The 115,343-nt window shown below is 64.9% G+C and carries 104 protein-coding genes; 22 read left to right on the top strand and 82 right to left on the bottom strand.

Going from position 1 to position 115,343, the window contains the following annotated elements; all coding sequences use genetic code 11:
• Positions 1–150 precede the first annotated feature (150 nt).
• Complete coding sequence (locus GFD32_RS12340; protein WP_163576917.1) at positions 151–807, top strand: histidinol-phosphatase; 657 nt, start codon at positions 151–153, stop codon at positions 805–807.
• A gap of 144 nt (positions 808–951) precedes the next feature.
• Here the strand turns inward: GFD32_RS12340 and GFD32_RS12335 are convergent, their stop codons facing one another.
• From GFD32_RS12335 to yrfG, 12 genes are all read right to left on the bottom strand, one after another.
• Positions 952–1,929 carry a malate dehydrogenase gene (locus GFD32_RS12335; RefSeq protein ID WP_163576916.1) on the bottom strand — a complete coding sequence of 326 codons (978 nt, stop codon included), beginning with the start codon at positions 1,927–1,929 and terminating at the stop codon, positions 952–954.
• 171 nt (positions 1,930–2,100) lie between these two features.
• Positions 2,101–2,595 carry a sigma D regulator gene (rsd, locus tag GFD32_RS12330; RefSeq protein WP_163576915.1) on the bottom strand — a complete coding sequence of 165 codons (495 nt, stop codon included), beginning with the start codon at positions 2,593–2,595 and terminating at the stop codon, positions 2,101–2,103.
• A gap of 124 nt (positions 2,596–2,719) precedes the next feature.
• A complete protein-coding gene (locus GFD32_RS12325) occupies positions 2,720–3,238 on the bottom strand; it encodes a disulfide bond formation protein B (RefSeq protein ID WP_163577064.1) in 519 nt (172 codons plus the stop codon).
• Positions 3,238–4,878 (bottom strand): glutamate--cysteine ligase, encoded by a 1,641-nt coding sequence (gene gshA / locus GFD32_RS12320; protein ID WP_163576914.1) that lies wholly within the window; start codon positions 4,876–4,878, stop codon positions 3,238–3,240. The genes GFD32_RS12325 and gshA overlap by 1 nt, the downstream gene beginning before the upstream one ends.
• Positions 4,879–4,985: 107 nt before the next feature.
• A complete protein-coding gene (locus tag GFD32_RS12315; protein ID WP_163576913.1) occupies positions 4,986–7,358 on the bottom strand; it encodes a Tex family protein in 2,373 nt (790 codons plus the stop codon).
• A 280-nt stretch (positions 7,359–7,638) separates the two neighbouring features.
• Complete coding sequence (gene msrB, locus GFD32_RS12310; RefSeq protein ID WP_163576912.1) at positions 7,639–8,154, bottom strand: peptide-methionine (R)-S-oxide reductase MsrB; 516 nt, start codon at positions 8,152–8,154, stop codon at positions 7,639–7,641.
• Positions 8,155–8,269: 115 nt separating this feature from the next.
• A complete protein-coding gene (locus GFD32_RS12305; protein ID WP_163576911.1) occupies positions 8,270–9,826 on the bottom strand; it encodes a phosphoenolpyruvate carboxykinase in 1,557 nt (518 codons plus the stop codon).
• Positions 9,827–10,143: 317 nt separating this feature from the next.
• Positions 10,144–11,019 (bottom strand): Hsp33 family molecular chaperone HslO, encoded by an 876-nt coding sequence (hslO, locus tag GFD32_RS12300; RefSeq protein WP_163576910.1) that lies wholly within the window; start codon positions 11,017–11,019, stop codon positions 10,144–10,146.
• 108 nt (positions 11,020–11,127) lie between these two features.
• Positions 11,128–11,553, bottom strand: a complete 426-nt coding sequence (locus tag GFD32_RS12295) for a type II toxin-antitoxin system VapC family toxin (RefSeq protein WP_163576909.1) — start codon at positions 11,551–11,553, stop codon at positions 11,128–11,130.
• On the bottom strand, positions 11,554–11,790 hold the full coding sequence (locus GFD32_RS12290) for a type II toxin-antitoxin system Phd/YefM family antitoxin (protein WP_163576908.1): 237 nt from the start codon (positions 11,788–11,790) through the stop codon (positions 11,554–11,556).
• A 78-nt stretch (positions 11,791–11,868) separates the two neighbouring features.
• Complete coding sequence (hslR, locus tag GFD32_RS12285; protein ID WP_163576907.1) at positions 11,869–12,261, bottom strand: ribosome-associated heat shock protein Hsp15; 393 nt, start codon at positions 12,259–12,261, stop codon at positions 11,869–11,871.
• Positions 12,258–12,950: a GMP/IMP nucleotidase gene (gene yrfG / locus GFD32_RS12280; RefSeq protein WP_163576906.1), complete on the bottom strand. Its 693-nt coding sequence runs from the start codon at positions 12,948–12,950 to the stop codon at positions 12,258–12,260. Before yrfG ends, hslR begins: the two co-directional genes overlap by 4 nt.
• A 78-nt stretch (positions 12,951–13,028) precedes the next feature.
• Here yrfG and nudE point away from each other — a divergent pair, with 78 nt between their 5' ends.
• Positions 13,029–13,616 carry an ADP compounds hydrolase NudE gene (gene nudE, locus GFD32_RS12275; RefSeq protein ID WP_163576905.1) on the top strand — a complete coding sequence of 196 codons (588 nt, stop codon included), beginning with the start codon at positions 13,029–13,031 and terminating at the stop codon, positions 13,614–13,616.
• A 2-nt stretch (positions 13,617–13,618) separates the two neighbouring features.
• Here nudE and GFD32_RS12270 read toward each other — a convergent pair whose 3' ends face one another.
• The 21 genes from GFD32_RS12270 to GFD32_RS12170 all read right to left on the bottom strand — a co-directional run bounded on the left by GFD32_RS12270 (position 13,619) and on the right by GFD32_RS12170 (position 38,108).
• A complete protein-coding gene (locus GFD32_RS12270; protein ID WP_163576904.1) occupies positions 13,619–14,704 on the bottom strand; it encodes an oxidoreductase in 1,086 nt (361 codons plus the stop codon).
• A gap of 73 nt (positions 14,705–14,777) precedes the next feature.
• On the bottom strand, positions 14,778–16,622 hold the full coding sequence (ilvD, locus tag GFD32_RS12265; RefSeq protein WP_163576903.1) for a dihydroxy-acid dehydratase: 1,845 nt from the start codon (positions 16,620–16,622) through the stop codon (positions 14,778–14,780).
• Between the two features lie 315 nt (positions 16,623–16,937).
• Positions 16,938–18,335: a sensor histidine kinase gene (locus tag GFD32_RS12260; protein WP_163576902.1), complete on the bottom strand. Its 1,398-nt coding sequence runs from the start codon at positions 18,333–18,335 to the stop codon at positions 16,938–16,940.
• 15 nt (positions 18,336–18,350) lie between these two features.
• The gene (locus tag GFD32_RS12255; protein WP_163576901.1) at positions 18,351–19,805 is read right to left on the bottom strand and encodes a nickel-dependent hydrogenase large subunit; all 1,455 of its coding nucleotides are present in this window, start codon (positions 19,803–19,805) and stop codon (positions 18,351–18,353) included.
• Positions 19,802–20,824, bottom strand: coding sequence for an NADH-quinone oxidoreductase subunit B family protein (locus GFD32_RS12250; RefSeq protein WP_163576900.1), 1,023 nt, complete (start codon positions 20,822–20,824; stop codon positions 19,802–19,804). The genes GFD32_RS12255 and GFD32_RS12250 overlap by 4 nt, the downstream gene beginning before the upstream one ends.
• Entirely contained in the window at positions 20,821–22,323 is a 1,503-nt protein-coding gene (locus GFD32_RS12245; RefSeq protein WP_163576899.1) for a sigma-54-dependent transcriptional regulator, read from the bottom strand. The genes GFD32_RS12250 and GFD32_RS12245 overlap by 4 nt, the downstream gene beginning before the upstream one ends.
• The gene (locus GFD32_RS12240; RefSeq protein ID WP_163576898.1) at positions 22,320–24,071 is read right to left on the bottom strand and encodes a hydrogenase maturation protein; all 1,752 of its coding nucleotides are present in this window, start codon (positions 24,069–24,071) and stop codon (positions 22,320–22,322) included. Before GFD32_RS12240 ends, GFD32_RS12245 begins: the two co-directional genes overlap by 4 nt.
• Before the next feature lie 32 nt (positions 24,072–24,103).
• The gene (hypE, locus tag GFD32_RS12235; protein ID WP_163576897.1) at positions 24,104–25,156 is read right to left on the bottom strand and encodes a hydrogenase expression/formation protein HypE; all 1,053 of its coding nucleotides are present in this window, start codon (positions 25,154–25,156) and stop codon (positions 24,104–24,106) included.
• On the bottom strand, positions 25,146–26,312 hold the full coding sequence (gene hypD, locus GFD32_RS12230) for a hydrogenase formation protein HypD (RefSeq protein ID WP_163576896.1): 1,167 nt from the start codon (positions 26,310–26,312) through the stop codon (positions 25,146–25,148). Before hypD ends, hypE begins: the two co-directional genes overlap by 11 nt.
• A complete protein-coding gene (locus GFD32_RS12225) occupies positions 26,309–26,542 on the bottom strand; it encodes a HypC/HybG/HupF family hydrogenase formation chaperone (protein ID WP_163576895.1) in 234 nt (77 codons plus the stop codon). Before GFD32_RS12225 ends, hypD begins: the two co-directional genes overlap by 4 nt.
• Positions 26,543–26,744: 202 nt before the next feature.
• On the bottom strand, positions 26,745–29,129 hold the full coding sequence (gene hypF, locus GFD32_RS12220) for a carbamoyltransferase HypF (protein ID WP_163576894.1): 2,385 nt from the start codon (positions 29,127–29,129) through the stop codon (positions 26,745–26,747).
• Positions 29,130–29,171: 42 nt separating this feature from the next.
• Entirely contained in the window at positions 29,172–30,092 is a 921-nt protein-coding gene (hypB, locus tag GFD32_RS12215) for a hydrogenase nickel incorporation protein HypB (RefSeq protein WP_163576893.1), read from the bottom strand.
• Positions 30,092–30,433: a hydrogenase maturation nickel metallochaperone HypA gene (gene hypA, locus GFD32_RS12210; protein WP_163576892.1), complete on the bottom strand. Its 342-nt coding sequence runs from the start codon at positions 30,431–30,433 to the stop codon at positions 30,092–30,094. Before hypA ends, hypB begins: the two co-directional genes overlap by 1 nt.
• Complete coding sequence (locus tag GFD32_RS12205) at positions 30,433–31,569, bottom strand: nickel-dependent hydrogenase large subunit (protein WP_163576891.1); 1,137 nt, start codon at positions 31,567–31,569, stop codon at positions 30,433–30,435. Before GFD32_RS12205 ends, hypA begins: the two co-directional genes overlap by 1 nt.
• Entirely contained in the window at positions 31,569–32,144 is a 576-nt protein-coding gene (gene hybE, locus GFD32_RS12200) for a [NiFe]-hydrogenase assembly chaperone HybE (protein WP_163576890.1), read from the bottom strand. The genes GFD32_RS12205 and hybE overlap by 1 nt, the downstream gene beginning before the upstream one ends.
• A 9-nt stretch (positions 32,145–32,153) precedes the next feature.
• Positions 32,154–32,390: a HypC/HybG/HupF family hydrogenase formation chaperone gene (locus GFD32_RS12195; protein WP_163576889.1), complete on the bottom strand. Its 237-nt coding sequence runs from the start codon at positions 32,388–32,390 to the stop codon at positions 32,154–32,156.
• A gap of 4 nt (positions 32,391–32,394) precedes the next feature.
• Entirely contained in the window at positions 32,395–32,922 is a 528-nt protein-coding gene (locus GFD32_RS12190; RefSeq protein WP_163576888.1) for a HyaD/HybD family hydrogenase maturation endopeptidase, read from the bottom strand.
• Between the two features lie 74 nt (positions 32,923–32,996).
• A complete protein-coding gene (locus GFD32_RS12185) occupies positions 32,997–34,697 on the bottom strand; it encodes a nickel-dependent hydrogenase large subunit (protein ID WP_163576887.1) in 1,701 nt (566 codons plus the stop codon).
• Positions 34,698–34,723: 26 nt separating this feature from the next.
• Entirely contained in the window at positions 34,724–35,863 is a 1,140-nt protein-coding gene (hybB, locus tag GFD32_RS12180) for a Ni/Fe-hydrogenase cytochrome b subunit (RefSeq protein ID WP_205599126.1), read from the bottom strand.
• Between the two features lie 4 nt (positions 35,864–35,867).
• The gene (gene hybA / locus GFD32_RS12175) at positions 35,868–36,878 is read right to left on the bottom strand and encodes a hydrogenase 2 operon protein HybA (protein WP_163576885.1); all 1,011 of its coding nucleotides are present in this window, start codon (positions 36,876–36,878) and stop codon (positions 35,868–35,870) included.
• 9 nt (positions 36,879–36,887) lie between these two features.
• Positions 36,888–38,108: a hydrogenase small subunit gene (locus tag GFD32_RS12170; RefSeq protein WP_163576884.1), complete on the bottom strand. Its 1,221-nt coding sequence runs from the start codon at positions 38,106–38,108 to the stop codon at positions 36,888–36,890.
• A gap of 431 nt (positions 38,109–38,539) precedes the next feature.
• On the opposite strand from GFD32_RS12170, the gene GFD32_RS12165 reads away from it, so the two are divergent.
• On the top strand, positions 38,540–39,172 hold the full coding sequence (locus tag GFD32_RS12165; protein WP_205599125.1) for a HupE/UreJ family protein: 633 nt from the start codon (positions 38,540–38,542) through the stop codon (positions 39,170–39,172).
• Positions 39,173–39,238: 66 nt separating this feature from the next.
• Here the strand turns inward: GFD32_RS12165 and lon are convergent, their stop codons facing one another.
• From lon to nrdR, 9 genes are all read right to left on the bottom strand, one after another.
• Positions 39,239–41,677, bottom strand: coding sequence for an endopeptidase La (gene lon, locus GFD32_RS12160; RefSeq protein WP_163576883.1), 2,439 nt, complete (start codon positions 41,675–41,677; stop codon positions 39,239–39,241).
• A gap of 79 nt (positions 41,678–41,756) precedes the next feature.
• Positions 41,757–42,995 (bottom strand): DUF945 family protein, encoded by a 1,239-nt coding sequence (locus GFD32_RS12155; RefSeq protein WP_163576882.1) that lies wholly within the window; start codon positions 42,993–42,995, stop codon positions 41,757–41,759.
• Between the two features lie 83 nt (positions 42,996–43,078).
• Positions 43,079–43,552 (bottom strand): phosphatidylglycerophosphatase A family protein, encoded by a 474-nt coding sequence (locus tag GFD32_RS12150; protein WP_163576881.1) that lies wholly within the window; start codon positions 43,550–43,552, stop codon positions 43,079–43,081.
• On the bottom strand, positions 43,549–44,532 hold the full coding sequence (gene thiL, locus GFD32_RS12145; RefSeq protein WP_163576880.1) for a thiamine-phosphate kinase: 984 nt from the start codon (positions 44,530–44,532) through the stop codon (positions 43,549–43,551). Before thiL ends, GFD32_RS12150 begins: the two co-directional genes overlap by 4 nt.
• Before the next feature lie 10 nt (positions 44,533–44,542).
• Positions 44,543–45,049, bottom strand: a complete 507-nt coding sequence (nusB, locus tag GFD32_RS12140; RefSeq protein ID WP_163576879.1) for a transcription antitermination factor NusB — start codon at positions 45,047–45,049, stop codon at positions 44,543–44,545.
• Positions 45,046–45,549, bottom strand: a complete 504-nt coding sequence (gene ribH / locus GFD32_RS12135) for a 6,7-dimethyl-8-ribityllumazine synthase (RefSeq protein WP_163576878.1) — start codon at positions 45,547–45,549, stop codon at positions 45,046–45,048. The genes nusB and ribH overlap by 4 nt, the downstream gene beginning before the upstream one ends.
• Positions 45,550–45,628: 79 nt before the next feature.
• The gene (gene ribBA, locus GFD32_RS12130; RefSeq protein ID WP_163576877.1) at positions 45,629–46,798 is read right to left on the bottom strand and encodes a bifunctional 3,4-dihydroxy-2-butanone-4-phosphate synthase/GTP cyclohydrolase II; all 1,170 of its coding nucleotides are present in this window, start codon (positions 46,796–46,798) and stop codon (positions 45,629–45,631) included.
• A gap of 88 nt (positions 46,799–46,886) precedes the next feature.
• The gene (ribD, locus tag GFD32_RS12125) at positions 46,887–48,044 is read right to left on the bottom strand and encodes a bifunctional diaminohydroxyphosphoribosylaminopyrimidine deaminase/5-amino-6-(5-phosphoribosylamino)uracil reductase RibD (protein WP_163576876.1); all 1,158 of its coding nucleotides are present in this window, start codon (positions 48,042–48,044) and stop codon (positions 46,887–46,889) included.
• 33 nt (positions 48,045–48,077) lie between these two features.
• Entirely contained in the window at positions 48,078–48,566 is a 489-nt protein-coding gene (gene nrdR / locus GFD32_RS12120; protein ID WP_163576875.1) for a transcriptional regulator NrdR, read from the bottom strand.
• Positions 48,567–48,660: 94 nt separating this feature from the next.
• Between nrdR and dsbG the strand changes: the two genes are divergently transcribed.
• On the top strand, positions 48,661–49,419 hold the full coding sequence (gene dsbG / locus GFD32_RS12115) for a thiol:disulfide interchange protein DsbG (RefSeq protein WP_163576874.1): 759 nt from the start codon (positions 48,661–48,663) through the stop codon (positions 49,417–49,419).
• Positions 49,420–49,427: 8 nt separating this feature from the next.
• Here dsbG and GFD32_RS12110 read toward each other — a convergent pair whose 3' ends face one another.
• The 13 genes from GFD32_RS12110 to GFD32_RS12050 all read right to left on the bottom strand — a co-directional run bounded on the left by GFD32_RS12110 (position 49,428) and on the right by GFD32_RS12050 (position 64,106).
• Positions 49,428–50,747 carry an ATP-binding protein gene (locus tag GFD32_RS12110; RefSeq protein WP_163576873.1) on the bottom strand — a complete coding sequence of 440 codons (1,320 nt, stop codon included), beginning with the start codon at positions 50,745–50,747 and terminating at the stop codon, positions 49,428–49,430.
• Positions 50,744–51,445: a response regulator gene (locus GFD32_RS12105; RefSeq protein WP_163576872.1), complete on the bottom strand. Its 702-nt coding sequence runs from the start codon at positions 51,443–51,445 to the stop codon at positions 50,744–50,746. The genes GFD32_RS12110 and GFD32_RS12105 overlap by 4 nt, the downstream gene beginning before the upstream one ends.
• Before the next feature lie 92 nt (positions 51,446–51,537).
• Positions 51,538–54,639: a molybdopterin dinucleotide binding domain-containing protein gene (locus GFD32_RS12100; RefSeq protein WP_163576871.1), complete on the bottom strand. Its 3,102-nt coding sequence runs from the start codon at positions 54,637–54,639 to the stop codon at positions 51,538–51,540.
• Positions 54,632–55,813 carry an NrfD/PsrC family molybdoenzyme membrane anchor subunit gene (gene nrfD, locus GFD32_RS12095; RefSeq protein ID WP_163576870.1) on the bottom strand — a complete coding sequence of 394 codons (1,182 nt, stop codon included), beginning with the start codon at positions 55,811–55,813 and terminating at the stop codon, positions 54,632–54,634. The genes GFD32_RS12100 and nrfD overlap by 8 nt, the downstream gene beginning before the upstream one ends.
• Positions 55,797–56,573, bottom strand: a complete 777-nt coding sequence (dsrO, locus tag GFD32_RS12090; protein ID WP_163576869.1) for a sulfate reduction electron transfer complex DsrMKJOP subunit DsrO — start codon at positions 56,571–56,573, stop codon at positions 55,797–55,799. Before dsrO ends, nrfD begins: the two co-directional genes overlap by 17 nt.
• A 241-nt stretch (positions 56,574–56,814) precedes the next feature.
• Positions 56,815–57,009: a YgaP family membrane protein gene (locus GFD32_RS12085; RefSeq protein ID WP_163576868.1), complete on the bottom strand. Its 195-nt coding sequence runs from the start codon at positions 57,007–57,009 to the stop codon at positions 56,815–56,817.
• Positions 57,010–57,198: 189 nt separating this feature from the next.
• The gene (locus GFD32_RS12080; RefSeq protein ID WP_205599124.1) at positions 57,199–58,521 is read right to left on the bottom strand and encodes a DUF1302 domain-containing protein; all 1,323 of its coding nucleotides are present in this window, start codon (positions 58,519–58,521) and stop codon (positions 57,199–57,201) included.
• Positions 58,521–59,330: an outer membrane lipoprotein-sorting protein gene (locus tag GFD32_RS12075; RefSeq protein WP_163576866.1), complete on the bottom strand. Its 810-nt coding sequence runs from the start codon at positions 59,328–59,330 to the stop codon at positions 58,521–58,523. Before GFD32_RS12075 ends, GFD32_RS12080 begins: the two co-directional genes overlap by 1 nt.
• A 1-nt stretch (position 59,331) precedes the next feature.
• Entirely contained in the window at positions 59,332–61,944 is a 2,613-nt protein-coding gene (locus GFD32_RS12070; RefSeq protein WP_163576865.1) for an efflux RND transporter permease subunit, read from the bottom strand.
• A 32-nt stretch (positions 61,945–61,976) separates the two neighbouring features.
• Positions 61,977–62,345, bottom strand: a complete 369-nt coding sequence (locus GFD32_RS12065; RefSeq protein WP_163576864.1) for an ArsR/SmtB family transcription factor — start codon at positions 62,343–62,345, stop codon at positions 61,977–61,979.
• Positions 62,346–62,464: 119 nt separating this feature from the next.
• Positions 62,465–63,331: an MBL fold metallo-hydrolase gene (locus tag GFD32_RS12060; protein ID WP_163576863.1), complete on the bottom strand. Its 867-nt coding sequence runs from the start codon at positions 63,329–63,331 to the stop codon at positions 62,465–62,467.
• Positions 63,332–63,484: 153 nt separating this feature from the next.
• Entirely contained in the window at positions 63,485–63,676 is a 192-nt protein-coding gene (locus GFD32_RS12055; RefSeq protein ID WP_163576862.1) for a YgaP family membrane protein, read from the bottom strand.
• A gap of 25 nt (positions 63,677–63,701) precedes the next feature.
• The gene (locus GFD32_RS12050) at positions 63,702–64,106 is read right to left on the bottom strand and encodes a hypothetical protein (RefSeq protein WP_240455648.1); all 405 of its coding nucleotides are present in this window, start codon (positions 64,104–64,106) and stop codon (positions 63,702–63,704) included.
• 245 nt (positions 64,107–64,351) lie between these two features.
• Here GFD32_RS12050 and GFD32_RS12045 point away from each other — a divergent pair, with 245 nt between their 5' ends.
• Complete coding sequence (locus GFD32_RS12045; RefSeq protein ID WP_163576861.1) at positions 64,352–64,981, top strand: ankyrin repeat domain-containing protein; 630 nt, start codon at positions 64,352–64,354, stop codon at positions 64,979–64,981.
• A 14-nt stretch (positions 64,982–64,995) separates the two neighbouring features.
• Here GFD32_RS12045 and GFD32_RS12040 read toward each other — a convergent pair whose 3' ends face one another.
• The gene (locus GFD32_RS12040; protein ID WP_163576860.1) at positions 64,996–65,967 is read right to left on the bottom strand and encodes an arsenic resistance protein; all 972 of its coding nucleotides are present in this window, start codon (positions 65,965–65,967) and stop codon (positions 64,996–64,998) included.
• 121 nt (positions 65,968–66,088) lie between these two features.
• On the bottom strand, positions 66,089–67,486 hold the full coding sequence (locus GFD32_RS12035) for an MBL fold metallo-hydrolase RNA specificity domain-containing protein (RefSeq protein ID WP_163576859.1): 1,398 nt from the start codon (positions 67,484–67,486) through the stop codon (positions 66,089–66,091).
• Positions 67,487–67,601: 115 nt separating this feature from the next.
• On the opposite strand from GFD32_RS12035, the gene GFD32_RS12030 reads away from it, so the two are divergent.
• Positions 67,602–68,183: a hypothetical protein gene (locus tag GFD32_RS12030; RefSeq protein ID WP_163576858.1), complete on the top strand. Its 582-nt coding sequence runs from the start codon at positions 67,602–67,604 to the stop codon at positions 68,181–68,183.
• Between the two features lie 21 nt (positions 68,184–68,204).
• Here GFD32_RS12030 and GFD32_RS12025 read toward each other — a convergent pair whose 3' ends face one another.
• From GFD32_RS12025 to GFD32_RS12015, 3 genes are all read right to left on the bottom strand, one after another.
• Complete coding sequence (locus GFD32_RS12025) at positions 68,205–70,007, bottom strand: TRAP transporter permease (protein WP_163576857.1); 1,803 nt, start codon at positions 70,005–70,007, stop codon at positions 68,205–68,207.
• Positions 70,008–70,030: 23 nt separating this feature from the next.
• Positions 70,031–71,023, bottom strand: a complete 993-nt coding sequence (locus GFD32_RS12020; RefSeq protein ID WP_163576856.1) for a TAXI family TRAP transporter solute-binding subunit — start codon at positions 71,021–71,023, stop codon at positions 70,031–70,033.
• 187 nt (positions 71,024–71,210) lie between these two features.
• Positions 71,211–71,870, bottom strand: coding sequence for a GntR family transcriptional regulator (locus GFD32_RS12015; RefSeq protein WP_163576855.1), 660 nt, complete (start codon positions 71,868–71,870; stop codon positions 71,211–71,213).
• A 151-nt stretch (positions 71,871–72,021) separates the two neighbouring features.
• Between GFD32_RS12015 and GFD32_RS12010 the strand changes: the two genes are divergently transcribed.
• The 6 genes from GFD32_RS12010 (at position 72,022) to GFD32_RS11985 (ending at position 77,907) form a co-directional block, all read left to right on the top strand.
• Positions 72,022–72,594 carry a chromate transporter gene (locus GFD32_RS12010; RefSeq protein ID WP_089688359.1) on the top strand — a complete coding sequence of 191 codons (573 nt, stop codon included), beginning with the start codon at positions 72,022–72,024 and terminating at the stop codon, positions 72,592–72,594.
• A complete protein-coding gene (locus GFD32_RS12005) occupies positions 72,591–73,121 on the top strand; it encodes a chromate transporter (protein WP_163576854.1) in 531 nt (176 codons plus the stop codon). Before GFD32_RS12010 ends, GFD32_RS12005 begins: the two co-directional genes overlap by 4 nt.
• A 120-nt stretch (positions 73,122–73,241) precedes the next feature.
• The gene (locus tag GFD32_RS12000) at positions 73,242–74,204 is read left to right on the top strand and encodes a Bug family tripartite tricarboxylate transporter substrate binding protein (RefSeq protein WP_089688363.1); all 963 of its coding nucleotides are present in this window, start codon (positions 73,242–73,244) and stop codon (positions 74,202–74,204) included.
• Positions 74,205–74,260: 56 nt separating this feature from the next.
• The gene (locus GFD32_RS11995) at positions 74,261–74,731 is read left to right on the top strand and encodes a tripartite tricarboxylate transporter TctB family protein (RefSeq protein WP_163576853.1); all 471 of its coding nucleotides are present in this window, start codon (positions 74,261–74,263) and stop codon (positions 74,729–74,731) included.
• A 17-nt stretch (positions 74,732–74,748) separates the two neighbouring features.
• Positions 74,749–76,269 carry a tripartite tricarboxylate transporter permease gene (locus GFD32_RS11990; RefSeq protein ID WP_163576852.1) on the top strand — a complete coding sequence of 507 codons (1,521 nt, stop codon included), beginning with the start codon at positions 74,749–74,751 and terminating at the stop codon, positions 76,267–76,269.
• Between the two features lie 30 nt (positions 76,270–76,299).
• Positions 76,300–77,907: a gamma-glutamyltransferase family protein gene (locus GFD32_RS11985; protein ID WP_163576851.1), complete on the top strand. Its 1,608-nt coding sequence runs from the start codon at positions 76,300–76,302 to the stop codon at positions 77,905–77,907.
• A 188-nt stretch (positions 77,908–78,095) separates the two neighbouring features.
• Here the strand turns inward: GFD32_RS11985 and GFD32_RS11980 are convergent, their stop codons facing one another.
• The 6 genes from GFD32_RS11980 to GFD32_RS11955 form a co-directional block, all read right to left on the bottom strand.
• The gene (locus GFD32_RS11980) at positions 78,096–79,376 is read right to left on the bottom strand and encodes an MmgE/PrpD family protein (protein WP_163576850.1); all 1,281 of its coding nucleotides are present in this window, start codon (positions 79,374–79,376) and stop codon (positions 78,096–78,098) included.
• Positions 79,377–79,437: 61 nt separating this feature from the next.
• Positions 79,438–80,856, bottom strand: coding sequence for an MmgE/PrpD family protein (locus GFD32_RS11975; RefSeq protein WP_163576849.1), 1,419 nt, complete (start codon positions 80,854–80,856; stop codon positions 79,438–79,440).
• A 110-nt stretch (positions 80,857–80,966) separates the two neighbouring features.
• Entirely contained in the window at positions 80,967–82,268 is a 1,302-nt protein-coding gene (locus GFD32_RS11970) for a TRAP transporter large permease (protein WP_163576848.1), read from the bottom strand.
• Between the two features lie 2 nt (positions 82,269–82,270).
• On the bottom strand, positions 82,271–82,846 hold the full coding sequence (locus GFD32_RS11965; protein WP_163576847.1) for a TRAP transporter small permease: 576 nt from the start codon (positions 82,844–82,846) through the stop codon (positions 82,271–82,273).
• A 15-nt stretch (positions 82,847–82,861) separates the two neighbouring features.
• Entirely contained in the window at positions 82,862–83,827 is a 966-nt protein-coding gene (locus GFD32_RS11960) for a TRAP transporter substrate-binding protein (protein ID WP_163576846.1), read from the bottom strand.
• A gap of 51 nt (positions 83,828–83,878) precedes the next feature.
• Entirely contained in the window at positions 83,879–84,679 is an 801-nt protein-coding gene (locus GFD32_RS11955; protein WP_205599123.1) for a polysaccharide deacetylase family protein, read from the bottom strand.
• A 200-nt stretch (positions 84,680–84,879) separates the two neighbouring features.
• Between GFD32_RS11955 and GFD32_RS11950 the strand changes: the two genes are divergently transcribed.
• The 7 genes from GFD32_RS11950 (at position 84,880) to GFD32_RS11920 (ending at position 92,292) form a co-directional block, all read left to right on the top strand.
• Positions 84,880–86,226, top strand: a complete 1,347-nt coding sequence (locus tag GFD32_RS11950) for an amidase (RefSeq protein ID WP_163576845.1) — start codon at positions 84,880–84,882, stop codon at positions 86,224–86,226.
• Positions 86,219–87,280, top strand: a complete 1,062-nt coding sequence (locus GFD32_RS11945) for an AbrB family transcriptional regulator (RefSeq protein WP_163576844.1) — start codon at positions 86,219–86,221, stop codon at positions 87,278–87,280. The genes GFD32_RS11950 and GFD32_RS11945 overlap by 8 nt, the downstream gene beginning before the upstream one ends.
• A gap of 22 nt (positions 87,281–87,302) precedes the next feature.
• The gene (locus GFD32_RS11940; protein WP_163576843.1) at positions 87,303–88,064 is read left to right on the top strand and encodes a GntR family transcriptional regulator; all 762 of its coding nucleotides are present in this window, start codon (positions 87,303–87,305) and stop codon (positions 88,062–88,064) included.
• Positions 88,065–88,185: 121 nt separating this feature from the next.
• Positions 88,186–89,022, top strand: a complete 837-nt coding sequence (locus GFD32_RS11935) for an FAS1-like dehydratase domain-containing protein (protein ID WP_163576842.1) — start codon at positions 88,186–88,188, stop codon at positions 89,020–89,022.
• Entirely contained in the window at positions 89,022–90,185 is a 1,164-nt protein-coding gene (locus GFD32_RS11930) for an acyl-CoA dehydrogenase family protein (RefSeq protein WP_163576841.1), read from the top strand. Before GFD32_RS11935 ends, GFD32_RS11930 begins: the two co-directional genes overlap by 1 nt.
• A 20-nt stretch (positions 90,186–90,205) precedes the next feature.
• The gene (locus GFD32_RS11925; RefSeq protein ID WP_163576840.1) at positions 90,206–91,405 is read left to right on the top strand and encodes a CaiB/BaiF CoA transferase family protein; all 1,200 of its coding nucleotides are present in this window, start codon (positions 90,206–90,208) and stop codon (positions 91,403–91,405) included.
• 32 nt (positions 91,406–91,437) lie between these two features.
• Entirely contained in the window at positions 91,438–92,292 is an 855-nt protein-coding gene (locus tag GFD32_RS11920) for an HpcH/HpaI aldolase/citrate lyase family protein (protein ID WP_163576839.1), read from the top strand.
• Here the strand turns inward: GFD32_RS11920 and lpdA are convergent.
• From lpdA to GFD32_RS11900, 4 genes are all read right to left on the bottom strand, one after another.
• A complete protein-coding gene (gene lpdA / locus GFD32_RS11915) occupies positions 92,254–93,648 on the bottom strand; it encodes a dihydrolipoyl dehydrogenase (RefSeq protein WP_163576838.1) in 1,395 nt (464 codons plus the stop codon). The genes GFD32_RS11920 and lpdA overlap by 39 nt on opposite strands.
• Before the next feature lie 9 nt (positions 93,649–93,657).
• Entirely contained in the window at positions 93,658–94,950 is a 1,293-nt protein-coding gene (locus tag GFD32_RS11910; RefSeq protein WP_163576837.1) for a pyruvate dehydrogenase complex dihydrolipoamide acetyltransferase, read from the bottom strand.
• Between the two features lie 119 nt (positions 94,951–95,069).
• Positions 95,070–97,253, bottom strand: a complete 2,184-nt coding sequence (locus tag GFD32_RS11905; protein ID WP_163576836.1) for an alpha-ketoacid dehydrogenase subunit alpha/beta — start codon at positions 97,251–97,253, stop codon at positions 95,070–95,072.
• A 25-nt stretch (positions 97,254–97,278) separates the two neighbouring features.
• Positions 97,279–98,034 (bottom strand): SDR family NAD(P)-dependent oxidoreductase, encoded by a 756-nt coding sequence (locus tag GFD32_RS11900; RefSeq protein ID WP_205599122.1) that lies wholly within the window; start codon positions 98,032–98,034, stop codon positions 97,279–97,281.
• 201 nt (positions 98,035–98,235) lie between these two features.
• Between GFD32_RS11900 and GFD32_RS11895 the strand changes: the two genes are divergently transcribed.
• Positions 98,236–98,970, top strand: coding sequence for an SDR family NAD(P)-dependent oxidoreductase (locus GFD32_RS11895; RefSeq protein ID WP_163576834.1), 735 nt, complete (start codon positions 98,236–98,238; stop codon positions 98,968–98,970).
• 59 nt (positions 98,971–99,029) lie between these two features.
• On the top strand, positions 99,030–99,749 hold the full coding sequence (locus GFD32_RS11890; RefSeq protein WP_163576833.1) for a FadR/GntR family transcriptional regulator: 720 nt from the start codon (positions 99,030–99,032) through the stop codon (positions 99,747–99,749).
• 13 nt (positions 99,750–99,762) lie between these two features.
• Here GFD32_RS11890 and fabG read toward each other — a convergent pair whose 3' ends face one another.
• From fabG to GFD32_RS11830, 12 genes are all read right to left on the bottom strand, one after another.
• A complete protein-coding gene (fabG, locus tag GFD32_RS11885) occupies positions 99,763–100,560 on the bottom strand; it encodes a 3-oxoacyl-ACP reductase FabG (protein WP_163576832.1) in 798 nt (265 codons plus the stop codon).
• 3 nt (positions 100,561–100,563) lie between these two features.
• Entirely contained in the window at positions 100,564–101,268 is a 705-nt protein-coding gene (locus GFD32_RS11880) for an ABC transporter ATP-binding protein (RefSeq protein WP_163576831.1), read from the bottom strand.
• Positions 101,252–103,036, bottom strand: coding sequence for a branched-chain amino acid ABC transporter ATP-binding protein/permease (locus tag GFD32_RS11875; protein ID WP_205599121.1), 1,785 nt, complete (start codon positions 103,034–103,036; stop codon positions 101,252–101,254). Before GFD32_RS11875 ends, GFD32_RS11880 begins: the two co-directional genes overlap by 17 nt.
• A gap of 82 nt (positions 103,037–103,118) precedes the next feature.
• Positions 103,119–104,000 carry a branched-chain amino acid ABC transporter permease gene (locus tag GFD32_RS11870; RefSeq protein ID WP_163576829.1) on the bottom strand — a complete coding sequence of 294 codons (882 nt, stop codon included), beginning with the start codon at positions 103,998–104,000 and terminating at the stop codon, positions 103,119–103,121.
• 18 nt (positions 104,001–104,018) lie between these two features.
• Positions 104,019–105,242 carry an ABC transporter substrate-binding protein gene (locus tag GFD32_RS11865; RefSeq protein ID WP_089689170.1) on the bottom strand — a complete coding sequence of 408 codons (1,224 nt, stop codon included), beginning with the start codon at positions 105,240–105,242 and terminating at the stop codon, positions 104,019–104,021.
• A 38-nt stretch (positions 105,243–105,280) separates the two neighbouring features.
• Positions 105,281–106,996: an acetolactate synthase catalytic subunit gene (locus tag GFD32_RS11860; protein ID WP_205599120.1), complete on the bottom strand. Its 1,716-nt coding sequence runs from the start codon at positions 106,994–106,996 to the stop codon at positions 105,281–105,283.
• A gap of 11 nt (positions 106,997–107,007) precedes the next feature.
• Entirely contained in the window at positions 107,008–107,985 is a 978-nt protein-coding gene (locus GFD32_RS11855; protein ID WP_205599119.1) for an NAD(P)H-quinone oxidoreductase, read from the bottom strand.
• A 165-nt stretch (positions 107,986–108,150) separates the two neighbouring features.
• Complete coding sequence (locus GFD32_RS11850) at positions 108,151–109,749, bottom strand: GMC family oxidoreductase (protein WP_163576826.1); 1,599 nt, start codon at positions 109,747–109,749, stop codon at positions 108,151–108,153.
• 45 nt (positions 109,750–109,794) lie between these two features.
• A complete protein-coding gene (locus GFD32_RS11845) occupies positions 109,795–110,583 on the bottom strand; it encodes a shikimate dehydrogenase family protein (protein ID WP_163576825.1) in 789 nt (262 codons plus the stop codon).
• A gap of 1 nt (position 110,584) precedes the next feature.
• Positions 110,585–112,027, bottom strand: coding sequence for an aldehyde dehydrogenase family protein (locus tag GFD32_RS11840; RefSeq protein ID WP_163576824.1), 1,443 nt, complete (start codon positions 112,025–112,027; stop codon positions 110,585–110,587).
• A 194-nt stretch (positions 112,028–112,221) separates the two neighbouring features.
• Positions 112,222–113,259 (bottom strand): LacI family DNA-binding transcriptional regulator, encoded by a 1,038-nt coding sequence (locus GFD32_RS11835; RefSeq protein WP_163576823.1) that lies wholly within the window; start codon positions 113,257–113,259, stop codon positions 112,222–112,224.
• Positions 113,260–113,267: 8 nt separating this feature from the next.
• The gene (locus tag GFD32_RS11830) at positions 113,268–114,539 is read right to left on the bottom strand and encodes an O-antigen ligase family protein (protein ID WP_240455635.1); all 1,272 of its coding nucleotides are present in this window, start codon (positions 114,537–114,539) and stop codon (positions 113,268–113,270) included.
• 227 nt (positions 114,540–114,766) lie between these two features.
• Between GFD32_RS11830 and GFD32_RS11825 the strand changes: the two genes are divergently transcribed.
• The coding region (locus GFD32_RS11825) for an AAA family ATPase (RefSeq protein WP_163576822.1) at positions 114,767–115,343 on the top strand (577 nt) is incomplete at its 3' end.

Here is a 115,343-nt window from a genome sequence, read left to right as displayed (position 1 = left end):
GTGCAAAGCGCATCAATAAGCAGTGCACGCCAAGGGTGCAGAAGCAGCACGCTTTCCGCTCGGCACGCCCATCTGCCATAATCGCCGGCTTTGTGCCGTCTGATGCATCAGACTGGCCGCTTCAACGCTACGACATTAGAGAGGTAAGCCGTGAGCCTGGCCATCTTCGACCTGGACAACACCCTGCTGTCCATCGACAGCGATCATGCCTGGGGCGAGTTCCTGCTGGAGCAGGGGGCCGTGGATCCACAGGCCTATCGCGAGGCCAACGATCGTTTCCTGGCCGACTACGAGGCCGGTACCCTGGACATCCACGCCTTTCTCGAAGTGGCGCTGAAGCCGCTGGCCGAGAACAGCCCCGAGCAGCTCGCCGCCTGGCACCAGCAGTTCATGGCCAGCAAGATCGAGCCGCATATCCTCTCCAAGGGCGAAGAGTTGCTGGCCCGCCATCGCAGCCGCGGCGATACCCTGCTGATCGTCACCGCCACCAACCGCTTCATCACCGGCCCCATCGCCGAACGTCTGGGCGTCGACGACCTGATCGCCACGGAGCCGGAAGCGATCGACGGCCGCTACACCGGCCGGGTGAGCGGCACGCCAAGCTATCGTGACGGCAAGGTGACACGCATCCGCGAGTGGCTGGCAAACAAGGACATGACCCTCGACGACGCCTGGTTCTACAGCGATTCGCACAACGACCAGCCGCTGCTCGAACTGGTCGAGCACCCGGTGGCCGTGGACCCCGACCCCACCCTGCGCGAGGTGGCCGAGGCGCGCGGCTGGAAAGTTATCAGTTTGCGGGACTGATCTGGCCTTCGGCCAGATCAGAGCTGTAAGCCGTAAGCTGTAAGAACGGCGCTTCGCGCCTGGAAGAGAGCATACGAAAACCCCGCCAGGGCATGCCTGAGCGGGGTTTCTTAGGGCTTAAAGCTTACAGCTTAAAGCTGGGGTTCAGCCGAGCAGATGCTCCACGGCGGCGCGTTCTTCGCGCAGCTCGTCTTCGGTGGCCTTCATCTTCTGCTTGCTGAAGTCGTCGAGCTCGAGGCCCTGGACGATCTGGTACTGACCGCCCTGGCAGGTCACCGGGTAGGAGTAGATGATGCCCTTCTCCACGCCGTAGCTGCCGTCGGCGGGAATCGCCATGCTGACGATCTTGCCGTCGGTGCCCAGCGCCCAGTCACGCATGTGATCGATGGCCGAAGAGGCGGCGGAAGCGGCCGAGGACGCCCCGCGAGCCTTGATGATGGCGGCACCACGCTGCTGCACGGTGGGGATGAAGTCGTTCTCGTACCAGTCGCGCTCGACCAGCTCCGGTGCGGGCTTGCCATCCACCTTGCAGTGGGCGATGTCGGGGTACTGGGTGGCGCTGTGGTTGCCCCAGATGATCATGCCTTCCACATCGGTGACGTGCTTGCCGGTCTTCTGGGCCAGCTGGGTCAGGGCACGATTGTGGTCCAGGCGGGTCATGGCGGTGAACTGACCCACGTCGAGATCCGGCGCGTTGCACGAGGCGATCAGCGCATTGGTGTTGGCCGGGTTGCCCACCACCAGCACCTTGACGTCACGGCTGGCGTTGTCGTTGAGCGCCTTGCCCTGCACGGAGAAGATCGCCGCGTTGGCTTCCAGCAGGTCCTTGCGTTCCATGCCCGGGCCGCGCGGCCGCGCACCCACCAGCAGGGCGTAGTCGGTATCCTTGAAGGCGACGTTGGCATCGTCGGTGGCGACGATGTCCTGCACCAGCGGGAAGGCGCAGTCGTTGAGCTCCATCACCACGCCACCCAGCGCATCCATGGCCGGCGGAATCTCGAGCAGCTGCAGGATGACCGGCTGGTCCTTGCCCAGCATGTCGCCGGAGGCGATGCGGAACGCCAGCGAGTAGCTGATCTGGCCGGCAGCGCCGGTAATGGCAATACGGACGGGATCTTTCATGGTGGCTCCTTCGGTTGTCGCCGTTAGGATGGGCCGGGCCGGCAGGTCACCGTCTCGGCCGGAAATCGAACCGCCAAGATGGTATGCCTGCGGTGCACAAAACTCAATGCGACCTGCGGCTAGGCCAGTAGAAGGAGTCGTACGGTCTGCCGTCCCGGGTGGACGGTGATCTCAGGTCTGGGTGGCTTGCGCATTCGCCGCCGGCGTATGAACGGCATGCAGCCGGGCGATCAGCTGATCCTCCATGGCGAAGCGCTCGGTGAGGCCACGGGCGAGACGGTCGAGCCAGGCGGGCAGACGGGGCAGATAGTGACGGCAACGCACGGGCGTGGCGTAGTCGGCATCGAAGGCGAGCATCAGCTCGGTGGACATGTCGAGTCGCTCGAGCAGCTTTTCGGCAATGCCGAGGGCCTGGTCATCGCCGAAGTGTCGTGCTTCTTCGCGCAGCTGCGGATAGATCTCGAAATGGCCAGCGCTGATGTAGTCCATCAGCAGCTCGCTGAAGCGGTCGATCTGCGACTTTTCGACCGCTTCCAGCTCGGTGTCACAGGCCTCCTTGAGTTCCACGAAGCACACCAGCAGCTCGCGGCGCTCGTCGAGCCAGCGATCGATGAGGCGATGAACACCTCCCCAGCGTTCCTGGGCGTTCTTGCAATCCTCGAGCATGGGCACCTCCCTGGCGGCGCGTCACCGGAATCTGGCCGGCCCAACGCGATACGACCTTTCAGGCCGACGTCGCTCAGACTCGCTCGCGGCCAGGGTCGCTGTCAATCCCGATGCGTCGGCACCGTCAGTGACGTTCAACGCTCCAGGAACGGTACAGCAGACCCAGCGGCGCCAGCGCCAGCACCAGGAAGCCGACGAGCGTCCAGCCCGGCAGCGAGATGCCGAGAAACAGGAAATCGATGTCGGCACACTCGCCTGAGCCGGAAAGCACCATGGAAATCATCTCCTGCAGGGGCAGGATATCCATCATGTAGTCCAGGCTGGGGCCGCAACTGGGCACCTCGTCGGCCGGCAGCGACTGCAGCCAGAGGTGGCGCCAGGCCACGCCGACCCCGCCCAGCACGGCTACCAGCGACAGAGCGCCGTAGATGCCGGCACCGAGCCGTCCCGCCGGGTCGTGCAGCGCCGCCACGAGAAACACCGCCGCCGCCGAGAGCACGGCAACGCGCTGGAAGATGCACAGCGGGCAGGGCGCCAGCCCCACCACGTGTTCGAGAAACAGCGCCACGCCCATCATCAGCACGCAGAAGGCCAGGCCGGCCAGGCTCCACTGGCGCACCCGCCAGCGACGAAGAGAGGTCATCACGAGGCGCCTCCAGCATGCTGCATGGTGGATGATCGACCGAGCGTGGCCACGCGAGCCTCACGGGCACGGGCGAAGTAATGGCCGAGAAAGGATTCGAAAGACTCGGTCTCGGCCGCCTCGATATCGCGCTGCTGGCGATGCGAGGTAGACACCAAGTCGGCGAACAGCGCTTCGCGGGCGGGGTCCATCGGCTCGGCACGCAGTTGTGCGGCCTGCTCCTGCGCCAGTTCCAACATGACATCGACGAACTCCTCGCCGCTGGCCTCGAGGCGCGCCAGCAAGCGGCCGGATGGCGTCAGCGACGGATCGTCGAGACTCGGCTCGAGCTCAGCCAGGGCGTCAGCATGCGGCGTTCCCTCCACCGAGGCATCGAGGAGCTCGGCGACCTGGGCGAGCTCGGCGAATATCTCGCCGCCCCACTCCGCCACCGAGCGCCGCCGCCCGTCGTGCTCCAGGCGCATTTCGGGGTCGCGACCGCGCTCCACCACTCGCTGGCGGTTGTCGTCCAGGCGATCACACTCATCGTCGGGAATCCATGGGCTCTCGGAAAGCAGGCACCACATCAGGAAGACGTCGAGAAAGTGCATCCGCGCGGCATCGATGCCCAGCGCGTGGAAAGGGTCGAGATCGAGGCAGCGCACCTCGATGTATTCCACGCCGCGGGCCTCGAGGGCCTGGCTCGGCGTCTCGTCGTGGCGCGCCACCCGCTTGGGGCGAATGTCGCTGTAGTACTCGTTTTCGATCTGCAGGATGTTGGCGTTGAGCTGGTGCCATCGGTCGCCTTCGTGCACGCCCAGCGCCTCGTAGGCCGGCCAGGGCGTGGAGATGGCGTGGCGCAGGGTATTCACGTAGTTGGAAAGGGAGTTGAAACAGATCTTCAGCTGGGCCTGCACCTTGTTCTGATAGCCCAGATCCGACATGCGCAGACTGGTCGCGTAGCGCGAGATCAGGGTGTCGCGGCCGTGGGCCTCGAGTTTGTCGGGAATCCGGCCATCCGGCAGGAAGCTCCGGTCGAGCGCCGGCGAGGCACCGAACAGATAGAGCAGCAACCAGCTGTGACGCCGGAAGTTGCGTATCAGTCCGAAGTAGCGCGCCGAACGGTAGTCGTCCAGCGACGTGTCCGAGGCACCGTCCATCTCGCGCAGCTGCATCCACAGCTCGTCGGGCAGCGAGAAATTGTAGTGCACGCCGGCGATGGCCTGCATGATGCGCCCGTAGCGCACGTCCAGCCCGCGGCGATAGACGTGCTTCATCATTCCCACGTTGGAGGTGCCGTAGTCGGCGATGGTCACGCTATCGTTGCCGTCGAGCCGCGCCGGCATGCTGCCCGGCCAGATCAACTCGTCGCCCAGATGGCGATGGCTGAAGCGATGCAGGTCGGCGAGAAACGCCATGGCATCCGCCGGCCGGCAATAGACCGGCGTGATGTACTCGAGCAGCGCCTCGGAGTAGTCGGTGGTGATGTGCGGATGCGTCAGCTTGGAGCCCAGCGCCGCGGGATGCGGCGTCGCCGCGATGCGGCCGTCACGGTCGACGCGCAGCCCCTCCTTCTCGACGCCGCGCCGCAAATGGCCGAAGCGCCGCTGGCGGGCCAGGGTGGAGAGACGCGAAACGGTGGCAGTCAGTGATTCAGACAAGGCGACAACCCCATGTCATGGCTGCGCCCAGCAGCCGGTCTAAGCGAGGCGGCCGCTGAAGGCGGCCGCGGGTAATGGTGTCAAGTATGACGGCACGCACGCGGGGTTCAAGACTTGCCGCGCTGCGCCTGGCGCAGTGCTTCGCCGAGCGCCCCGAGCTGACTGCCCGAATCGCCCTGACGGCCGCCCTGGTCCGCGCCCTTGCGCGGTGGCTTGCCCTGCGAGGCGTTGCGTTTTTCTCCACCGCGGCGAGGCTTGCCGCCCTCCTCGTCCGGTTGGTCGTCCAGACGCATGGTCAGGCCGATGCGCGCGCGCTCCAGATCCACGCTCATCACTTTCACCGTGACGATGTCACCGGCCTTGACCACCGAACGCGGATCCTCGACGAAACGATCGGAGAGCGCCGAAATGTGCACCAGACCATCCTGGTGGACACCGATGTCGACGAAGGCGCCGAAGTGGGTGACATTGGTAACGCTGCCCTCGAGGATCATGCCAGGCTCGAGATCCTTGAGCGTCTCGACACCTTCGCGGAACTCGGCGGCCTTGAACTCGGGCCGCGGGTCGCGGCCGGGCTTGTCGAGTTCGGCGAGGATGTCGGTCACCGTGGGCACGCCGAAGCGCTCGTCGGCGAAGTCGGCGGGCTTCACCGTCTTGAGGGTGGCGCTGTCGCCGATCAGCCCGGCCAGCGGCCGGCCATTGCGCTCGGCAATGCGTTCTACCAGCGGATAGGCCTCGGGATGCACGGCGCTGGCGTCCAACGGGTTGTCGCCGTTCATGATGCGCAGAAACCCCGCACACTGCTCGAAGGTCTTGGGCCCCAGGCGGCTGACGTCGAGCAGCTGCTTGCGGCTGGTGAAGGCGCCTTCGGCGTTGCGCCGCGCGACGACAGCCTCGGCCAGCGCCGGGCTGAGGCCGGCCACCCGGGAGAGCAGCGCGCTCGAGGCGGTGTTGAGATCGACGCCCACGGCGTTCACGCAATCCTCGATCACCGCCTCGAGGCTCTTCGACAGCTGCAGCTGGGAGACATCGTGCTGGTACTGACCCACGCCGATGGACTTGGGCTCGATCTTGACCAGCTCGGCCAGCGGGTCCTGCAGGCGCCGGGCGATGGAGACGGCGCCGCGAATGGTGACGTCGAGATCGGGCAGCTCGCGAGACGCGTACTCGGAAGCCGAGTAGACCGACGCTCCCGCCTCGCTGACCATCACCTTGGAGAGATTGCGCTTGCCGGCCCCGCTCTTTGAAGAAAAAAGCTTGACCAGGTCGGCGGCCAGCTTGTCGGTTTCGCGGCTCGCCGTGCCGTTGCCCACGGCAATCAGCGTCACGTCGTGCTTTTCCACCAGCTTGGCGAGTTCGGCCAGCGCCGCGTCCCAGCGCTTCTGAGGGGCATGGGGATAGATGGTGGCATGTTCGAGAAACTGCCCCGTGGCGTCGACCACCGCCACCTTGCAACCGGTGCGCAGGCCGGGATCGATGGCCAGGGTCGCCTTCTGCCCCGCCGGGGCGGCGAGCAGCAGATCCTTGAGGTTGGCGGCGAAGACATCGATGGCCTCGGCCTCGGCGCGCTCGCGCAGCCGGCCCAGCAGCTCGGTTTCGAGGTGGGTGTAGAGCTTGACCCGCCATGTCCAGCGCACCACGTCACGCAGCCACTTGTCGGCCGCGCGACCTTTGTCGCGGATACCGAAATGCCTGGCGATGGCCACCTGGGCGGGATGGATGGGCGCCTCGTCTTCGCCGGGTAAACGGATGGCCAGTGCCAGCACCCCTTCGTTGCGGCCGCGGAACATGGCCAGCGCGCGATGCGAGGGGACCTTGGCGAGTTTTTCGTCGTGCTCGAAGTAGTCGGAGAACTTGGCACCTTCGCGCTCCTTGCCCTCGAGCAGGCGCGCACTGAGTTCGCCCTCGCTCCATAGCCGCTCACGCAGCGCGCCGACCAGCTCGGGATCCTCGGCGAAACGCTCCATCAGGATCTGCTTTGCCCCATCCAATGCGGCTTTCGCATCCTCGACGGCGGGAGTGTCGCCCTCGGCCGCGCGAAGGTACTTCGCCGCCTCGGTTTCGGGGTCAAGGCCGGGGTCTGTCAGCAGCGCATCGGCCAGCGGCTCCAGCCCCGCCTCGCGGGCGATCTGCGCCTTGGTGCGGCGCTTCTTCTTATAGGGCAGGTAGAGATCTTCCAGGCGCTGCTTGGTGTCGGCGGCCTGGATCAGACTCTCGAGCTCAGCCGTGAGCTTGCCCTGCTCGTCGATCGCCGCGAGCACCGCCTCCCGGCGCTCCTCGAGCTCACGCAGATAGCGCAGGCGCTCGTCCAGCTGGCGCAGCTGGGTGTCGTCGAGGCCACCGGTGACCTCCTTGCGGTAGCGGGCGATGAAGGGCACGGTGGCGCCGCCGTCGAGCAGCTCCACCGTGGCCGACACCTGCTGAGGGCGAACGGCGAGCTCTTCGGCGAGACGGGAAATGATGCGGGTCGTGGCGTCCATGACATCCTTGGCGTTGCTGCGTCAGAGAAGAGGCGCAACGGTATCACAAGGCCGGCTTCGCCGGGAGCCTGACCTGGGCTTCGCCCGGAGCTGGAAGCTGGAAGGCAGTGAGCCCAGCAATAATGGGGTCAAGGGTTTTCTTCAAGCTTCCAGCTTACGGCCGCGAAGCGGACGATCTCACCGCTCCGGGCGAAGCCCGGTCGGGTTTTTCTTCAAGCTTATGACTTCAAGCTCCGGGCCAGGCCCGGCCGGGTTTTCTTACAGCTTCAAGCTTATGGCTTCAAGCTCCCGACGAAGTCGGGGCCGGATGAAAGCTCAGCGCCAACCCGTTGTTGCACCAGCGCAGCCCGGTGGGGTCGGGGCCATCATCGAAGACGTGGCCCTGGTGGCCACCGCAGCGCGCGCAGTGATACTCGGTGCGAGGCAGCAGCATGCTGAAATCGAGCTGGCTGAGCAGATGCCCTTCCACGTGCTCGAAGAAGCTGGGCCAACCGGTACCGGAGTCGTACTTCATGGCACTGGTGAACAGCAGTAGATCGCAGCCGGCGCAGCGATACTCGCCCTCGCGCGTCTCCGCATCCAGCGGGCTGGAGAAAGGCTCTTCGGTGCCGTGATCGCGCAGGATCCAGAACTCATCGCGGGTGAGTCGCTCACGCCACTCGGCCTCGGAGAGCTCGAGCGGCTCGATGTCTTCGGCCCGCTCCAGGTTCACACGAACGTACCCCAGGCTCACCCCGGGAATCAGCGTGGCCGCACCGGTCACGCCGAGCAGACTCAGAAAATGGCGCCGCCGCATGATCGACCTCCTAGGGATAACAGACGCCCCGAATGCCAGGAACGCAACGGGGGAGAGCACATGCCCTCCCCCGTTATGACCGCCGTTCCCGGCAGCGGTTCGGCTCGACGAAGCGTCAGACGAGACTCGGTCCCGCCTTGACGATGGCCTCGCTCACGCCGTCGAACTTCTTGAAGTTGTCGACGAACTTGGCGGCCAGGTCGTCCCGCTTGCGGTCATAGGCGGCCTTGTCCTCCCAGGTTTCGCGCGGGTCGAGCAGGCGGGTATCGACACCCGGTACGACGGTCGGCACATCGAGGTTGAGACCTTCGATGCGCTGGGTCTCGACCTCGCGCAGCACGCCGGACTGAATGGCGCTGATGATGGCGCGCGTGGTGGGGATGGAGAAGCGCGAGCCGCCCTCGCCGTAGGCGCCGCCGGTCCAGCCGGTATTGACCAGGTAAACCTGGGCATCCTTCGCGGCCACGCGCTTGATCAGCAGGTCGGCATACTCACGGGCCGGTCGCGGGAAGAAAGGCGCGCCGAAGCAGGTGGAGAAGGTGGCCTCGAGACCACTGGAAGACCCCATCTCGGTGGAGCCCACCTTGGCGGTGTAGCCGGAGAGGAAGTGATACGCCGCCGCTTCCTTGGACAGCACCGAGACCGGCGGCAGCACGCCGCTCATGTCGCAGGTCAGGAAGATGATCGCATTGGGCTCGCCGGCACGGTTCTCGGGAACGCGCTTGCCGACGTGCTCCAGCGGATAGGCCGCCCGAGAATTCTGAGTCAGGCTGTCGTCGGCAAAGTCGGGTTCGCGGCGATCGTCGAGAACCACGTTCTCCAGCACGGTGCCGAACTTGATGGCGTTCCAGATCACCGGCTCGTTCTTTTCGGAGAGGTCGATGCACTTGGCATAGCAACCGCCTTCGATGTTGAACACGGTGCCCGGACCCCAGCCATGTTCGTCGTCACCGATCAAATAGCGTGCCGGATCGGCGGAAAGCGTGGTCTTGCCGGTGCCGGAAAGACCGAAGAACAGCGTAGTCTCGCCGTCTTCGCCGACGTTGGCGCTGCAGTGCATGGGCAGCACGTCGAAAGACGGCAGCAGGAAATTCTGCACCGAGAACATGGCCTTCTTCATTTCGCCAGCGTAGCGCATGCCGGCGATCAGCACTCTCTGCTGGGCGAAGTTGATGATCACGGTACCGTCGGAGTTGGTGCCGTCACGCGCCGGGTCGCATTCAAAGAAGGGCGCGTTGAGGATCGTCCACTCATTCTTGGCGGCAGGATTGTAGGCGGTGGGCCGCACGAACATGGTACGCCCGAAGAGGTTGTGCCAGGCGGTCTCGGTAGTCACCCGCACCGGCAGATAGTGCTCCGGGTCGCTGCCCACGTGAAGCTCGGACACGAAATGCTCGCCGCCGCCCAGGTAGTCTTCCACGCGCCCCCACAGGGCATCGAACTTGTCGGCATCGAAGGGGCGGTTGACGCTACCCCAGTCGATCTGGCCACTGGTGGACGGCTCATCGACGATATAGCGATCCTTGGGCGAGCGACCGGTGCGCTCGCCGGTGTTCACCACCAGGGCGCCGTTGGCGGCCAGGCGGCCTTCGCCGCGCAGCACGGCGCGTTCGATGAGTTCGGCGCTGCTGAGGTTGGCGTGGGCTTGGGGGGCGACTCGAGGTTTGGTCATGTCGGTTCCTGGGCCTTGCGGCCGGTTCTCTCTCGTGGGCCTGGCGCTGAGCACGCCATTTGCTAAGGGTTTCCGATCGCTCCCGAGGGGGTCACCGTACTTATCGCTGTTATGAGCAGGGCAATCGGCCGAAAAGCGGGCGCCATTATGGCAAAAAGCAAGGCCATGGGGAACGCTGCCGTTGGCCGAAGTTCTTGTAGTTTTACTACTACATCGAGACCATTTCGCGACACTTTGTCGCACGATTCATGCTGCTGTGCAGCGCTGCGGGCTGCGGGCTATAGTCCAACTCGCCCCTCGAAACCCGAAGCGACCCTTCAGTGCAACGTCGGCGGTGTGGCGTCGCCAGCCTGCAGCAGCGCCTCGACCTCGGCGGCACCGAAATGGTAACGGCTGTGGCAGAAGTGGCACTGGGTATCGACGGCCCCTTGTTCGGCAAGGATGTCGCGAACCTCTTCGGCACCCAGCGTCAACAGCGCCTGGGCAATACGTTCGCGAGAGCAGGTGCAGCCAAAACGCAGAGCCTTGGGTTCGAAGACGCGTACGGTCTCTTCATGATAAAGGCGGTGCAGCAGCTCGTGCTGGGCCAGGCCCAGCAGCTCGGCGTCACCCAGAGTCTCGGCCAGATGCACGGTTCGCGCCCAGGCATCGTCATCCTGGTTGAGCGACTCGTCCGGCAAGCGCTGCAGCAGCAGCCCGCCGGCGCGCGACCCGTCGGCAGCCAGCCACAGCCGGGTGGGCAGCTGTTCGGACTGGGCGAAATAGGCTTCCAGACACCCCGCCAGACTGTCGTGGTCGAGCGCCACGATGCCCTGATAGCGATTGCCCTCGCGCGGGTCCAGGGTGATCACGATCTGGCCATCTCCCACCAGATCGCGGAAAGCCGCGTCGCCCGCCGGCAGCTCGGCCTCCTCGCTCAGCCGGGCGATGGCGCGCAGCTCGCCGCCGGGATTGGACTCGGCCATCAGCAGCGAGAGCGCACCCTGGCCGCGCACTTCGATGCTCAGGATGCCATCGAGCTTGACGGTATCGGTTAGCAGGGCCACCGCAGCCAGCAGTTCGCCCAGCAGCCGGTTGACGGCGGCGGGGTAGGCGTGACGCTCGAGCACGTCGGCGTAGGCCCGTTCGAGAGTGACGATCTCGCCACGCACGTTGGTGCGCTCGAACAGGAAGCGTTGGATCTGGTCGGTCATGAGATATTCCGGTTCGGACATCGAGGTTCGTGGGTACAACCCGTGCAGGAACAGGCACTTAGCGCAGTTGAGAACCATCGCCCTGCTGACGCGGTAAGCGCTTGATCTTTATCCTGGTTGCTCTGCGCTAAGCCCATAGTAGAGAGCGGCCTTCATCAAGGCCTCGTCCTGCGTGATCACGACAGCCTGGTGGGCTTCTGCACAAGCCAGATGGAGCGCATCCAGCGTTCTCAACGCAGTCTTGCGAGCCAATAACCAGTGGCTGGCACGCTGATAATGGCTGGATTCGATGGGACACACCACGAATCGACCGGCGGATGCATCTTCATGAAAGGCGCTTTCCACCCGATTGGCCTGCGGCTCGGTAAGCTCCTCGGTGCGTACCCAGCGCGCCAACGCCGAAGCCACCTCGACCTCGGTAAGCTGACTGATCAGGACGGGGCGTTGCTGGCACGCCAGCAATGTCTGTACCGCCTCACTACTGGCTTCCTGACGGTAATACGGTAACAGGGCGCTGGTATCGAAATAGAGCATTCAGTAGCGCTCCTCATCGCGCAGCGCCCGAACGGACTCGGCTACCGTGTCCTGCATGGGGGGCAGCTCGGCACGCAAAGAGCGTCGATCAGGGAAACGCACCTCTGCAGGCGTCGCGGCCACCAGCTTCGCGGCAGGCTGACCACGCCGTAAGATGATGATTTCTTCGCCGGCAGCTACCGCATCCAGCAAGCTCGCCAGCCGGTCGCGAGTGTCACGGACGTTGATGGTTTGCACGATGCCGCCCTCGGATTGTGTACATCCGTAGTGTACACCGCCTGAGATAAAACCGACAGCCGAGTCGGTGCGGGCTAATTAGACATCATCGCCCTGCTCGCGCTGGAACCGCTTGATCTTGCGACGTTCCCGCTTGTCGGGACGCTTCATGGGATGCTGCATGGCCTGGTTGGTGAGGCGCCGCGCCTCGGCTTCGCGAGCGCGGCGCTCGACGCTTTCCGGTGTCTCGCGATAGAGCTCGCGCGCCTCGGGGGCACCGCGGCGTTGATCGGAGAGCGCCAGCACTTCCACTTCCCAGATATCCCAACCTTGAGGAACGCGAATCAAGGCCCCCGGCTCCACGGTCTTGCTGGTCTTGGCGCGGGCGCCATTGTAGTGCACCTTGCCACCCTCGATGGCCTTCTTGGCCAGCTGGCGCGTCTTGAAGAAGCGCGCCGCCCACAGCCACTTGTCGAGCCGCACGCCGCTCACGCTTCCCCCTCGCCGTCACGCCGCGCTTCCCGGGGCAGTTCCTGGGGCAGGATGGTGGCAAAGCGATCCAGGGCGATGAACTCCTCGAGCTCCTTTTCCGGCCGCGTGCTGTCGGGCTGCTTGATGCCCAACAGGTGACGAATGCCGAACTCGCGGGCACTCTCCAGCACGCTGACGTTGTCGTCGATGAACAGCGTGCGCGCCGGATCGAAGGGCTCGACCTCCTGCAGGGCGAACCAGAACGCCTGGGCCTCCTTGGGCACGCCCAGATCCTCCGAGGAGACGATGGCATCCACGTAGGTCTCGAGGCCGGTGAGCGGCAGCTTGAGCGCCAGCCCTTCACGATCGGCGTTGGTGGCCAGCACGACTCGTGGATGGGCGCGCTTGAGCCACTTGAGGAAATCCAGAGCATCGCTACGCAAACCGATCAGGTGCTGCACCTCGCGCTTGAGCGTCAGCACGTCGACGCCCAGTTCCCGGCTCCAGTAGGCCAGGCTGTACCAGTTGAGCGTGCCCTTCTCGCGAATGATGCGCGCACGCACCTGCTCCTGGGTGGCCTCGTCCAGGCGGTGCAGCTCTGCGTAGCGGCGCGGCAGGTGCTCGAGCCAGAAGTGGCTGTCGAAATGCAGGTCCAGCAGGGTGCCGTCCATGTCCAGCAGAACGGTATCGATGGCGCGCCAGTCGATCATCGCGGCTCCAGGTGGCGTGCGGTCGGGGGCAGGCGTGGTAGTGTATCAGCCAGACTTCATGACAGAAACGGAGTTCCCATGTCAGAGACCCCCTGGCCCCGCAAGCCCCAGGTGCTGTCGTGTCAATCGGTGGCGAAGAGTCGGCTGTTCCACGTCGAGTCGCTGGAGCTGCGTTTCGCCAACGGTGCCGAGCGCACCTTCGAGCGCCTGACCGGCAGCGATCAGGGTGCGGTGATGATCGTCGCCATGCCCGACCCCGACCACGTGCTGCTGATCCGCGAGTACGCGGCCGGTTTCGAAGACTATGTGCTGACGCTGCCCAAGGGGCTGGTCGACCCCGGCGAAGACGTGATCAGCGCAGCCAATCGCGAGCTGATGGAAGAGTGCGGCTTCGGGGCGGAGCACATCGAGCCGCTGGTCGAGCTGTCCTTGGCCCCCAACTACATGCGCCACCGCATGCAGGTGCTGCTGGCCACCGATCTCTACCCCAAACGCCTGCCCGGCGACGAGCCCGAACCGTTGATCGTCGAGACCCACGCGCTGGAGGAACTTTCGGCGCTGCTGCTGCGCGAGGACTTCCACGAGGCGCGCGCCATCGCTGCACTGTTCATCGCCCGCGATGCCCTGCGTCAACGCCAGTCCAGCGAATCGCCGCTGAGCTGGTAGTCTCAGCGGGCATTCAGATGGCGCGGACCGCCCTCTTCGCGAAGGCGAATCCAGCGCCCCTGGCGGTAGCTGTCGAGACCGGCTTCGATGAGAGTCATCACCGACAAGGCCTGATCGACGCTCACCGGCGGCGGAGCCTCACCGGCCAGGGCATCGACGATGCCGGCATAGAACGCCAGGTAGTCGCCGGGCACGGCGGGGTGATCCTGACGCACCAGTGACACCTCGCCTCCCTCGCCCCGGTCGAGCAGAAGCTCGCCGGCCTGCGGGTCTTCCCCCCAGGCCGGGGCGGGCACGCGTCCTTCCCGCAGCCAGCGCTCCTGGGGGTCGGCTCCGTACTTGACGAAGCTTCCCCGCGTGCCATGCAACGCCAGGCGCGGCGTGGCCTCGGCCACCAGCGAGCTCGCCTGAAGCATCACGCGCATGCCTTCGTAATCGAGCAACGCCAGGAATTCATCGTCGACCTCGGCTCGTTCACGAGCGGTCGCCAGCTCCAGAAGAATGGCTCTGGGCATGCCGAACAAGACATGCGCCTGGTCGAGCAGGTGTGCGCCCAGGTCATACCAGATGCCGCTACCCGGCTTGTGGTGATCGCGCCAGCGGTCCGCCACATGGGGGCGAAAACGGTCGAAGCGCAGCTCCAGCGACACCGGCCGGCCCAGAGTCCGCGAATCGAGCAGCTCCTGTAGCGTCAGGAATTCGCTGTCCCAGCGACGGTTATGGAAGACGCTGAGCATCCGCTCGGCTTTCTCCGCCTGGGTCTTGAGCAGTCGCGCCTCCGATACCGACACCGTCAATGGCTTGTCGATCACCAGATGCTTGCCGGCCGCCAGGGCGGCCTTGCCCAGCGGAAAGTGGGTTTCATTGGGGGTGGCGATCACCACCAGGTCGATGTCGCTCCGGGCGAAGAGTGCCGCCGCCTTGGGCAGCACGTCGACGCCGGGCAGTGACTCCTGGACGGAATCCGTGCGGCTGCTGACGACCGCCAGCAGCTCCAGGCCGGGCGTGGCCTGGATCAGCGGCGCATGGAAGTATCGGCCGGCGACCCCGAAACCGACGAGGCCGACGCCATAGGTTTGCTGCTTCATATCGTTGCTGCCCTGCCGACGAAATTCAGAGAATATTTACGGGCTACTGCCTTCCTGATGATGTAAACATTCTCTAATCGAGCTTGGTGAGGTCGCGAACCGCACCCTTGTCGGCAGAGGTGGCCAGCAGAGCATAGGCCTTGAGCGCTGCCGACACCTTGCGATCACGCTGAATGGCGGGCTTCCAGGCATCTTTGCCCCTCGCCTCCATCGCCTCGCGACGCGCCGCGAGCTCGTCGTCGGAAAGCTGGACGTCGATGGTGCGATTGGGAATGTCGATGCGAATGGTGTCGCCGCTCTCGACCAGGCCGATGGCGCCGCCCGCTCCCGCTTCCGGCGAGACGTGGCCGATGGAAAGCCCGGAGGTGCCGCCGGAGAAGCGCCCGTCGGTGAGCAGCGCACACGCCTTGCCCAGCCCCTTGGATTTCAGGTACGAGGTCGGGTAGAGCATCTCCTGCATGCCCGGCCCACCCTTGGGGCCCTCGTAGCGAATGACGACCACCTCGCCTTCCTTCACCTGGCCACCGAGGATGTGCTCCACGGCCTGGTCCTGGGATTCGACCACATGGGCCGGGCCCTCGAAGACGAGGATCGAATCGTCGACGCCGGCTGTCTTCACCACACAGCCATCGCGGGCGATGTTGCCGTAGAGCACGGCCAGGCCGCCCTGCCTGGAGAAGGCGTGCTCCAGGTCGCGCACGCAGCCGGTGGCGCGGTCGCCGTCGAGGCTCGGCCAGCGGGCGCTCTGCGAGAAGGCCGTCTGGGTGGGAACGCCGCCGGGGCCCGCCTTGAAGAACTCCACTACCTCGGGGCTCGGCGAGCGCATGATGTCCCACTCGTCCAGCGCCGCCTTCAGGGTGTCGCCGTAAACGGTGGGCACCCGGGTATCCAGCACGCCGGCGCGGTCGAGTTCGCCGAGAATCGCCATGATGCCGCCGGCGCGGTGCACGTCCTCGATGTGGTACTGCTGGGTGTTGGGCGCCACCTTGCACAGCTGCGGCACCTCCCGCGACAGGCGGTCGATGTCGGCCATGGTGAAATCGATCTCCGCCTCCTGGGCGGCGGCCAGCAGGTGCAGGATGGTGTTGGTGGAGCCGCCCATGGCGATGTCGAGCGTCATGGCGTTGCCAAACGCCGCCCTGGAGCCGATGGCACGTGGCAGCAGGTGGGCTTCGTCGCCTTCGTAGACGCGCTTGGCCAGCTCGACGATGCGGTGGCCGGCGCTCTCGAACAGCCGGCGACGATCGGCATGGGTGGCGAGCATGGTGCCGTTGCCGGGCAGCGCCAGGCCCAGCGCCTCGGTGAGGCAGTTCATGGAATTGGCGGTGAACATGCCCGAGCAGCTGCCGCAGGTGGGGCAGGCGCTGCGCTCCACCTCGGCCAGGGTGGCGTCGTCGACGCTGTCGTCGGCGGCCATCACCATGGCGTCCACCAAGTCGAGGCCGTGGTCGAGCAGCTTGGTCTTGCCGGCTTCCATGGGCCCGCCGGAAACGAAGATGGTGGGCACGTTGAGGCGCATGGCCGCCATCAGCATCCCCGGGGTGATCTTGTCGCAGTTGGAGATGCACACCAGGGCATCGGCGCAGTGGGCGTTGACCATGTACTCGACGCTGTCGGCAATGATGTCGCGGCTGGGCAGCGAGTAGAGCATGCCGTCGTGGCCCATGGCGATGCCGTCGTCCACGGCGATGGTGTTGAACTCCTTGGCCACTCCGCCGGCCTTCTCGATCTCGCGGGCCACCAGTTGCCCCATGTCCTTCAGGTGTACGTGGCCGGGCACGAACTGGGTGAAGGAGTTGGCCACGGCGACGATCGGCTTATGGAAGTCGTCGTCCTTCATGCCGGTGGCGCGCCACAGGGCGCGGGCGCCGGCCATGTTGCGGCCGGCGGTGGTGGTGCGGGAACGATACTCGGGCATGGTGTCCTCTCGTGCTCAGTCACGCCGCCTCGGGCCATTCATGAATGACCTAACGGTCTAGTGTCCAGTCGGACCACCGATTCTGGCACGAGCGGCGCGGGCATGCCAGAAGGCAGGAGCGCAACAACCAGCAGGGCGAGTGGGGAAACGCGGCTTTCCCGGCGCCGCTCATCATGTCCCACCGCAACAGCCCTGTTTGACGCTTGCTGCTGGGTGACTCTTTCAGCTTCAAGCTTATGGCTTACCGCTCCGGCGCAGCCGGTCACCCGAACACCACCTTGGCCATGTCCCGGTAGCGCTTGGTGAAGTGCAAAGTCACGGCCCTTCCGAACGAGCCGCGGGCAGCGTCAAGCGAAAGACGGCACCGCCTTGCGGGTGATTGTCCACCTCGAGGCGGCCGCCGTGGCGGTCGACGATGCCATAGCTCACCGATAGGCCCAGGCCGGTGCCGCTACCGACGGGCTTAGTGGTAAAGAAAGGATCGAAGATCCTGCCCATCACACTGGGATCAACGCCCGGGCCGTCATCGTGAAAACGGACGGTGACCAGGCCGTCCTGCACCTCGCCGCTGATGCATAGGCGTGGCTGAGGACTCTCCTGCATCGCATCGAGAGCATTGTTCAAGAGATTGATGACCACCTGCTGGAGCTGACTTTCCGAACCGTGCACGACCAGAGTCTCCGGCAGGTCATTGCTCATATCGAGCCGCCTGGGGGTGGCACGCTCGACCCAGTGCAGGGAGCGTGCCACCACCTGGGAAAGATCAACGAACTGGTCGAGCCGCTCATCCGACGCCGAGAACCGCTTGAGGGCATCGACGATATCCTGGGTGCGCTCCGCCCCTTCCACGGTGCCTTCGACCAGTGAAGGCAGGTCGGCAAGGAGGTGATCGATGCGCAGCTCCGTGCGCAGCCGGTGAAGCTCATCCAGTGGAGCCTGCCGATGCACCGCCTCCAGGTAGCACATGATCCGCTCCGTGTAGCGCCGCAAAGCGAATACATTGCCCAGCACGAAGCCGATCGGGTTGTTCAGCTCATGGGCGACCCCGGCGACCAGTTGCCCCAGGGAGGCGAGTTTCTCGCTCTGCACCAGCTGCTGCTGCGTCCTCTTGAGCGACTGATGTGCGTCGTTGAGCGCCTGGTAGGCCTGGCGAAGCTCACCCACGGGACGGCCGACGATGACCATGCCGGTCACTCGTCGTGATGCATCGAGCAGAGGAGAACAGTTAACGGCCACTGGTCGAGGATCGGGCGAGCTGGGTGAGCAAAAGCTCACTTCGCAGTCGTGGATGGGCTCGTCGTGGGCGCGACGAAAGCGCGTCGGCTGGCAGAGTCGCGCACGTGACGCCTCATCGCCCAGCATCGCTGACAGCGGCTGACCGATCAGTTCTCGCTCGGTCATGCCGACCAGATCCATAAAGGCCCGATTGACCTGGCTGATATGTCCCCGACGATCACACACTAGGAGAATATCGGACATCGCCGCCAGCACGCTCAACATGAAGCTCTGTGACTGCTCCAGTTCGCGATTCTTCTCCTCCAGGGCCGTCTCATTATCCAGCAACTCGCGGTAGACCTCATCCATCCGTTGGATCACTTCCATCCAGGCGTTCTCGGTCCACTCCTCCGCTTCGACCTGATGCGGCATCGCACTCGGGCAATCCCCGTATGGCTGCTCATTGCCTTCGCTACGACCATCGTTGTGACGACTCATGGGATTACCAATCCTTCAATGTACCGTGCACGACATACAGGGATCGAACGAACGCACCACGTGCTGAACGGCAACGCCACCGTCACTTCCGCTAGCCGTTACGCCCACCAGTGCCTGCTCCAGCGGGCCGGGAATAGCATCGCGATCTCTGGGCGAGAAGTTCCAGGTAGTCGGGGCAATGATCTGGTAGCGACGGATCTTCCCCGCCTCGATGGTGACCCAGTGCCCCAGACTGCCACGCGCCGCCTCGACCAGGCCGATGCCCTGGCCCTCCAGAGTCTCCGGGAGGGTAACCCGGAAAGGCCCTTCGGGGTCGAGCGCCTTGACCCAGCGCTCCATCAGCGGCAACACCTGCGCCAGCTCCAGCGCCCTTGCCACCACCCGATTGCGGACATTGCCACCCGAGTCGCACACCATATCGACAGCCAGCGGATGCCCGCTGACCAGTTGCCGAGACAGTGCCCCGGTTTCCATCGTCATGCCTTCCAGGCGCGGCGCCTTGCACCAAGTATAGGCATCCGTCGTGCCATGAACATCGGGCTCGGTAACACCCTGATGGGGTGGCAGCGACCGCGATCCGCCTGACATCCAGGCGTGGGCGCTATCCTCAGTCACCTGGTCGAGGCGCAAGGGATGCACCATGCCCTCGCTCCATACTCCCCTTGGAAACAGCAGTTGCCCTGCCTCGCGATAAGTGCCGTAGCTGAGATACCGATCCGGTCCGCGTCCCAACGACGCCAGGTCCAACGCCTCGGCTAGCCTCAGGAAACGCCCCAGATCCGAGCGTGACGGCGCCGCCTGGACGAGCCAGCGCTCCAACTGCGACTGAGAACTCAAGCCAGCAAAACTCTCCAGGGTATCGCCGAAGAAGTGGCGCTCGAGCCAGCGCCGAAACTCTCGAATCACCCCCAGCAGTCTGGCCTTCTCACCGCGCTCGATGGCTCGCGTCGTACCGCCCGGCTGCAGGCTCATGGTATGTGGCCACTTGCCGCCCAGGTAGCCCATGAGATGCAGGAAACGCGCGCGGGCCGGCACGGCATCCGCCGTGGCCGTGCCCTTGACGGCCTGGAAGCGCTGGCGAATCTCTCCGAACCAGGGCTCGGCCGCGTACTCCTCCCGGGCGAAATCCGGCATGAAGAAGAGATAGAAATGGGTCAGATGGTCGGCAAGGTTCTCATTGGCCAGCAGCAGGTTGCGCGCCAGCTCGGCATTGCAGGGGGGCTCGACCCCGGCCACCTCGGCCAGGGCGTCGGCCGCGGCCACCGACTGAGACACCGAGCAGATGCCGCAGATGCGGGGCGCATAGAAAAGTGCATCCAGGGCGGGGCGATCCAGCATGGCGCGTTCGATACCGCGAAACAGAGGCGAATTGACATACGCCCGTCGGACCCTGCCATCCGCCACGTCAAGGGTAATCTCCAGATCCCCCTCCACGCGGTTGAACGGCCCGGCAACGATACGGCGGCTCATGATGAGTCGGTCTTGCTGACATGGGGGATCAGGCGACGACGGTCGGTCACGGCATTCTCCTTGAGGCGGCGGGGCATGGCAGACTTCGACAGGGCGGCCAGTGCCACGAACCATGCCTTGGGCATATCCGTCGGCAGGCCGACCGGAATCCCCGCCACCTTGGGAGTCTGCCAAACCGCATGGGCCGGCTGCTCGAACCCCGGCTCCGTGCAGGCCACGCAGGGATAGCCACCCCGCAGGCAGGAGCCCTCGCCGTTCCAGGCACGCAGATTGCAGTCCGCATGCGCCTGGGTGCCCTTGCAGCCCAGGTGCTCCATCAGGCAGCCTAGGTCGCCGGGCACCTCGGCGCTGGCCTTGAACTCATAGAATTCGTTGCGCGCGCAGCCGTGGTGCACCAGGTGGTCGGCATAGAAGCGCGGGCGATGCAGCGCATCGAGCGACGCCTCACCCATTTCCCCCAGCGCCAGGTTCGACAGCGTTTCCAGAATCCAGCCCGGATGGGTGGGACAACCGGCAATGTTGATCACCGGCATGCCGCTACCGGCAGCATAGGCCGGCCCCAGAAGCCCGCCAGCCAGCTCCCCTTCGAACTGCAGCCCGGTGACATCACCGGGCTGATGCCCCACGGCGGACACGCCACCGAACGCCGCGCAACTTCCCACCGCCACCGTGTAGCGCGCCACCTCGGCCAGCTCCCGCACCCACTCCATCATGGGCCGCCCGGTGCCAGCCAGGACATGGAACAGCCCCGTTCCTTCGGGGCCACACATGACGGCTCCCTCCAGACACAGCACGTCGAGGCGCTGCTCTCCATTGAGGCAAGCCAGCAATAGCTCGTGGGCCTGCTGGCCGCTCTGCTCGCTGAAGGCCGGATGCCACAGTAGGTCGATACCGGCATCCGTCAGGTCGGCAAAGAGATCGCTGCTGTCGGCGCACAACAGCGACATGCTGCATCCTCCGCAACCGCCGGACTGCAGCCACAGTACACTGAGTGCTTCACCATCGTGATGCCCTTTCATGACGTCCCCTCACCGTCGAGACCGTAACGCTTGAGCTTGTTGCGCAAGCCAACGCGCGACAGCCCGAGCTCCTCGGCAACCCGCGACTTGTTCCAGCGATGACGACGCAATGCCTGTCCTATCATGTCGACTTCCAGCTCAGTCAACCGCTCCTTCAGGGTGCCCCTGCCGGTCGCCCCCTGCAAAGTCATCGCCCTCTCCCCCGGCACCGCCGCCCCATTCAGGATAGGCGCCTCGTCTCGAGGGGGCGTCTCTAGCGCCACCTGCACGACATCGGACAACAGCTCAACGCCGAGCCGTTCGCCGTCCCCCAGGGCAACCATGCGCATGATCTCATTCTGCAGCTGACGCACATTGCCAGGCCAATGGTAGCGAACAAGGCACGCCATGGCCTCATCGGTGAAACCCTCCACCCACTCGCCCATCGTGGCGGCAATCTCCTGCAACAGGTGATTGGCCAGCAGCGGAATGTCCTCGCGCCTGTCGCGCAGCGGCGGCATGTGCAAGGCAAAAGCGCTCAAGCGGTAGTAGAGGTCTTCCCGGAAACTACCTTGCTGGACGGTACACCACAGGTTGCGGTTGGTTGCCGAAAGCACCCTGACATCGGTGCGAATCGGGCTGGCTCCACCGACCGGCCGCACTTCCCCCTCCTGCAGCACGCGCAGCAGCTTGACCTGGAAGCCGGGGGAGGTCTCGCCAATCTCATCGAGAAAGATCGTGCCGCCATCGGCCTGCTGGAACAGTCCGACCCGATCCTGGTAGGCACCGGTGAAAGCGCCGCGCTTGTGGCCAAACAGTTCGCTCTCCAGCAGCTCTTCCGGCAGCGCCGCGCAATTCTCTACCACGAATGGCTTGTCCCGGCGCGGGCTCTTGTAGTGAATACCGCGCGCCATCAGCTCCTTTCCAGTCCCCGTCTCTCCGGTGATCAACACCGGAATGTCGTACTGCGCCACCTTGTCGGCCAGCTGGCAAACCCCAGCCATGGGGCTGTCGGCACAGCGCAGGATGCGATCATCACTCAGCTCACGCCGCTGAACCCGCTCCCGCTTTCCAGCCACCTGGCGGCGTAGTTCCGAAACACCGGCCCGCAATTCCAGATTCAGCAGCTCGTTCTCACTTTGCAGCTGTTGCATCTCGGCTGCGCGTTGCACCGTCAGCAGCAAGTTCTCAGGGCGCCAAGGCTTGTGAATGAACTGATAGATACCCGCCCGATTGATAGCTTCCAACATGTCGTCTGGGTCGCTATAGCCGGAAATGATGATGCGCACGACCTCGGGCCAGCCTTCTCGCACCCGGCTCAGGAACTCCACGCCACTCATGCCGGGCATGCGCTGATCGCAGAGCACCACCTGCACGAACTCGGCCGCGAGAACGTCCAGCCCCTGTTCCGCGCTCTCTGCGGTGATGACCTGGAAGTCTTCGTCCAGCGCTCGAGTCAGCGACTCCAGCACCCGCGTTTCGTCATCCACCAGCAGGACCGTTGGCCGACCTGATGTCATACGGATGACTCCGCTCCCAACGTGCCCATGCCCTGGCACTCTCCCTTCCCACTGCGCACTTTCCGACTGCGATGCAGTGCCAGGTGCAGCGGCGTGCGCGAGTGCGGGCGCCGCCATACGAAGCTGTAGCGCGCCACGTGATAGCTGGGGTCGAAGCCGAAGAAGTTCAGCGACATCCGCGCCAGCTCCTCGTCGCGATACGCCTGCAGGGGACGATGCGCCTCCTCCTCTGCACGATGACGCGCCTTGGCGGCAATCCGTTCCGGCAGGGCCGGATTGCCGGCCAGCGCCTCGGCGCATCTCATCACCTCGGCCTCGGCACCGGCACCCTGGCTTTCCAGCACGGCATCCAGCAGCCCCAGCGACAGCGCCTCCGGGGTGCCCAGCGGCAGGCGATTGCCCAGGATGTCATCGACGGCCTCCTCGCCCACGCGCCGCGGTAGCAGGTAGGTCCAGTATTCGGAGCCGTACAGGTTACCCATGTTCTTGTAGTGCGGGTTGAGCAGTACCCCCGGCGTGGCCCACACTTGATCGGCGGCCAGTGCCAGGAACACCCCACCGGCGCCGGCGTTGCCGCGCATGACCGACACCACCAGGCGCTCGCGCATCTCGATCAGGGTGCGCGTCAGGTCGTCCATCGCCTGGATGTTCTCCCACGACGCCTCGGCGGGATGTTCGTCCGCCTCGATGCGGGTGAGATGGATGCCGTTGGACCAGAAGTCGCGTCCGCCCATCAGCACCAACACCCGGGTATCGCACTGATCGGCCCGTTCGCAGGCGCGTTGCAGACGGCGGCACTGCTCGGGACTCATCGCCCCGTTGTGGAAGTCGAAGAAGAGGTAGCCGACGCCGTTGGCCTCGCGGTAGCGGATCTCCTGCCAGGTCTCTCCCGCCGGCACTGCGAAGGGGTCGAGCGGCACGTCGGACACCCCCGCCAGGCGCTCCCCCAGCACCTGGGTGGCCGGCAGTTTGAGGCCCTTGGGCTCGCGCAGGTGGGTGATCCAGACGGCGCCATCCAGGGTGGCCCGACAGATCGCCCCGTCCCGCGTGCCCAGGATCTCCCCCGGCTGGCCCCGCAGCGAGGACTCCGGCCAGGGGGCGTGGAGATAGACCGGCAGACCGCCGATCTCGTCCAGCACCCCCGGGTGACCATCCGCCGCGCTCAGGCGCGCCAGCACCGTGGCGGTGTCGTCACGCGACCAGTCGATGGCGCGTTCGGCCTGGCACATCAGTGGGCGCCAGGTGCCGGGCTGGCCATCCGCGCCGACGGGCGCGCGTTGGGGCGTGAAGCCCGGCGTGGCCAGGTTGTCCAGCGCCTGGCGCACGGCCTGCACCGCTGCCTCGGTCACTTCGCCGCGATAGAGGCTGCCCTTGGTGGCAGGACGCATGGCGAACGGCACTGAAGCCCACACCGGGCCGGCGTCCATCGCCGCCTCGGCCTGCAGCACCGTCACCCCCCAGCGCGGCGCGCTCTCGGCAATGGCCCAGTCAAGCGATGAGGGGCCACGATCGCCCAGCGGCCCCGGATGAACGATCCAGCAAAGATGGTTCTGCCAGATGCTCTCGGGAATGGCCCGCTTGAGGAACGGTGCCAGCACCAGGTCGGGCGCGTAGAGCGCCACCGCCTCTTCGCTGACGCGGTCGTTGATGTCGAACTCGACGGAGACCTCATGCCCCAACCGGCGCAGCTCCACGAAGAGCCGCTGGGTCAGGCTGTTGAAGGCATGGGTCAAAAACAGTATTCGCATGGCTTCCTCGCCCGGCTCTAATTGTCGGGAGATCAACAGATCCTCGGTAGCTGTTCACCGGCCAGCCAGTCCACGTTGCGAGCGCCGCCGAAGCTGGTCTCCATCCGCACAAAGTGGTGCGGATCCTCCACCACCCGGCCGATCACCGCGGCGTCGCGACCCAGCGGGTGCGCTCGCAGGGCACCGAGCACGGCCTCGACCTCCCCGGACGGACAGATCGCCACCAGCTTGCCCTCGTTGGCCACGTAGAGCGGGTCCAGCCCCAGCAGCTCACAGGCGGCCTTCACCTCCTCGCGCACCGGCAGGGCGTCTTCCTCGACCACCAGGCCGACCTGCGACTGCCGGGCCAGCTCGTTGAGCGTGGCCGCCAGCCCGCCCCGGGTAGGGTCCCGCAGACAGCGCAGCCCCGGCGCGTTTGCCAGCATGTCTGCCACCAGTCCGTGCAGGGCGGCGCTGTCCGAGACGATACCGGTGCCGAAGCTCAATCCCTCGCGCTGGGACAGGATCGCCACGCCGTGATCGCCCAGCGTGCCGTTGACCAGGATCGCATCGCCGGGCCGCGCCCGGTCGCCCGACAGGTGGACGCCTTCCGGCACCACCCCGATGCCGGTGGTGTTGATGAAGACGCCGTCGCCCTTGCCGCGCTCCACTACCTTGGTGTCGCCGGTCACCACCGGGACGCCGGCATCGCGCGCCGCCGCCGCCATGGACTGCACGATGCGGCGCAGGTCCGCCAGGGGAAAGCCCTCCTCCAGGATGAAGCCCGCCGAGAGCGCCACGGGACGCGCCCCGCTCATCGCCACGTCGTTGAGCGTGCCGTGCACGGAGAGGCTGCCGATATCGCCGCCGGGAAAGAACAGCGGCGACACCACATGGCTGTCGGTGGCCATGACCAGCCGCCCCTCGGGACGCGCCAGCAGGGCGTTGTCGTTGCCCTGGTCCAGCCAGGGATTGTCGAACTCGCGCCGGAACAGCTCGTCGATCAGCTGCGACATGGCCCGGCCGCCGCCGCCATGGGCGAGGTCGACGATGCCGCGCCGGAAGTCCACCGGCCGCACGTAACCGGGCTTGACGTTACTGGACATGAATCACTTCCTCCCGAGTCGGCTGACCCGCCCGGCCGTCGCGAAAGCGACCGTAGGTGTAGTAGGCCGAGCACGCCCCTTCCGCCGAGACCATGCACGAGCCGATGGGATTTTCCGGCGTGCACACCGTGCCGAAGACCTTGCAGTCCCAGGGCTGCTTGAGGCCGCGCAGGATGGCGCCGCACTCACAGGCTTTGGCGTCCGCCACCGAGCGGTAGCGCAGCGCAAAGCGGTGCTCGGCATCGAAGTCCCGATAGCGCTCGCGGATTCGCAGGGCGCCGTAGGGCACTTCGCCCAGCCCCCGCCACTCGCTGGACTTGCGCAGTTCGAAGACCTCCGCCACGCGCCGCTGCGCCTGGCGGTTACCGTCGCGGTTCACCGCGCGAATGAACTGGTTCTCGACCTCGAAGCGCCCCTCGTTGAGCTGGCGTACCAGCATCAGCACCGACTGCAGCACGTCCAGGGGTTCGAAGCCGGAGATCACCACCGGTTTCTGGTACTCCTCGGCGAAGTACTCGTAGGGGCGGCTGCCGATCACCGCCGAGACGTGGGAGGGACCGATGAAGGCGTCCAGCGGCACGGTGCCCAGCTCGCGCACCTCGGGCGACTCCAGGATGTTCTGGATGGCCGCCGGGGTGAGGACGTGGTTGCAGAAGACGCTGAAATTGGTCAGCCCCCTGGCCTCGGCCGCCTGGACCACCACCGCCGTGGGCGGCGTCGTGGTCTCGAAGCCGATGGCGAAGAACACCACCTCGCGCTCCGGGTGGCGCTCCGCCAGTGCCAGGGCATCCATGGCCGAGTAGACCATGCGCACGTCGGCGCCCGCGGCCTTGGCCTTGAGCAGGCTGATCCCGCCGGAGGCCGGCACGCGCAGCGTGTCGCCGTAGGTGCACAGGACGGTGTCGGGATGGCGGGCAATCTCGATGGCATTGTCGATGCAGCCGATCGGCAGCACGCAGACCGGACACCCCGGGCCGTGAATGAAGCGGATGGTGTCCGGCAGCAGGTCGCGCAGCCCGTAGCGCGAGATGGCGTGGGTATGGCCGCCGCAGAACTCCATGATGTGGTAGCGACGATCCGAGCGGGTTTCCTCGGCGATAGCAGCCGCCAGCCGGCGGGCCAGCCGGCCGTCGCGGAATTCATCGACGTACTTCATGTCGATTCTCCCAGTTCGAGACCGAGCTCGCGGATCATCGCCAGGGTACGCTCGGCCTCCTCGGTATCGAGGCGGTTGATCGCAAAGCCCACGTGGACGATGACGTAGTCCCCCGGCGCGACCGTCTCCAGCAGGCTGACATCGATGGCCTTGCTGACCCCGCCGGCATCGATTAGCGCCTGGCCGTCATCCAGACATTCGACCACCTTAACCGGTACTGCCAGACACATGGTTTTCCCCTTTGACTCGGGCTATCGCAGATAGCGGTATGACTCGAGGCTGATCCGTCGACAGGTCTTCAAGGGGGCGCTGTGCCCCCCTCCCTGGGCGCTACATTTGCCATCCATGGCAAATGCCCCCCTTTTCGACCTGCCCCCGGCGCCTCTCGTCTAAATCACTGCGAAAGCACTGCCTCGTTAATACTCGTTGTTGTCACTCGCTGTCATCATTCACGCCGCAGGGACTACCGTCCTGCAGCGCCTGCAGGGCGACCCACGCCTGTCCCAGGCTCAGCCCGCCGTCGTTGGGCGGCGCCTGCTGCGCCTGCCACACGCGCAGCCCGGCGTTCCGCAGGCGCCGCTCCAGTGCCGTCGTCAGCACCTGGTTGACACAGCAGCCGCCGCCCAGCAGCACGTCCTGCAGGCCATCGCTTCGGGCCTGATGCCAGACCCATTCGGCCAGCCCCGCCGCCAGAGTGGCGTGAAAGCGCGCCGCCCCCCGCGCAGCGGAGGGCTCGTCGAGCAGCGTCCCCAGCAGCGGCCGGAAATCCAGCACGCCGTCACGCAGCGTCCAGCCATCCGGCTGATCGGCCACCTCGCCGTGCGCCTCGGCCAACCCCTCCAGCAACATGGCGGCCTGGCCCTCGTAGCGCGCTACCGGCTTGATGCGCAAGAGCCCGGCGGCAGCGTCGAAGAGGCGCCCCAGGCTGGTCGTCGTGGGGCAGCGCACGCCGCGTGCCAGCAGCATCGCCAGGCCCTCGACCTGCGGCCGATCAGCGAAGTAACCGGCGATCCGCTCGCCCTGCCCCAATGCCTGCAGGGCCGCCGCACCCATGCGCCAGGGCTCCCGCGCGGCACGGTCGCCCCCCGGCAGCGGCAGCGGATGGAGATGGCCCAGGCGCGAGAACGCCGCCCCCTCCAGGCGCAGCAGCTCGCCGCCCCAGGCGGTACCGTCCGTGCCCAGCCCCACGCCGTCCAGGGCCAGGCCGAGCAGCGGCCCCTCCAGGCCGTATTCGGCCTGCACGGCGGCCAGGTGGGCGTGATGATGTTGCACCGTGAACAACGGCACGTCCCAGGTCTCGGCCAGGCGGGCGGCCAGGTGGGTGCTGAAGAAATCGGGATGGAGGTCGCAGGCCAGCGCCTCCGGGCGCACCGCCAGGACCCGGCACAGGTGATCGGCGCTCTCTTCCAGCGTCCGGCAGGTCTCGGCGTGATCCAGGTCACCGATGTGCTGCGACAGGAAGGCCTGGCTGTCGCGGGTGAGGCACAGGGCACTCTTCAGCTCGCCACCGGTGGCCAGCACCGACGGGCCGGCACGCGACAGCCCAATGGCCGAGGGGGTATAGCCGCGCGCACGGCGAATGAAGGCTGCGGCATCGTGACCGTCCACCTCCCCGGTTCCAGCGGCACAGCGCACCACGCTGTCGTCGCAGCGCACCAGGATGTCGCGGTCGTGCATCAGGAACGCATCGGCGATACCGGCCAGCCGCTGCAGCGCCGCGGCGTTGTCGTGGACCAGCGGGTCGCCGGCCAGGTTGGCCGAGGTGCAGACCAGCAGGGCATCCTGGCGGGCATCGAGCCAGGCGGTGCCCGCCGGCCGGCCCACCAGCTCATGCAGCAACAGGTAGTGCAGCGGCGTATAGGGCAGCATCGCGCCCAGCCTGCCCAGGCCCGGGGCGATACCGGGCAGGCGCCGGTCGCAGTCGGCCCGCTTGTTGAGCAAGACGATGGGGCGCTGCCACGCCTCGAGCAGTTCGGCCTCCCCCGGGGAGACCGTGGCCAGCGGCGCCAGCGAGCGGACGTTGACGGCCATGACGGCCAAGGGCTTCTCGTCGCGCCGCTTGCGCTCGCGCAGCCTGGCCACGGCCCGGGGGTTTCGCGCATCGCAGCACAGGTGGAAGCCGCCGATGCCCTTGACGGCGACGATCATCCCCTCACGCAGCGCCTCGGCCGTCGCCGCCAGCGGGTCGCACCGCGTTTCCCGGCGGCCGTCCGCGGCGTGGAACGCCAGGCGCGGGCCGCACTCGGCACAGGCGTTGGGCTGGGCATGGAAGCGCCGGTGGGCGGGGTCGCGGTACTCGGCCGCGCAGCGCGGGCACAGGGCAAAGGCCGCCATGCTGGTATGGGGGCGGTCGTAGGGCAACCGGGCGGTCAGGGTATAGCGCGGACCGCAGTGGGTGCAGTTGATGAAGGGATAGCGATAGCGGCGATCCGCCGGATCGAACAGTTCGTCCAGGCACTGCCGGCACACGGCGGCATCCGGGGTGATCCCGGTGCTGACCGCGCCCTGGCTCGAGGCGACGATGCGAAAGCCCTCCTCGTCGTCGCACGGCTCACGCGGCGCTTGCGTCACCGACTCCAGACGCGCCAGCGGCGGCCGTTCGTGTTCCAGGCCGGCCAGGAACGTCTCGAGCGCGGCGTCGGTGCCCTGCACCTCCAGCTCGACGCCGGCGGCGTCGTTGCGCACCCAACCCACCAGTCCCAGGCGACCGGCCAGCCCATGCACGAAGGGGCGGAAGCCCACGCCCTGGACCTGGCCGCGGACGCGCACGGCGAGGCGCTGGACGGTGAGCGGGCTGCACTTATCCAACACGATCATGATCCATTACGCTCCTGCCCAGGACGCCCAGGCTCATGACGTTCAGGCCGCGTCCGGCGAGAGCCCGGCCGCTTCCAGCCGCGCCTCCAGTTCGGCGATGCGCTGTTTCAAAGCCGCCACCGACTCCTGACGACGCGCCACCGCCCGCTGCCAGCCGGCCTCCACCCAATCCAGCCAGGCCTCCATTCCCTGCCCGGTGGTTGCCGAGAGCTGGATCACTTCCAGGTCCGGGTTGATGCGCCGCGCGTAGTCGATGCACTGCGCCACGTCGAAGTCGAGATACGGCAGCAGATCCACCTTGTTGAGCAGCATCAGGTCCGCGGCATGGAACATGTCGGGATACTTCAAGGGCTTGTCTTCGCCCTCGGTCACCGACAGCACGGCGACCTTGTGCGCCTCGCCGAGATCGAACCCTGCCGGGCAGACCAGGTTGCCCACGTTCTCGATCATCAGGGTGGCATCCTGCAGCGGCAGCAGGTGCTCCAGGGCATGGCCTACCATGTGGGCGTCCAGATGGCAGCCCTTGCCGGTGTTCACCTGCACGGCACGGGCGCCGGTGTCGCGGATACGCGCCGCGTCGTTCTGGGTCTGCTGATCTCCCTCGATCACTGCCACCGCCATGCGTGACCTGAGCCCCCGGATGCTCGCCGTGAGCAACGAGGTCTTGCCCGACCCGGGGCTGGATACCAAGTTGAGGGCAAACAGGCCCAACTCGTCGAAACGCCGTCGGTTCGCCTCGGCGTAGGCGCCGTTCTTCGCCAGGATGTCCTGCTCGATACGCACCATGCGCGACTGGCTCAGACCCGGCGCATGGGCATGAGCCGGACCCTTGCCATAGTGCAGCGATGCCTCATGCCCATGCCCATGCTCGTGCTCGTGCTCGTGCTCGTGCTCGTGATGATGGTGATGGGACGCCCCATCGATGCTGAGACTGCCTTCGCCACACCCGCAGACGGTACACATCACTCCACCTCCAGCTCTTGTATTTTCAGCTCTTCGCCCGCCGTGACCTGCAGGCGGTAACCGCCGCAGGCACGGCAGGCGTCGAATCGCTGCGCCACCTCGACCGGGCGGTCGCAGTCGAAGCAGTGCGCCCTGCCGGCACGTTCGCGAATGTGCAGCGCCGCCCCCTCGGCCAGGGTGTCGCGGCACACCACCTCGAAGCAGAAACGCAGGGCGTCGAGTTCCACGCCGGCCAGGGCGCCGATTTCCAGCGTCACGCCCAGTACCCGTTCGAAGCCCTGCTGCGACGCCTGCTCCTCGATGACCTGGATCACCCCTTCACAGAGCGACATCTCATGCATCACGCCACCTCGATATCCACATCCACGCAAGGATCCAGCGCCAGGGCGAAACGCTCGCTCTGCTTCTGCCACGTCAGCCCCGCAAGCTCGCGCTGGCCGACCAGCAGCCCGGCGATGGCACCCCGCGGGTGGAAGTTCCATTCGGTGGGCGCCAGGAGCCGATAGTCGACAATGCGCCCGGCCTCCTGCCGCACGCGATGCACCAGCAGTCCCCGGGGCGATTCGACCAGCCCCAGTCCGACACCTTCGGCCTCTGGCCTGGCGCACCCCGTTCCCACTTGCGGCAGGTGGCCATGCCGTCCGGCCAAGTAAGCCGCGCCATCCAGCAGCTCCAGAATGGCCGCCATCCAGTGCGCCAGCGCCGTCTCACGATGCGATACCAGCCAAGCCACCACCGGATGGTCATGCAGCCGAGCCCCGGGGCCCGTGCCGCGCGGCCGGCCGTCCGCCGCCACCGGCCACCTTGCCAGCTCGGGACGCTCCCAGAGGTGCTCGGCGACGGCCAGCGCCTCATCGGTCGTCAGCGCCGCCACACCCTCAAAGTGCATCGGCCCCGCGTCCCGCAACGACTCACGGAGGGCTCGCAGCGCCGTCGGCACCACCGCTGACGACCGGTCAAGCCAGATCGACGCCTGCGCCACCGTAGCCAACTCGGCGCTCCCCAGCAGCGCCAGCAACCGTTCATGGAACGCCAGCGCCCTGTCGCGACGCTCGGCCTCGGGTGCCTTCGTCAGTGCCATCAGTGCGGCGATCGCCGGCCGCCCATCGGCGCTCCCCCGGGCCAGCAACCCCGGCAACCGCACGACCAGGCGCCACAGATGCTCGCGCAGACACTCCAGAAGCACGGCCGTGCGGTCCGCTGCACTGACGCGGGCGACATCACCGGCCGCCGCCCGCAGGGCCAACTCCGCCGCCACACGCTGCGACTCGCGACACACCGCATAGAGCAACGGCACGCGCTGCCTGACGCTCTCCGGCGTGGCTCCCATCAACAGCCGGCCCAACGCGGGCTGCTCTCTTGGCACCACCTCGACCCCTGCAACACGCCCACGCTCGATCGACAGCTTCAGCAGCAGCGCCGCAGGGCCAGACGCAGCAGGCGCTGCAGCCGATTCGCGAAACGCCAGCGTACTCATCAGCGCTCGACGTGAATCAGCCGAGCGTCATCAAGTGCCGCCGAGCCGCCGCGCAGGAAGTCGCGTCGGCTGAGCCCCCGCGCAGCGGTAGCACAGGGCAGCGCTTTTTCCGGTGTTTCCGCCATGGTCGCCTCCTCCTCCGCCGGTTCGGGCGGAGTCATCAGCAACGTCATCACCTCTTCCGCCAGCTCGACCGCCGCCAGGGGGTCGGTCAGATCGCCAACCGGCGACATCAGCGAACAGAACAGGTAGTCGCCGATGCCCGGCTCGTGCCCCCCGGCAAAGGGAAACTCGCCGGCAGGAAAGCGCAGACCGCGGCGCTCGCCGCAGGCCAGGCCCTCCCAGCACCCGGAGTCGGCCGGCAGCACCATCAGGTTGAGAAACCAGGGGGTGAGCAGCGTCCCCACCCAACTACCTTCCCATAGACGAAATCCGCTGGCTTTGATCGGCAGCAAGGGATTGATCAAGTCGACACCCTGCATCCGCTGCCAGTAGATCGCCTCGAACACCGACTCCAACTGCCGGGAGGGATCCTCGGCGTAAGCGCGGGGGGTGGATTGCGTAGCTTCCGTCATGACAGGACCTCATTGTGGTAGCGATGGAGCCAGCCCCAGGGTTTCCAGCAGTGCCAGCGCCTCTTCCGCCTGGGCCGGCGCTACCTTCTGGTAGGCGAAGCCGCCGGCCTGAACCAGCAGGTAGTCGCCCTCGTCCACGGCCTCGTCCAGCATCAGCAGGCTGACTTGGCGCCGCTGGCCAAACGCTTCCACCAGCGCAATTTCGCCGTTGGTCTCGACCACCCGGGAAGGCACGGAGAGACACATGGCGCTAGCCCGCCGCGGTCGCGATAACCGAAGCGCTGTCGGCAGCGGCCTCGGCTGGCTTAGGCCAGGCCTGCCAACCATGCTCCCGAAGTACCTCCAGGGTCGTCTGGACCAGCGGTTCCAGACAGGCCGTCACGCTGTCCGACAGCGTCAGGCCGGTCCCCATGCTTTCTGGCACCACGCCTACCAGCGCCAATTGTCGAGGCGAGCGCCCCAGCAGGGTCAGCGCCGCCAGCAGGTCGGAGACACCCAACTGATGGGGCGAGATGCGCTCCCGGAACAGGGCCGGAACCGCCTCGCCGCTCAGTGATACCAGCGTGCCGGGCGGCTCGCCCGTGCGCACCGCATCCACGACGATCACCAGGTCACGCGCGGCCAGCTCGTCCATCAGATCCATGCCGCAGGTGCCGCCGTCGATCACCGCGACATCCTCATCCAGGCGGTAGCGCGACTGGATCTGTTCAACGACACGCACCCCGACTCCTTCATCGCTGAGCAGGATATTGCCGACCCCCAGAATCACTGCGCTCATGGTTTTCTCCTTAATGGCGTCTTGCTTCGCCTTGTCCCCAGCGCTCATCACGCTGGATGCGTGGCAATGATCGCTTACACGGCCTTTACGCTGACGACGCTCTGTTCTTCGGTGTCATGCAGGTGAATTGCGCAGGAAATGCAGGGATCGAACGAATGGACGGTACGCAGGATCTCCAGGGGCAGCTCAGGGTCGGCCACCGGCGTATCCAGCAGCGACTTCTCGTAGGGCCCAGGTGCATCCTCGGCGTTGCGCGGTGCGGCATTCCAGGTGGAGGGCACCACGCACTGATAGTTACGGATCTTGCCATCCTCGATGACGACCCAGTGGGAAAGCATCCCGCGCGGGGCTTCGTGGAACCCCATTCCGCGAATCTCCCCCTTGGGGAAACTCGGCGCATTGAAGGTCTCGTGATCCCCGGTAGCAATGTTGTCCATCAGCAGCTGCCACTGCTCCTTGAGGTTCTCGTAGAGCACGGCGCAGCGAATGGCGCGCGCCCCGTGACGACCGATCGTCGAGTGGAAGGCCGACAGCGGCAGCGTTTCTCCCAATACCGCCTTGACCTTGTCCTGGAAATAGTCCGTCGCCGCCTGGGTCCGATGATCACCGCTGGCCAGGCCGCACAGCACCTGAGCCAGAGGCCCCACCTGAGCGGGCTGGCCATGGAAGGTCGGCGCCTTGATCCAGGAATACTTGCCATCGTCCTGGAAGTCGGTGTACTCGGGGTCGGTACGGCCATCGAAGGGATGCAGTGGATCGCTGCCCTCGTACCAGGCGTGCTTGTTGCTCTCGGCCACGCCGTCGAGCAGACAGGGATCGCCGAACCGGGTGATCGGTTGGAAGGTGGAAAGATCGCCACCCTTGATGAAGCCGCCCGGCATCCCGAACGCCGTGCCGGCGGTATCCAGGGGCAGATCGGGTACGGAGAGATAGTCGGTGATGCCGGCGCCGTGTTGGGTCCAGTCGGCGTAGAAGGAACCGACGGCGGCCACGTCCACCAGCAGGCCGTTGTAGATGAACGAACCCAGCTCGTCGATGGCCTCCTTGATCAGCATCAGCCGCTCGAGGGTGAGCGTCGCCTGACTGTCGAAGTTGATGGGGTTGGCCACCCCGCCGACGGCGAGGTTCTGGATATGCGGCGTCTTCGAGCCCAGCACCGAAACGATCTTGTTGGCCGTACGCTGCACCTCAAGCGCCTGCAGGTAGTGCACCGCCGCCAGCAGGTTGACCTCCGGCGAGAGCTTCATGGCCGGGTGACCCCAGTAGCCGTTGGCGAAGATCCCCAGCTGGCCGCTGTCGACAAAGGTCTTCAGCTTCTCCTGGGTCGACTTCATGATCTGGTGGCTGTTCAGCGGCCAGTCGGACAGGCTCTGCGCCAGGGAGGCCGCCTTCTTCGGATCGGCTTTCAGGGCCGAGGTGATGTCCACCCAATCCAGAGCCGAGAGCTGATAGAAGTGCACGATGTGATCGTGGATACCGTGGGCGGCCACGATCAGGTTGCGGATGTACTGGGCGTTGAGGGGAATTTCCAGGTCCAGCGCATTCTCCACGGCCCTGACTGAAGCGATGGCATGCACGGTGGTACACACCCCGCAGATCCGCTGGGTGAAGATCCACGCATCGCGCGGATCTCGCCCCTGCAGTATCTGCTCGATGCCTCGCCACATCTGGCCGGAGGACCAAGCCTTGGAAACCTTGCCGTTCTCGACTTCGCAATCGATGCGCAGATGCCCCTCGATGCGCGTTACCGGGTCGACGGTGATTCGTTTCGCCACGTGAGCGTCCTCTTGTTATTGCGAGTTCAGGTGCGTGCGGGAGCGCTGATGATCGGGAAGCGCTTCACGATGAGGATGAACACCAGGATCTTCAGGGCCACCAGCCCGATGGTCAGCAGCAGTTCCGTTGCGGAAGGAAAGTACTGATACCCCGCCGGCGGCAGGTAAGCGATCAGAAAGGCATTCACGCGATAGACCGTTCCCGCCAGGAGCATGGCCACCGCCGCGATCAGCAGCAGGTGCGCCTGGCGACGCCGCTGCGGTGACACCAGGACCCACAGCGGCAGGGCAAACAGCAGGGTCTCCAACCAGAACGCCACGGCCAACCCGCCCGGGGTGAAGGCGTCTCCCAGTTTGCCGTGCAGCGTCAGCTCGGCGAAGCGCACCACCAGCCACACCACCAGCAGCCACGTCAGCGGGCGCGCAAACGCTGCCAGCAGCGGTGCTTCCGAGGCACGGCGAAAGCCCAACTGCGAGAAGAAGCCCTCGAACAGCAGGATCGAGAAACCCATGATGGCGGCGGAGAGCAGCGCCAGCAGCGGCATCAGCTCATAGGATTGCCACAGCGGCGCAATCTGGTTGCCCAGAACAACGAGCAGCGTGCCCAGCGACGACTGGTGCATGGTCGGCAGCACCAGGCCCAGGGCAATGAACAGGAACATCACCCGCTCCAGCTTGCGCTTGTGACGATGCAGCTTGAAGCGCTCCAGAAACGCCGGTGAGGCCTCGACCATCAACACCAGGATGTAGATGGCCACGCAAAGCGCCACCTCCAGCATCACCGAGGTGAAGTTCATCTGCCACGGCAGGAAGATGTTGTACACGTTGAGGTAGCGCCCCATGTCGACCACGGCGCCGAGGCCGCCAAGCCCATAGCCCAGCAGGCTGGCCAGCATGGCCGGGCGTACCAGTGGGTGGTACTGAAAGCGGTTGGCGACATAGACGCTGAACGCCACCACATAGCCACCACAGGCCAACCCCGTGACGACCACCACGTCGAAGACCACCCAGATTCCCCAAGGATAGCCGTTGTTCAGGTGAGTGACCGCTCCCAAGCCGTGGACGAAGCGCTGTGCCAGCACCCACAGGGCAATCAATGACAGCAGCGCCAGCAGCGTCGTGAACGGCGTGACCAGGCGGCCACCTATCGGATGCGCGCGCTCCATCTCGTCACCCCCTGTCATCATGCGCGTCAGCGCGCTGGGTTTCGGTTTCCGCCTGGCGTTGCAGGTTGCGACGGGCAAACCAGGCCATGCCGGCAAACAGCGCCACGGGGGCGAACATGCCTTTGTAGATGGTGCCGAGCAGCCCTTCGGATCGCGACGCATAGGAGCGTTCGGGCAGAATCGGCAGGCCCAGCTTGTCGAAGGCGACCCCGGACAGGTGCAGCACCTGGGTACCGCCGCCCTCCTTCTCGCCATAGATCGTCGGGTAGTAGGCCGGCACTGTGGACGTCACCTCCAGGCCGGCATCGAGGGTTTCCCGCGGATAGGCATATTCACTGCCAGGAGTCAGCGACAGACGCCGCCGGGCCTCCTCGAGCATCTCTTCCCGGGTGCCGAACAGCGTGGCGCCGGTCGGGCACGCCTCCACACAGCCCGGCAACAGGCCGTGGTCCAGTCGTTCCACGCCGCGCTGGTTGCAGAACTGGCACTTGTTGATGGTTCCATACGACGACTCGAAGTCGAACTTGGGCACGTCATAGGGGCAGGCGAAGACGCAGTAGCGACAGCCAATGCAGGCATCGGGATCGTGATAGACGATGCCGTTGTTGCCGTCCTTGGTCATGGCGCTGACCGGACACACCGAGACGCAGCCCGGGTCGACACAGTGCATGCAGTTGCGCTTGACGAAGGCGAAGCCGTCCTGCTCGCGGTCCTTCACTTCAGCGCTGCCATCGGTATAGGCCTGGATCACGTTGAGCGTCTTGGCCGACAGTCCGGGAGCAGAATCCCACAGCGGCAAACGCTCGTCGGCCAGTGCCTCCGGCGGCATGCCATTGACCGTCTTGCAGTTCGTCACGCACGCCTTGCAGCCCACGCACAGGGTCGAGTCGAACAGCATGGCCACCGCCTCCGGCGCTGGCTCCCGGTTGGGCCGAGCGTCTGCTGTCGTGGCCCCACCTGCCGCCACAGCCCCCGCCCCGCCGGCCATGCCTTTGAGGAAATCTCGTCGGTTCATGGCTCCCTCCTAGGCTTGATCGCGACTGGCGTGATCGCGACTGGCCTCGTCACGGTCGTGGGCATCGACCTGAGCCGACGCCGTGCTCTCGTCGCGTTTCAACCGCAGGGCACCAGCCGCCGTCGCACCCAGCAGGGCGCCACCGGCCGCCGCCAGCAACGCCGCGGCGGTGACGCTGCTCCCCTGACCGCGCGGCTCGGCGGTGCCGGGAAACGCATTGGGTGGGGTGTGCGTCTTGACGGTGGCCAGCTCATGAGTGGCCTTGGTGAACCCTACTCCCTGCTCGCTGCAGCCGAAGCAGGGATGACCCGTACCCACCGGCCAGCTTCCCGAACCCACGTCACCGAAGAGGATAACCGGGCAGTTGGCGTAGGTTTCCGGGCCCTTGCAGCCCAGCTTGTAGAGACACCAGCCCTGGCGATGCCCCTCATCGCCAAAGCGAGCTGCGAATCGACCCGCATCGAAGTGGGCTCGCCGCTCGCAGTGCTCGTGAATCAGCCGCCCATAGGCAAAGGTGGGCCGCCCGTACTGGTCGAGTTCCGGGAGGGTGCCTAGGGTCAGGAAGTGAATGACCGTAGACAGGAAATTGTAAGGGTTCGGCGGGCAGCCCGGCACATTGATGACAGTCTTGCCGGGCAGCACTTCGCCCACACCCACGGCACCCGTAGGGTTGGGGCCACTGGAAGGAATGCCGCCCCAGGCAGCGCAGGAACCGATGCTGATGATTGCCGCCGCATTCTCGGCGGCTTCCTCAACGTGCTCGATGAAGGGCTTGCCGGCTATCTTGCAGTAGATGCCGCCGTCCTTGGTGGGCACGGCGCCGTCGACTACCAGCAGGTAGTTGCCCTTGTTCTCCTTCATCGACGCCTTCTTCGCGGCGTTGACCTGATGCCCGGCCGCCGCCGCCAGGACGTAATGATAGTCGAGCGAGATCATGTCCATGATAAGCCGCTCGACAGTCGGATGGTTGGAACGCAGCAAGGATTCCGTGCAGCCCGTGCACTCCTGCCCCGACAGCCAGATGACCGCCGGGCGTTTCGCAGCCTGTTCGACCCGCTGCTCTACTGCCTCGGCAATCCTGGGCGCCATGCTGGCTGGCAGGCCCAGGGTCGCCGCCACCCCGGCACAGAACTTGACGAAGTCCCGGCGCGATACCTGCAACCGTGTCTCGATGTTTCGATATGACTGCTCGAATCCCTCGCTCTCGTCACAGTCGGTTGAATATGGCATGCCTTTCTCCCCTAACCATTGCCACCATTGCCGGAGCCATGGAGGCCACGGTTTCTTCTTATTGGTTGGCCCAAGGCCGGCCATGACGCTCCATGGCACTGCCCGGACAATGATCATGGAGCAGAAAACATGCCAGCGTTGCTTCAAGGGCAGCCAAAGCAAGGGACTAGGGGGCGATACAGCATCTGGAGCAAGACTTCATGCCGCCATGGAAAGCCGCTAATGGATACCAGGCTTCCAACACGCCATCCCAAACTGGAAAGCAGATATCCACCTTTGCAAGGCTCTGCACGGCGCTTTATCTGTCATCTACATGGAAGGAAAGCCGAAAAGAAAAACTGGCACTCAACTTGCTTAAAACCCGATCACCGGCCAGTGGTCGAGAGCCTTCGGGTACGGGTACGCCACCAACAAAGCTAGAGAGAGACCTGATGATCCCAACAGAAGAGACGAGCACAGCCACCTCGCCCAGCGCCTTGATTCGTTTCATGCCCCTGGCGGTGAGCCTCCTCCTGCTGCTGTTTGCGCACCCGGCAATGGCGCACCCCGGGCACACGGGCAGCGTCCATGACGGCTTCCTCGCGGGGCTCTTCCACCCGCTGCTGGGGGTCGATCACCTGCTGGCCATGTTGGCCATCGGCATCTGGAGCCTGCGCCAGCCGGGCCTCCTGGGTAGCGTCACGCCGATACTCGCCGTTGCCGGCATGCTGCTGGGCGCGGGCATGGCCTGGGGCGGAGCGAGCCTGCCGGGCGTGGAATTCGGCATCGCCATATCGGTGGTGCTAGCCGGCCTGCTGATCACGGCCCTGCTAACGCTGCCGGGCCTCCTCGGTGCGGCCCTGGTCGTGCTATTCATGCTCTTTCACGGCCACGCGCACGGCAGCGAAATGCCTCCGGGCGCTTCACTGCTGTTCTATCCCGCTGGCTTCGTTCTGGCAACGCTGGCCATCACCCAGGCCGGCCGCCAACTCGGAAACTGGCTCAGCCCCCCTAGCAGCGGCCTGCTGCTGCGCAGCCTGGGTGTGGCCATCAGCACTGCCGGTGCGCTGCTCGTCATCGGCTGAAGATACGCCTGGCCCGATTCCGTTGCCATTTGGAACCGGGCCGGACCGCTCGACGGTGGGTCATCCCTAGCCGAACACCACCTTGGCCACGTCCCGATAGTGCTTGGCGAAGTGCACCGTCATGCCCTCCTTGAGGTAGTCGGGCAGCTCGTCGTAGTCGCGGCGGTTGGCATCGGGCAAGATCACTTCGAAGATCTCGCTGCGCCGGGCGGCGATGACCTTCTCGCGAATGCCGCCCACCGGCAGCACCTGACCGGTGAGCGTCAGCTCGCCGGTCATCGCCAGCGACCGGTCGATGGCCCGATGCTTGGCCAGCGACAGCAGCGCCGTGGTCATGGTCACCCCGGCGGAGGGGCCATCCTTGGGCGTAGCGCCCTCCGGCACATGCAGGTGCACGAAGGCGGAGTCGAAAAAGTCGGCGTCGGCCCCGTAATCGGCCAGGTGCCCCAGCACGTAGCTGTAGGCGATGTTGGCGGACTCCTTCATGACGTCGCCGAGCTGACCGGTGAGCTTGAAGCCGCGATCCAGCCCATGAACCTTGCCCGCCTCCACGGGCAGGGTGGCACCGCCCATGGCCGTCCAGGCCAGCCCCGTGACCACGCCTTCGCCCTCGAGCACCCGCTCCTTGCGGAACAGCGGCGCACCCAGGTAGGACTCCAGGTTGTTCACCGAAACCCGTACCGACTGCTGGTCGTTCTCCAACAGCTTGACCGCCGCCTTGCGAACGATGCGGTGCAGCTGCTTCTCCAGCTGGCGCACCCCCGCTTCGCGGGCATAGCCCTCGATCACCTGGCGCAGTGCGGCATCGGTGAGGTTGATGCGCTTCTTGGCGATGCGGTCGCGCTTGAGCAGCTTGGGCCACAGATGGTGCTTGGCGATGGCCATCTTCTCTTCGGCGATGTAGCCGGAGAGGCGAATCTGCTCCATGCGGTCGAGCAGTGGGCCGGGAATCGAGTCCAGGGTATTGGCGGTGCACACGAAGAGCACCTTGGAGAGATCCAGCCGCACATCGAGGTAGTGATCGAGGAAGTCGACGTTCTGCTCCGGGTCGAGCACCTCGAGCAGCGCCGACGCAGGGTCGCCCTGGAACGACTGACCGAGCTTGTCGACCTCGTCGAGCATGATCACCGGATTCTCGACCTCGACTTCCTTGAGCGCCTGGACGAGCTTGCCGGGCATGGCGCCGATATAGGTGCGCCGGTGCCCCTTGATCTCCGCCTCGTCGCGCATGCCACCCACCGAGAAGCGATAGAACTCGCGACCCAGCGCCTCGGCGATGGAGCGGCCGACCGATGTCTTGCCGACGCCGGGCGGGCCGACGAGCAGCAGGATGGAGCCTCCCACGTCGCCCTTGAAGGTGCCTTCGGCAAGGAACTCGATGATGCGCTCCTTGACGTCCTTGAGACCGTCATGGTCGCGGTCGAGCACGGTTCGCGCCTGAGCCAGGTCGAGCTTGTCTTCGCTGCGCACGCCCCACGGCATGCTGGTCAGCCAGTCGAGGTAGTTGCGCGTGGTGCCGTACTCCGGCGAGCCGGTCTCGAGCACCGAGAGCTTGTCGAGCTCCTCCTCGATGCGGGTCAGCACCTTGGGCGGCACCGTGAGCCCCTCCAGACGATCGCGGAAGGTGTCGACGTCGTTCTCGCGGTCGTCCTTGGAGATCCCCAGCTCGCGCTGGATCACCTTGAGCTGTTCGCGCAGGAAGAACTCGCGCTGGCGCTCCTGCATCTGCGCGTTGACCTGCTCGCTGATCTCCGTCTGCAGATGGGCGACATCGATCTCCTTGCGCAGCAGGGGTAGCACGCGCTCCATGCGCGCCTGTACCGGCAGGGTGTCGAGCACGGCCTGCAGCTCGTACCCCTTGGCCGAGGTGATGGCAGCGGCGAAGTCGGTCAACGGCCCCGGCTCGTGGGGGCTGAAGCGGTTGAGATAGTGCTTGAGCTCCTCGCCGTACAGCGGGTTGATCGGCAGCAGTTCCTTGATGCCGTTGATGATCGCCATGGCATACGCCCGGGTCTCGTCATCCTCGGCGTCCACCGCCTCGCGGGGATAGGTCACCTCGACGAGATAGGGCGGTTCCTTGGAGAGCCAGCGCAGAATACGAAAGCGCCGCAGCCCCTGGGCGATGAATTGCAGCTGCTGGTCTTCCCCGTGCAGCTTGTGCATCTTCACGGCGGTACCGATCTGCGGAAAAGCCTCATGGTCGAGCTCTTCGGACCCGATGTCGCCGACGAAGGCCACCCCGAGAATGTGATGCGGCGTGTTGCCGACCCGCCGCACGGTCTCTTCCCAGCGCTCCCGGTTGATCACCAGAGGCTGTACCTGTGCGGGAAAGAAGGGGCGGTTGTGGATGGGCAGCAGATAGATGCGCTCCGGCAGCGATTCGCTGGCCGGCACCACCGCATGTCCGGTGGATTCATCCCACTCTCCATCGGAACGCGCCAGCGTCTCGTCATTCACCTCACGTGCCTGTTGCCATTCCTGGTCGTCCCGATCGTACTCGCTCATGGAATCCTCGTCCTGAAGCCGATTAGCTACTGACCTGTGGAATGCGGGCAGAGAGCGTCGACTTCAAGTCATGAAGAGGCTAACGACGCAATGGAGGCAACGGCCGCCCGTTCACCCTGACCTGGCCGCGGGCGACGTCGATCTGCAGCGTGCGGGTATCCAACGGCAGACCGAGCCACAGCGCCACCACCGTGGGCAGCTCGTGCCACACGAAGTCGCCATCGAGGCGGCGGCGCCACCGGGCCTGCATCTCAGGGTCATCCAGCCCCACCAGGCTCAGTTCGTCGAGGTCGCTGCCATCGAAGAAGAGCGCCCCGTCGACCTGAGCCGAGAGCTTCATCATCGGGCTGTCGAGATCGAGTTCGAGCAGATCGAGACGCGGCGAGTCCTGGAGGCTGCCCAGTAGCAACGGTTCCAGTTCGGCCAGGAGCGCCCGACCATCGAGCGCTCGATCACCGCTGGCGGCCAGGCTGCGCAGACGCTGCATGGTGCGTCGCAGCGAATCGCCATGCAGACGTGACAGCTCGGCATCCACGGCGCCGGTGAGCAATACCTGATCGGCGGTGAGCACCTGGCCCAGATCCAGGTCGACGCGCAGGCGCAGCTCCTGGTCGTCCAGGGTCATGCGATTGACCAGAACCAGATCGTGCGCATCGAGCTCGAGGTCGGGCTGGTGCCAGGTGAGCGAGGCGACCTCCAGGCGGTCCTTCTGGGTGAAGGCCTCGGCACCCTCGGTATAGGCGTACTGGCTGTCGAGCACCATGGGCCCCGATGCCAGCCACGTATCGCCATCGGAGAGCCGCCATTCATCCAGCCGCCCCTGCAACCGCCAATCGCCATAGACGCCGCTGAAATGGAACTGACCACCGCCGAAGTTCAGCTCGCGGTCCTCCTGGGTGATACGAAACGGCGACAGCCGAACCCCACCTTCCAGTATGCCGCTGAGGGTACGGTAGCTGGCCTGCCAGCGCGGTGCGGCGGCCGGCAAGGAGTCGCCGAACAGTCGCGTGCCGTCGGCACCGTGGCGGATGACGGCCTTGCCCGTCAGCTCGGTGGTCAGCACTCCGTGCTGGGCTTCGTAATCGAGCTCGAGCTGCCAGGCATCGCCGAACAGCGGCGCAAGGCGAATGCGACCCGAGGAAGACCACCAGCCCTGCTCCACGTCGTGGCGTTCGACCGTCAACTCGCCCCGGGCGGCAAGGTCGTCCATGGCACGCGCCATTTCGCGCTCGAAGAGCAGGCTGGAAATGCCCTGCCCCGCCAGCCAAGCCAGCAGCAGCACGGCCAGTACGGGCACGATGAGCCGTTCCTTGCGCATGGGGCCTCCTTGTCGCCTCACCGGCAATCCTCATGGTGAGTGTAGCCACCGCCGTTCTCGGCGCTCTCACGCTGGAGGCGCGCTCAGTGAAGCCACAGCCACAGGTGCATGGTGCTCCAGGCATAGATCCCGGCCAGGATGTCGTCGATCATGATGCCGAAGCCACCGGCGACGCGGCGGTCCGCCCAGCGAATCGGCCAGGGCTTGAAGACGTCGAAGACGCGGAACAGCACGAACCCCCACAGGGCCGCCTCCCAGGAGAAAGGCACCGCGGCCATGGTGAACCAGTAGCCGACGAACTCGTCCCACACGATCCCCGAGTGATCGTGCACGCCGAGATCCCGCGAGGTCTTGTCGCACAGCCAGATGCCCCAGAAGAAGGTCACCAGCACGATGCCCAGATACCAGCCGAGGGGCAGCTCGGACATCAACCAATAGAAGGGAATGGCCGCCAGGGTGCCCACCGTTCCCGGCGCCCAGGGCAGAGCCCCGCTACCCAGCCCGAAGGCCAGGAAATGCACGGGACGGTGCCAGACGCTGGCTGGCGCGCGATTCATGGGCGCCTCCCCGGGCCAGGCGCCCCACCCACGAAGGGGGGCGCGAAATGCTGCCAGCCACGCACGTCCGACGCTTCGACACCGGCAATCCCCGGCGTCTCGCTCACCTCGCCGACGACACTCAGCGCCAGCCCGATGTCGGCGAGTCGCTGCCGGGCCGTGGCCAGCTGCGCAGCGGGAAGCGTGACCAGCAACTCGTAATCGTCGCCGCCGGCGAGCGCTGCCCGGCGAGCGGCATCGTCACCCAGCGCCATGACGAGCCCCTCGGCCAGGGGCAGGGCCGAGGGGTCGAGACGCGCACCGACGCCGGAGGCTTCCAGCACATGCTCCAGGTCGGCCAGCAGGCCGTCGGAAATGTCGATGGCGGCCGTGGCCAGGCCGCGCAGCGCCTGGCCGGCCGCCAACCGCGGCTGGGGTCGCAGGTAGCGGGTCAACAGCGGATGAGCGAGGTCGCGCTCGCCCCGCTGCCACAGTGCCAGGCCGCCGGCACCGCCTCCCAGCGAGCCCGTCACGGCGATCAATTCGCCGACGCTCGCGCCGCTGCGCGTCAGGGCCAGCTCCGGCGGCACCTCACCCATTACCGTGACACCGATGGACAGCGTGCCGCAGGTCACGTCGCCGCCCACCAGGGCCGTGCCGGTGGTCGCGCAGAGACGGTGAAAGCCCCTCGCGTAGTCGGCGATCCATGCCTCGTCGGGCTCGTTCATGGCCAGCGCCATCAGGCACCAGCGCGCCTCGGCGCCCATGGCCGCCAGGTCGGAGAGGCTCACCGCCAGGGCCCGGTGCCCGATCGCCTCCGCCGGCGCTTCAGCGGGAAAGTGTACGTCGGCCACCGAGGTATCGACGCTCACCGCCAGGCGCTGGCCGGCGCGCGGAGAGAGCAGGGCGCAATCGTCACCCACGCCTAGCGCCACGCCGGCATCGCTGGCCGGCGCGGCAGGCGTGAAGTGGCGGGCGATCAGGTCGAATTCGCTGGCCACCGGGGCACCCTCAGCGACGACGCGCGCTGACCTCGGCGCTGCGCAGGCGACTGGCCAGCTTGTCGAGAATGCCGTTGACGTACTTGTGACCATCGGTGGCGCCGAAGGACTTGGCCAGCTCGACGCCCTCGTTGATCACCGCCCGATAGGGCACTTCGAGGCGCCGCGACAGCTCGTAGGTTCCCAAACGCAGGATGGCCAGTTCGATGGGGTCGAGGTCGACTAGGCGACGATCCAGCAGCGGCGCGATGGCGGCATCGAGATCCTCGCGGAAGCGAATCACATTGTGCAGCAGCTCGTGAAACAGCGCCTGATCGGCGATCTCCATCACCTTCAGCCAGTTCTCGTGCGCCTCGAGATCGTCATCGGGCAGCAGGCTGCGAAACTCGGCCTCTACGTCGGTGACCGGCTTGCCGGTCATCTGCCACTGATAGAGCCCCTGCACGGCCAGCTCGCGGGCGGCGTGTCGCGCCTGCTGACCGGCCGAGGGCGTGCGCGGGGTGCGCTGCGCACTCATGTCGACTCTCCCTCGCCTGGCGTGTCATCGCCGAAGCCGCGCAGCAGCGAGACCATCTCCATGGCTGCCATGGCCGCTTCGGCACCCTTGTTGCCGGCTTTGGTGCCGGCCCGCTCGATGGCCTGCTCGATGGAATTCACGGTGAGCACCCCGTTAGAAACGGGGGTATCGAACTCGAGCTGCAGGTTGCCCAGCGCCGTGTTGCAGCCGCCGGCCACGTATTCGAAATGCGGCGTACCGCCGCGAATCACGGCACCCAGGGCGATCACTGCATCCGGCTGCACGCGCGCGAGCACCCGCTTGACCGCCAGCGGCAGCTCCCAGGCGCCGGGCACGTGGACGATGTCGATGTTGTCGGCATCCACTCCGTGACGGACCAGGCTGTCGACGGCGCCTTCCACCAGGCTGTCGACCACATGGTGATTGAAACGCCCCACCACGATCACGTAGCGGCCGTCGACGTCGACGAAATTGCCTTCCAACTGAGAGAGGGTATGCATCCGGTTATCCTGCTGACGATGGTGCTGCTGAAAACGGTTGTGTACTGCCGGTCTCCGTCGGGTGCGTATCGACGCCCTCTCAGGGTTCGGCCGGCGGCGTGGTCGCCTGACCCGCTTCACCCGGGCCAAGCAGTTCGACCACTTCGAGATCGAAGCCGGACAGCGCCGAGAATTTCCACGGCGAGCTGAGCAGGCGCATGCGCCCCACGCCCAGGTGGCGCAGAATCTGCGAGCCGGTACCGATGGTCAGATAGTTGCCCGCGCCATCGGAATCGCTGGTGCGCGGCGCGCGCTTGCGCTCCAGGAACACCTCAAGGTGCCCGAGCAGATCCTGGCGCGGCCGAGCGTCGTCGAGCAACACGAAGACGCCCTGCTCCGCGCGGGCGATCTCGTTCAGCGCGCTGTGGGCCGTCCAGCTGCCGCCCTCGCCTTTCTGCAGGGCGAGCAGGTCGCGCATCACGTCGGCCAAGTGCACGCGCACCGTGGTGAGACTCTCGGGGTGGGGGCGACCCTTGACCAGCGCCAGGTGGTGGGCGTTCTGGATGCTGTCGCGGAAGACGTGCAGGGTCAGCTCGCCGAAAGCGGTGCTGACCGGCGTGGCCTCCAGGTGCTCCACCGTCTGTTCGTTGTGGATACGATAGTGAATCAGATCGGCGATGGTGCCCATCTTCAAGCCGTGCTCGGCGGCGAAGCGCTCGAGTTCGGGGCGCCGCGCCATGCTGCCGTCGTCGTTCATCACTTCGCAGATCACGCCGCTCGGATCGAGGCCGGCCAGTGCCGCCAGGTCGCAGGCCGCTTCGGTGTGCCCGGCGCGGCGCAGCACACCGCCGGGCTCGGCCATCAGCGGGAAGATGTGACCGGGCTGGACGATGTCCTCGGGCCTGGCGTCGCGCGCCACGGCAGCCTGCACGGTGCGCGCGCGGTCGGCTGCGGAGATGCCGGTGGTCACGCCTTCGGCAGCTTCGATGGAGAGCGTGAACTTGGTACCGAAGCCGGAGCCGTTGTCGCTCACCATCAGCGGCAGCTTGAGGCGCTCGCAGCGACTGCGTGTCATCGGCAGGCAGATCAGACCACGGGCGTAGCGGGCCATGAAGTTGATGTGCTCCGCCTCGACCTTCTCGGCGGCCATGATGATGTCGCCTTCGTTCTCGCGATCCTCGTCATCCATGAGGATCACCATCTTGCCTTGGCGGATGTCCTCGATCAGCGCTTCGACGGGAGCGAGGCCCCCCGGGGCGGATTGCACCATGGAATCTCCGACTGGTTCTGCGTGACGGGGTGTCACCGGGCGGCAACGTCGGCGTCGCCGAGGGTCGACGCCCCGCCGTGAATGGGCGTCAGGGTACCTTGGCGAGGCCTTCAGCGCCAGTGGCAACCGGCCGCGCCGTGATCCGCCAGTCGCGGCCCACGGCACGAACGTCGAGGATCTCCAATGGGCGCTGCTGGGCCATGCGTTCGAGCCCGGGCAGGGCGAACAGCGGTCGCGCCTCGCCGCCCAACAGGGTCGGGGCCACGAACAGCTGCATCTCGTCCACCAGGCCGGCATCGAGCATGGCTCCGGCGAGCGTGGCGCCGGTTTCCAGCAGCACCTCATTGGCCTGCTCGCGCTCGGCCAGGTGGCACAGCAACGCCGCCAGATCGACTCGGCCGTCCTCGCCGGCCGGGAAGACGACCACCTCGGCACCGGCCGCCTCCAGGCGCTCGCGGCGTTCGGCATCGTGGCCGGACACGGTGGCCACCAGGGTGCGCCCCGGCTCGCGCAGGCAGGCCGCCGCCACGGGCAGCCGCAGCCGGGTATCCACCACCACGCGCAGCGGCTGGCGGGCCGCAATGGCCTCGGCATCGTCGAGATCGAGCTGGGACGCCCGCACGGTCAGCCGCGAGTTGTCGAAGATCACCGACTCCACGCCGGTGACGATCGCGCTGGACTGGGCGCGCAGGCGTTGTACCGCGGTGCGTGCCGGCGGACCGGTGATCCACTGCGACTCCCCCGAAGCCATGGCGGTACGGCCGTCCAGACTCATGGCCATCTTCAGGCGCACGAAGGGACGACCGCGCGCCATGCGCGAGACGAACCCGGGATTGAGCGCACGCGCCTCGCTTTCCAGCAGGCCGACCTCGACATCGATGCCGGCCTCGCGCAGCATGCCGATGCCCCGCCCCGCCACTGCCGGATTGGGGTCTTGCATGGCCACCACCACCTTCTTCACTCCGGCATCCATCAGCGCCACGGCGCAGGGGCCGGTACGGCCGTGGTGGGAGCAGGGTTCGAGCGTGACGTAGGCGATGGCACCCCGCGCCGCCTCGCCCGCCGCGCGCAGGGCGTGAATCTCGGCATGCGGCTCGCCGGCCCGAACGTGCCAGCCCTCCCCCACGCAGCGCCCAGCGTTGACCAGCACGCAGCCGACACGCGGGTTGGGGTCGGTGGTGTAGAGGCCACGACGGGCCAGCGTCAGTGCACGGGCCATCCAGGCAGCGGGGGTCGTCTCTGTCATGTCACTTCCCGGCGAGATCATTGCAGCGGCACATCAGCGGCCCGGCTCGCCATCGCTCGTTTCGGAATGCGGTTCCTCGGCGAGCCGGTCGATCTCGGCCCGGAACTCGTCGATGTCCTGGAAACGACGATAGACCGAGGCAAAGCGGATGTAGGCCACCTGGTCGAGCCGTTCGAGCGCACGCATCACCGCCTCGCCGATGTCTCGGGCCTCGATCTCGCGCTCGCCCCGCGCGCGCAACTGCTGGCGAATCCTTTCGATGGCGGCCTCGATGGCCTCGGCACTGACCGGCCGTTTCTCCAGCGCGCGCAGCATGCCGGCGCGCAGCTTGCGCTCGTCGAAGCTCTCCCGCGAGCCGTCGGCCTTGACCACGCGGGGCATGATGAGCTCGGCCGTCTCGTAGGTAGTGAAGCGCTCGCCACAGGCGCTGCACTGACGACGTCGACGCACCTGGTCGCCATCGACCACCAGCCTCGAGTCGGTCACGCGGGTGTCCTGGGCGCCACAGAAAGGGCAATGCATCACGAGATCCATACGCATGGACGACGGCCATCGATCCAGCCATCATCCGGTTGACGATGATGCCATTGTAACGGTTACGACAAGGATTTTCCCCATGCCCCGATTCCTGCTTTGGTGCACCAGCGCCTGCCTTCTCTTCGGTGCCTTTCCTGTCTTCGCCGAGGAAGACTGGCCGGCCCCGGTACAGGCCCTCACCGAGCAGGGACTGACCATCCATGGCCGCTTCGAGGCCCCCGACGGCCTGACCGGTTTCGCGGCCAGCTATCAGGGCGGCGAGGTAGCGATCTACCTGACGCCTGACGGCGAACACGCCATCGTCGGAACCCTGGTCGACGCCGAAGGCAACGACCTGTCGGATGCGGCGCTCGACGAATGGGTTCGCGCCCCACAGGACGCTGCGCTGTGGGAAAAACTGGAAGCCAGCCACTGGATCGTCGACGGCGATGACGATGCCCAGCGCGTGCTCTACACCTTCACCGACCCCAACTGTCCCTACTGCAAGCAGTTCTGGGACGACACGCGACCTTGGGTGGCCGCTGGCGAAGTGCAGCTGCGCCACATCATGGTCGGCATCCTGGCGCCCGACAGCCCGGCCAAGGCCGCCAGCCTGCTGGGCGCCGACGACCCCGCCGCCGCACTAGCCGCCCACAGTGAAGGCGACGCCCCCATCGAGGCCGCCGCTCAGCCGCGTGACATCGAGGACCGAATCTATCGCAACAACCAGCTGTTCGACGAGCTGAACCTGCTGGCCACGCCCACCACTCTCTACAAGGACGGCGACCGAGTGGTGCGCCTGGAAGGCGTGCCCGACGAGGAAAAGCTGGTGCAGGCGATGGGCGGCGAGCGGCCGTGACGCTCCGGCTAGCCACGCTCCACCTGGCGCAGCGGCAGCGTGAGCCGGGCTTCCAGCCCGACTTCTGCCGAGTGGAAAAACTGCACCGCGCCACCGAATCGTTCAGCAATGGCCGCCACCACGGCGAGCCCCAGGCCGCTACCCTGCTGCTGACTGGCCCGCCAGAATCGCTGAGTGAGCTGCCGACACGCCGCCTCGGAGACGCCCGCGCCCTGATCACGCACGATCAGCGTGATGCGCCCCTCATCCTCCGCTCGGGCGTCTAGCGTGACCGGTTCGGCACCGTGGCGCAGGGCGTTCTCGATCAGGTTGCGCAGGGCCGTCGCAGCCAGTGCCCGTGGCAGCGCCAGCCGCCCCTCCGGCCAGCTCTCCGCTGAGACGATGCGCGCCTGTCCCGAGGGATCGGCATCGCGGCAGGCCAGAGTGACGACCTCGGCGACTTCGCACCCCCCTTCGTCATCGGCGCCCGGGCGGCCCTCGACCCGGGCCAACATCAGCAGCTGATCCAGGGTGCGCGACAGCCGGCCCACGCCCTCCTCGGCATGGGCCATCGCCTGACTTGCGGCGGCCCCCTCCACTCGCTGGGCCACCTGCAGATGGGTCTTGATGGCAGTCAGCGGGGTACGCAGCTCGTGAGCCGCATCGTCGGTGAAGCGCTGCTCGCGCTGCAGCGCCTCACGAACTCTGACCAGCAACGCATTGAGCGCCTCGATGAAAGGGCGAATCTCGGCCGGCACGCCGCGCTCGGCGACCGGATCCAGGGCTTCGGGGTGACGCCGTGCCAGGGCCGCCCGCAGCCGCTCGAGCGGCGCCAGGCCACGCACCACCCCGGCCCACAACGCCGCCAGGCTGCCCAGCAGCGCCACCACGAAGGGCACCACGGCCACGCGAACCACCTCGTCGAGTAGCTGGTTGCGCTCATCCATGCGGTCGGCGGTGGTGATCACCAGGCCACCGCGCTCGTAGGTGAACACCCGCCAGGTGACGCCATCGACCTCACGGTAGGCATGGCCGCGCTCGCCAGCGGCCAGAATCGTCTCCAGGTCGGTATGGGTGCGTGCCACGATCTCGCCGCGTGGCGAGTGCACCTGGCAGGCCAGCCCCTCGATGGGCGGAATCGACAGCGCCCGCTGATCCGCCTGCTGCCACACGTCTATCGGCAGCTGCGCCATGAGTCCTGCCACCATCCGCGCCGACTGGGCCAGACGCTGATCCAGGGTCGCCACCACCTCCTCGTGGAGATCGCGCATCATCCAGGCCGCCGCCACCCCCCACAACAGCAACAAAGTCAGCCCCAGGGTCAGCAGCAGGCGCAGACGCAAACTCATGAAGAATCCTCTGCGCGGCGGGCCGGATCGCCGATCCGCTCGGGTTGCCCCAGGCGGAACCCCACTCCCCTCACCGTCTCGATCACCCCGCTACCCAGCTTGCGGCGCAGATGGTGAATGTGCACGTTGAGCGCATTGCTCTCGACCTCTTCACTCAGGCCGTACAGGCTGTCCTTGAGTTGCTCGGCGCTGAGCACGGCACGCGGCGCGTTGAGAAAGGTTTCGAGCAACATCAGCTCGCGGCGCGGCAGCGAGACCAACCGGCCATCGAGCGTGACTTCCCGATTCACGGGATCCATCGACAAGCCACCGTGGACCAGGCAGTGTCGCGCACGGCCGCCGGCACGGCGCAGCAGCGCATGCAGGCGCGCCACCAGCTCATCGAGATCGAACGGCTTGACCAGGTAGTCGTCCGCCCCGCCTTCGAGTCCGTCGATGCGGTCGGCGACGGCATCGCGCGCCGTCAGCACCAGCACCGGCACGTCACGCCCCGCTTCGCGCCACGCTTCCAGCAGGGTCAAGCCGTCCCCGTCGGGCAGGCCGCGATCGAGGATCACCACGTCGCTGCGAACCGATTCCAGAGCACGACTCGCCGCTGCCATGGAGTCGACGCAGTCGACCACGAAACCGTGAACGGCCAGTCCGGCCTGGATGCCGGACGCCACGAGGGCATCGTCTTCGATGAGCAGCACGTGCATGACGGCTTCCTCCAGCGGTGGCGGGAAACAACGGCATCGCCCCTGCCGGGCATCCGGCAGGGGCGCCCAAGGCGGATCGACCGCCGCCAGCCTCAGGCAGCGATGCGAGTCACCCGGATCGGCAGGCCCTGGCGCACGCTGGCTCCGCTGATCGGCTCCAGCCAGGTACCCGCCACGCTACGGGTCGGATCCTCGAATCCCAGATCGTTGATGTTAATGCCGGCACGCAGCCATTCGAGATCGGGCTGGGACTCGCCGTCGATCACGTGAGGCGTGGCGCCGAGGTCGCGATGGCCATAGCCGTGCTCGATGCCCAGCGCGCCCGGCATCACGCCCTCACCGACCAGCGCCAGGGCGACCACGCTCCCGCCGGGGCTCTCGATGCGGATGGTATCACCGTGAGCGATACCGAAGCGCTCGGCATCCTGGCGGTGCATCATCACCGGGTTGTAGGGCTTGATCATGCGCAGCCGCTCGAGGCCGATGGCGTAGGAGTTCATCAGGTTCGATTTGAACGAGAACGCCAGCAGCGGCCACTCCTCTTCGCTGAATACTTCGCGCATGTCACGGCCGTCGGCCAGCTTGGGCAGGCTGTGACAGGGCACGCCGCGATTGCGCTGGCCGTTCTGGGTGTTGATGCTGGTACCGACCCGCTCATTGTAGACGCACAGAGTGCGCTTCCAGGCACTGGTGAGATTCTCGCCGTCGAAGTGCTCCTCAAAGTCCTCATAGCGCCCGCCACGGGCATAGAGATAGGCGACCGGGCCACGCTCCTCGGGCTTCAGGGTGCGCTCCAGCTTCGGCAACAGCGGTGCCAGCCCGGCGTGGGCGATATCGCTCTCATCGGCAGCCGGCAGCGGCTCGCCCTGCATGGCCACGTTAGCCGCAGCACGCAGGTAGAAGTCCTCGGCGCGGTCGAGCGGGTGCAGGTTGCCCTCGGCATCGGGAATCGCCTCGTCGCCGAAGCCCGGCAGACCCAGGCGTTTGGCCACGGCAATGAAGAAGCTGTCCATGGAGACCGGTTCGCCTTCCTGCGTCTTCTGCTGGCGGGGCTCGACCACCGGCCAGCAGGCGGTGGTCATCTTGCCCAGCGCCCCCCGCCAGGCACCGGTGAACCCCCATACCTCATACATCACCGAATCCGGCACGATGTAGTCGGCGTAACGGTTGGTCTCGTTGAGGAAGCCGTCGATGGTCACGAACAGCCCCAGCCGCTTCGAGTCCTTGAGCTTGTCGGCGACCAGTGCTTCCAGACCCGCCTGACCGTAGAGAGGGTTGGCCATGCAGCCGATCACCGCCTTGATGGAATAGGGGTAGCCATCCAGCGCCGAAGGCAGATGCTCGGTCAGCGTCGGCGGCGCCAGCGAACGCCAGGGCGCCCGTGCCGGGTAGGGATTCTCTCCGGCGTCCACCTTGCGCTGGTACTCGGAAGACTTCTCGTACGGGAACCGCGAGCGTGACAGAAAGATGCCTTGGGGCCCGCGCTTGCCGGGAAAGTCGGCCAGGTCGTAGCGCGGCCCGCTGCCGGTGCCGTTGAACTGGCCGCCGCCCGGTGCACTGCCGCCCTTGCGGTTGTGATTGCCGGCCAGCAGGTTGAGCATCTGTACACCGAAGGCCGCATAGAAGCCGTTGCCGGACATCATGCCGCCATGGCAGTTCACTGCCGCACGGCGGCCGTGGCTGGCGTAGCGCCGGGCCAACTCGACGATGGTGGCCTCGGGAATACCGCAGTGCGCCGCATACTCGGCCAGCGTGTGCTCGTGGGCCGCCTCGCGCAGCAGGGTCATGCTGCTCTTCACGCGCACGCGCTCTCCGTCCGCCAGCGACACCTCACGGTCGACGAACAGCGCGGCGCGCATCACGCTCTCGCTGTCGACCAGTTCGCCACTCTCGTTCACCACCAGCGGTACGTCGCCATCGCTACCCGCTTCGGCCCGACCCAGGTCGCTGACCCGCAGGAAATGGCCGCGACGCGGATGACCGTCACTGTCGAGCACCAGATGCGTGGCGTTGGAGTGGGTCACCTCGCCCGCCGACTCGGCAGCCGCCTGCCCCGGCAATTCGAGAAAATCCTTGGCATAGCCCTCGTTGTCCAGCAGCCACTGGATCAGCGCCATAGCGAAGGCACTGTCGGAGCCCGGGCGGATCGGTACCCAGCGATTGTGGTCGGCAGCGTGCGATGCCGAGGCATTGAGCGCCGGGTCCACCACCACGTAGTCCAAGGTGCCGGCAGCACGAGCCTGGGCGATCAGCCGCCCCTGGCGCTTGAACGGATTGCCGGCCTGACTGGGAGCACTACCGATGTACATCAAAAAGCGCGCGTTCTGGATGTCCGGCTTGACGTGAGCGAACTTCTGCATGTCGTTCATCACCGCACCGGAGCCCATGCGAAAGGCCAGGCCGCAGTAGGAGCCGTGATGGCCGTAATTGCGAGTACCGAAGGCATTGAAAGCGAAGCGCTTGAGCAGCGCCGAACGACCATAGTCGGTGGCCTCCATGACCATCAGCTGGTTGGCCTTCGGACCGTACTCGGGGTTTTCCGGATCGATGGGCGTCTCGACGTCATGGATGGCGCGCAGCCCCTCCACCTCGCCCTCGCCGAACAGGTCACCCCCTTCGCAGACCTCCTCGATCAGCTGCTCGAAGGAGATCTTCTGCCACTCGCGATCGCCGCGCGCCCCTACCCGCTTGAGGCAGTGGGTGACGCGGAAGGGGCTGTCGATCTGCGCCATCATGGCGTTGCCGCGGGCGCAGGCGGTGGAGCGGTTATGCTGGCCCTGGTCACCATAGGCGCTCAGCCCGCGCAGGGCCTCGGCCACCGGGGTACGCATGGGCAGGTGCTCGTCGGCAGAGAGCGGATTGTAGGGGTTGCCGGCGACGCGCAGCACTCGGTCGGTGGCATTGTCCACTCGCACACGCACGCCGCACTTGGTGGTGCAGCCGTAGCAGACGGTAAAGGCCATGCGCTGGTCGGGGTTGAGGGTCAGCTCACCGCTCTCGGGGTCGACAGAGTACTCCGGTGCCAGGGAGTTGCCATGGATGCGATGCTCGGGCTTCTCGCCGGCACTGCCGGAAAAGCCTTTGCCCATCTTGAGCAGCGGATCGGAGTAGCCGGCGGCGAAGGTAGCGGCGCCACCGGCGGCGACGGCGCCCTTGAGGAAGCGGCGACGTGAGGTATCGGGTGACTTAGCCATGACGGAGGACTCCTTCGACGTCAGGGTGGTCGGATGCGGCGGGAGAGGCGTCGGTAGCGCTACCGCCCTGGCGGGCTTGGCGCCACGGCAGGAAGAGGTCGACCAGCAGGATGGCAGCCAGCCACAGACCAAAGGTGCCGACGATGCCGAGGATGCCGGAAGACCCGGCGGGAATGCCGTAGTGGTGGAAACCGGCGCTGTGGCGAGCCACGGTCTGCACGTCCATCAGCACCACCCAGCGGAACATCCAGCCCACGTGCAGGGCCACCAGACCCAACGGCCAGGCCCAGTCGTAGAGTGCCGGGCGGCGTGATACGGGGCGGGTGAGCAGGTAGAGCACGGCGCCGAACAGGACCACGCCGGTAAGGCCGCCCCACAGGGCGGTGCTGCGCCACTCGGCGCTACCGCGCACGGATTCCATGGCCGCGGCCACGGAACCGACGTTGGCATTGATGCCGTCGAGGAACCAACTGCCGGCGACCAGACCGGCCACCAGACAGGCACCCAGCATCACTTTGAGCACCTGGCCGGTAACGATGATGTCGCGCCTACCGCCGATCCGGTCGAGCACCAGGATCAGGCCGCAGGCGGCAATGAAACCGGTGGCCACGAACATCGGCGGCAGCCACACCGTGTTCCACAGCGGGCGCCCCTTGACGATGGCGACTTCGGCGCCGGTATAGAGCATGATGCCGGTGGAAAGCGCCAGGGTGCCCAACCCCACCAGAGCGACCAGGGCGCGTGGCGTGGGCCCATCCCCCAGCGACAGCCAGCGGGCGAGCAAGCCGGCAATGCCTGGCCTGTGTCGACCGGCCTGCAACGCCGGGCGCCACGCCAGCCAGGCCAACGCGATCACGCCCGTCACGTAGAGCGGCAGCACCAGGCTGCCGATGGACATCCAGGAGTGGCTGTTGGCGAAGGCGTAGAAGTGCCAGAAACGCAGCGGCTGGTGCAGGTCGGCGAGCAGCGCCACGGGGGCCACCAGGGTGGTGGTGAGGCAGGCGAGCAGCGCCAGGCGTGCGGTGGGCAGCCAGCGTTGCTTGCCGAACACCAGCGCCGGGGCGGCCAGCCACAGAGTGGCGTAGGAGAGCGCGATCAGGAAGAAGTACTGTACCGCCCAGGGATACCAGGCGATGTCGTAGCGCGGGGCGAGCAGCTCAATGGCGGAATTCATAGCCCATCTCCTGGCCGTGGGGATCGAGGACTTCCAGGGCGACCGGCTCGGCGTCGGGGCGAGTGACGAAGCGTTCGTCCATGCCGAGGTAGAAGACCTGGGGCAGGGTGTTCTTCTCCGGCTGCAGCACCATCAGCTCGTCGCGGTGCTCATCGAGCATGCGACTGATCTGGCTCTCCGGGTCGCGCATGTCGCCAATGATTCGCGCCCCTCCCACGCAACTCTCCACGCAGGCCGGCAGCAGCCCCGCTTCCAGGCGATGGGCACAAAAGGTGCACTTGTCGGCGGTCTGAGTGCGCTCGTTGATGAAGCGCGCGTCATAGGGGCAGGCGTTGACGCAGTACGCACAACCGACGCAGCGGTCGCTGTCCACCACCACGATGCCGTCCTGGCGCTGGAAAGTCGCTTCCACCGGACAGACCGGAATGCAGGGCGGATTCTCGCAGTGGTTGCACAGCCGCGGCAGCATGAAGGTGGCGACCTCGCCACTCTCCTGATGCTGCACCTCGTACTGGGAAACGGTGGTCCGGAAGCTGCCCAGCGGGGCGGCGTTCTCGATATGGCAGGACACCGTGCACGCCTGGCAGCCGATGCACTGGCGCAGGTCGATGAGCATGCCGTAGCGCTTGCTGGGGTCGCCTTCGCGACGAGGTGGCTGCTGGTTGATGCCGGCGCTGGCGATGCTCGAGAGCGGCACCAGCGCGGCGCCGGCACTCACGCGGGCCAGTTGGCCGAGAAGGGAGCGGCGAATGGGATCCATGGCGCCTCCGGTAGTCGATGAGAAGTCAGCGCGGCGCGATGCCGGCGCGACCGGTACCGGTAGACTAGCCTCGACCAAGGTCGATGCGCTTGATATGAATCAACTAATTATTAGCAAGCTCTTAATATTGACGTAATATTACAGTAACCCTCTGATGACAAAAGACATTTCGGGAGTCCCCGAGCTCAAAAAAACCCCTGCGATGGCAGGGGCAAGGGGAGGTAATGCGACAGCGGTACGCTCAGCGGGCTTCGCGCAGGCCGGCCTTGCGTAAAATGGTGATCATCGGGCACCAGCGGGTGAAGGCGGACTGCATCAGGTTCAGCGCCACGAAGCCGGTAAACAAAAACCAGCCGGGGTGGACGAAATAGCCGAGCAGCACGGAGAGCAGCACGAAGGTGCCGGCGATCAGGCGAAGGGCTTCATCGATGGTCATGGTCGATCTCCTTGAATGGTCTTACCAGCAGTGGCTTATCTCGAGGCTGATCCGTCGACATGTCTACGAGGGGGCGCTGTGAACCCCTCCCTGGGCGCTACATTTGCCATCCCTGGCAAATGACCCCCTCTTCGACCTGTCCCCGGCGCCTCTCGTCGGGTGGACTGCGCCAGCGTAGGTCGTGGCGCCCTAAAAGCTGTAGCGGGCACGCAGAAATACATTGCCGTTCTCCTCGAACTGCCCGTAGAAGGTGCTGTCGCGGTCGCCGGTGAACAGGTTGGCCCCGGCGTCGAAGCGCAGGTTGTCGCTGTAGCGCCAGCCGACCGTAGGACGAATGAAGGCGTCGTCGTCGCTCGGCGAGTAGAAGTTCATGAGCCCGAGAGTGAGGTTGTCGCGCAGCATCCGATAGGTCAGACGCAGGGTGACCACGTGACGGAATTCGTCTCGCCGATCATCGGCCGCGAAGGGATAGCTCGCCACGTAGTCGTCATGGTCCTGCAGCCACTCCAGATAGTACTGGGTGCCCACCGTGAAGTGGGTGGCCATCTCGCGCTCGTAGCCGCCCAGCAGGCGCAGTTCGCTGTTGGGCACGTTGGGGTCGCTGCCGTGACGGTCGTCCGCGGAGTCGTACCAAGCCGTCTCGAGGTTGTAGATCCCGCCTTTGAGCGGCCCACGCAGGCTCGCCCCCAGGCTGTTCAGCCGGGCGAAGGTGGCCACCCCGCGCTCGGGGTCGAAGGCAGTGGGCTGGCCGAAGAAGCCGCGATAGCCGTAGATCGCCCACTCCTGGCTGCCGGCCAGGCCGTAGAGTCGCAACGCCAGCTCGGCATTGTCGGCGGAGTGGGAAGGCTCGTCGGCGTCGAGCTCGGGTGGGGCGCCGACGATCGCGCCGCGCGCCGGGTCGTAATAGCCGAGCCGCGAGCCGTCCACGTAGCGGTCGGGCTCGAAGCGCGGCGTCACCACCGCCTCCAGATTCACCGCCTCACCGAACCAGCTGACACGGGCGGCGTCGCTGGGCGCCTTGAGGTAGTCGTCGTCGCGGCCGGAAAGGAACGATTGCCAGTCCTTGGGGAAGAGGTCGTTGACGAACAGCAGGTCGCCGGTACCCCAGGTCAGCACCTGGCGCCCCAGGCGCACGTCGAAACGCTCGCCGGGGGAGAAGCTCACCATCGCCTCGCGCACCTCGCCGGTGAGCTCGTCCTCGACGCCATCCGCCACGCCATCGGCCTTGACCGTGAAGGTGGCCCAATCGGTGAGGTACTCGCCTTCGAGCTGCAAGCGCAACTCCTCGAGGGTCATGTCCTCGTCGATGGCGGGGCTGTCCTGTGTGCGCCAGGCACTCGCCCCCTCGACGAAGCCGTACCAGGAGAAGGCCGAGGCCTCCTCGCCCCAGGGATCGTCGCCCCAATCATCGTCCCCGCCCTCCTCTTGGGCAGCCAACGGAGCGGCGGCGAGCAGCAGAATCATCGCCATCGCCACACGACGTTGCGCTCTCGCCTCTAACCAGCGTTTCATCACTGCCGCTCCAGCCATTGCCGCGGCGGGTTGCGCAGCGAGCGCTCGGTGAACACCGACTCGGGAATGCCCAGGTCGTAGGCGCTGAAACGGAACTCCACCAAGGTGTGGCCTCCGGAGTCGAGGTCTTCCATGCGCATGCGCGTGCCGGTGGGATAGCCGTCGATCTCCTCCACCGCCTCGATGGTCATGCGGCGATAGACATCGCCGCCGCCGTCGACGTACTCGCTGCGCATGGGCAACCAGGTATCGCGGTCGACCCAGGTGGTGAAGTGGGCAAACTCGACGCTGCCGGGATCCTTCGGGGTACTTTTCACCACGTAATGCTCGTCGGTGGTGTCGATGAGTTCATGGGTATCGTCTTCGAGGTGGCGGCCGGAAACGTCCTCGTAGAAGACGTGCGAGCCGACGAAGCTGGTGCGCTTGTCGCCCGGCGCGATGCGCCGTACCAGGTCGAGTCCCGGCAGGTAGAGCCAGCGGTCGTCGTCGGCTCCCGGGTTCTTGTGCACCAGGAAGACCGTATCGCGCACATCGGACGGCCGGCTGAAGGCTACCAGATAGCGCTGACGGCCTGCGTCGCCGTCACGGCGCAGCAGGGTGAACTGGCGCACCTGCTCGCGACCGCTGCCGTCGAAGATGCGCATGCGTGCCTCGCTGCGGCCGTCGTCGCCAGCGTAGAACGAGGCCTGATTGGCGCGCTCGACGATCTCGGCGACATCGGTGGACTGAGCCAGAGCCGCTCCGGAGAGTGCACTCAGCCCCAGCGCAGCAGCGATCAACAGGGTTCGATACAGGCGGACAGGGGTCATCTCACACCTCCTTGGGGGTATCGGCCGACACGTCGGACACGGCATGTGCCGGCTCGGCGAAGAAACGCTGCGGCCAGGTCGCGACCACGGCGGGCAGCATCAGCAGGGTCACCAGGGCGGAAACGGCCATGATGCTGGCCAGGAAGATGCCGACGGTGACGTAGGGCATCAGCGGCGCGACCAGCAGCGGCGTGAAGCCCAGGGCGATGACGATGGCGTTGCGGGCGATGGCGCGGGCCGGCTCCTGGAAGACCAGGGTCATACCCTCGCGCCAGCTGCCGGCTTCGGCCACCGCCTCACGCAGTCGCTGAATGAAGTGGATGGCGAAATCCACCGAGAGGCCCAGACTCAATGCCGAGAGCACCGCCACCGGCATGTCGTAGTCCTTGCCGACCAACCCCATCACGCCGTAGATCAACGCCACGGTTAGGGTCAGCGGCAGCATGGCGAGCAGGCCCAGCCACAGCGAGCGGAACAGCACCACCATCATCACCAGCACCACCGCAAAGGCCGAGAGCAGCGCCAGCAGCATCCCCGCCACCATTTCGCCCTGCCACACCAGATTGATGTAGGTGCTGCCCGCCCACTCCATGGCCAGCCCCTCGGGCAGCGGGTTGTCCGCCACGTAGGCCTCCACGGCGTCGAGCACGCGCTGCATGTCCTGGTTGTCGCCGCTGGGCAGCTGCAGCCAGACGTTGGCCGAGCGGTAGTCATCGGCGACGAAGTGCCACAGGTCGCCGGGGCGATGCGACGACTGATAGCTGAGGATCGCCTGGGCGACACCGGCGCCGCTGTCGGGGATGCGGAAATCCGACGGCTCGCCGCTGACCAGCTCGCGGTTGACGGTGCGCACCAGGTCGGCCAGGGAGTTGGCCTTGCCGACATGGCCCTCCCCTTCCAGGTGCGCCTGCAGGTCGGCCATGTAGCGCAGATTCTCGGGAGACTGGAAGGTCAGCGCCTCGCTGCGCACGGCTTCGGCGGCGTCGAGCAACCGCTCCCACCACTCGACCTCTTCGCCACTCACCTCGAAGAGGCGGTCGTCGATGGCGAACATCAAGTTGTCCAGGGTGGACTGGGCATCGTCTCCGCGGCTCTCGTCCAGCAGGTTGCGCCAGTCGTCTTCCAGCATGACGCCGGCCTGGCGGGCCTCGTCGAGAATCGGCGCGGCACGCTCGGCAAGCAGCGATTCCAGGTCGCCCCCTTCACGCTGCTCCAGCACCAGGTAGGCTTCGTAGGTGCCGGCGAAATGCTCGTTGAGCACCCGGTCGGCGACGCGGATCTCGTGGTCGGCCTTGAACCAGCGTGTCGGATTGTCGTTGATCTGAATCTGGGTGATGCCGTAGACGGCCACGCCGAGCAGGCCCAGGAAGAGCATCAGCAACCAGCGGTGGCGGGCCGTGGCCAGTCGCCCGGTGGCCGCCACGAGGCGCGCCAGACGGCCACCGTCACCCTCCTGAGCCGCCGTGCGATGCACGCGCTCGGCCATGCGGTCGAGGGTGCGCGTAGGCAGCGCGGCCACGTAGGCGGGCAGAAAGGTCAGGCTCAGCACCATGGCCAGCAGCACGCCGAAGGCGACGAAGGCGCCGAACACCTGCACCGGGGGAATCGGCGACAGCACCAGCGAGCCGAAGCCCACGCTGGTGGTCAGCGACGTGAAGATGATCGGCTTGTGGAGCTCCTGGATGACCTCGGCCATCACCTCGCGGGGGTCGCCCCCCGAGCGCCAGCGATCCGAGAAGTCGGACATCACGTGCACCGAGTCCACCACGGCGATGGGCATCAGGAAGATGGGGATCATCGAGCTCATGATGTGCACGGTGTAACCCAGGCCGATCAACAGGCCCATGGTGGCGATCACCGTGGCCATGGCCAGCAGCATGGGCGCCACCACCACCGGCACGCTGCGGAAGAAGAACACCATGACGACGAAGATGAGCAGCCCGGCCAACGGCGCCGAGATGGCCATCTGCTGGAACATCTGCACGCCGAAGGTATCCTGTGCCACCGGCTGCCCGGTGACGTGCACCGCCTCCTCGATGCCGAGCTCGGCGACCGCCGCTTCGATCTCGGTGGCGATGCGATGGCTTTCGTTCTTGTCCTCGATGGGCACGAAGATGCCGGCGGCCTGGCCGTCTTCCGAGACCAACGACCCCAAAAACATCGGCAGCCGCTCGACCGCCTCGCGCAGTTCGGCGGCGGCCTCCGGCGTCTCGGGGGGCGCGTCCATTAGCCAGTCGAAGCTGATGGTGCCGGGCGTGACCTGCTCGACGTTGTCGACGGTGGCCAGCGACATCACCTCGTCAGCCACCACCCCCTCCATAGCCTGGATTTCCCGAGTCAGCGCATGCAGCCCGGCCAATGCATCGGGGTGGTAGATACCCACCTCGTCGCGCTCGCTGACCAGCCCCACCACGATGGTATCGTAGAGATCGAAGCGCTCGTCGATGCGGGCATCGAAGACGCGATCCGCCTGATCGCTGGCCAGCATGTTTTCCGGGTCGGTATCGATGGCGATGCGCGGAATCAAGGCCGCCAGCGCCACCACCAGCGCCACCACCGCCGCGAACACCCAGCGGTAATGCCGCATGCTGAACCGTGCAAGGGTGTCACCCATGGCTCGTAGGTCTCCGAAGAACGAGGAAAGGATCAGTCGCTGGCGGTCGTGGATGACTCGGTCGCGGTTGGACTGCCGGACGGCGTCGCCCCGGCACAGAACTGCGTGTAGAGCACCTGCAGCACGTTGAGCACCTTGTCATCGGCGATGCGGTAGAAGATGTGCTTGCCCTCGCGGCGCGTGGCCACCAGCCCCTGCTTACGCAGCACCCCGAGCTGCTGGGAGAGGCTCGGCTGGTGGATGTCCAGGCGCGCTTCCAGGTCGCTGACGCACAGCTCCTCCTGGCTCAACTGGCACAGCAGCAGCAGACGGTCCTCATGGGCCAGCGCACGCAGCAAGGCGGTCGCCTCCGTTGCGGCATCGCGCATGTCGTTCACATCGAGCATCGAGGTATCGGGCATCGTCCAGGGCTCCGCAGTCTCTCGGCAGGGTCGGCGCTAACAATATACCTAAACACATTATGTTTTCAAGTATATTGTTTGACATGGCTTCCCCGCTGCTTTCGAACGAGCATCGGGGATCAGAAACGGTTCAGCGGCACCTTCAGATATACCTGCCCGTCGTCCTCCGCCGGCGGCATCTCCCCCGCCCGCATGTTCACCTGCACCGAGGGAATGATCAGCCGAGGCATGCCCAGGGTGGCATCGCGCTCGGTACGCATCTTGACGAACTCATCCTCGGAAATGCCGTCGTGAACGTGCACGTTGTGGGCACGCTGTTCGGCCACCGTGGTTTCGTGCTGATAGGTCTCGCGCCCCGGCGCCTGGTAATCGTGACACAGGAAGAGCCGCGTCTCTTCCGGCAGCGCCAGCACCTTCTGAATGGAACGATAGAGCGTGCGCGCGTCGCCGCCGGGAAAGTCGCAGCGTGCGGTGCCGTAATCGGGCATGAACAGGGTGTCGCCAACGAAAGCGGCATCGCCGATCACGTAGGTCAGGCAGGCTGGCGTATGGCCCGGCGTGTGCAACACCCGGCCTTCCAGATTGCCGATGGCAAAGGTGTCGCCCTCCTCGAAGAGGCGGTCGAACTGGCTACCGTCACGGGCGAACTCGGTACCGGCGTTGAAGGTCTTGCCGAAGATCGCCTGCACTTCGACGATCCTGGCGCCGATGCCCGTCTTGCCGCCCAGCTTGTCGTGCAGATAGGGCGCAGCGGAGAGATGGTCGGCATGAACGTGGGTCTCGAGAATCCACTCGACGCTCAACCCCTCCCGCTCGATGAAGGCGATGATCGCGTCGGCCGAGCGCACATCGGTGCGTCCGGCAGCGTAGTCGAAGTCGAGCACCGAATCGAGAATCGCGCAGGCTCGACTGTCGGGATCGCGAACGACGTAGCTGAAGGTATTGGTGGGTTCATCGAAGAAATGGGTGATCATGGGTCGAGACATGGAGTGCCTCCTTGGTTGCGGCTAGCCCTCGCGCAAAGACGGTGCCCGCAGAACGATCGACATCGGGGGAACCGTATGCCTCACGAAGTCAAGGCGACACCCTCCGCAGCACGAAGGGCACCGCCCCGTTTCAGGCTTTGACGACCGTCAGGCCTACTGTTTCAGTTTGCAGGTATTGATGCCGAACAGCTTGTAAGCCGGGCAGAAATTGAACAGGCCCGTTGCCAACGGTACCACGCCGATCCAGCCCCAGACTCCGATGGTTCCGGTCAGGGCCAGCAGTATCAGCACGATGCCCACGGCGATCCGGGCAATCTTGTCGATGCCGCCTACGTTGCTTTTCATGGCTATCACCTCCGCGACGGGTGGTTTAGAAAGAGAACACCGGAATGGACGGATCGCGCATCATCTCGGCCATCGGGCCGGGTGCCGCCACGCCGACACCCTCGCGCAAATCCTCTTCCTCGTACTCGCTGTTGGGCAGGTAGATGGCGCACACGTCCACCTTGGCGCCGTTGTCCATGAGCATCTGCAGAATGCCTTCCGGCTTGACCTGACCGGCCGGATTGCTCGGCGGCGTGGTGATGGCCTCGGCACTCGAATATCCCTCGACGGCCAGATCCCCCGCCGCATCGCACAGCAGAACCGACAGATCCGTGCCCTGCTGCTGCATGGCATTGGAAAGAATCATCGCCATGCCCTGGGTCTGCAGCGAATCGCTGGTCAGGATCACCAGGGCCCGGTCGTCGTCCTGCGCCAGCACGTACGAGGCCATTACCGGCAGCGTCAGTGCGGTGGCCACCGTCATCATGAACATCTTTTTCATAACAAAATCTCATTAGTTAATAACAATATCCTCCCGAACAGGCTAATCCTGTTTCGAGCTTCGTGCACGGCGCTAGAAAAAGTTGTTGATTTGCATCAACTTAAATGATCCAGAACGTTGCCATGAGACAACATGGCGCACTCCTGCTGCCCACGAATCCCGTACTCTGGATACGAATGCCAGGAGTCTTCGTCATGCCTTCTCCACTGCAGTGGCTCACCCTGCCCTATCGTCGCTACCCCATGGTCAGCGGCATCGTTCTGGCGCTGCTGGTCCTGTTCGTCGCGCTGGTGCTGCCAGGCCTGCTGGAAGACACGGCGCCCGAGCTCGACGCCCAGGGGCGCACGCCCCTGACCCGCGCCGCCGAGCGAGGCGACACCCAGGAAGTCTTGGCGATGCTGGATGCCGGCACCAACGTCGATGCCAGCGATGGTTGCGGCTGGACGGCGCTGATGAAGGCGGCTGCCAACGGCCACGTCAGCCTGCTCGATGCTCTGATCGCGCGGGGCAGCGACCTCGAACACCGCGACGCGGCCGGCTATACGGCACTGATGGTCGCCGTGGTCAACGGTGAGGAGTCCGCCACCCAGCGGCTGCTGGAGGCCGGCGCCAGGGTCGGTGTCGCCGACCGCGACAGCGGCTGGACGGCGCTGATCTGGGCCGCCAAGGATGGCCGTCTGACGCTGGTGGAGCGGCTCATCGAGCACGGCGCCGACGTGAACCATCGCGCTCTGGACGACACCACGCCGCTCTCCTGGGCGCGCAAGGGAGGCCATGACGCCGTGGTCCAACGCCTGCAGACCGCCGGCGCCAGCGCCGACTGAACGCCTCGAGAAGCTCATGCGCCCTCCTCGGCCGGGCCGAACAGCCTCGGCGTCAAGCGTACGTACCAGGCCGCAGCCTGCACCTGCACGACATAGGCCAGCGCCACCAGCAGAGCGGCATCGGTACCGGCCTCGCCGAAGGCATTCATGGCCAAGGCCAAGGCAATGGAGAGATTGCGCATCACCGTACCGTAGACCAGCGCGATGCCGTCGCCGCGCGACAGGAAGCGGTGGGCCACCCAGGTGCTGAGTGCAAAGTTGATCAGGTAAAGGGCGAGCAGCGGCACGGCGATCTCGATCAGCAATGCCGGTTGACCCACCAGCTCATCGGCCTTGAGCGCCATGGCGACGAAGACGATACCCAGCACGCCCAGGGTCGACAGCGGTGGGAATCGCGGTGCCCATGTCTTCTGAAAGGCGGCCTGGCCGTGCTTGCCGACCAAATAGTGCCGCGTCAGCTGGCCGGCAACCAGCGGAAGCCCCACTACCAGCAGGATCTGACGGAATACGGCCAGCATGTCGACCGGTATGCTCGCGCCCATCAAGGCCTGAACGTAGAGTGGCGTCACCAGCGAGCCGAGCAATAATCCCACCACCGTCATCTTGATGGCAGTAGCGACGTCGCCCTTGGCGAAGCCGGTCCAGGAAATCGTCATGCCGCTGGTGGGCAGCAGGGCAGCGAGCAGCAGCCCCAACGCCAGATAAGGCTGCTCGGCGAACCATAGTCGCCCCATGGCGAACGCCACGAAAGGAATTACGGCGAAATTGATCAGTTGCGCCAACCCCAGCGCACGGGCCCCGCCACTCTGCCAGAGCTGTTTCAGCTTCAGGTTGACCATCATGGGGTAGACCATGAGCAGGGTCAGCGGCACGACGAGGGCCGTCAGCCAAGCCACCGGTGCCACGCTGCCGTAGACCAGCCCCAGCACCATGGTCAGCGGAATGGCAATGACCAGATTGCGCGTCAGCCTTGCCAGTATCGCCATGCCGTGCCCCCTGCCGTCGACGGCCAAACGGCCGTGCGCTCAAACAATATATAAATTTATATAATGTTTGAGCGCAACCGCCAAGGGGCATGTTGTCGCACCCCGCTCTTATCAGCGCCAACTAGAGCGGAATGCAGTCCTGAAAGTCGGGAATCTCGGCATCGATACCGGCATCGGCCAGTGCCCGTTGCAGCACTCGCTGCGCCTCCGGCTCGCCGTGAACCAAGTAGAATAGCGGCCGATTGCGAAAGGCGCCGGCCCAGCCGATCAGCTCGCTCTGCCCGGCATGGGCGGAAAAGCCGCCGATGGTATGTACCTTGGCCTTCACCGGCAGCTCCTCGCCGAGCACCTTGACGCGCTCGGCACCGTCCACCAGCGCACGCCCCAGAGTGCCGGCAGCCTGGAAGCCGACGATCACCACTCGCGTGCTGGGCTTGGCCAGGTTATAGCGGAAATGATGGAGAATGCGCCCGCCATTGCACATGCCGGCGCCGGCAATGACGATCGCCCCACCGTGGATACGGTTGATCGCCATGGACTCCTCGACGCTGCGGGTCAGGCGCAGGATGGGAAGATACTGAGAAGGGTCGCCCTGGGCCGCCACGTTGAGCACCTTGAGGTCGTCGCGGTTGAGCGATTTGCGTAGCCGGTTGTAAAGTTCGGTGACGCGAATCGCCATGGGGCTGTCAAGGAACACCACCTGCTGTTTCAACCGCCCTTCATGGTATAGCACGCTCAGGTGGTAGAGGATCTCCTGGGTGCGCCCCACCGCGAAGGCGGGAATCAGCACGTTGCCGCCGGCCGCCTGGGCGTCGTCGAGCACCTGGGCGAACTCCTCCAGGGTCTCCTCGAGCGGACGGTGATCGCGGTCGCCATAGGTGCTCTCCATGAGCACCAGATCCGCCTCGTGCAGCGTCTCGGGATCCTTCATCAGCACCGAACCGGGGTTGCCGAGGTCACCGGAGAAAACCAGATGGCGCTGCCGGCCGCCCGAGGGCACCATCAGCTCGACGATCGCCGAACCGAGGATGTGCCCAGCATCGCGGAAAACCAGAGTCACGCCGCCGGGGAGATCGACCGGCTGCCCGTAACCGTGGGGCACGCACAGCGCCAGGGTGTCGGCCACATCGTCGATGGTGTAGAGCGGCTTGTCGGCGCGCTTGCGCCACTTGTTCTCGAACTCGATGTCCTTGGCCATCACGAAGGCCGCATCCTCGAGCATGATCTCCAGCAGCTCGGCGGTATCCCGCGTGCAGTGGATCGGCCCGCGATAGCCGTCACGCACCAGCTTGGGCAGCAGGCCGGAATGATCCAGATGGCCGTGAGACAGCACCACTGCCTCGAGCCGCTTGGCCAACGCTCCCAGCGGCTTGGCATTGGCCCGGTCGGCCTCCGCCCCGCCCTGATGCAGCCCGCACTCGAGCAGCAACGCGTGTTGCCGGCCATCGCCATCCACCTCGAGCAGATAACGCGAACCGGTGACTTCTCCCACCGCTCCCTGGAAGGTCAATGTCGACATGGCGACGGCTCCTTGCTGGAATGGATGCTCGGCTTCAGCATAACGGAATCACGCATCATGCCGATAGCAGGGGCCAAGCCAACGCCACCGTCCCAGCACTGGCACAGGAGCCAACATGCACTTCACGACCCTAGGCCCCGCCGGCAGCAACCACGCGCTGGTACTCGAGCGCTATCTCGCCGCGCGCGGCATGAGGCAAGCGCCGGTCCAACTGGCCGAGCGTTTCATGGACGCCTTCGACGCCCTGCTCGAAGGCACCACCGACTTCGTGCTGCAGTGCACCGCCCATCCCAGCCATGGCGAGTGCGTGGGCCGCTACATGCACCGCGCCTTTCCGGTGGATGCCTTCATCGCCGGCAGCCAACCGCTGGCGGTGCTCGCCAGGCAGGAGATCGAAACGCCGCGCACCCTCGGCCTGCAGCCGGCCACCCGTCACTACACCGACCTGAGCGGCTATACGGAGCAGATCGAAGCGCCGACCATCGTCGACGTGGCCGAAGGGCTGCTCGACGGTCGTTTCGAGGCCGGCATCTGCGCGCGAGACGCGTTGGAGCGCCACCCCCAGCGCCTGAAGCTGGTCGAGGATCTCGGCCCGGCGCTGGATACCTGGGTGCTGTTCGGCCGGGAGAAGCTGCCGCAGGATCCCGTCATCTGGCCGGAAGCGCCGGTGGTGACGCAATTCGAGTCACGAGACTGAGCCCCGCGTCACGCTCTCGTATCACCGCACGAAGATCACCGCCGCCCCGGCTGCCACCATCACTACGCGCAACCACACCGCGCGTCGGGCGATCACGCCATAGGAAATCGCCCCCAGGCCCACGGCGATCTTCAGCGCATCGAAAAGCGCCCAGGCGGGATCGAAGGCCAGGCGAATGACGTCGGGATTGGCCACCATGGCCAGCGGAATCAGGTAGAGACCGATGCCCAGCGCCATAGCCTTGATGGCTACCTTGAGCCAGTTCTCGCCGGCCATGCCGGCAGCGATGAACACCCCACCGCACACCGGCGGGGTGATGGTCGAGAGCAGCGCATACCAGAACACGAAGAGGTGCGCGAGCAGCGGCGGCAACCCCAGCTCGGTCAGCGCCGGCCCCGCCACCGACACGCAGATCACGTAAGCAGCGGTGGTCGGCACCTCCATGCCCAACACCAGGCATGCCAGCGCCGTCAGCAACAGCGCCGGCCACAGCAGGTCGCCGGACAGCGACAGGATCCCCGAGGTGATTTTCACCCCCAACCCGGTCATGCCCAGCACGCCGATCACCAACGAGGCACAGATGATGATGGCGCCGATGGTGGCCACCTGCTTGCCGGCGGTCACCAGCGCCTCGGCGAAGCGTTCGGCGAACCCGGCCAGCGAGAAGCGCAGCGTCACGTCGAACAACAGCAGCGCCACCCCCACGAAGATGGCCAGGCTGGCGGCATACTGCGGAGTCACGCCGCCCACAAAGATGCGCTCGAGCAGGACGGCGAACGGCACGGCGAAGAACAGCGAGGTGATCAACACTTCCTTGCCGCTCGGCTGTTCGCTGGCTGCCATGGGACGCAGGTCGTAGCGGGTGGCGAAGGCATTGATGCCCACCCATACCGTGGCGAAATAGAGCACCGCTGGCAGCATGGCCGCCGCCATGATCTGGGTATAGGGCGTGCCGGTGAGCTCCACCATCACGAAAGCCCCGGCACCCATCAACGGTGGCATGATCTGCCCCCCCGAGGAAGCCACCGCCTCCACGCCACCGGCCAGCGAGCGGGGATAGCCCAAGCGCACCATGCCGGGAATGGTGATGGCGCCGGTCGAAGCGACGTTGGCCGAAGCCGACCCCGAAATCGAGCCCATCAGCGCCGAGGAAATCACCGACACCTTGGCCGCTCCGCCGGTCAACCGGCCCGCCACGGCACTCGCCATGTTCATGAAACCGCGCCCCGCCTCACCGGCATTGAGCACGGCACCGAAGATCACGAAGATCGCCACTACCCCGGCGCTCACCCCGGTCAGCTTGCCCCACAAACCGCCCTCGGTGATGGTCAGCGTACCGATGAAGCTCCCCGTAGGAATGCCCTGATGGCCGAACTGCCCCGGCACGTACTCGCCAAGCAGACCGTAGAGCAGCGCCACCAGGGCCACCAGCGGCAACGGCCAGCCGATGGCCCGCCGCGCCGTCTCCAGCGCCAGGCCGATCAGGAAGACGCCAACGGCCATCTGCCACGGCGTATCGATGAAGCCGTACTGATCGGCCAGCGCCGACTCGTTGAACACGATGTAGGCACAGGCCGCCACCCCGAGCAGGGTCAATCCCCAGCCGCTGATCCGCTGCCAAGAGGTGCGTGCCGCGAAAATCAGCACCCAGGGCAGCAGCAGCGCCATGTGGATGGGGCGACTGATCATCGCCGGCGTGAGCCCGTAGAAGATCAACCCCAGGTGAAAGGCGACCGATACCGCACCGAGCGCCACCCAGGCCGGATGCACGCGCATGAACAGCGAACCGGCGGCCTCAGCCGCCGGTGATAACGTCGATGACATAGGAATGAACCGTTAACGAACCATCAGCGCAGCGCGTCGGGAACCTCGATGCCGGCCTCGTCGTAGTAGCGTACCGCCCCCGGGTGCAGGCGACCGGCGATGTTGCCGATCATGTCGTGAGTAATGCCGCCCCACCACGGCGACTCCTCGGCCATCGTCTCGCGACGCTCCCAGAAGGTCTTGGTCAGCGTATAGGCCGTCTCGTCGTCCATGTTGGTGGTGGTGTAGGCGATCACCGGCAGCGAGGTGGTCTCGACGTCTTCGTCGATGCCGTTGTAGGTGCCGCCCGGGATCGTCTGATGCGCCGCACCGGTCTGCTCGATCTGCGCCTCGGTGAGGCTCACCAGGCTGACCGGCATGCTGGCCGCGGTTTCGATCACGTTGGGCGTGGGGAAGGAGCTCGCCGTGACGAAAGCGTCGATCTGCCCGTTCTTGAGCGCATCGGGGCCGCTACCGATGTCGGCATCCGCCACCTCCACCTCGTCGTCGAGGTCGAACAGCTCGAGATAGCGCTGCGCCTCGCGCGCGCCGAAGCTGCCGCGCCCGATCAGGATGTGCTTGCCCTCGAGGTCCTCCAGCGCCAGCACGCCGGCATCGTCGGCCACCACGAAGTGCATGGTGATGGCCGGAATCGGGAAGAGTCCGCGAATCTCCTGGAAGCGGGGACTCTGGCGATCGGCGAAAGGCCCTTCGCCGGCCTGGGCGCTGTCGATCAAGCCCGGCGGCGTGGTAAACACGTAGTTGCCCTGGCGGGCCATCACTTCCATCACGTTCTGCACCGAGCCCTGGCTCTCTTCCAGGGTCAGGGAGACCTCACCATCGGTGCCCCGATCGATGGCCTCCGACAGCTCCACGCCCATTTGATAGTAGGCGGTGCCGGCCGACGCCGACTTGTACGTCACGCGGGTCTCGGCCTGGGCGCCGAAGGCGCTGGCTCCCAGCACGACGGCGATGGCCGAGGCGAGAAGGGGGCGGGACAGAGGGCGAGTCGCGCGAGAACGGGAAAGGCGGGACATGTAGGGCTCCTTTCTGCGTGTCCAGTGGTCGGGGCGAGTTTGTTATGGATGCTCCGCTAAGGGCATCGGATACCGCTCCCTATCATGCCGATTTTTCGCCGCATGAACACCCGTTTTCCAGCGTCTCGACCACGTCGTGTTCGCTACCCGGCCACCCTGGGTCGCGAAACGGGGCCACCCCTGGCGCTCACGAAAAGCTTCCCAGCGCCACCTCATAGGAGCGCTGGATATGGTCGTCCATGAGGTCGCGTGCGGCCTGCACCTGCCGGTCCAGCGCCAGGTTCACCAGCTCGCCATGCTGTGCATCCAGCACGCGACGCACTTCGGGAACGTTCGGTGCCAAGCGGCGGTAGCGGTCGAATTGATCGTGCAACTGCTCGATGAAGCGCAGCAGCCAAACCGAGCCGCAAGGAGCCACCAGAGTCCGGTGGAAGCGCGTATGCATCGCCTCCCACTCGTCGACCTTCTCGGGTGTCTCGTCGGCGCGCTTGAGGCGATGCGCCGCTGCCAACAATTCCGACTCCCACTCGGCATCGCCCCGCTCGATGGCACGTTCCAGCGCCATGCATTCCAGCTCGCGGCGCATGTCGGCAATGTCGTCGAGTTCCTCCCGCGCCAGGCGTGGCACCCGGAAACCTCGCTGATTCTCCTGAATCAGCAACCCGTACGCAGCCAAGCGATTGAGCGCCTCTCGCAGCGGGCTCAAGCCCACGCCATAACGCTCCTTGAGCGAGCTGATCGCCAGCTTCTCGCCCGCCGCAAAGCGCCCGTTGACCAGTTCCTGGCGCAAGGTGTCGTAGATTCGACTGGACGCCGTGACGCCCTCCTCGCGATTGAAAGCTCCCATCTTCCCTTCTCCCTTGCACGGCCCCCGCACTTCGGAGGTTGACGACGGCTCATCGAGCAACCTATATTCTAGACCATATAATCGATTTTTTGACTTAAAAAGTGATCATGACAACAAAATCAATTCCAAACCCCCATCGCCGAGGTCGGGCATGACTCGGCAGACCCCGGCCCCGCTCGGCTCGCTGCTGGGTGCCTTCACCCGCATCGGCCTGCTGGGCTTCGGCGGCGGGCCCGCCATGATCCCGCTGATCCGGCAAGAAGTCGTCACCCGCCACCGCTGGCTCGACGACGAATCCTTCGCCGACATTCTCGCCATCGCCAACACGCTGCCCGGCCCCATCGCGACCAAGATGCCCGGCTACATCGGCTACCGCATCGCCGGCTATGCCGGCTGCATCATCGCCGTTTCGGCCGTCATCGTTCCCATGATCGTCGCCATGATCCTGCTGCTCGGGGCCTTCCGACACTACCGCGACCAGAGCTGGATCCAAGGCATGAGCCAGGCCGTCATCCCGGTCGTCATGGTGATGATGGCGCAGTTGACCCTCGACTTCTGGAACAAGTCGCGTCTGTCTCTCGGCAACGCCGTCAGTCTGGGCATGTGTGCCGCCGCCGGCGTATTGATCTACCTGCTCGGCCTGCATCCCGGCTGGGTCATCGGCGCCTTGCTGCTGGCCGCCATGCTCAAGCCCGACGGAAACGGGCAGGAGGCCGACAAGTGATCTACTGGGAACTGTTTCTGGCTTTCTTCATCCCCAACATCATCGGCTACGGCGGTGGGCCCGCCATCATTCCCCTGATCGAGGCCGAGGTCGTCGGACGCTACGAGTGGATGTCCGCTCAGCAATTCGCGGAAACGCTGGCGCTCGGCAACGCCCTGCCCAGCCCCATCGCCACCAAGATGGCCGGGCAGGTCGGCTTCGAAATCGCCGGCGTGGGGGGCGCCCTGGTCGCCGTGCTCGCCACCGTCGTGCCGTCTCTACTGCTCATGCTCGGCGCCCTGGGGCTGCTGTATCGCTACCGCGACTCCCCGCGGGTGAAGCGCATGAGCCAGTGGGTTCGCCCGGTCATCACCATGATGATGGCATGGTTGACCTGGAGTTTCTTCAGCGAAGGCCTGCACGCGGCCGGCCTGCTTCACACCTTGGTGATCGGCGCCGTCGCTGCGCTTGCCCTGCTGCGTTTTCGCATCCACCCGGCCTTCATCGTGATGGCCGCCCTAGCCTATGGAGGTATCTTTCTCGGCTGATCCATACGACCCAAGAACATGCCATTCAACAACAATCGACGCGCCGGAGCACAGGCTCACACCCCAGCTCTTCGCCCCGCGAAGAGCGCCAAGACAAAAGACACAAGACGAGGTGTTACCATGATCCGCAACAAGCTGACTCCCCTAATCGCCGCTTTCGGCCTCGCCGTCGCCGGTTCGGCCCAGGCCGATTACCCCGAGCAGGACATCCGCCTGGTCATTCCCTATGGTCCCGGCGGCGCCACGGACATCATCTTTCGGCTGATCTCGCAGGAGGCCGAGCAGCATCTCGGCGAATCGATCGTACCCGTCAACCAGGCGGGCGCAGGCGCGACGCTGGGCTCGCGCAACGTGAAAGACGCCGACCCCGATGGCTATACGCTGCTCGGCAGCCACGACACCATCGCCCTCTCCAAGCTCGCGGGCACCGTGGACTATTCCTACGATGCCTTCGAACCCATCGCGCTGCTGACCCAGACCATCAACCTCCCGGTGGCCCATGCCAATCACGAGGTCAAGAGCGCCGACGAAATCGCCGACTACGTGGAAGAGAACCCGGGCGAGGTTCGCTTCAGCATGATCCCCAGCTCCACGGATCACTTCTTCTGGGTGCAATTCTTCGATGCCGCCGGCATCGACATGGCGGACGTGCGCCTGGTCGGCTATCCGGACACCGGCGAACAGGTGTCCGCCCTGCTTGCCGAAGAGATCGACTTCGCCATGTTCAACCTGCCCTCCGCCGGCCAGTTCTTCGAGGACGGCAGTTTCACGCCGCTCGGCGTCGCTCACCCGGAACGGCTCGACAGCCTGCCCGACGTCGCCACGCTGCGTGAGCAGGGCATCGAAATGGACCACTCCACTAGCCGCGGCCTGTTCGCTCCCAAGGGAACGCCCCAAGAGGTGCAGGACACCCTGGCGGAAGCCTACGGCAAGGCACTGGAAGACGACGAGGTGCGCAGCCGCATCGAGAACGAATTCGGCTCGGTGGTGCGCTTCCTGGCCGGTGACGACTACCAGGACTTCCTCGACGAGAACGAAGCCGCACTCAGCGCCGCCGCGGAAAACATCGACTTCCAGAACTGAAACGGCACTTCCCTCCGGTGACCCAGGCCACCGGAGGGAATCCGGAGACACTGACCATGCTGACCTTGACGAAGGATCGCGCGCTTGCGCTTGCGATGTTGCTCATCACCGGCATCATGCTCGTGGAAACGCGCAACATTCCCGAACCCACCAGCTGGCAACCCTACGGCTCCGCACTCTTTCCGCGCATTCTACTGGCGGTGGTCGCCTTGCTGTCGCTGCTCATTCTGGTGCGCACGTTCTTCGGGTCGCCCAACCGCTCCCCCGCTCCGCGTCACGCCTGGCGGGAGTGGATCATCCAGAACCGCTCCATACTCGCGCTGTTCGGTGCGTTCGGACTGTATGCCGCATTGCTTCCGATCATCGGCTACATCGCCGCCACCCTGGCCTTTCTGCTCGCCTCTCTGGCCCTGCTGATGGGGGTGGACACGAAGCGCAAATGGCTCATCAATCTGGCGGTTTCCGTGACCCTGACCTTCTCGGTCTACGTCATCTTCCGCTTCGGCCTCAACGTCTGGCTGCCGTGACATCGTTGGAGTGACCCATGGCTGACTTCTTCCTACAAGCCCTCTCCCTGGTCAGCAGCCCCTCCGTGCTGCTGCTGATCCTGATTGGCGTTCTTTTCGGCATCATCGGCGGCAGCATACCCGGCTTCACCGTCACGATGGCGATTCTCGTGGTGTTCCCCTTCACCTTCGCCATGGACCCGGTCAGTGGCGTCGCCTTGATGGTGGGCGTCTTCGTGGGGGGCTACTCGGGAGGCATCGTATCGGGCGTCATGCTCGGCATTCCCGGCACCCCTTCCTCGATCACCACGGTCTACGACGGCTATCCCATGGCCCAGCGCGGCGAGCCCGGGCGCGCGCTGGGCATCGGCGTCGCCGCCTCGTTCATCGGCACGCTGATCAGCGTGGCCGTGCTGGTCTATTTCGGCCCGCTGATCGCCCACTTCAGCATGCAGTTTCGCCCCTGGGAGATCACCGCGCTCATCCTGTTCGCCCTGACGCTGGTGGCCGGGCTGTCGCAGGGCGCACTGCTCAAGGGGCTGCTGGCCGCCGCACTCGGCCTGCTCATCACCACCGTGGGCTACGATCGCAACAGCAACCTGCGTTTCGATTTCGGTTTCCCGTTCCTGGATGCCGGCTTCGAAATGCTGCCGGTAATGATCGGGATCTTCGCCTTCTCGCAGTTGATGGGAAACCTCGAGGATCTACGCGACGAATCGCGTGTGGCCGGCCAGAAGGTCGACACCAACGTCTCGATCCCTTACCGGCGCATCGCCCAGGACATGGCCGGCCAGAAGGTCAACACCCTGCGCTCGTCGCTGATCGGCAGCCTGGTGGGCGCCCTGCCCGGCACCGGTGGCACCGTGGCCAACTTCGTCAGCTACGACCAGGCCAAGAAATTCTCGCGCCACCCCGAACGCTTCGGTACGGGAATCCCGGACGGCATCGTGGCCTCGGAAGCCTCCAACAGCGCGGTAGCCGGCGGCGCCTTCGTACCCACGCTGGCGCTGGGCATTCCCGGCGACCTGCCCATGGCCATCATGATGGGCGTGCTGATCCTGCACGGCATCACGCCGGGGCCGTTGATGTTCGAGCAGAACCCGGTCCTGGTCGGCGCCATTTACGCCAGCCTGCTGATCGGTGCTGTCATCATGGTGCTGTGTCAGCTCTTCCTGGTCCGCTGGTTCGCCAAGATATCCTTGATTCCCCAGCAGATTCTCGTTCCCGTGGTGCTGATGCTGTGCGCCATCGGCTCCTACGCACTGAACAACAACCTGTTCGACGTCTGGGTGCTGTTCGGCTTCGGGGTCGTCGGCTATCTGCTTTGGAAAGCCCGCGTGCCGCTGACGCCACTGATTCTCGGCGTGGTACTGGGCAACAATCTGGAGCGCCAACTGTTTCGGGCGCTCGAGCTCGACAGCAGCTGGCTGACCTTCCTGACGCGCCCGCTGTCGGCCCTGTTCCTCGCTCTCGCCCTCGCCTCGGTGATCTTCTCGCTCTATCAGAACCGCAAGATCGAACGCCACCGGCGCGAAGCGGCCGCTAGCCACGACGCCTGATCGCTACCGAATACCCATGGAGGATTTCGCATGCAGCACGATGCCCGCTTTTACCCCAGCCCCTCCCGACGCATGGCCACGTTCGGCCGGCGCGGCATGGTCGCCACGTCGCAACCGCTAGGTGCCGAGGCCGGCATGCAGATGCTTCGCCAGGGCGGCAACGCCGTGGATGCCGCCATCGCCACCGCCGCCGCCCTGACGGTGGTGGAGCCGACGTCCAACGGCCTGGGCAGCGACGCCTTCGCCATCGTCTGGATCGATGGCAAGCTGCACGGTCTGAATGCCAGCGGTCCGGCCCCGCAAGCGGCCACCCTCGAGCGGGTGCGCTCGCTCGGCCACGACACCATGCCCGAACACGGCATGATCCCGGTCACCGTGCCCGGCGCGCCCGCCGCCTGGGCGGCCCTTTCCGAACGCTTCGGGCGTCTGCCGTTCGCCGAACTGCTCGCCCCGGCCATCGCCTACGCCGAGCGGGGCTTCCCCATTTCACCGGTCGTCAGCCAGATGTGGGAAGAGGCCTTCGACGGCTACGCGGCTTACGAAGAACCCGCCTTCCGCCCCTGGTTCGATACTTTCGCGCCCCACCAGCGAGCTCCACGCCCTGGCGAGATGTGGGCTTCGCCCGATCACGCCTCGACGCTTCGCAGCATCGCCGAAACCCACGCCAAGTCGTTCTACGCCGGCGAGCTGGCCGAGCGGATCGACGCCTTCTTCCGCGAGCACGGCGGCCTGCTGCGCCGCGAGGACCTGGCCGCCTACGCGCCGGAATGGGTCGAGCCGATCGGCACCACCTATCGCGACCACGAAATCTGGGAGATCCCGCCCAACGGCTGCGGCCTGATCGCCCTGCAAGCCCTGCGCATGCTGGAACACCTCGGCGCGGAGGGCCGCGACCCGGTGGAAACGCTGCATCGGCGAATCGAAGCCACCAAGCTGGCCTACGTCGACGGACTGCACTACATCACCGAGCCCGGCGACATGCAGCCCAGCGTCGACCAGCTGCTGGATGACGGCTACCTGAAAGCGCGCGCTGCCGCCATCGGCGAGCGCGCACTGGACCCGGAGCACGGCAATCCGATCAGCGGCGGCACCGTCTATCTCGCCACCGCCGACGACGACGGCAACATGGTGTCGTTGATTCAGAGCAACTTCAAAGGCTTCGGCTCCGGCATCGTGGTGCCCGGCACGGGAATCAGCCTGCAGAACCGCGGTTGGTCCTTCAAGCTGGACCCGAACCACGCCAACGCCCTGGCCCCGGGCAAGCGCCCCTATCACACCATCATTCCCGGTTTCATCACGCGCCACGGTCAGGCCATCGGCCCCTTCGGCGTCATGGGAGGGTTCATGCAGCCCCAGGGTCACGTGCAGGTGATCACCGGCATGCTGGAAGACCACCTCAACCCGCAGGCCGCCCTGGACACGCCGCGCTGGAAGTGGACGCGAGGCCGAACCGTCGAGGTGGAGCCGCACTTCCCCGACCACCTGGCACAAGCCCTGGCACGCCGCGGCCACCACATCGTCAAGCAGGCCGACCCCATCAGCTTCGGGCGCGGCCAGGTCATCCTGCGCGACCCGGACAGCGGCGTGCTGTGCGGCGGCACCGAGCCCAGGACCGACGCCGCCGTGCTGGCCTGGTAGCCCAGCCGGCACTCGACTCGAGGGGCCGAGGTCGAACTCGGCCCCTCGAGATTCTCATCGAGGACGAGGCGCCGACCCGCACGGGCAGGCGATGTGCAAGGCCGCCGTCAGGCGAGCCACTGCATGAGAGAACCGACCCGATCGCGCTGCGACAAGGTTTGCGTCCAATCGATCAAACGATCCACGGCTTAGACCTCCTGCAAGCCACCGGCGTCGGCCAAACAGCGGAACTTGGCCAGTCGCTCTTCCTCGCTCAACGGATTCTGAGGATCGCCCTTGGGATGATCCAGGCGGCGCTCGATCGTACGCCGATCCCGCGTGGTCACGACGACCTTGCCGACCCACTTCCGTGGGTAAGCAGCATCGACCTCCGGGTCGAATGCCATGGTGACGCGCTTCGCGAAATCACGGACTCGTGGGTTGCGAATCGTGTCGAGCGTGAAAGCCTCGACACCGGCAGAACCGTAATGCGCCAATAACCCCAGCACACAGCCCATCGAAAACTTCGCCTCACTGATCGTCTCGGGGGCGACCGACGGGTTGAGTACGTCAAGCGCCCCTCGATGCACGCCAACGCTGACGCCGACGATATCCTCCATGGCCAATCGTTCATCCTTGCACAGCGACATGAAAGCATCGGCTCCAGGGTGGGTATGGCGACAAGAGGCATGGTATTTGAGCGACGTCTCGAGCACTCCCCAGCGTCGGCCTAGCCCGTCGACGAGGCGATCCGCGTCGACGCAGTCGGACATCGCCTCTCCCATCCCCTGCCGGCCCAGCAAGATGTCACTGGCCCCCGTGACTCCCTGCTGAGCGAGAGCGGCGGCCAGCAGCCCATTGCTGGCCGCCTTGGCGGCATGCAATGGGCGCGAATCGGCATCATCGTGAATGAAGGCCCAGAGGCCGGACGCTTGCGTGCCGGCACTGCCCAGGGCATGCAACATGGATCGGTGGTCGAGACGCATCGCACGGCCGGCAGCCATCGCCGCGGCCAGCGTTCCCACGGTAGCCGTCGTGTGCCAGCACCGATAATGCGATGCGCCGAGGCACTCACCCACCCGGATACCGGCTTCATAGCCGGCCACGGCAGCGACGACCGCGTCACGACCGCTAAGGCCCCGTTCCTGGGCAAGAGCCAGAACGACAGGAAAAACCACGGCTCCGGGATGCAGGATCGACGCGTTGTGCAAGTCATTCTGCTCGACGATGTTGCCCGCCGCTGCATTGATCATCGACGCCGCGAAGGAAGAGCGACGAGAGGCGCCAGTCAGGATATCGCTAGCCCCTTCGCCGGGAGCGATACCCTCGACGACGCGCCCGAAGCAGGGAGCCGGATGCAAGTGACGACCGGCAATTCCCGACCCCAACCAATCCAGCATCAGGTTCTGGGTCGTCTCGACGACCGCGCTGGGCAACTCATCGAATGATAGATTGGTGACGAACCTCACCAGATCATCGGTTGCTGTCATTGTCATTCCCGCCTCGAGAGAGGGCGCGGTCGAACGTCGGCTTCGATCACGCCCCGACGATTCACGCAACCGAGGAAACGCTACCCATCACTTCGGACAAGAGAGCCGAAACGTCTTCCGACTCATCGATGCGCTGAGTCTGCGCAAGAATCGCAGCCTGAGTCGAAGGATCGATCAACCCGGCGGTACACGCCCTGAACTTGTCAGCCAGGTCGTCATCGGACATCGGCTTGGCCGGTCCTCCGCGGTACCGGTCGTCGGCCTCCTTGACGAGTACCTGACCGTCTTCGAGAGTGAGCTCGATTCGCGAACGAATCTTGTCGAAGCCGATGCTCTCGATATGCCGATCCAGATGCGTGTGGACCCTGGCCTGCATGTCCTGCATGGCATCTCCAGCCACGACCTCATCGGTGAACTGCTGCCGACCGGCTTGACGATAGAGAACGATCATCGACAACAGCGCTGCCATCGAGAACTTGGCTTGCAAATGGTTCTTGGCAACCGCGTAGCGAATCGGGTTGAGAATGTTGCTGCCCGCAAAGAAATCGATCGACGTCACCTTCGCAGGATCGACGTCATGCTCTTTCACGAGTTCCAGCAAGGCATCCATCGACTGGTGCGTGACGATACCGGAAGGGTAAGGCTTTATGCTCACGCCAGGCGACACGATGGACAGAGGATTGGCGAAACCGGCCGCCGCCTTGTCGGCCGATACGCCACCCGACATGACCGTAGGCAAGCCCCAGCGGCCATCGAGTGCGGTCGGATCGGCCGTCACCCCTCTGGCGGCAAGGCGCGCGGCCGTCACGCCGTTCTCTGCAGCGCGCCCTACGTGCAGCGGCTTGGTCATCGTGCCGAAATTGCAGCGAATGCCTGCCGCAAAGCTGGCGGCCATGCCGATGGCATGACGTAGAGAGTCCCCCTTCAGACCCATGATCTTGGCTGCCGCGACACAGGCGCCAAGCGTGCCGACGGTACCCGAGCTATGATGGCCTCGCAGGTAATGGTCTGCCTGCATCCACTCGGACACCTTGGTTTCGACTTCGAAACCGGCCAGGAAAGCCGTCATGATGGCCCTGCCGCTGGTGACCCCCTCGGCCTGGGCTGCGACCAATGCCCCGGTCAATGGTGGAACGGAAGGGTGCGTGAGCAATCCATAATGGTGGTCGGGATCATGACTCACTTGAGTGTCGTCCCAGTCATGCGCATGCCCAGCCGTTCCCATCACCCGTGCCGCCTTGCTACCGGGCACCTTGCGACCTCCCCCCATCAACAGCAGGGCTTCAGGATTTCCGCCTTCATCGAGCGCTTCACGCGCCAGGATTTTCACTACGTCTTCAGAGGTTCCGGCAATGTACAAGCCAACCGTATCCACGATGCAGCGTCGAGCCGTTTCCAGGGCCTCCTGAGGTATGTCTTCATACTGAAACGTCTCGACGAAAGAAACTGCCATGTCCGTAATGTTGATGTCTTTTTTCATCATGCAATCCTTCTTTTAGGTTGATATGGCGCACTCCGCCATGGCGCACCGACCATGCACCGACAGCTAGATGATTCATTTGACCGACTCAGGCGATCAGGACGATCCCGCTAACCTCGAACCGTATCGGGTAGAAACGTAGCAATCTCCGGAAAGACGATGAGCAGAACCGTGGCCACGACCAGCAACAGGAAAAATGGGAAAGCGGCACCCGCAACATAAAGCAGGTTTTTCCCGGTCATGGATTGGAGAATGAACAAGTTGATCCCGACCGGCGGCGTGATTTGCGACATCTCGATCACTATCACGATGAAGATTCCGAACCAGATCGGATCGACGCCCGCCTGATCGATGATGGGCATGATCACTGCCGCCGTCAGCACGACGATCGAGATACCGTCCAGAAAACATCCAAGAACGATGAAAAGCAGGGTCAGTGCAATCAACAGCTCGAACTGACTCAAGCCGAGCGACCCCACCCACAGAGCCAGCTCACGAGGAATGCCGGTATACCCCATGGCAACGGACAGGAAAGCCGCTCCGGCAAGAATCAAGGTAACCATGCAACTCGTCATCATGGCACCCATGACGCTCTCTCGCAGCGTTTGCAAGTTAAGCGACCCCGTCACGTAAGCCAGCACCAGCGCACCGACGACACCAACGGCAGCGGCTTCCGTCGCCGTCGCTATCCCAAGATAGATAGAGCCGATGACCGCTACCATCAAAAGCAGAATGGGAAAAAGCTTGGTAGAGCGTCTCACTCGCTCTCGCAATGGAATGCTCGGTTCTCTGGGCGGAACCTTGTCCGGATTCAGCAAGGACCAAATCGCCAGATATCCCATGAAAAGCGCCATCAACATCAATCCTGGAATGACACCGGCAATGAAAAGCCGACTGATCGAAACGTCAGCAGCGACGCCATAAACGATCAGAATGATGGAGGGTGGAATCAGGAATCCCAGCGTAGACGAGCCGGCCAGGCTGCCGATCACCAGCTTGGGATGATAACCACGCTGAAGGAGCTCAGGGATGGTGATCTTCCCAATCGTTGCCGTAGTGGCAGCCGACGAGCCGGAAACGGCGGCGAAGATACCGCAGCTCACGACATTGACATGCTTGAGCCGACCGGGAAAACCGGCAAGCCACGGAGTCAACCCTTCGAACATGTCTTTCGCCAGGCGCGTTCTGAAAAGTATTTCCCCCATCCAGATGAATAGCGGCAACGCCGTCAGTGCCCAGCTGGAACTCTGCCCCCAGACCACCGTGGCCTGAATCGACCCGGCGGGCGCAGCGGAAAACAACACGATACTGAAAAGCCCCGCCGTCAGTAACGTGATGCCTACCCAGATCCCAGAGGCAAGGAGCAGCAGCATGAATGAAGCAACGATGATACCGATCAGTGAAACATCCATGGTCAATCCACCCCTAGGGACTCTTTATTCTTTTCGAAATTTGGCGACATCCCCAGCAAAGTCCGAACGAGATCCTCGATCAAAGCCATGGAAAAAAGCACCATACCAATCGCCATGGACAACTGAGGAATCCACAATGGGTAGCTGATGATACCCGATGACATTTCTCCGAAATCCCAGCTCAGGTACACCATGACCATAGTGTTGTAAGCGAGGTAGATGACCATCGAGGAAGCCAGTGCCAATGCCATCACCAGCACCCAGCGCCTCATGGCCTGAGGCAGTTGATCGGTGAGCAAGGTGACGCGAATGTGGGCCCCCTGGCGAAAGGAATATGCCAGGCCAAGAAAACTCGTAGCGGCTAGAGAGTAACCGGCGAACTCGTTGGCGCCGGGAATTTGCACTCCGATGAGGCGACCCACGATCTGTGCAACGACGAGCACGGCAATGACGACGAGGAAGACACCTGCCAACGCACCTGAAATGCGAAACACGCGGTCCAGCAAGCTCGACAACATGATTTTGCGCCTTTTGCGATTGAAGATGGAGGGCCAGCGCAGTGCGCCGACCCACCCCATGCATCCGTCACAGACTTACTCAATCGCCTCGAGCACGGTCTGGCCATCCGGACCGACCTCTTCGGACCACTCGGAAGCCATCGTCTTCCCAATCTCGTTGAGCTGCTGGCGAAGGGTGTCAGAAGGCTCGAGAATGGTCATCCTCTCGCCCAGGTCGGCGGTCGATTCCTCGAATACCGCTTCGCTCATTTCCCAACCGCGAGTTTCCGCTTCCTGAGCGGCATCCAGTACCGCCTTCTGCTGTTCTTCCGGCAGCGCATCGAATGCATTCTGGCTGACGAAGATCATGTTCTTCGGAAGCCAGGCCTGAAGGTCATAGTAATACTCCGAAAACTCCCAAGCTTCCGTCCGGTGCCCCGTCGCTGCCGACGTTACCATGGCGTCGACCACGCCTGCGGAGAAAGCCTGAGGAATCTCGACCGCCTCTACCGTCGTCGGAGTCGCCTCCATCAACGTCGCCATCTCTTCGGTCATCGAGTTGTAGGTCCGGAAACGAACACCCTCCATGTCGGATATGTCGTTGATTTCTTTCGTCGTAAAGAAACCCTGACCCGGCCAGGGAACGGCATAGAGCAGTACCAGCCCATCATCCGCCATACGCTCCTCGACGAAGGGGCGCTGGGCGTCCCAGAGCGCCTCGGCCTTGTCGTATCCATCGATCAGGAACGGAATGGCATCCACGGAATACATCGGATCTTCATTCGCGAGGTTGCTCATCATGATCTCACCGGCCGCGACTTGACCGGTTCGAACGGCACGGCGAATTTCAGGATGCTTGAACAGCGACTGGCCAGAATGGATGGTGATGTTCAATTCACCGCCCGTCATTTCGCTGACATCTTCCGCAAAACGATTGATGTTCTGAGTGTGAAATTCAGCCTCCGGATAGGGAGTGGCCATATTCCACGTCGTCTCGGCAGAGGCCGTCGTCGCAAAGCCCATGGCCGCCAGGATACCGGCTGTCGTTAGAGCCTTTTTCATTGTTAACCTCCAACTATTCTGAGTTCGGTCTTTCTTGTTATTGCAAGTCATTCATCCAGCAGGTCTTTCTGCAATGAACCACTCCGCAATTCGATTGGAACCGGCAAAGGTGATATCAGGATGTGATGCCAGTTCCTGGATCAATTTTTCGAAGAACGTGAAACGGTGGGGCACACCGACCAGATGAGGATGCAAAGCGATGGTCAACACTTGGGTCGTGTTTTCCGCCTCTCGCAAAAGAATCGGCAACGTCCACTTCACACGGTGATAAAGCTCATCGGAGCCATAGGCATTGATCGCCCATATCGGCACGTCATTGAGCTCCAGCGAATAAGGAAGTGCCAACAAGGGGCCGTGCTTGGTTGTCATCCAGCAGGGCTGATCGTCGACCATCCAGTCCTGAGTGAAAGCGAGTCCCTCCGCCTTCAGGTGGTCGGCCGTGTCTGCCGTTTGCGCAATTCCCGGACCCAGCCATCCCTCGATGGGCCTGCCATAGAACGCGGACAGGCGGGACAGGCTTTCACGAATCGTTGCCACTTCATCGTCGACGGCTTTCAGCGATTGCTGCATCACGCCGTGGCCCACGATGTCCCAGCCTGCCTCGCCGATACGCTCAGCCACTTCGGGATACACGTCGCAGACATTGGAATTCATGGTAGCCGAGGCGTGAATGCCATGATCGTTGAGCAAATTCAGCAACCTCGGCATCCCGCGTCTCAAGCCGTATTCGACCCAAGAGAAATTGGGGACGTCCGGCGACTCGGCCGGCTTGCCATGCGGCGCAGTCATCAACGCTCGCGGCATGGGCTTGTCGTAAGGCCAATGTTCGACATTGACGACGACATTGATCACGACCCGCTTCCCTTGGAAGTGGGCAGGCGCCTCGGCCGTACCGGGCATCGCGAAAGGAATTCGTGGATTGGATTGCACGCCGACTCACCCTTGTTGTTATGCATCTGTGTTAGCGATGGAGCCCAGTATTGGCACCACATTGACAACTGTCAACAGTTGACTGTAGCTTGTCATCAAACGCTCCCGGCCGGAAACTCGCCATGACGACACCACGACCCTGCGCGACCGCGCCTTCCTTCACGCATCACCTTCGGGCCAATCGCGGCGGTCGACACACCGTTCGCGATTACCTGGAAGACCGCCTGGCCACGCTGGACGCCCTCGAACCATCCGTGGGGGCCTTCGTCTGTCACGACCCGGAAGCCGCTCGTCGCGCCGCCGACGAATCGGACCGCCGCTGGCGGTCGGGTCACCCGCTGTCACCGATCGATGGCCTGCCCATCGGCGCCAAGGACATCATCTACAGCGCCGACTTCCCGACCCGCCTGGGAACGCCGCGCGACTGGTCACCGCGTCCGCTCATCGATGCCGCTTGCCTTCAAGCCATCCAGGAAGGTGGCGCCCTGCTGCTCGGCAAGCTGACGACGACGGCCTTCGCCATCGGCGGCGTATCGACGCAAACGCGCAATCCTCACGACCTGGCTCGCACGCCGGGCGGCTCGTCGTCGGGTGCCGCCGCCGCCGTAGGCGGCGGCATGCTGGCCGCCGCTTTCGGGACGCAGACGCAAGGTTCGTTGATCCGGCCCGCCTCCTACTGCGGCACCATCGCCATGAAGCCCACCTGGGGCACGCTATCGGTACAGGGCGTGCATCCCGTCGCCCACAGCCTCGACCACCTGGGTTTGATGGCCGGCGACCTCGACGACTTGCAAGGGCTGCTTGGCTGGCTGAGCGTCAAGGCTCCCGGGCCCGGCCAAGCGGGTCGCTTGCTCGACGACACACCCGTTGCCACGCCCCCTCGGCGCATTGGGGTCTTGCTCACCTCGGGTACCGACGAGCTATCGGATGCCAGCCGTACCGCCTTCGACCAAGCCCTGGAGCGGGTCGCTCGGCAAGGCGTGGATGTCGTCACTCCGACGCGGCATGACAGCCTGAAGCGTTTGTGCGAAGACCTGGAACGGGTGCATCGCTGGTCGCTGCAGTTGATCGGTCTGGAAATGCAATGGCCCTATCGCCAATACCTCGCCGACAACGATGGCAGCATCGATCAGCGCATGATCGACCTGATCGATCAAGGAAGCCGGATGAGCGTCAGCGACGCACGAACGCTTCATGAGCAACGGCTCGGCTTGATGGCGCGCTGCGATGGGCTGCTCGAAGAACTCGACGCCCTGGTTCTGCCTTCGGCATCGGGACCGGCTCCCGTCGGACTCGCCAGCTCCGGCAGCCGCAAGAACCTGGTCTATGCCACCTTCCTGGGACTGCCCTGCTATTCGCTCCCCGTGATGCGCGTCGACGACATGCCTTTCGGGCTTCAAGTGATCGGCCAACGCCACCGCGACGTCCATCTCGGCAACATCGCTCGTTGGTGGCTGCAGCATGGCTAACCCGACGCTCTCGCGTGCCGGCATGCCACTGGCGACCGTGGCGGCCACCCTCTCCTTGGGATATTGGCTCGATGGAGTGGGAGTGCCGTTGGGCTGGATGCTCGGCGCCATGCTGGCCAGTGGCGCCATGGCCGCCGTCATGGGGGCTCCCTTCCCGTTGCCCCCTGCCCTGCAGCGAGCCGGCCTGGTCGTATTGTCGACCAGCACGGGCCTGACGGTAACCGCCGCCGCGGTCGAAGCGCTTTGGCAGTGGATACCCACCATCCTGGCAACCATCGTGGTCCTGGTGATGATCTCCACCCTCGCGGCAATGCCGTACGCCAAGGCTGCCGGTGTCGACCGCCCCACGGCCTTTTTCTCGCTACTGCCGGGGGGCGTGGTGGAAATGGCCAACCTGGGGCAGCGCTATGACGCCAATCAGTCGGTCATCAGTGCCCTGCATGCACTGCGCGTGGGCATGATCGTGCTGATGCTGCCGGCCACCGCAGCGCTGTTCAGCCATGCCGAGGCGTCATCCTCCATCGGCTCGGCCGCAAGCATGCTGGGCCCGGGGCCGCTACTGATCGCCCTGTGCATCGGTTCGCTGGGCGGTGCCATCGGCCACCTGCTGAAGCTGCCGGCCGCCTGGCTACTCGGCGCCCTCATCGCCGTTGCTGGCGTCTCCAGCACGGGCCTCATCGCCACGGGCAGCGTGCCCTCGATCTGGATCGTCGCCGCTCAGTGGCTCATCGGCCTGTCCCTCGGACTGCGATTCACTCGTCAAACGATCACCGCACTGCCCCGGGCTCTGATCGTCGGCATACCGGTTCAATGCGCTCTGGTGTTCGCTTCCGCCCTGGTGGCACTGATCCTGTCTCGGCTGTTCGATGCCTCCCCCACGACCCTGATTCTCAGCACGGCAGGCGGCGGCATGGCGGAAATGACCCTGGCCGGCAAGCTACTAGGGGCCAATGTCGCCTTGATCGCCGGGTTTCATACACTCAGGGCAGTTGCCGTCAACCTGCTGGCCATACCGATATGGAAATGGATCTCCCAACAACCGGCGGCAACCTGACCGTTTCGCGCCACTTTCGACCTTGCTCGACAGACCACCAAAAAACGCCAGCCTTCACGAATCACCAGGGGATAGGAACATGATGGTTTCTACGAACACTGCCCAAAGCCTCGCCATCCGCCGAGAAAAATCGCTGACCACGCAGGTCGCGGAAGAAATCGAACGCATGATCACGAGCGGATCCATCAAGCCCGGCGAACGCATCAACGAAAAGCATCTCGCCGACAGGCTCGACGTCAGCCGAGGCATCGTACGTGAGGCCAGACGAGGCCTGGAGCACAGCGGACTGTTGATCAGCATTCCCCACAAGGGCGTGTTCGTTCGTCGCGTCAGCCCTGAGGAGCTCGAAGAGAACAACGACATGCGCGCCCTCGTCACGGGATTCATCTGTGCTGAGGCAGCCAAGAAGATTTCCGTCGAGCAACTTCGGCGACTGCAAGACCTGATCGACGCCATGGACACCTATCTGCAGGACGATCACTACCAGGAATATTATCAGGCGAACATCGAATTTCACGATGCCCTGCTCGAAGCCGCGGGCCATCAACGAGCGGCCTCCATCTACAACCAACTGGTCGCCGAGTCGAACCTTGCCCGCAAGATCGTGCTTTCCAATCACGACCACATGATCGCCTCCAACAGCGAGCACCGGGACATTCTCGACGCCGTCCGTCAGGGCGATGCCGAAGCGGCTCGCCATGCAGGAGAACTCCATGTCAAGCAAGGGTACGAGCGATTTCGCCAGCAGGTCGTCCCGACGTTGAACGCTTCCGATCCCGCCTGAGCTCAGGCCGAGTCCGCCACCGTCACTGCGCACGCCTGCCCGATCGGCACTCCGTCGGCGGCATCTCCCGGATGCCGCATGCCCGCCGCTGCGGCTCGACACAACGAGGAGAGAGGACACGATGACCGACGACACGTTGAGCAGTTGGATCGGCAAACGCGAGACGAGTCACGACCGACTGTCACTCGAGCTGGCGAAACGCATCGCCACGACATTGGGTGACGACATACCGACTGCCGATGCTCCGCTTCCGCATCTATGGCACTGGGCATTCTTCCAGGAGCCCGTCAGTGAAGCGTGTCTCGGTCGCGACGGCCATCCACGGCAGGGCATGCTCCTCCCCCCCATCGACGGCAAGAACCGGATGTGGGCGGGCGGTCGCGTGCATTTCCATCGACCGCTGCGCATCGGCGAACCTGCCCGGCGTCAGTCCACCATCACCGCCGTCGATGAAAAGCAGGGCAAGAGTGGAAAGCTGCTGTTCGTGACCGTTCAGCACCGTTACTACCAGCACGACCGGCTTTGCATCGGCGAAGAGCAGAGCATCGTCTACCGGGAACCGAAGCCCGCAACCCAACCCGGTTCTCGGCCCAGTCCTCGGGTGGAATGGAAGGAGAGAATCGATCCCTCCCCGGTGCTGCTGTTTCGCTATTCGGCCGTCACCTACAACAGCCATCGCATCCACTACGACCGGCAATACGCCACCGAGGTGGAAGGCTATCCCGGACTCGTCGTCCATGGCCCCATGATCGCCACGTTCATGCTGCGCAGTTTCACCCGCCGCTTTCCGCAGCGACGTCCCATCGCCTTCACCTATCGCGGCATTCGCCCCCTTTTCGCCAGCACCCCGTTCCATGTCGGGGGGCACCACTCGTCTGCCACCCATTGTGCGCTCCATGCCTACGATGCCGATGGTCCCGCGCACCAGGCAGAGATCGAATACAAGGAGAACGCCTGATGTTCAGCCACGATACCGACTCGCTCAATGCGCTACGCGACGGCGTACGTAGCCTCTGCGCCAATTTCGACGACGCCTACTGGCGCCGCATCGACGAATGCAAGGCCTTTCCCGAAGCTTTCGTCGAAGCGCTGACCGAAGCCGGCTGGCTGGCCGCCATGATTCCCGAAGAGTACGGCGGATCGGGCCTGGGACTCACCGAGGCCTCGGTGATCCTCGAGGAAGTCAACCGCTGTGGCGGCAACTCCGGCACGGTGCACGGCCAGATGTACAACATGTTCACCCTGCTCAAGCACGGCAGCGAGGCCCAAAAGCAGGCCTACCTCCCCAAGATCGCCGCGGGGGAACTTCGCCTGCAATCCATGGGCGTCACCGAACCGACCACTGGCACGGATACGACCCGGATCAAGACCACGGCGGTACGACGCGGCGACAAGTACATCGTCAATGGCCAGAAAGTGTGGATCTCGCGCATCCAGCACTCGGATCTCATGATTCTTCTGGCACGCACGACTCCGCTGGATCAGGTGACGCGCAAATCGCTTGGGATGTCGATATTCCTGGTCGATCTTCACCAGGCCATCGGCAACGGCCTGAGCGTTCAGCCCATTGCCAACATGGTCAATCACGAAACGAACGAACTGTTCTTCGACGATCTGGAAATACCCGCCGACAGCCTGATCGGGGAAGAGGGAATGGGCTTTCGCTACATCATCGACGGCCTCAATGCCGAGCGTGCCCTGATCGCTGCCGAATGCATCGGAGACGGCCGCTGGTTCATCGAGAAGGCCAGCCACTACGCACGCGAGCGCGAGGTCTTCGGCCGCCCCATCGGCAAGAACCAGGGCGTGCAGTTCCCGATCGCCGAAGCCCACATCGACGTGGAAGCCGCCGACCTCATGCGCTGGCGCGCCTGCCATGAGTACGACAACGGCCAGCCGGCCGGCGCCAGTGCCAACATGGCCAAGTACCTGGCCGCCGAAGCCTCATGGAAGGCTGCCAATGTCTGTCTTCAGACCCACGGGGGATTCGGTTTCGCTGCCGAGTACGACGTGGAGCGCAAGTTCCGCGAAACGCGGCTCTACCAGGTGGCTCCCATCTCGACCAACCTGATCCTGTCCTACGTTGCCGAGCATCTGCTCGACCTGCCCCGCTCGTTCTGACCGATACGGAGATAGACTCGATGGACCCACAGCGCCCTCGCCCCCTCGACCGCATCACCGTCGTCAGCCTCGAGCATGCCATCGCCGCCCCCTTCTGCACGCGACAGCTGGCCGATCTGGGCGCCCGCGTGATCAAGATCGAACGCCCCGGCAGCGGCGACTTTGCGCGCGCCTACGATGAGCGAGTCGCCGGCATGGCCTCGCACTTCGTCTGGACGAACCGCTCCAAGGAGAGCCTGACCCTGGATGTGAAGTCGCCCGACGCCAACGACGTTCTCGACCGATTGCTCGAAAGCACCGATGTTCTGGTACAGAACCTCGCGCCCGGCGCCGCAGCGCGCCTCTGTCTCTCCTTCGAGACCCTGCACGAGCGCTTCCCCCAGCTCATCGTCTGCGACATTTCCGGCTACGGCAGCGACGGCCCCTATCGACGGAAAAAAGCCTACGACCTGCTGATCCAGAGCGAAGCCGGCTTTCTCAGCACCACCGGCACCCCGGACGAGGACGGCATGGCCAAGGCCGGCTGCTCGATCGCCGACATCTCGGCAGGCATGTACGCCTACAGCAGCATCCTTTCCGCGCTGATGCTGCGCCAGCAGACTGGCGAGGGAAGTCACATCGACGTCTCCATGCTGGAAACCCTGGTCGAGTGGATGGGCTATCCGCTCTACTACGCCTATCAGGGAGCGGAACCGCCGCCGCGCGCCGGCGCTTCGCACGCCACCATCTACCCCTATGGCCCCTTTCCGGCCGGCGACGGCCGCGCGATGATGCTGGGCCTGCAGAACGAGCGCGAATGGCAAGCCTTCTGCGAACGCGTCCTGGGCGATCCCGGGCTGGCCAGCGATCCACGCTACGCCAGCAACGCCCAGCGTTCGGCCAACCGCGACAGCCTGCACCGGCTCATCTGCCAAGCCTTCGCCGACCTGACCGCCGACGAGGTCATCGAACGATTGGAAAAGGCGCAAATCGCCAACGCCCATGTCAACGACATGCACGGCGTTTGGCAGCACCCGCAGCTGGCAGCCCGGCAACGCTGGACCACCATCGAGAGTCCGGTCGGTGAGCTACCGGCCCTGTTGCCACCGGGGCGCAGCAACGCCTTCCAGGCCCGGATGGACGCCGTCCCGGCTCTCGGAGAACACAGCGAGCGAATTCTGGAGGAGCTCGGTTACCGCGACAGCGAAATCCAGCGCCTGAAAACCCAGGGCGTCATATGAACCGAGTCGCTCACCTCCCGGAGACAACGACCATGCCCCTTGCCTTACATCGCTCGCTATTGTTCGTGCCGGCATCACGCCCCGAGCGCATCGCCAAGGCCCTGGCCAGCGATGCCGATGGCGTCATCGTCGACCTGGAAGATGCCGTCGCCCCCGATGACAAGGAAAACGCTCGGCAATGGCTCGACGACTTCCTCGTCAAGACGCCGGACGCTCGCTTGCTGGTACGTATCAACGCCGTTTCCAGCGACGCCTTCGACGCCGACCTGGCACTGTGCGCCAAGCACTCCGGTATCGTCGCCGTCATGCTGCCCAAGGCGGAAACCCTCGAGGCAGTGGCGCGGGTCAGCGACACCGGCAAGCCCGTGTACCCCTTGATAGAGACGGCCAAGGGACTCCTCGCACTCCCCCAGCTGTGTCAGGCCCACGGCGTGGCCAGAGTGAGCTTCGGTGCGCTGGACATGGCCACCGAGCTCGACCTGATCGCCGGCACGCCAGGCGCCGAAAGCATGCTCGACCAGTGCCGCTACCAGCTCGTCGTGGCCTCGAGCGCTGCCGGCCTGGCGCCTCCGCTGGAGAGCGTGGTTCCCGAGATCGACGACCTGGCGAGGGTGGAGTCGGTGGCCCGGCGGGCTGCCGAGATGGGCTTCGCCGGCATGCTGTGCATTCACCCCCGGCAGCTATCCGCCATTCATCCCGCCTTCACACCCGATGCCGCCACCCTGGACTGGGCCGCACGCGTCGTCGCTCGTGCCGATGAGGGTGACAGCGCCTTCCAGTTGGACGGCCGGATGGTCGATGCGCCGGTGATCGCACGCGCCAGATCGCTCCTGGCCCGTGCCGAGTCGCTACAAGTGAATCCCCCGGTCGAAGGCGGCCAGGACTGACTCGTGCAGGGCTTCCGACAGCGTCGGATGGGGAAAGACCGTGCGCATGATCTCCAGCTCCGTCGTTTCCAGAGTCCGCCCCAGCGCATAGGTGCCGATCAGCTCGGTCACGTCCGGCCCGATCAGGTGCGCCCCCAGCAGCTCGCCGCTGTGCGCATCCATGACCGTCTTGACGAAACCCTGCGAGTCGCCCAGCGCCAGGGCCTTGCCATTGCCCACGAAGGAAAAGCGGCCGACGCTGACCGCATGGCCGCGCTCCCGGGCTAGCGCTTCCGTCAGCCCCACGCTGGCCACCTGAGGGTGACAGTAGGTGCAGCTGGGAACGGCTTCGGGATCCAGCGCATGCGCATCGGCAAGCCCCGCAATCCGCTCGATGCAGGCCAGCCCCTCATGGCTGGCCTTGTGGGCGAGCCATGGCGGACCGGCCACATCGCCGATGGCGTAGACCCCCGGCTCGCCGGTGGCCGACCAGCGATCCACCACGATATGGCGCTTTTCCACCTGCACCGCCGTGTTTTCCAGCCCCAGATCCTCGACATTGCCGACGATGCCCGCCGCCACTATCACCTTCTCGCTGTGATGGTCGAACCGCACGCCCGCCGCGTCGACCGACATTCGCACCCCCGAGGCCATCACCTCCGGCGCCTCGGCCCGCACACCGACGTGAACGTCGATGCCCTGTTCGGCGAGGCGTGCCTGCAGATGAGCGGCGATCTCTTCGTCCTCCTGCGGCACGATCCGCTCCGCCGCTTCCAGCAGGGTGACCTCGACGCCCAGCGCCGCATAGAAACTGGCGAACTCCACGCCGATCGCCCCGGCCCCGATGACGGTCAACGAATCGGGCAGGGCCTGGGGCGTCATCGCCTCGCGGGCCGTCCAGATGCATTCGCCATCCGGCGTGAAGCCTGGCAGTTCGCGCGGCCGGGCGCCGGTGGCCAGCACGATATGATCGGCGCTCACCTGCTGCGTACCGTCGCCGCCCTCGATACGCACCCGGCCCTGGCCTTGCAGGCTCGCCTGGCCCGGCAGCACCTGCACGCCATGCTTCTTGAGCAGGCCGCGCACGCCACGGTTCAGCCGGCCCGCCACCTCGCGGGAATGGGCGACGGCGGCCCGGATGTCGAACCGCACCGTGCCATCCAGCACCACACCGAACGAGCCGCTCGCTTGCGCCTGGCGATACAACTCGGCCGAACGCAGCAGCGTCTTGGTGGGAATGCACCCCCAGTTGAGGCACACGCCGCCGAGCTCGGCGCGTTCGACGATGGCCGTGGCGAACCCCAGTTGAGCCGCACGAATCGCCGCCACGTAGCCACCCGGGCCGGCGCCGACGATGAGAACTTGAAACTGCGCCATTGCGGTCTCCTATACCAGCAGTTCGAGCGGATCTTCGAGCAACGCCTTGAGCTCGGCGAGAAACCGTGCCCCGACGGCACCGTCCACCACGCGATGATCGGCCGACAGCGTCAACGTCATCAGGCTGCCCACGGCCAGCTGGTCATTGCGCACCACCGGCCGCTTCTCCACCGCCCCCACGGCGAGGATGGCCGCCTGGGGCGGATTGACGATGGCGGCGAACTCGCGAACGCCGTACATGCCCAGGTTGGATATCGTGAACCCGCCTCCCTGATAATCGGCCGGCGCCAGCTTGCCGTCGCGGGCCCGGTGAGCCAACTCGCGGATCTCGCCGGAAAGCGCCGCCAACCCCTTGCGATCCGCCTCGCGGACGACCGGCGTCACCAGCCCTCCCGACGTCGCCACCGCCACGCAGATGTCGATGTCGCGGTACTGCAGGATCGCCTCGTCGCTCCAGCGGGCGTTGACTTCCGGCACGCGGCGCAGCGCCTTGGCCACGGCGAAGGCCACGAAATCGTTGACCGATAGTCGATACCGCGGCTCGGCCCGCTCGCCCTTGGCATTGAGCCGCTCGCGAAGGTCGAGAATATCGTCCAGCAGGCAGTCGATCGTCAGGTAGAAATGCGGCACCTGCTGCTTCGATTCGCTCAGCCGCCGGGCGATGGTCTTGCGCATGCCGCTGTGCGGAATCGCCTCGACCCGCTCGTGGGTCGGCGTTTCGGCCCCCTCGAGCGGTGCGTCCTCTGCCGTCGGCGTAGTGGCCGCTGCACCTTCCCGGGCCCGCTCCACGTCGAGCCGGACGATCCGCCCATGGGGGCCGCTGCCCTCGATTCCCTCCAGCGCGATGCCCCGCTCCGCCGCCAGGCGTCGAGCCAGCGGACTGGCAAAGACGCGGCCTTCCGCTCCCTCGGCCACCCGGGGCGAACGCGGCACCGGCGCGGTGTCGGCGCGGTCGGATCGGGGGGTATCGGCGGGCGCACCATCCGGTGCGCCGGCCGGCGACGGCTCGGCCGCTGCCGGCGGCTCGGCCGGGTAGTCCGCCAGTGCCGACGCCTCCTCGCCCGGTTCCATCAACACGCCGATGACGGTGCCCACCGGCACACCATCGGTGTTGCCGGGCACCAGCACCCGGCCCAGCACGCCGCTCGCCTCGGCCTCCACTTCCATGACCGCCTTGTCGGTTTCCAGCTCCGCCAGGGTCTCGCCCTTGGCGACCGACTCCCCCTCGGATTTGACCCAGCGCACCAGGGTCGCCTCTTCCATGCCGGCGGCGACCGACGGCAGCTTGATCTCGATTGCCATGTTCAGGCCTCCTGCACGATGCCGGGCCAGCCGGCCCAGCGATCACGATTGTCAACGAGCGCCGGGGCATCGCCCCTCACCGTCTGGGGAGCTCGTGGTTGCATTGCGTGGTTTCCGGTTCAGTCCAGCGGACGGCCCTGCGCCGTCATCACCTGCCGCATGCCGGCCTCGATCTCCTCGGGGCCCGCACAGGCGGCGCGCTCCAGCACCTGGGAGATGCTCGGCGAGGCTTCGCCGCCGTGCACGCGCTGCACCGGCTGGTCGAGCCAGTCCAGGAAGCGGCGCTGAACCTCGTCGCCCAGCAGCACGCCGTAGGCCGTACCCAACGAGCCCTGTTCCACCACCAGCACGTTGTTGGTGCGACGAATGCTGTCGCCGATGGTCTCCCAGTCGAGGCCGGCGCGATCCAGGCTGCGCAGATCGATGACCTCGGCATCCACGCCCAGCCGCTCCGCCGCCTCGACGCAGGGCGCCACCATGGAGAGGTAGGTCAGCACGGTCACGTCCCTGCCGGGCCTCGCCACCTTGGCCTTGCCCAGGGGAATGCAGTAGTCAAGGTCGTCCACCGGGCTCGGGAACTTGGCGTTGTAGAGATCGGTGTGTTCGATGACCAGCACCGGATCCTCGCACTGCAGGGCGCTGTTCATCAGGCCCACGTAGTCGTACGGCGTGCTGGGCGCGACGATCCGCCAGCCCGGCGACGTAGCGAAGATGCCGGCGGGGTCCATCGAGTGCTGGGAACCGTAGCCGGTCCCCATGGCCACCTTGGTGCGCAGCACCAGCGGCATGGCGCTGTCGCCGCCGAACATATGCCGTGCCTTGGCGATCTGGTTGAAGACCTGGTCGGCGGCCACCCACATGAAGTCCGGATACATGAACTCCACCACCGGGCGATAGCGGCCATCCATGGCGATGCCGCCCCCCAGCCCAGCGAAGGCGTTCTCGCTGATCGGCGTGCCCAGGCAGCGCTCCGGAAACGCCTGGGCCAGGCCGCGGGTCGCCCCGTTGGTGCCGCCCTTCAGGCGGTGCACGTCCTCGCCCATCACCACGATGCGCTCGTCGCTCTCCATGCGCCGATGCATCACCTCGGCCACGCTGTCGACGAACTTGCGCGACTCCAGCGTGCCGCCGTAGGCCTCTTGCTCCACGTAACGGGCCGACGCCAGCTCGGAGAGGTCGCCGCGCACGTGAGCGTCGCGGAAATCGGGCGAGGGCCACAGATCGGCACGCACCGCGGGTTTCTTGCCGCGGGTGTCCAGCAGCTCGGCCGCGGCGCGCTCCATGGCGCTCCGGGCCCGCTCGCGCAGGCCGGCCACCCCGGCCTCGTCGATCAGCCGCCGCTCGATCATCTGGTTGGCGACCCGATCCAGAGGATCGCGGCCGCGCCATTCGGCCTCCTCCTCCTTGGTGCGATAGCCGAAGGCGCTGCCGGGCAACGGGCCGTTCTGGTGGAAGAAACGGTAGACGTCGGCTTCGATGAGGGTCGGCCCGCCGCCGTCGCGCATGATGGCCAGCGCCTCCTGCGTCGCCAGGTGCACCGCCAGCGGGTCCATGCCATCCACCTTCCAGGCGGGAATCCCGAAAGCCTGGCCCCGCGACGACAGGCGCGCCTCGGCCGTCACCTCGCCGACCTCCGTGGAGACGGCATAGCGGTTGTTCTCGATGAAGAAGCACAGCGGCAGCTTCCAGGCCGCCGCCAGGTTCATGGTCTCCAGCACCGAGCCGATGTTCACCGCGCCGTCGCCGAAATAGGTCACCGCCACGTCGCCCGTGCCCGCGCGGCGATGCGCCCAGGCGGCACCCGCCGCCATCGGCACGCCACCGCCGACGATGGCATTGGTGCCCAACACCCCGGCATCCGCCCAGCGCAGGTGCATGGAGCCGCCACGCCCACGGCAGAACCCCTGGGACAGCCCCATGATTTCCGCCAGCGTGCGCTGCAGCAGCGCTTGAGTGGATTCGCTTACCGGCTGCGCCGGGTCCAGGCCTTGCGGCGCCACGAAATGCAGGCTCTTGGCCAGGAACTGATGGTGGGCACGATGCGAGCCGTTGATCTGATCCGAGCTGCGCAGCGCCAGCGCCGAACCGACCGCACCGCCCTCCTGACCGATGCTCGAGTGGGCCGGGCCGTGAACCAGGCCCTGCCCCGCCAGCTCCAGCACCTTCTCTTCGAACGCCCGAATCAGATGCAGGCTCACCAGCGTGGTCGCCAACAGCGAGGCATCCGCACGTTGCCAATCGCGCTCGGTGGTCGCGAGCTCGCGCCAGGGCGCCTGAACCGTCAGCTTGCGGGAACGGGGCATATCAATCTCCTCTCGATAAGGTGCGTTACAGGTAGCCATTGGCGGTCCAGCCGCCATCCAGTCCGACGATCTGCCCCGTCATGAAGCGCGTCTCGGGAGACGCCAGAAAGAACGCCAGGTCCGCGACTTCCTCGACGGTGCCGAACCGTTTCTGGGGAGTCCGTGCCAGCAGCGCCTCGGCATCCACGCGTCCATCGGCGATGAGCTCCTCGAGCAGCGCCGTGCGAATGTAGCCCGGCGCGATGGCATTGACGCGGATGTTGAGCTCCGCCCACTCCACCGCCAACGACTGGGTCATCATCGCCACGCCGCTCTTGGTCGCGCAGTACCCCAGCCGGTTGGGGGCGGCAACGACGCCGTACATGGAACACAGGTTGAGAATCACGCTCTCGGTGTCGCCGGCCGATACCCGCCGGGCGAACTCGCGCGCGCACAGGAAGACTCCGGTCAAGTTGACGTCCAGGGTGCGCCGCCACTCGTCGAGCTCCAGCTCCAGCGTCGGCCGGTTGCAGGAAATGCCGGCGTTGTTGACCAACACCGCCAGCCGCCCGTAGCGATCGGCAGCCACCTGCATGGCCTGGGCCACGTCCTCCTCGGAGGTCACCGAGCCCACGTACGTGGAGGCCACGCCACCCTGCGAGCGGATATCGTCGGCGCAGCTCGCGGCGGCCGCTTCGTCGCGGTCGAAGATCAGCACCGGATGGCCCGCCTCGGCAAAGCGTCGGGCTATCGTCGACCCGATCCCCTTGCCGCCGCCGGTCACCACCACGGCACCTCTCATGGCGGGAGGTTGCCCACTCCCGCTACTGCCTCGTGACGTCGTCATTGCCTGAAAGCCTGCCCTGTCTTTTCATAGATCGTTGTTTCTCATAGACAAAATATGGAAACCAAAAAGTTGTCATATGACCTTACGTTCGGCTAAGATGAAACTTGTCATACGACATGACAACGCAACTTTAGTCGAATTCACAGAGAACCCGTCATGCCACAACAACGCCAACGAGTCGCCGTCATCACCGGTGCCGCCGGGGAGATTTCCCAGCAAATCGCCCTGTTTTTCAGCAAGCGAAACATCAAGTTAGTACTGACCGACATCGACGAGGCGAGCCTCGAGCGCTTCGCCGCCACGCTGGGCGGCGAGCCCGACTGCCTGGCCATTCGTCACGATGTCGCTAAGATGGAGGACGCCGAGCGCGTTGCCGAGGCATGTCGAGAGGCTTTCGGACAGGTGGACTACATCGTCACCGGCGCCGGTCTCTACCAGCACCTGTCGCTGGCGGAGATCGGCGAAGCGGATTGGAGAAAGAGCATGGCCATCAACCTGGACGGTGTCTTCTTCACCATCCAGGCCTTGCGGCCGCTCTTGAGCGAGGGCAGTTCGATCGTCAACATCGCCTCGCTGGCCGGCCAGCGAGGCAGCCTGAACCATACGCCCTATGCGGCGGCGAAAGGCGGCGTACTGACGCTCACCCGGTCACTGGCCCAGGAGCTCGCGCCGCGCACTCGCGTCAATGCCATATCGCCGGGACTCATCGATACGCGGATGATGGAGTCGCTGGATGCCGCCAAACGCCAGGCCATGATCGGCACCACCCCCTTGCAGCGCCTGGGCCGGCCCGATGAAATCGCCAGCGTCGTCGACTTCTTGTGCAGCGATGCGGCCAGCTTCATGACCGGAGAAAGCCTCCAGGTCAATGGCGGGCTCTATATCAACTGACACACGAAGGCGCGCTTCTCGGCCGAAGAGCGCCGCCTTCTTTCGCAATGGACGCCATGATGAACACAGCACCTTCAAGCACCATCGCACGCGGCCACTCCCTGCCGGACGAAGTGGCCAAGCGCATCAGAACGTCCATCGAAAGCGGCAGCATCGAGCCGGGCAAGCGCTTGCCCACCCAGCAGGAGCTCGCCGAAGCCTATGGCGTCAGCCGCCCGGTGATTCGAGAAGCCGTCTCCATCCTGAAGTCGGACGGCCTGGTGATCTCGCAGCAGGGGCGCGGGCACTTCGTCAACCCGCAAGGCGCCTCGGTCTTCCGTCTCGAGCCCAGCTTCGAAGACAAGGAAGACCTTGCCGACCTGTTTCAATTCCTCATGGCCCTGGAAGTGGCGGCCACCGAGCAGGCCGCCACCCACCGCTCCCCCAGCGACCTCGACGCCATCCGCCAGCATCTCGATGGGCTGGAAATCGCCATTCGGGAAAATCGCAATGGGGTCGAAGAGGACATGAAGTTCCATCGTGCCATTCTCCAGGCCACCCACAACGCCTACTTCATCAGCTTCGGCGAATTCCTGGAGTCGCGCGTCCGTAACCTGATCCGCACCGCTCGCGAGAACACCGCTCGCAGCCAGGACATGGTCAAGCGCGTGCAGCATGAGCACGAGGCGATCTTCAAGGCCATTGCCGCCCAGGACGCCGAAGGCGCCCGGGCTGCCGCCGCTCATCACCTCGACAACGCCGCCCAGCGGCTGCGCATCTACCTGACGCCCGCCGATTGACGGTAGAGTGGCATCAAGTCATGTAAAGCCCACCGGCGACATCGATGGTCTGCCCCGTGACGAAACTCGACTCGTCCGACGTCAGATACAGCGCCAGGTCCGCGACTTCATCCGGCTTGCCCAGGCGACCGAGCGGCGTCAGGCGAACCTGCTCATCGTTGATGGCGGTATCCACCGCAAGCACCATCGGCGTCTCGATCCGCCCCGGGGCAATCGCATTGACGCGAATGTCGTAAGGCCCCAGTTCGGCCGCCAGGTGCTTGGTGAAACCGATGATCGCCGACTTGGTCGCCGCGTAATGGCATGCCACCACGGGCGAGTGCGTCTTGCCGGCAACGGAGGACATATTGACGATGTGGCCCCGCCGCGCACGACGCATACCATCACCCACCGCGCGGATGGTATTGAAGGCCCCCGTCAGATTGACCCCCACCACCCGATTCCACTCTTCCGGCGCCATGTCACAGACGGAGGCCGGCAGGCCGCCATGCTTGGGAGATATCCCGGCATTGTTGACCACGCTATCGACGGGGGCGCCAAAGTGGGCTTCCGCCTCTCTCACGCCGCGTTCGACCGCGGCGTAATCGGAAACGTCGACCGACAACGGATAGGCATCGCCTCTTCCCGCTTCCCGGATGGCATCGCACACCTCCTGGGCGCTATCGGCCGACCAGTCCATGACCGAGACATTGGCACCACGCGACGCAAACGCCATGGCAATGGCCCGACCAATGCCGGCGCCGCCGCCGGTGACGAGCACATGTCGACCGGCATGGCTGGGTCGATAGCGTAAAGAACTCTCTAGTGCCATGTGTCAAATCCCCAGATAGGCTTTTCGAATGTGGTCATCGCCCATCAGTTCTTCCGCCTGGCCATCCATCACGATTCTTCCGTTCTCGATGACGTAGGCCCTGTCGGCGACCTTGAGCGTCTGATACACGTTCTGTTCGACGATCAACACCGTCGTGCCGCTCTCGGCAATCCGCTTGACCACGTCGAAGACCTGGGAGACGACGATCGGCGCCAACCCCAGGGAGGGCTCATCGAACATCATCAGCTTGGGACAGGCCATCATCCCACGCGCGATGGCGACCATCTGCTGCTCACCGCCCGACAGCGATTCCGCCTGCTGATGCAGGCGCTCTTTCACGCGGGGAAACAGCGTCAGCACCTCTTCCAGTCGCTGGTCGTATCGAGTCTTTGCCGCCGGACGATACGCGCCCATCTGGATGTTCTCGAGCACGGTCATTTCCGGAAAGAGCTGACGCGCCTCGGGGATCAGCGTGATCCCGCGGTTCACCACCTGATGCGCCGGCAAGTGGGTAATGTCCTCGCCTTCGAAGGTGATGCTCCCGGCGGTAGCCTCGATCAAGCCGGACACCGTTCTCAGGGTGGTCGTCTTGCCGGCACCGTTGCCCCCCACGATGGTGACGACTTCACCTTCGCTCACCTCCAGCGAGATATCGTGCAGGATCGTGGTAGCACCATAGCCGGCCGTCACATTATTCAGTCGAAGCATCGGACGCCTCCTTGCCGAGATAGGCCTCAATGACAGCCTCGTTCTTCACCACTTCCTCCGGCTTGCCTTGCGCGAGAATCTCGCCGGAACTGATCACGATCACGCGGTCCGAGAGCTCCATGACAGCCTGCATCACGTGTTCGATGGCAATGATGCTGATGCCGCTGTTACGAATCACCTTGATCAGTTCGATGGCTTCCCTGAGGTCGGCGGGGTTGATGCCGGCCATTACCTCATCCAACAGCAGAATGCGCGGACGCATCGCCATGACGCGGGCCACCTCGAGGCGCTTGAGACCGCCGATGGGAAGATTTCTGGCCTCTTCGTCCAGAAAGCGATACAACCCGAGTTCGTAGGCGATCTCACGTGCCGCCTTGCGACACTCCTCCACCGAGCGAAAGCGATGGAAGGCACCCACCATGATGTTCTCTTCCACCGTCATGGCCGCGAAAGGCTGAACGATCTGGAAGGTCCGGCCGACACCGCTCCTGGCAAAGGCACCGGGCGTTTTCGGAGAAACGAAGTGGCCGTCCTCGCCGAGCACCGCTACCGAGCCGGAGTCGGCACGCAAGAAGCCGGAAATCATGTTGAAGACCGTCGTCTTGCCGGCCCCGTTGGGCCCGATGATGCCCAGCACTTCGCCCTTGTGCAGGTCGAAGGAGACATCGTTGGTGACGTGCAGGCCACCAAAGTGCTTGTCGAGGTGTTCGACCTTGAGCACCACGTCGCCGATCGGCGGGCGCGCGGGCTTCCTGATGTCGTCCAGGTGAACGTGATCGACGGGGCTCTCGACGCTGGTGTCGAAGCGGCGAACCCGGGAAGTCGGCAGGTAGCGCTGGATGAGGCTCATGATGCCATCCGGCATGAACAGCACTACCAGAATCAGCACGACCCCGTATACGAACCCATGCAGACCGATGGCACTGGAGCCCAGCCAGCCGCGCGCCAGCTCCGTGATGGGCACCAGCAGAATCGTGCCGTAGAGCGGGCCGAAAACGGTGCCCAGCCCACCCACCAGGGCGAACAGGACGATCTGAATGGAAAACGTCAGATTGAACGCCGACTCGGGCTCGATGAACGTCAGGTACGAACCATGGAACGTCCCGAGCATGGCCGTGAGACCGGCGGAAATCGCCGCCGCATACAACCGCACATGCACGGTACGAATCGCAGCCCCCCTGGCAGCCGACTCACGCTCGCGGGTGGCAATCAACTGGAAACCCAGTTTGCTGCGGCGGATCGCCCAGGCAACGGCGAGGGCAAACGACATCAACCCGAATACAATCACCAGCGAAGGCAGCCGCTCGGTGAAGATCATGGTGCTCCAACCCATCTCGAGGGGCACCATCACGCCATTGGCACCGCCCGTCAGGCCGACCCAGTTCAGCGAAATGACATGAAAGACCTCCAGAAAAGCAATGGAGGCAAGCGCATAGAACGGTCCATGCAGCTTGAAGCAGGGGTAACTGATGGCGACCGCCACCCCGGCGGCCAGAATGGCCCCGACGAACATGCTGATCCAGGGAGAAACGCCCGCGTTGAGCATCAGCATCCCCGTGTAGGCGCCGATGCCATAGTAGATCGCGTGCCCTAGCGAGAGCTGCCCCGCATAGCCGCCCACGATGTTCCAGGCGGTCGACAGCCCGGCAAACAGACAGATGGTGATGAAGATATGGTAGATGTAATCATCGCCGACACCTATCGGGATGAGAATCAAGCTGGCCAGGGTAATGAAGAACAGTATCTTCTTGTTGAGAAACCATTGCATACCGCCCCCATGACTCCTCGCCGGTGCAGAGGATATCGTCTTATCGTTCATGACACTTTCTCCGGTGACGCCACAGCGTTTCTCAAGACACGTGTGCCAGTTTTCTTGCCTTGCCGAACAGCCCGGACGGGCGGAATATCAGGATCAGCAGGAAGATACCGAACACCGCGACATCCTTCAGTGACGACCCCAGATAGAAGCCGGCAAAAGAATCCACGAGGCCAATGATCAAGGCGGCAAAGAAAGCCCCAGTGATGCTGCCCAATCCGCCCATGACGACGATCACGAAAGCAATCAGGACGAAGCTTTGCCCCGTTTGGGCATTGACGGGATACAACGGAGACAGCAGAACGGCAGCGACACCGACGCAAGCGATACCGATACCGAATGTCACCATATTGATGCGCGACACATTGATGCCCATCAGCTGCGCAGCGTTGCGGTTCTGAGCGGTGGCTCGAATGGCACGCCCCATCTGCGTCCGAGTCAGGAACAGATGCAGCCCACCCACCATGAAGATGGAGCACAGCATGATGACGACCTGTCCTGTCAGCACCGTTGCCGGCCCCAAGCCCAGGGTATGGCGCATGCCGCTGGACGGCGTGTTGAAATTGTCGGAACCCGCGATCATCAACACCAGGTTTATCATGGCGATCGACAGGCCGACCGTTGCAAAGATCTGGATGTGCTCATCCGAATCCTTGAGCGGTTCTATCAGGAATTTCTGAACGAAAATGCCCAATACGAACAACAAGGGAATGATGAAGACCAGCGTCAAATAGGGGTGAATGCCGAGATAGGTCGTGATGATGTAAGTCAACATCATCCCTATCATCATGAATTCGCCATGAGCAAAGTTGATAACCTTCGTTATGCCAAAGATCAGCGTCAAACCGACGCTGACCATGGCATACAGGCTACCAAGCATTAACCCATTGACGACAAGGCTAATAATTAATTCCATTTGGTAACCTCGGGGTTATTATTGGCTAGTCCGCATGTCGGCAACGCTGGCGCCTTCCGGATAAACGGTAACCAACTCGCCATCCTGCCATTGCATACCCATCATGCTGGCGCGCTCGTTCTGGTTGTTCTCGCCGATCTTGATGCCGATGCCGGCTGCCGTTCCACCAACGGGGACGTCCATCGCCAGCACGGCTTCCTTGATCTCATCGGCGGAGAACCCGCTACCCGCGTCGATGGCACGCAGCAGTTCCAGGGCCCCGGCATAGTTCATCAAGGAGTGGCCAGAGCGGGGAGATTCCTCGTACTTCTCTTCATAGGAGGCCACGAAGTCCTCGATGCCGGGAGCGAATTCCGGGTCGATGTTGTACTGGGTGAAGTCGACATCGTAGACACCGTCGATCACATCGTGCCCCACTGCCTCGGCAGTCGGCGTCATCGAGTAGCCACCGCCGCCGCCGATGATCGCCTTGGGACGATAATCGCGCTCGTTGGCCTGGCGAAGGAACAGAACCGAATCGTCCTGATAGGAGGTCTGCAGAACGACGTCGACCTCTTCTTCCTGCAGTGAAAGCACGATGGAAGACATATCCACGGATGACGCCGGATAATGCTCTTCCATCACGATGTTGAGGCCATGCTCCTCGGCAAACGCGCGCTGGTGTTTGCCCACCGACGAGCCGTAGTTGGAATCCTCATGGATGATGCCGATGCGCAGCTCGGTCGGGTCGACGCCGAGCTCGGGAGCGATGCCTTCGACCAGCATCTCGATGATGGTCTCGGCCATGTGATAGGCCGTCGGGTTGGTGCGGAATACGTAGTTCAGCCCGCGCTCCGTGACATCGTCGGCGACGGCCCCCAGCTCGAAGTAAGGCACCTTGCTCATTTCGGCCACCTGGGAGGCGGCGATGGAGCGTGAAGAGGCATAGGTACCGAAGATCGCCTTGACGTCTTCACGAGAGATCAGCCGGCGAGCTTCGCCGATCGCCTGGTTGTTGTCCACGGCATCGCCCGTCTCGAGCACGACGGTTTCGCCCTGGACGCCACCATTCGCATTGATCTGATCGACTGCCAGCTCCAGGCCGCGATAGCTTTCTTCACCGAGAAGCGCCAGTCCGCCGCTCAGTGGGTAGAGCGCTCCGAATTTCACCTCGGCAAAGGCAGGGGCTGAGATACCGCCGAGCAGGGCTGTCGCAACGACGCTGCTGATGACAGTGCGGCGGAATTTGTGATTGTATTTCATGGTCATATGCTCCTGATCATTACTGTATGTTTAGCTTTTTATTGGTTACCGTTCGGTAACGTTTCGCTACCTTGAAAGCTCGTGATTGGCGGATATGCATCTGGATCTATCATGACTTCCAGCAACGTGGGTACTTTCTCGTCAATGGCCCTCCTCAGCTCAACCAAATAGTCGTCAGGATGCGTAATCCTGACACCTCGCACCCCGCAGGCATTGGCAATGCCTGCATGGTCTACGTGAGAAAAATGACAGATATCGGTGTAGTCCCCGTGAAGCACCAGTTCGGAGTGCATCTGATAGCCAAGCGTCTGGTTGTTGAGCACCGTGATGATAACCGGTAACTGCATGCGCACCGCCGTTTCCATTTCGGCCCAGACGTGTCCAAAGCCTCCATCGCCGGTGACACAGTGCACCGTCGCATCCGGCATTGCCGCTTTCGCTCCCAGGGCAAAGGGCAAGCCCCAGCCGAGACCCGCCAGTCCTCTGGGGGTCAAGAAGCGCCGCCCGGGTTTCCTGGCCGTCAGGAAGTTCGCCACCCAGATCGAGGAGTAGCTGGCATCCGCCACCACCAGGCTGTCGGCATCCAGGCAGGCATCCAGGTCGCGCAGGATGCGCTCCGGCCGAATCGGCGTGGCGGAAAGCGTCACTGCCTCGGCCAGGCGCCGGTCGAAGGCGGCATGCTCGTGAGCGATTCGCTCGGACACCATCGCGGACCAGCTCTGCATGGCCGACAGATCGCGCTCGCCCAGCGCCTGCGTCAGGGCCCCAAGGGTCAACTTGGCATCGCCGACCAGACGCGTGGCCTCATAGTTGCGGCCGACTTCCAGCCCATCGACATCGATGTGGATATAAGTCGCTCCCTCGGGGTAGAGGCTCCAGCTGTCGGTGCCGTTCTGGTTGGTCCGGTTGCCCACCAGCAGGACGAGATCGGCCTCCTCGACCACGAAGCGCAGGCGTTCCGTGCGACTGCGCGCCGCCATGAAGTAACCCACCACGCCGACGGACATCGGCGAGGTCTCATCGACCGCGCCCTTGCCCATCACAGTGGTGGCCACCGGCACTCCCAGGTTCTGAAGCGCTTCCACTTCCGCGTAAGCGCCGGCGGTATGCACACCACCGCCCACGATGGCGACCGGCCTGCGCGACGACGCGATCAGATCGGCCGCGCCGGCAATCGCGCCAGGGTCCGCCAGCGTCCTGTCCAATGGGTAGCGACCGTACCGATTGCGGCGTGGGGAAGCCGCAGCCTCCTCCCCGGCCGGCTCGTCGATGATGTCCACCGGCACCAGCAGAACCACCGGCCCCGGCCTGCCCGAAGCGGCCTCGACGAAAGCCATGTCGATGGCGTCCTCCACGCGATCGGCCGACTCGATGCGGCGAGTCGACTTGGCCACCCCGGAAAACAGACGGAAGTGATCGAGTTCCTGGAACGCATTCCTGTCGCGACTGTGCACGGCCACGTCCTGCACCAGGGCCACCACGGGAATGGAAGCCTTGAAGGCTTCGGCAAGGCCGGGCACGAGCAGTGCGGCAGCCGGGCCGTTCTGCGCCGCCACGACCGCCACCTTGCCGGAAACCCGCGCATAGGCATCCGCCATTGCCGCTCCGGCATTCTCGGTGCGATACCCCACCTGGCGTATGCCCCGTGCGGTGGCCGCCAGGAACACCTTCGACGGAATGCTCTGGCCGAAGATCTCGCTGACCCCGTGACGCTCCAGCGCATCGACGATGTTATCGGCAACGATCCTGCCCATGACGCCCCCTGTCATTCGAAAGTCAGCACGATCTTGCCGATGTGGTCCGCATCCATTCGGCGGTGCGCATCCACCACATCGTCGATGGCGAAGGTGGAGTCGATCACCGGCAGGCAGCGCCCCTCCTCCCACAGCGGCATGACGCGAGCCTCGAGCTCCTCGGCAATCTCCTGCTTCTGCTCGATGGAGCGCGCTCGCAGCGTCGACCCCGTCAGCCACAGCTTCTTGGCCAGCAACAGCCAGGCATTGATGGTCGACTCGGGCCCCTTCATCACGGCGATCTGCACGATGCGCCCCTGGTCGGCGGCCACCTCCATATTGCGGTTGAGGTAGTCGCCACCGACCATGTCGATGGTCAAATCGACGCCACGGCCACCGGTGATCTCTTTCACCGCCGCCACGAAATCCTGGGTCTTGTAGTTGACCGCATGGGCCGCACCCAGCTCGAGGCACTGCCGGCATTTTTCGTCGCTTCCCGCCGTCGCGATCACGTTCGCCCCGAAAGCCTTGGCGAGCTGTATGGCCGTCGTGCCGATCCCGGAGGTTCCCCCATGCACCAGGAACGTCTCGCCTTCCTCGAGGCCGCCGCGCTGAAAGACGTTGGTCCACACCGTGAAGAAGGTTTCGGGAACCGCCGCTGCCTGCACCAGGGACATCGTCGCCGGAACGGGCAGCGCATTGCGCTCGTCCACCACCGCATACTCGGCATATCCGCCGCTGGCCACGAGCGCCATCACGGCATCGCCGACCGCGTAGCGTGTCACCTCGCTGCCGGCCTCGACCACGCGACCGCTGATCTCCAGCCCCAGCACGTCGGTCGCGCCAGGCGGCGGCGGATACCCCCCCATGCGCTGCATCACATCGGGGCGATTGATACCGGCACCGGCCACCTTGACGAGAATTTCACGTGGCCCCGGTACGGGGATTTCGCCATCGACGACGCTCAGCACCTCGGGGCCGCCCGACTGCGGAGCCTTGACTTGCTTCATCGTTTTCGAATGCGTATTCAGGGACATGAGTCCTCCACTTTATCGTCGTATCCAGCAAGCGCTTCATGGCGAAAAGGCCACGCAACACATTAAATGAAGCGCTTCATTTTATAGTCCAAAAATAACACTTTCCGGAGCTTTAACAAGCGACATTTTCATCACGCTTCATTCCTTTTCGGCCCTTTCACGAATCAGGTCTGCCGCCTTTTCAGCCACCATCATCACGGCACCTTGGGTATTTCCCGACACCATCGCTGGCATCACCGAAGCATCGGCAATCGACAGTCTTTCCACGCCTTTTACTTGCAGTTCCGGCGTTACGACTGCGTCGACATCTTCACCCATTTTGCAGGTACCGATCGGGTGATAAATGGTTTGCCCATTCTCCCGGGCGAACTCCAGCCACTGCTCGTCGGTTTGCACTTCCTTGCCCGGAGACATTTCATGCGACACGTACTGCTGCATGGCTGGCTGCTCGACGATTCTGCGAGCCACCTTCATGCCATCCACCAGCGTCTGGCAGTCCTTTTCCGTCGCCAGCATGTTGGGCTTTATCGACGGAGCCGCCGCCGGATCGGCACTCTCGACATGAATGCTACCCTTCGATGTCGGGCGCAACTGCGTGACGCCGATCGTCATTCCAGGCTGCCGATCCAGAACGCGAGTCGCCGCATTGGCGTAGCTGGCATGCACGAAGAAGAATTGGACGTCTGGCGAACTCAACGTCGGCCGCGTCTTGACGAAACCGTGAACCAGACCCGTGCCCAGCGTCAGTATGCCCTTGTGACTGGTGAAGTACTTCACCACTTCTTTGGTCAGCCGCAGCCCGCGTGACATCTCATTGAGCGTGACGGTGTTGCGCACTCGCCAATTCATGCGCGTGGCATAGTGATCGATGTAATTCTCGCCGACGCCGGCCAGCTCGATCCTGGGTTCGATGCCGACCTTCGACAATACGTCGGGATTGCCGATGCCGGACAGCTCCAGGATCTGGGGATTCTGGACGGCTCCCGCACACAGGACGACCTCGCGGGCCGCCGCCACGGTTTCACGCTTTCCGTCACGCTCGTAGGTCACGCCGGTGCAGCGGCTTCCATCGAGCTCGATGCGCAGCACTCGGCTGCCGGTCGACACCGTCAGGTTGCTGCGCGCCATCGCCGGTTTCAGGTAGCCGTCCACGACGCTCCAGCGCTGGCCGTTGCGCTGCGTGACCTGGTAATAGCCGACCCCTTCCTGATCCGCCGCGTTGTAATCCTCGTTGAAGGGCTGGCCATCCTCGGCGGCCGCTGCCAGGAACGCATCGGAAATGGGGAACCGTTCCTTGACGCGCTCCAGGTACATCGGGCCCGACTTGCCCCGCGACGCTCCGCCTTCGGCGAAGTTTTCCAGCTTCCTGAAGTAAGGCTCGACATCCCGCCAGCTCCAGCCGGCGGCACCTTCGTCGAGCCACCGGTCGTAGTCGTTCGGCTGGCCGCGCACGTAGATCATGCCGTTGATCAGGGTGGAACCGCCCAGCCCCTTGCCGCGCGGGATGGCGATCACCCGCTCCTTGGTGCCGGCCTCCGGGCACGACTCGAAGCGCCAGTTATAGGTCCCGTTGGTCAACAGCTTGCTGAAGCCCGCCGGAATCTTGATCCAAGGACTCCGCGGAGGCCCGCCGGCCTCCAGCAGCAGCACGCTGTACTTGCCATCCTCCGTCAGGCGGTTCGCCAGTATGCAACCCGCCGTTCCACCGCCCACGATGACGTAATCGTATTTACCCATTGCGCCAGGCTTCCCTTTCCCGCTCGTCGAGTGATCGCAGCATGCTCACAGCCCCATCGTCTCGGCCATGAGCTTGAGCTGATTCTTGAGCATGGGAAGCCCATACTGAACGGTGCAGCCCTTGCTCTTGGCGGCTTTCAGCAGCGCTGTCTCCGTGGGCTCCATGATGATCTCGGCAACGATCTGCTCTTGCGTCAGGCCCTCAACGTCCAGCGGCAGCGGATCCCCCTCCTTCAGCCCCAGCGAGGTGGCATTGATGACGAGATCGTGGCCTTTGGGGTCGCGCCCGCCCAGGCTCACGGGCAGGGCCGGGTAGGCCTCAGCGAGTCGTTTCCTCAGCGCTTCGGCTTTCTCCTGGGTGCGGTTGGCCAGGGTCAGGCGGCTGACCCCCGCCTCGGCCAAGGCATAGGCGATGGCGCTGGCCGCCCCGCCAGCGCCAACCAGATAGGCCGAGCGTCCTTCGGGCTCGATGCCCTCTTCGCGAAGCCCCGCCACGAACCCCTTGCCATCGAGAATGGCGCCATGCAGCTTGCCATCGGCGCTACGCCGAATGACGTTGACCGCCTCCATGCGCGCAGCATCGTCGCTGAGCTCGTCGCACAGCTTCGCCACGGCCGTCTTGTGCGGCACGGTGATCACGAAACCGGCCAGGTTCTGCATGGCCAGGAAGCCATTCACCACTGAGATGAGATCCTTGCTCGAGACATGCACCGGCACCATGACGGCATCCTTGCCCGTCTCCTCGCACAGGCGGTTGATGCCCTGCGGCGTTTTCACATGGTGAATCGGGTCTGCGATGATGGCGCAAATTTTCGTTTTTCCAGTGATTTCCACATCAAACTCCCTGAGCCAGCGTGTAACTCGTCTTCACGTTGGTAAAGAATTCCCTGGCGTAACTGCCCTGCTCTCTCGGTCCATGGCTCGACCCCTTGCGCCCCCCGAAAGGCACGTGATAATCGACGCCTGCCGTTGGCAGATTGACCATCACCATGCCCGCACTGGAGTGGCGCTTGAAGTGCGTGGCACGCGCCAACGACTGCGTGCAGATACCGGACGACAAGCCATAAACGGTGTCATTGGCCAGCGCCAGTGCATGCTCGTAGTCGTCGGCTTCGATCACCGTGGCCACGGGGCCGAAGACCTCTTCACGATTGATCGGCATGTCGTTACGGGTCTGCGAGAACAGCGCCGGGGTCAGATAGTAGCCTGGCGTTTCCAGTGACAAGCGCTCGCCCCCCGCCTCGAGCCGGCAACCCGCGCGCTTGGCCGCCTCGATGTAGCTCAGGTCCTGATCCAGTTGCGCCTGAGAAGCGACCGGCCCGATCTGGGTATCGGGATGCAGAGCGTTGCCCACCGTCAGTGCCTGGGTGGCCTCGCGCATGCGCTCGACGAAACGGTCGTGAATGCCTTTCTCGACGATCAGACGGCTCGAACTCGTGCAGCGCTGCCCGGTGGAGAAGAAGGCGCCATTGATGGCCGTGGAAATCGCCAGTTCCAGATCGGCATCGTCCAGCACCACCAGCGGGTTCTTGCCGCCCATTTCCAGCTGGAACTTCGCGCCGCGGACGGCACACTCCGCGGCGATTCGCCGGCCCGTCTCCGAAGAGCCCGTAAAGGTGATCGCATCGACTTTCGGTGAGGTGACCAGCGCATTGCCCACCTTGGAGCCGGGGCCCATCACCAGGTTGAACACGCCCTTGGGAAGCCCGCCGACTTCATCGACGATGCTGGCCAGCGCCCAGGCGCAGCCGGGCACCAGATCGGCGGGCTTGAACACCACGCTGTTGCCATACGCCAAGGCCGGGGCAATCTTCCAGGCGGGAATCGCAATCGGAAAATTCCACGGCGTAATGATTCCCACCACGCCAACGGGCTCGCGCGACACCTCGACGCTGACGCCAGGGCGTACCGAGGGCAGGAATTCGCCGCCGAAGCGGATGGCCTCGCCGGCAAAGAACTTGAAGACCCGGCCAGCGCGGGTGACCTCACCGATCGACTCGGCCAGCGCCTTGCCCTCTTCGCGGGCCAACAGCTCACCCAGACGCTCCTTGTCGGCGAGAATACGGTCGCCGATCCGATCGAGCGCATCGGCACGCGCCTCGGACGTCCATGTGGCCCACGTCTCGAGGGCGTCGCTGGCGGCATCGATCGCCTGGCGAGCCTGAGCGTCATCGCCGCGGGCATATTCGCCCACCACGTCGCGCGTGTCGGAAGGGTTCAGGTTGCGATTGACGTCGCCAGCGCCGACCCACTCGCCATTGATGTAGTTCTCATGCATCCCGTTATCGTCCTCATCGAGGGGTTCACCGCGTTCCCGCAGCGTCCGCTGCCGAAAATGAAGCGCTTCAAGTTCTTCGCCAAAAAAATGAAGCGCTTCATTCCAGGCTTCAAAAAAAAGGTGTCAGTCACCTTCGCTTCGATTTCCGTAAGGAATAGCAGATGGAAGACGGCCGTCGATATTAGCCTTTGGTCTCAACCAGCCGCTTCGCCATCCATCAAGTCCCTCAGGCTCTCACGCTCGACGATCATCGTCTCCAGCTCGAGCGCTTCGACCGGCGCCTCATTATCGATGATCGCGACGATGGTTCGTGCCACCTCGACACCGATGTCGTGCATCGGCACCCTCACCGTGGTCAAGCCGGGGGACATGGCACTGGCGAATTCGATGTCGTCGAACCCCGTGATCGACAATCTGCCGGGAACGTCGATGCCGCTCAACTGGCACTGATGCATGGCACCGATGGCATGCAGGTCGGTACCGCAGATCAACACCGTCGGCAGTTCCCCGGCCGCCAGCAATCGCTTGATCGCCTCCCGCCCGCCATCGAGCGAGAACGGCGTTTCGATGAGCCACTCGGGTTCGATGTCGATATTGGCTTCTTCGAGCGCTGCAAGAAAGCCCGCACGACGCTGCCGAGAGCGCTCGTTCCCCTCTGCCGGACCGCCGCAAAGCGCCACCTTTCGATGGCCCTTGGCGATCACGTGCTTGGCGATTTCATAGGCCGCCTGCCGGTTCGAGAAGCCGATGGTGTGCGGGTAATCCGTCTCGTCCGTCGACCACATCATCAGATAGGGGACGTCGTAGGTCTCGAGCATCCGAAACACCGCATCGTCATGGTCGGTGCCCACCAGAATCACGCCATCGACACCGCTCTCGACCAATGCCTGGAGAACCTTGACCTCACGCTTCTGGTTGTACTCGTGGCTGCCGATGACCAGTTGGTAGCCCATTTCCAACAGGCTTTGCTGCAAGGAATCGATCGAATTGGAGAACATCGGGTTCTTCAGCGTGGGATACACCACCGCCACCCGCCAGGTTCTTCGAGAGGCCAACGAACGAGCCACGCCATTGCGCACATAGCCCATCCTGGCCACGGCATCCAACACCTTGTTCAACGTGGCCGGCCTGACTTTTTCAGGAGACGACAGCGCCTTGGACGCACTGCCCAGGGAAACCCCGGCTTCCCTGGCAACGTCTTCCAACGTGACCTTCTTGCGAATCTTCGGCATCTACGTACCTACGTCTTACGCTCGACCGCTCCTTCCGTGGCAGTTCGTCTAAAGATCCCCCACAGTACCGCCAGCCAGAAGGCATAGACCATCACGCCGCTATTGTGCGACAAGAAACCCTGAGTCAGGCTAAAGTCGATATAAGTGACCGACAACAACGTGCCCGCCACGGCCAGCGCACGCCGTGACAGGTCAGCGTCGGTCAGACCGGCGGCAAAAAATCGCAACGGCAGGCCATAGATCAGCAGCAACGCCCCCAACCCCAGAGCACCCCGCTTGGCCCACGTATCGAAGAACTCGTTATGCGCATGCCCGAAAGTCCCGGCCTTGTCGACGATCACACCCCGCTCGGCCAGTTCGGCCATTGCCGGCTCATAGTTCGCAATCCCGACGCCGAGCAGAGGGTTATTCCAACCGACCACGGTCGCCCCTTTCCACATCTCGAAACGAACGCCTACCGAACTGGTTCGGCCTTCTCCATTCAGATAGCTACCCAGTTGACTCACCGCCTGGTCCACGCGCACCTGCACGCCCAACTGGGGAATGGCATAAACGGCTCCCGCCATCAGTACGACCGACAGCAGAGCCGCCAAACGCCAACGCAGGGCGAATTCACGACCATAGCCGCGGTAGAGTACCCACAGTATCAGCGGGATGCCCACCCAGCCGCCGCGGCTTCCCGACAGCAGCGAGGCAACGACACCCCCCAGGGCGCCCAACGCCAGCAGTGCCAGCCACGCATGACGCCGTGACCGACCCCAGGCCCAGCCCATGCCGGCCACGCACAGTACGCCTAGCAAAAGAGCGATATTGCCGAACTGGATGGTTTGCGTCAGGCCACTGGCACGTCGTGCGCCCTCGATGAAGAACTGCCAGGTCGCTAGCCCACCGGCCCCGATAGCACCCAGCGCCAACCCCGCCCAAAGCCAACTGCGGCGCGGCGGGTAGGCCATCACCAACAGCAGAGCAGGTATGGCGAGCAGAAAGCGCACCGGCTTGTCCATCTCGCGGCTGCTCGCCCCACCCCACCAGGCATCTCCCATGCCCACCACAGCAAAAAAGGCCATGGCTCCGATCACCAGCCAATCTCGCGGCGACAGTGCCAATGATGGTCGCCGCAACAACAGCACCGAGCTGCCGAGCAACAACAGCGCTGCACCGATGGAATACCCCGTGGGCGCCGTCAAGCATAGCGCGCCGAGCAAAAACACTGCCACGTTCACATACTGCTGCATCCACCCCGTTATCTCGAATCGCCCCGCCGCTACCGCCACTGTCATTCCTGCATTTCTCATTGGTTGTGATGAATCGCCGACTCGTGAAGGTGGCCAGCGCAAAGGGGACGTATTCTAGCACCATGTCGGCTTAGTTGACGCTACTCCATTCCGGCGACAGCTCTCCGCTTGGGTAGGCGAGAGTTCTCGCAGTCAATGGCTGAACACCTTCCCGGCCAAGCCGCGCTACCAACATGCTACGATAGCCCCAGACTCCCCGGTTGGAGGTCACCGTGCCCAGCGCCCACCGCAAGAAACTGCCCATCGGCGTGCAGACCTTTTCCGACATCCGCACCGGCGGCTACTACTACGTCGACAAGACCGAGCCGATCCACCGCCTGGTGGAAGCGGGCAAGTACTACTTCCTCTCGCGGCCGCGGCGCTTCGGCAAGAGCCTGCTGGTCGACACCCTGCGCTGCCTGTTCGAAGGCCGCGAAGCGCTGTTCGAAGGCCTCTACATCCACGACCAATGGGACTGGCAGGCCCAGCACCCAGTGATTCGCCTGAGCTTTTCGGATGGCGTGATGCACAGCCGCCACGAGCTGGATGCACATATCCGCTACCAACTGGCCGAACACCGCAAGCGTCTGGGCATCGATGCGCAGCCGCCGGAACTGATCGCCAACGACCTTTCCCAGCTGCTGCGCCTGGCGCACGAACGGCATGGCGAGCGCGTGGCGATACTGGTGGACGAGTACGACAAGCCCATTCTCGACAACCTGATGGCGCCGGAGCGCGCTCGCGAGCTGCGTGAAGGGCTCAAGAACCTCTACAGCGTGCTCAAGGACGCCGATCCCCACCTCGCCTTCG

Source organism: Halomonas faecis, assembly GCF_010993975.1.
GTDB lineage: Bacteria > Pseudomonadota > Gammaproteobacteria > Pseudomonadales > Halomonadaceae > Halomonas > Halomonas faecis.
The sequence above is the reverse complement of the archived record's forward strand: the minus strand, read 5'-3'. Positions and strand labels throughout refer to the sequence as shown.

Coding starts and splice junctions, on each gene's coding strand:
- lon (WP_163576883.1), bottom strand. CDS start 41,677: ATGAGCGAGTACGATCGGGACGACCAGGAATGGCAACAGGCACGTGAG.
- ribBA (WP_163576877.1), bottom strand. CDS start 46,798: ATGGTGCAATCCGCCCCGGGGGGCCTCGCTCCCGTCGAAGCGCTGATC.
- GFD32_RS12110 (WP_163576873.1), bottom strand. CDS start 50,747: ATGAGTTTGCGTCTGCGCCTGCTGCTGACCCTGGGGCTGACTTTGTTG.
- GFD32_RS12030 (WP_163576858.1), top strand. CDS start 67,602: ATGCACTTCACGACCCTAGGCCCCGCCGGCAGCAACCACGCGCTGGTA.
- msrB (WP_163576912.1), bottom strand. CDS start 8,154: ATGCGGCGGCGCCATTTTCTGAGTCTGCTCGGCGTGACCGGTGCGGCC.
- GFD32_RS11865 (WP_089689170.1), bottom strand. CDS start 105,242: ATGAAATACAATCACAAATTCCGCCGCACTGTCATCAGCAGCGTCGTT.
- GFD32_RS11830 (WP_240455635.1), bottom strand. CDS start 114,539: ATGACAGTGGCGGTAGCGGCGGGGCGATTCGAGATAACGGGGTGGATG.
- hypF (WP_163576894.1), bottom strand. CDS start 29,129: ATGATCGTGTTGGATAAGTGCAGCCCGCTCACCGTCCAGCGCCTCGCC.
- hybB (WP_205599126.1), bottom strand. CDS start 35,863: ATGGAGCGCGCGCATCCGATAGGTGGCCGCCTGGTCACGCCGTTCACG.
- GFD32_RS12150 (WP_163576881.1), bottom strand. CDS start 43,552: ATGAATCGCGCGCCAGCCAGCGTCTGGCACCGTCCCGTGCATTTCCTG.
- GFD32_RS12335 (WP_163576916.1), bottom strand. CDS start 1,929: ATGAAAGATCCCGTCCGTATTGCCATTACCGGCGCTGCCGGCCAGATC.
- GFD32_RS12250 (WP_163576900.1), bottom strand. CDS start 20,824: ATGAAAGGGCATCACGATGGTGAAGCACTCAGTGTACTGTGGCTGCAG.
- GFD32_RS12070 (WP_163576865.1), bottom strand. CDS start 61,944: ATGGGTGACACCCTTGCACGGTTCAGCATGCGGCATTACCGCTGGGTG.
- GFD32_RS11870 (WP_163576829.1), bottom strand. CDS start 104,000: ATGGAATTAATTATTAGCCTTGTCGTCAATGGGTTAATGCTTGGTAGC.
- GFD32_RS11990 (WP_163576852.1), top strand. CDS start 74,749: ATGGCTGACTTCTTCCTACAAGCCCTCTCCCTGGTCAGCAGCCCCTCC.
- GFD32_RS11985 (WP_163576851.1), top strand. CDS start 76,300: ATGCAGCACGATGCCCGCTTTTACCCCAGCCCCTCCCGACGCATGGCC.
- ribH (WP_163576878.1), bottom strand. CDS start 45,549: ATGCATACCCTCTCTCAGTTGGAAGGCAATTTCGTCGACGTCGACGGC.
- GFD32_RS12010 (WP_089688359.1), top strand. CDS start 72,022: ATGACTCGGCAGACCCCGGCCCCGCTCGGCTCGCTGCTGGGTGCCTTC.
- nudE (WP_163576905.1), top strand. CDS start 13,029: ATGTCAGAGACCCCCTGGCCCCGCAAGCCCCAGGTGCTGTCGTGTCAA.
- GFD32_RS11905 (WP_163576836.1), bottom strand. CDS start 97,253: ATGCCCCGTTCCCGCAAGCTGACGGTTCAGGCGCCCTGGCGCGAGCTC.
- nrdR (WP_163576875.1), bottom strand. CDS start 48,566: ATGCATTGCCCTTTCTGTGGCGCCCAGGACACCCGCGTGACCGACTCG.
- GFD32_RS11965 (WP_163576847.1), bottom strand. CDS start 82,846: ATGGGGTGGGTCGGCGCACTGCGCTGGCCCTCCATCTTCAATCGCAAA.
- GFD32_RS12085 (WP_163576868.1), bottom strand. CDS start 57,009: ATGACCATCGATGAAGCCCTTCGCCTGATCGCCGGCACCTTCGTGCTG.
- hypE (WP_163576897.1), bottom strand. CDS start 25,156: ATGTCCAGTAACGTCAAGCCCGGTTACGTGCGGCCGGTGGACTTCCGG.
- GFD32_RS12225 (WP_163576895.1), bottom strand. CDS start 26,542: ATGTGTCTGGCAGTACCGGTTAAGGTGGTCGAATGTCTGGATGACGGC.
- GFD32_RS11880 (WP_163576831.1), bottom strand. CDS start 101,268: ATGCTTCGACTGAATAATGTGACGGCCGGCTATGGTGCTACCACGATC.
- GFD32_RS11960 (WP_163576846.1), bottom strand. CDS start 83,827: ATGAAAAAGGCTCTAACGACAGCCGGTATCCTGGCGGCCATGGGCTTT.
- GFD32_RS12155 (WP_163576882.1), bottom strand. CDS start 42,995: ATGCGCAAGGAACGGCTCATCGTGCCCGTACTGGCCGTGCTGCTGCTG.
- GFD32_RS11925 (WP_163576840.1), top strand. CDS start 90,206: ATGGACCCACAGCGCCCTCGCCCCCTCGACCGCATCACCGTCGTCAGC.
- GFD32_RS11900 (WP_205599122.1), bottom strand. CDS start 98,034: ATGAGAGGTGCCGTGGTGGTGACCGGCGGCGGCAAGGGGATCGGGTCG.
- GFD32_RS12025 (WP_163576857.1), bottom strand. CDS start 70,007: ATGTCATCGACGTTATCACCGGCGGCTGAGGCCGCCGGTTCGCTGTTC.
- GFD32_RS12260 (WP_163576902.1), bottom strand. CDS start 18,335: ATGAGTCGTCACAACGATGGTCGTAGCGAAGGCAATGAGCAGCCATAC.
- GFD32_RS12060 (WP_163576863.1), bottom strand. CDS start 63,331: ATGTCTCGACCCATGATCACCCATTTCTTCGATGAACCCACCAATACC.
- ribD (WP_163576876.1), bottom strand. CDS start 48,044: ATGACAGAGACGACCCCCGCTGCCTGGATGGCCCGTGCACTGACGCTG.
- GFD32_RS12165 (WP_205599125.1), top strand. CDS start 38,540: ATGATCCCAACAGAAGAGACGAGCACAGCCACCTCGCCCAGCGCCTTG.
- GFD32_RS12105 (WP_163576872.1), bottom strand. CDS start 51,445: ATGCACGTGCTGCTCATCGAAGACGATGCCCTCGTGGCGTCCGGCATC.
- lpdA (WP_163576838.1), bottom strand. CDS start 93,648: ATGGCGCAGTTTCAAGTTCTCATCGTCGGCGCCGGCCCGGGTGGCTAC.
- yrfG (WP_163576906.1), bottom strand. CDS start 12,950: ATGATCGACTGGCGCGCCATCGATACCGTTCTGCTGGACATGGACGGC.
- GFD32_RS12245 (WP_163576899.1), bottom strand. CDS start 22,323: ATGACATCAGGTCGGCCAACGGTCCTGCTGGTGGATGACGAAACGCGG.
- fabG (WP_163576832.1), bottom strand. CDS start 100,560: ATGGCACTAGAGAGTTCTTTACGCTATCGACCCAGCCATGCCGGTCGA.
- GFD32_RS11920 (WP_163576839.1), top strand. CDS start 91,438: ATGCCCCTTGCCTTACATCGCTCGCTATTGTTCGTGCCGGCATCACGC.
- GFD32_RS11860 (WP_205599120.1), bottom strand. CDS start 106,996: ATGGGCAGGATCGTTGCCGATAACATCGTCGATGCGCTGGAGCGTCAC.
- GFD32_RS11935 (WP_163576842.1), top strand. CDS start 88,186: ATGACCGACGACACGTTGAGCAGTTGGATCGGCAAACGCGAGACGAGT.
- GFD32_RS11895 (WP_163576834.1), top strand. CDS start 98,236: ATGCCACAACAACGCCAACGAGTCGCCGTCATCACCGGTGCCGCCGGG.
- hybE (WP_163576890.1), bottom strand. CDS start 32,144: ATGACGGAAGCTACGCAATCCACCCCCCGCGCTTACGCCGAGGATCCC.
- GFD32_RS11855 (WP_205599119.1), bottom strand. CDS start 107,985: ATGAAGCAAGTCAAGGCTCCGCAGTCGGGCGGCCCCGAGGTGCTGAGC.
- hybA (WP_163576885.1), bottom strand. CDS start 36,878: ATGAACCGACGAGATTTCCTCAAAGGCATGGCCGGCGGGGCGGGGGCT.
- GFD32_RS12040 (WP_163576860.1), bottom strand. CDS start 65,967: ATGGCGATACTGGCAAGGCTGACGCGCAATCTGGTCATTGCCATTCCG.
- GFD32_RS12315 (WP_163576913.1), bottom strand. CDS start 7,358: ATGGACGCCACGACCCGCATCATTTCCCGTCTCGCCGAAGAGCTCGCC.
- GFD32_RS11890 (WP_163576833.1), top strand. CDS start 99,030: ATGAACACAGCACCTTCAAGCACCATCGCACGCGGCCACTCCCTGCCG.
- GFD32_RS12080 (WP_205599124.1), bottom strand. CDS start 58,521: ATGAAACGCTGGTTAGAGGCGAGAGCGCAACGTCGTGTGGCGATGGCG.
- GFD32_RS12305 (WP_163576911.1), bottom strand. CDS start 9,826: ATGACCAAACCTCGAGTCGCCCCCCAAGCCCACGCCAACCTCAGCAGC.
- GFD32_RS12205 (WP_163576891.1), bottom strand. CDS start 31,569: ATGAGTACGCTGGCGTTTCGCGAATCGGCTGCAGCGCCTGCTGCGTCT.
- GFD32_RS12255 (WP_163576901.1), bottom strand. CDS start 19,805: ATGAGCCGCCGTATCGTTGCCGGGCCGTTCAACCGCGTGGAGGGGGAT.
- GFD32_RS11910 (WP_163576837.1), bottom strand. CDS start 94,950: ATGGCAATCGAGATCAAGCTGCCGTCGGTCGCCGCCGGCATGGAAGAG.
- GFD32_RS12170 (WP_163576884.1), bottom strand. CDS start 38,108: ATGCCATATTCAACCGACTGTGACGAGAGCGAGGGATTCGAGCAGTCA.
- GFD32_RS11970 (WP_163576848.1), bottom strand. CDS start 82,268: ATGGATGTTTCACTGATCGGTATCATCGTTGCTTCATTCATGCTGCTG.
- hypB (WP_163576893.1), bottom strand. CDS start 30,092: ATGTGTACCGTCTGCGGGTGTGGCGAAGGCAGTCTCAGCATCGATGGG.
- GFD32_RS11995 (WP_163576853.1), top strand. CDS start 74,261: ATGCTGACCTTGACGAAGGATCGCGCGCTTGCGCTTGCGATGTTGCTC.
- GFD32_RS11980 (WP_163576850.1), bottom strand. CDS start 79,376: ATGACAGCAACCGATGATCTGGTGAGGTTCGTCACCAATCTATCATTC.
- GFD32_RS12045 (WP_163576861.1), top strand. CDS start 64,352: ATGCCTTCTCCACTGCAGTGGCTCACCCTGCCCTATCGTCGCTACCCC.
- GFD32_RS11875 (WP_205599121.1), bottom strand. CDS start 103,036: ATGCAATGGTTTCTCAACAAGAAGATACTGTTCTTCATTACCCTGGCC.
- GFD32_RS12000 (WP_089688363.1), top strand. CDS start 73,242: ATGATCCGCAACAAGCTGACTCCCCTAATCGCCGCTTTCGGCCTCGCC.
- GFD32_RS12240 (WP_163576898.1), bottom strand. CDS start 24,071: ATGCGAATACTGTTTTTGACCCATGCCTTCAACAGCCTGACCCAGCGG.
- ilvD (WP_163576903.1), bottom strand. CDS start 16,622: ATGCCCGAGTATCGTTCCCGCACCACCACCGCCGGCCGCAACATGGCC.
- GFD32_RS12065 (WP_163576864.1), bottom strand. CDS start 62,345: ATGCCCGATACCTCGATGCTCGATGTGAACGACATGCGCGATGCCGCA.
- hslO (WP_163576910.1), bottom strand. CDS start 11,019: ATGACCGACCAGATCCAACGCTTCCTGTTCGAGCGCACCAACGTGCGT.
- GFD32_RS12190 (WP_163576888.1), bottom strand. CDS start 32,922: ATGAGCGCAGTGATTCTGGGGGTCGGCAATATCCTGCTCAGCGATGAA.
- nrfD (WP_163576870.1), bottom strand. CDS start 55,813: ATGAATTCCGCCATTGAGCTGCTCGCCCCGCGCTACGACATCGCCTGG.
- GFD32_RS12020 (WP_163576856.1), bottom strand. CDS start 71,023: ATGTCCCGCCTTTCCCGTTCTCGCGCGACTCGCCCTCTGTCCCGCCCC.
- nusB (WP_163576879.1), bottom strand. CDS start 45,049: ATGAGTGCGCAGCGCACCCCGCGCACGCCCTCGGCCGGTCAGCAGGCG.
- GFD32_RS11945 (WP_163576844.1), top strand. CDS start 86,219: ATGGCTAACCCGACGCTCTCGCGTGCCGGCATGCCACTGGCGACCGTG.
- rsd (WP_163576915.1), bottom strand. CDS start 2,595: ATGCTCGAGGATTGCAAGAACGCCCAGGAACGCTGGGGAGGTGTTCAT.
- GFD32_RS11840 (WP_163576824.1), bottom strand. CDS start 112,027: ATGCATGAGAACTACATCAATGGCGAGTGGGTCGGCGCTGGCGACGTC.
- hypD (WP_163576896.1), bottom strand. CDS start 26,312: ATGAAGTACGTCGATGAATTCCGCGACGGCCGGCTGGCCCGCCGGCTG.
- GFD32_RS12295 (WP_163576909.1), bottom strand. CDS start 11,553: ATGCTCTATTTCGATACCAGCGCCCTGTTACCGTATTACCGTCAGGAA.
- GFD32_RS12055 (WP_163576862.1), bottom strand. CDS start 63,676: ATGAAAAGCAACGTAGGCGGCATCGACAAGATTGCCCGGATCGCCGTG.
- GFD32_RS11950 (WP_163576845.1), top strand. CDS start 84,880: ATGACGACACCACGACCCTGCGCGACCGCGCCTTCCTTCACGCATCAC.
- GFD32_RS11930 (WP_163576841.1), top strand. CDS start 89,022: ATGTTCAGCCACGATACCGACTCGCTCAATGCGCTACGCGACGGCGTA.
- dsbG (WP_163576874.1), top strand. CDS start 48,661: ATGCCCCGATTCCTGCTTTGGTGCACCAGCGCCTGCCTTCTCTTCGGT.
- GFD32_RS11835 (WP_163576823.1), bottom strand. CDS start 113,259: ATGCCGAAGATTCGCAAGAAGGTCACGTTGGAAGACGTTGCCAGGGAA.
- GFD32_RS12325 (WP_163577064.1), bottom strand. CDS start 3,238: ATGACCTCTCTTCGTCGCTGGCGGGTGCGCCAGTGGAGCCTGGCCGGC.
- GFD32_RS12195 (WP_163576889.1), bottom strand. CDS start 32,390: ATGTGTCTCTCCGTGCCTTCCCGGGTGGTCGAGACCAACGGCGAAATT.
- GFD32_RS12050 (WP_240455648.1), bottom strand. CDS start 64,106: ATGGCCTCGTACGTGCTGGCGCAGGACGACGACCGGGCCCTGGTGATC.
- dsrO (WP_163576869.1), bottom strand. CDS start 56,573: ATGGATCCCATTCGCCGCTCCCTTCTCGGCCAACTGGCCCGCGTGAGT.
- GFD32_RS12270 (WP_163576904.1), bottom strand. CDS start 14,704: ATGAAGCAGCAAACCTATGGCGTCGGCCTCGTCGGTTTCGGGGTCGCC.
- hypA (WP_163576892.1), bottom strand. CDS start 30,433: ATGCATGAGATGTCGCTCTGTGAAGGGGTGATCCAGGTCATCGAGGAG.
- GFD32_RS11975 (WP_163576849.1), bottom strand. CDS start 80,856: ATGAAAAAAGACATCAACATTACGGACATGGCAGTTTCTTTCGTCGAG.
- GFD32_RS12015 (WP_163576855.1), bottom strand. CDS start 71,870: ATGGGAGCTTTCAATCGCGAGGAGGGCGTCACGGCGTCCAGTCGAATC.
- GFD32_RS11850 (WP_163576826.1), bottom strand. CDS start 109,749: ATGGGTAAATACGATTACGTCATCGTGGGCGGTGGAACGGCGGGTTGC.
- GFD32_RS12100 (WP_163576871.1), bottom strand. CDS start 54,639: ATGGCTAAGTCACCCGATACCTCACGTCGCCGCTTCCTCAAGGGCGCC.
- GFD32_RS12035 (WP_163576859.1), bottom strand. CDS start 67,486: ATGTCGACATTGACCTTCCAGGGAGCGGTGGGAGAAGTCACCGGTTCG.
- GFD32_RS12075 (WP_163576866.1), bottom strand. CDS start 59,330: ATGACCCCTGTCCGCCTGTATCGAACCCTGTTGATCGCTGCTGCGCTG.